General features: G+C 61.9%; 95 protein-coding genes and 1 pseudogene (1 of these 96 running past the window's edge). 50 read left to right on the forward strand and 46 right to left on the reverse strand.

Features of this window, described 5'->3' with window-relative positions; all coding sequences use genetic code 11:
• On the forward strand, positions 1–1,185 hold a 1,185-nt coding region (locus OES25_05800), incomplete at its 5' end, for a M13 family metallopeptidase (GenBank protein ID MDH3627154.1).
• Positions 1,186–1,226: 41 nt separating this feature from the next.
• Here OES25_05800 and OES25_05805 read toward each other — a convergent pair.
• On the reverse strand, positions 1,227–3,080 hold the full coding sequence (locus OES25_05805) for a CocE/NonD family hydrolase (protein MDH3627155.1): 1,854 nt from the start codon (positions 3,078–3,080) through the stop codon (positions 1,227–1,229).
• Between the two features lie 28 nt (positions 3,081–3,108).
• A complete protein-coding gene (locus OES25_05810) occupies positions 3,109–3,672 on the reverse strand; it encodes a hypothetical protein (protein MDH3627156.1) in 564 nt (187 codons plus the stop codon).
• Between the two features lie 118 nt (positions 3,673–3,790).
• On the opposite strand from OES25_05810, the gene OES25_05815 reads away from it, so the two are divergent.
• The 5 genes from OES25_05815 (at position 3,791) to OES25_05835 (ending at position 11,415) form a co-directional block, all read left to right on the forward strand.
• Positions 3,791–5,773 (forward strand): trypsin-like peptidase domain-containing protein, encoded by a 1,983-nt coding sequence (locus OES25_05815; GenBank protein ID MDH3627157.1) that lies wholly within the window; start codon positions 3,791–3,793, stop codon positions 5,771–5,773.
• Positions 5,774–5,864: 91 nt separating this feature from the next.
• Complete coding sequence (locus OES25_05820) at positions 5,865–8,678, forward strand: prolyl oligopeptidase family serine peptidase (protein ID MDH3627158.1); 2,814 nt, start codon at positions 5,865–5,867, stop codon at positions 8,676–8,678.
• A 3-nt stretch (positions 8,679–8,681) separates the two neighbouring features.
• Positions 8,682–9,281: a protein-S-isoprenylcysteine O-methyltransferase gene (locus tag OES25_05825; GenBank protein ID MDH3627159.1), complete on the forward strand. Its 600-nt coding sequence runs from the start codon at positions 8,682–8,684 to the stop codon at positions 9,279–9,281.
• An 8-nt stretch (positions 9,282–9,289) separates the two neighbouring features.
• Positions 9,290–9,589 carry a DUF4212 domain-containing protein gene (locus OES25_05830; GenBank protein MDH3627160.1) on the forward strand — a complete coding sequence of 100 codons (300 nt, stop codon included), beginning with the start codon at positions 9,290–9,292 and terminating at the stop codon, positions 9,587–9,589.
• Positions 9,586–11,415 carry a cation acetate symporter gene (locus OES25_05835; protein ID MDH3627161.1) on the forward strand — a complete coding sequence of 610 codons (1,830 nt, stop codon included), beginning with the start codon at positions 9,586–9,588 and terminating at the stop codon, positions 11,413–11,415. The genes OES25_05830 and OES25_05835 overlap by 4 nt, the downstream gene beginning before the upstream one ends.
• Here the strand turns inward: OES25_05835 and asnB are convergent.
• Entirely contained in the window at positions 11,409–13,073 is a 1,665-nt protein-coding gene (gene asnB / locus OES25_05840; GenBank protein ID MDH3627162.1) for an asparagine synthase B, read from the reverse strand. The two genes, OES25_05835 and asnB, sit on opposite strands and share 7 nt — an antisense overlap.
• 91 nt (positions 13,074–13,164) lie before the next feature.
• On the opposite strand from asnB, the gene OES25_05845 reads away from it, so the two are divergent.
• Together OES25_05845 and OES25_05850 are read left to right on the forward strand one after the other, a co-directional pair.
• A complete protein-coding gene (locus tag OES25_05845; GenBank protein MDH3627163.1) occupies positions 13,165–13,575 on the forward strand; it encodes a hypothetical protein in 411 nt (136 codons plus the stop codon).
• 7 nt (positions 13,576–13,582) lie between these two features.
• Positions 13,583–15,301 (forward strand): PQQ-like beta-propeller repeat protein, encoded by a 1,719-nt coding sequence (locus tag OES25_05850; protein ID MDH3627164.1) that lies wholly within the window; start codon positions 13,583–13,585, stop codon positions 15,299–15,301.
• On the opposite strand, the gene pseC is transcribed toward OES25_05850, so the two are convergent.
• Genes pseC through lhgO form a run of 3 tightly spaced genes read right to left on the reverse strand, consistent with a single transcriptional unit; the run spans position 15,262 to position 18,266 of the window.
• Positions 15,262–16,446 (reverse strand): UDP-4-amino-4,6-dideoxy-N-acetyl-beta-L-altrosamine transaminase, encoded by a 1,185-nt coding sequence (pseC, locus tag OES25_05855; protein MDH3627165.1) that lies wholly within the window; start codon positions 16,444–16,446, stop codon positions 15,262–15,264. The genes OES25_05850 and pseC overlap by 40 nt on opposite strands.
• A 1-nt stretch (position 16,447) precedes the next feature.
• The gene (gene rfbC / locus OES25_05860; protein MDH3627166.1) at positions 16,448–17,020 is read right to left on the reverse strand and encodes a dTDP-4-dehydrorhamnose 3,5-epimerase; all 573 of its coding nucleotides are present in this window, start codon (positions 17,018–17,020) and stop codon (positions 16,448–16,450) included.
• Positions 17,021–17,069: 49 nt separating this feature from the next.
• Positions 17,070–18,266 (reverse strand): L-2-hydroxyglutarate oxidase, encoded by a 1,197-nt coding sequence (lhgO, locus tag OES25_05865; GenBank protein MDH3627167.1) that lies wholly within the window; start codon positions 18,264–18,266, stop codon positions 17,070–17,072.
• A gap of 243 nt (positions 18,267–18,509) precedes the next feature.
• Between lhgO and OES25_05870 the strand changes: the two genes are divergently transcribed.
• The 3 genes from OES25_05870 to OES25_05880 are packed head-to-tail and all read left to right on the forward strand — an operon-like array spanning position 18,510 to position 23,194.
• Positions 18,510–20,564, forward strand: a complete 2,055-nt coding sequence (locus OES25_05870) for a serine protein kinase (GenBank protein ID MDH3627168.1) — start codon at positions 18,510–18,512, stop codon at positions 20,562–20,564.
• Between the two features lie 18 nt (positions 20,565–20,582).
• Positions 20,583–21,656 (forward strand): DUF444 family protein, encoded by a 1,074-nt coding sequence (locus OES25_05875; GenBank protein ID MDH3627169.1) that lies wholly within the window; start codon positions 20,583–20,585, stop codon positions 21,654–21,656.
• 14 nt (positions 21,657–21,670) lie between these two features.
• Positions 21,671–23,194: a SpoVR family protein gene (locus tag OES25_05880; GenBank protein MDH3627170.1), complete on the forward strand. Its 1,524-nt coding sequence runs from the start codon at positions 21,671–21,673 to the stop codon at positions 23,192–23,194.
• Here the strand turns inward: OES25_05880 and OES25_05885 are convergent.
• On the reverse strand, positions 23,191–23,835 hold the full coding sequence (locus tag OES25_05885; GenBank protein ID MDH3627171.1) for a hypothetical protein: 645 nt from the start codon (positions 23,833–23,835) through the stop codon (positions 23,191–23,193). The genes OES25_05880 and OES25_05885 overlap by 4 nt on opposite strands.
• A gap of 109 nt (positions 23,836–23,944) precedes the next feature.
• A complete protein-coding gene (locus tag OES25_05890) occupies positions 23,945–24,316 on the reverse strand; it encodes a hypothetical protein (protein MDH3627172.1) in 372 nt (123 codons plus the stop codon).
• Positions 24,317–24,507: 191 nt separating this feature from the next.
• On the opposite strand from OES25_05890, the gene OES25_05895 reads away from it, so the two are divergent.
• A complete protein-coding gene (locus OES25_05895; GenBank protein MDH3627173.1) occupies positions 24,508–25,764 on the forward strand; it encodes an ATP-binding protein in 1,257 nt (418 codons plus the stop codon).
• Positions 25,761–26,936 (forward strand): response regulator, encoded by a 1,176-nt coding sequence (locus OES25_05900; GenBank protein ID MDH3627174.1) that lies wholly within the window; start codon positions 25,761–25,763, stop codon positions 26,934–26,936. The genes OES25_05895 and OES25_05900 overlap by 4 nt, the downstream gene beginning before the upstream one ends.
• Here OES25_05900 and OES25_05905 read toward each other — a convergent pair.
• Positions 26,933–27,550 (reverse strand): response regulator, encoded by a 618-nt coding sequence (locus OES25_05905; protein ID MDH3627175.1) that lies wholly within the window; start codon positions 27,548–27,550, stop codon positions 26,933–26,935. The two genes, OES25_05900 and OES25_05905, sit on opposite strands and share 4 nt — an antisense overlap.
• 12 nt (positions 27,551–27,562) lie before the next feature.
• The gene (locus tag OES25_05910; protein ID MDH3627176.1) at positions 27,563–30,013 is read right to left on the reverse strand and encodes a response regulator; all 2,451 of its coding nucleotides are present in this window, start codon (positions 30,011–30,013) and stop codon (positions 27,563–27,565) included.
• A 255-nt stretch (positions 30,014–30,268) separates the two neighbouring features.
• Here OES25_05910 and OES25_05915 point away from each other — a divergent pair, with 255 nt between their 5' ends.
• Positions 30,269–31,180 carry a helix-turn-helix domain-containing protein gene (locus OES25_05915; protein ID MDH3627177.1) on the forward strand — a complete coding sequence of 304 codons (912 nt, stop codon included), beginning with the start codon at positions 30,269–30,271 and terminating at the stop codon, positions 31,178–31,180.
• A gap of 589 nt (positions 31,181–31,769) precedes the next feature.
• Here the strand turns inward: OES25_05915 and OES25_05920 are convergent.
• The gene (locus OES25_05920; GenBank protein ID MDH3627178.1) at positions 31,770–32,822 is read right to left on the reverse strand and encodes a thioredoxin domain-containing protein; all 1,053 of its coding nucleotides are present in this window, start codon (positions 32,820–32,822) and stop codon (positions 31,770–31,772) included.
• Between the two features lie 141 nt (positions 32,823–32,963).
• Here OES25_05920 and trmFO point away from each other — a divergent pair, with 141 nt between their 5' ends.
• The 5 genes from trmFO (at position 32,964) to OES25_05945 (ending at position 38,211) form a co-directional block, all read left to right on the forward strand.
• The gene (trmFO, locus tag OES25_05925; GenBank protein ID MDH3627179.1) at positions 32,964–34,277 is read left to right on the forward strand and encodes a methylenetetrahydrofolate--tRNA-(uracil(54)-C(5))-methyltransferase (FADH(2)-oxidizing) TrmFO; all 1,314 of its coding nucleotides are present in this window, start codon (positions 32,964–32,966) and stop codon (positions 34,275–34,277) included.
• Complete coding sequence (gene xerC, locus OES25_05930; GenBank protein ID MDH3627180.1) at positions 34,274–35,227, forward strand: tyrosine recombinase XerC; 954 nt, start codon at positions 34,274–34,276, stop codon at positions 35,225–35,227. Before trmFO ends, xerC begins: the two co-directional genes overlap by 4 nt.
• Before the next feature lie 11 nt (positions 35,228–35,238).
• Positions 35,239–36,045: an inositol monophosphatase gene (locus tag OES25_05935; GenBank protein ID MDH3627181.1), complete on the forward strand. Its 807-nt coding sequence runs from the start codon at positions 35,239–35,241 to the stop codon at positions 36,043–36,045.
• 121 nt (positions 36,046–36,166) lie between these two features.
• On the forward strand, positions 36,167–36,865 hold the full coding sequence (locus tag OES25_05940) for a pirin family protein (GenBank protein MDH3627182.1): 699 nt from the start codon (positions 36,167–36,169) through the stop codon (positions 36,863–36,865).
• Positions 36,862–38,211 (forward strand): MFS transporter, encoded by a 1,350-nt coding sequence (locus tag OES25_05945; protein ID MDH3627183.1) that lies wholly within the window; start codon positions 36,862–36,864, stop codon positions 38,209–38,211. Before OES25_05940 ends, OES25_05945 begins: the two co-directional genes overlap by 4 nt.
• Here OES25_05945 and OES25_05950 read toward each other — a convergent pair whose 3' ends face one another.
• The 3 genes from OES25_05950 to OES25_05960 all read right to left on the reverse strand — a co-directional run bounded on the left by OES25_05950 (position 38,212) and on the right by OES25_05960 (position 41,173).
• Entirely contained in the window at positions 38,212–39,060 is an 849-nt protein-coding gene (locus tag OES25_05950; protein ID MDH3627184.1) for a type II secretion system protein GspG, read from the reverse strand. It abuts the gene before it with no gap.
• Positions 39,061–39,147: 87 nt separating this feature from the next.
• Complete coding sequence (locus tag OES25_05955; GenBank protein MDH3627185.1) at positions 39,148–39,297, reverse strand: hypothetical protein; 150 nt, start codon at positions 39,295–39,297, stop codon at positions 39,148–39,150.
• A gap of 43 nt (positions 39,298–39,340) precedes the next feature.
• The gene (locus OES25_05960) at positions 39,341–41,173 is read right to left on the reverse strand and encodes a VWA domain-containing protein (GenBank protein MDH3627186.1); all 1,833 of its coding nucleotides are present in this window, start codon (positions 41,171–41,173) and stop codon (positions 39,341–39,343) included.
• Between the two features lie 108 nt (positions 41,174–41,281).
• Here OES25_05960 and OES25_05965 point away from each other — a divergent pair, with 108 nt between their 5' ends.
• From OES25_05965 to OES25_05985, 5 genes are read left to right on the forward strand one after another with little or no spacing between them, the layout of a single operon-like run.
• Positions 41,282–41,563 (forward strand): type II toxin-antitoxin system RelE/ParE family toxin, encoded by a 282-nt coding sequence (locus tag OES25_05965; protein ID MDH3627187.1) that lies wholly within the window; start codon positions 41,282–41,284, stop codon positions 41,561–41,563.
• Positions 41,564–41,567: 4 nt separating this feature from the next.
• Positions 41,568–41,834, forward strand: coding sequence for a helix-turn-helix domain-containing protein (locus OES25_05970; GenBank protein MDH3627188.1), 267 nt, complete (start codon positions 41,568–41,570; stop codon positions 41,832–41,834).
• Between the two features lie 17 nt (positions 41,835–41,851).
• A complete protein-coding gene (locus OES25_05975; GenBank protein MDH3627189.1) occupies positions 41,852–42,208 on the forward strand; it encodes a hypothetical protein in 357 nt (118 codons plus the stop codon).
• Positions 42,209–42,252: 44 nt separating this feature from the next.
• Positions 42,253–42,603, forward strand: a complete 351-nt coding sequence (locus OES25_05980; GenBank protein MDH3627190.1) for a helix-turn-helix domain-containing protein — start codon at positions 42,253–42,255, stop codon at positions 42,601–42,603.
• Entirely contained in the window at positions 42,575–43,048 is a 474-nt protein-coding gene (locus OES25_05985) for a hypothetical protein (GenBank protein MDH3627191.1), read from the forward strand. Before OES25_05980 ends, OES25_05985 begins: the two co-directional genes overlap by 29 nt.
• Here OES25_05985 and OES25_05990 read toward each other — a convergent pair.
• From OES25_05990 to rpmH, 23 genes and pseudogenes are all read right to left on the reverse strand, one after another.
• Complete coding sequence (locus OES25_05990; protein ID MDH3627192.1) at positions 43,045–43,395, reverse strand: RNA chaperone Hfq; 351 nt, start codon at positions 43,393–43,395, stop codon at positions 43,045–43,047. The genes OES25_05985 and OES25_05990 overlap by 4 nt on opposite strands.
• A 108-nt stretch (positions 43,396–43,503) precedes the next feature.
• Positions 43,504–44,526 carry a peptidyl-prolyl cis-trans isomerase gene (locus OES25_05995; protein ID MDH3627193.1) on the reverse strand — a complete coding sequence of 341 codons (1,023 nt, stop codon included), beginning with the start codon at positions 44,524–44,526 and terminating at the stop codon, positions 43,504–43,506.
• A gap of 46 nt (positions 44,527–44,572) precedes the next feature.
• Positions 44,573–45,460 carry a SurA N-terminal domain-containing protein gene (locus OES25_06000; GenBank protein ID MDH3627194.1) on the reverse strand — a complete coding sequence of 296 codons (888 nt, stop codon included), beginning with the start codon at positions 45,458–45,460 and terminating at the stop codon, positions 44,573–44,575.
• Positions 45,457–48,915 carry a transcription-repair coupling factor gene (gene mfd / locus OES25_06005; GenBank protein MDH3627195.1) on the reverse strand — a complete coding sequence of 1,153 codons (3,459 nt, stop codon included), beginning with the start codon at positions 48,913–48,915 and terminating at the stop codon, positions 45,457–45,459. Before mfd ends, OES25_06000 begins: the two co-directional genes overlap by 4 nt.
• Positions 48,912–49,400 carry a D-glycero-beta-D-manno-heptose 1-phosphate adenylyltransferase gene (gene rfaE2, locus OES25_06010; protein ID MDH3627196.1) on the reverse strand — a complete coding sequence of 163 codons (489 nt, stop codon included), beginning with the start codon at positions 49,398–49,400 and terminating at the stop codon, positions 48,912–48,914. Before rfaE2 ends, mfd begins: the two co-directional genes overlap by 4 nt.
• A 5-nt stretch (positions 49,401–49,405) precedes the next feature.
• Entirely contained in the window at positions 49,406–50,164 is a 759-nt protein-coding gene (locus OES25_06015; GenBank protein ID MDH3627197.1) for a glycosyltransferase family 2 protein, read from the reverse strand.
• A 9-nt stretch (positions 50,165–50,173) separates the two neighbouring features.
• Positions 50,174–51,319, reverse strand: a complete 1,146-nt coding sequence (locus tag OES25_06020) for a penicillin-binding protein activator (GenBank protein ID MDH3627198.1) — start codon at positions 51,317–51,319, stop codon at positions 50,174–50,176.
• A gap of 25 nt (positions 51,320–51,344) precedes the next feature.
• Complete coding sequence (locus tag OES25_06025) at positions 51,345–51,758, reverse strand: F0F1 ATP synthase subunit epsilon (GenBank protein MDH3627199.1); 414 nt, start codon at positions 51,756–51,758, stop codon at positions 51,345–51,347.
• A gap of 10 nt (positions 51,759–51,768) precedes the next feature.
• A complete protein-coding gene (atpD, locus tag OES25_06030) occupies positions 51,769–53,217 on the reverse strand; it encodes a F0F1 ATP synthase subunit beta (protein MDH3627200.1) in 1,449 nt (482 codons plus the stop codon).
• Positions 53,218–53,229: 12 nt separating this feature from the next.
• Positions 53,230–54,090: an ATP synthase F1 subunit gamma gene (gene atpG / locus OES25_06035; GenBank protein ID MDH3627201.1), complete on the reverse strand. Its 861-nt coding sequence runs from the start codon at positions 54,088–54,090 to the stop codon at positions 53,230–53,232.
• 18 nt (positions 54,091–54,108) lie between these two features.
• Complete coding sequence (gene atpA / locus OES25_06040; protein MDH3627202.1) at positions 54,109–55,671, reverse strand: F0F1 ATP synthase subunit alpha; 1,563 nt, start codon at positions 55,669–55,671, stop codon at positions 54,109–54,111.
• 2 nt (positions 55,672–55,673) lie between these two features.
• Positions 55,674–56,216, reverse strand: coding sequence for an ATP synthase F1 subunit delta (atpH, locus tag OES25_06045; protein MDH3627203.1), 543 nt, complete (start codon positions 56,214–56,216; stop codon positions 55,674–55,676).
• A 264-nt stretch (positions 56,217–56,480) separates the two neighbouring features.
• Positions 56,481–57,260: a ParB/RepB/Spo0J family partition protein gene (locus OES25_06050; protein ID MDH3627204.1), complete on the reverse strand. Its 780-nt coding sequence runs from the start codon at positions 57,258–57,260 to the stop codon at positions 56,481–56,483.
• Between the two features lie 109 nt (positions 57,261–57,369).
• Positions 57,370–58,116: pseudogene (locus tag OES25_06055) on the reverse strand (ParA family protein).
• Between the two features lie 238 nt (positions 58,117–58,354).
• On the reverse strand, positions 58,355–58,483 hold the full coding sequence (locus tag OES25_06060; protein MDH3627205.1) for a hypothetical protein: 129 nt from the start codon (positions 58,481–58,483) through the stop codon (positions 58,355–58,357).
• 41 nt (positions 58,484–58,524) lie between these two features.
• Entirely contained in the window at positions 58,525–59,199 is a 675-nt protein-coding gene (locus tag OES25_06065) for a class I SAM-dependent methyltransferase (GenBank protein ID MDH3627206.1), read from the reverse strand.
• On the reverse strand, positions 59,196–61,034 hold the full coding sequence (gene mnmG / locus OES25_06070) for a tRNA uridine-5-carboxymethylaminomethyl(34) synthesis enzyme MnmG (protein MDH3627207.1): 1,839 nt from the start codon (positions 61,032–61,034) through the stop codon (positions 59,196–59,198). Before mnmG ends, OES25_06065 begins: the two co-directional genes overlap by 4 nt.
• 18 nt (positions 61,035–61,052) lie before the next feature.
• The gene (mnmE, locus tag OES25_06075; GenBank protein ID MDH3627208.1) at positions 61,053–62,480 is read right to left on the reverse strand and encodes a tRNA uridine-5-carboxymethylaminomethyl(34) synthesis GTPase MnmE; all 1,428 of its coding nucleotides are present in this window, start codon (positions 62,478–62,480) and stop codon (positions 61,053–61,055) included.
• A gap of 13 nt (positions 62,481–62,493) precedes the next feature.
• Positions 62,494–63,489 (reverse strand): Jag N-terminal domain-containing protein, encoded by a 996-nt coding sequence (locus OES25_06080; protein ID MDH3627209.1) that lies wholly within the window; start codon positions 63,487–63,489, stop codon positions 62,494–62,496.
• A 4-nt stretch (positions 63,490–63,493) separates the two neighbouring features.
• Positions 63,494–65,209: a membrane protein insertase YidC gene (yidC, locus tag OES25_06085; GenBank protein ID MDH3627210.1), complete on the reverse strand. Its 1,716-nt coding sequence runs from the start codon at positions 65,207–65,209 to the stop codon at positions 63,494–63,496.
• Positions 65,210–65,233: 24 nt separating this feature from the next.
• The gene (gene yidD / locus OES25_06090; protein ID MDH3627211.1) at positions 65,234–65,470 is read right to left on the reverse strand and encodes a membrane protein insertion efficiency factor YidD; all 237 of its coding nucleotides are present in this window, start codon (positions 65,468–65,470) and stop codon (positions 65,234–65,236) included.
• Positions 65,467–65,853 (reverse strand): ribonuclease P protein component, encoded by a 387-nt coding sequence (gene rnpA, locus OES25_06095; protein MDH3627212.1) that lies wholly within the window; start codon positions 65,851–65,853, stop codon positions 65,467–65,469. Before rnpA ends, yidD begins: the two co-directional genes overlap by 4 nt.
• Positions 65,854–65,857: 4 nt before the next feature.
• Complete coding sequence (gene rpmH / locus OES25_06100) at positions 65,858–65,992, reverse strand: 50S ribosomal protein L34 (protein ID MDH3627213.1); 135 nt, start codon at positions 65,990–65,992, stop codon at positions 65,858–65,860.
• Between the two features lie 492 nt (positions 65,993–66,484).
• Between rpmH and dnaA the strand changes: the two genes are divergently transcribed.
• The 10 genes from dnaA (at position 66,485) to OES25_06150 (ending at position 80,513) form a co-directional block, all read left to right on the forward strand.
• Positions 66,485–67,828: a chromosomal replication initiator protein DnaA gene (dnaA, locus tag OES25_06105; protein MDH3627214.1), complete on the forward strand. Its 1,344-nt coding sequence runs from the start codon at positions 66,485–66,487 to the stop codon at positions 67,826–67,828.
• A 259-nt stretch (positions 67,829–68,087) separates the two neighbouring features.
• Positions 68,088–69,236: a DNA polymerase III subunit beta gene (gene dnaN / locus OES25_06110; protein MDH3627215.1), complete on the forward strand. Its 1,149-nt coding sequence runs from the start codon at positions 68,088–68,090 to the stop codon at positions 69,234–69,236.
• 21 nt (positions 69,237–69,257) lie between these two features.
• The gene (gene recF, locus OES25_06115) at positions 69,258–70,379 is read left to right on the forward strand and encodes a DNA replication and repair protein RecF (GenBank protein ID MDH3627216.1); all 1,122 of its coding nucleotides are present in this window, start codon (positions 69,258–69,260) and stop codon (positions 70,377–70,379) included.
• A 98-nt stretch (positions 70,380–70,477) separates the two neighbouring features.
• Positions 70,478–72,913 carry a DNA topoisomerase (ATP-hydrolyzing) subunit B gene (gene gyrB / locus OES25_06120; protein MDH3627217.1) on the forward strand — a complete coding sequence of 812 codons (2,436 nt, stop codon included), beginning with the start codon at positions 70,478–70,480 and terminating at the stop codon, positions 72,911–72,913.
• 27 nt (positions 72,914–72,940) lie between these two features.
• On the forward strand, positions 72,941–75,430 hold the full coding sequence (gene gyrA / locus OES25_06125) for a DNA gyrase subunit A (protein ID MDH3627218.1): 2,490 nt from the start codon (positions 72,941–72,943) through the stop codon (positions 75,428–75,430).
• Positions 75,427–76,983, forward strand: a complete 1,557-nt coding sequence (locus tag OES25_06130) for an acyl-CoA carboxylase subunit beta (protein ID MDH3627219.1) — start codon at positions 75,427–75,429, stop codon at positions 76,981–76,983. Before gyrA ends, OES25_06130 begins: the two co-directional genes overlap by 4 nt.
• 91 nt (positions 76,984–77,074) lie before the next feature.
• Entirely contained in the window at positions 77,075–78,628 is a 1,554-nt protein-coding gene (gene accC, locus OES25_06135; GenBank protein ID MDH3627220.1) for an acetyl-CoA carboxylase biotin carboxylase subunit, read from the forward strand.
• The gene (locus OES25_06140; GenBank protein MDH3627221.1) at positions 78,625–79,116 is read left to right on the forward strand and encodes an acetyl-CoA carboxylase biotin carboxyl carrier protein subunit; all 492 of its coding nucleotides are present in this window, start codon (positions 78,625–78,627) and stop codon (positions 79,114–79,116) included. Before accC ends, OES25_06140 begins: the two co-directional genes overlap by 4 nt.
• Before the next feature lie 17 nt (positions 79,117–79,133).
• Positions 79,134–79,874 (forward strand): class I SAM-dependent methyltransferase, encoded by a 741-nt coding sequence (locus tag OES25_06145; GenBank protein MDH3627222.1) that lies wholly within the window; start codon positions 79,134–79,136, stop codon positions 79,872–79,874.
• Between the two features lie 30 nt (positions 79,875–79,904).
• Positions 79,905–80,513 carry a uracil-DNA glycosylase family protein gene (locus OES25_06150; GenBank protein ID MDH3627223.1) on the forward strand — a complete coding sequence of 203 codons (609 nt, stop codon included), beginning with the start codon at positions 79,905–79,907 and terminating at the stop codon, positions 80,511–80,513.
• Here the strand turns inward: OES25_06150 and OES25_06155 are convergent.
• Positions 80,474–81,289 (reverse strand): sterol desaturase family protein, encoded by an 816-nt coding sequence (locus OES25_06155; GenBank protein ID MDH3627224.1) that lies wholly within the window; start codon positions 81,287–81,289, stop codon positions 80,474–80,476. The genes OES25_06150 and OES25_06155 overlap by 40 nt on opposite strands.
• A 166-nt stretch (positions 81,290–81,455) precedes the next feature.
• On the opposite strand from OES25_06155, the gene OES25_06160 reads away from it, so the two are divergent.
• Together OES25_06160 and OES25_06165 are read left to right on the forward strand one after the other, a co-directional pair.
• Complete coding sequence (locus tag OES25_06160; protein ID MDH3627225.1) at positions 81,456–83,498, forward strand: thrombospondin type 3 repeat-containing protein; 2,043 nt, start codon at positions 81,456–81,458, stop codon at positions 83,496–83,498.
• Positions 83,499–83,514: 16 nt separating this feature from the next.
• On the forward strand, positions 83,515–85,344 hold the full coding sequence (locus tag OES25_06165) for a hypothetical protein (protein MDH3627226.1): 1,830 nt from the start codon (positions 83,515–83,517) through the stop codon (positions 85,342–85,344).
• Here OES25_06165 and OES25_06170 read toward each other — a convergent pair whose 3' ends face one another.
• Positions 85,345–85,758, reverse strand: a complete 414-nt coding sequence (locus tag OES25_06170) for a hypothetical protein (GenBank protein MDH3627227.1) — start codon at positions 85,756–85,758, stop codon at positions 85,345–85,347.
• Positions 85,759–85,940: 182 nt separating this feature from the next.
• Here OES25_06170 and OES25_06175 point away from each other — a divergent pair, with 182 nt between their 5' ends.
• The 3 genes from OES25_06175 (at position 85,941) to OES25_06185 (ending at position 90,658) form a co-directional block, all read left to right on the forward strand.
• A complete protein-coding gene (locus tag OES25_06175; protein MDH3627228.1) occupies positions 85,941–86,708 on the forward strand; it encodes a hypothetical protein in 768 nt (255 codons plus the stop codon).
• Between the two features lie 78 nt (positions 86,709–86,786).
• Complete coding sequence (locus tag OES25_06180) at positions 86,787–87,569, forward strand: DNRLRE domain-containing protein (protein ID MDH3627229.1); 783 nt, start codon at positions 86,787–86,789, stop codon at positions 87,567–87,569.
• 29 nt (positions 87,570–87,598) lie between these two features.
• The gene (locus OES25_06185; protein ID MDH3627230.1) at positions 87,599–90,658 is read left to right on the forward strand and encodes a multicopper oxidase domain-containing protein; all 3,060 of its coding nucleotides are present in this window, start codon (positions 87,599–87,601) and stop codon (positions 90,656–90,658) included.
• Between the two features lie 126 nt (positions 90,659–90,784).
• Here the strand turns inward: OES25_06185 and OES25_06190 are convergent, their stop codons facing one another.
• Together OES25_06190 and OES25_06195 are read right to left on the reverse strand one after the other, a co-directional pair.
• Entirely contained in the window at positions 90,785–91,066 is a 282-nt protein-coding gene (locus tag OES25_06190; GenBank protein ID MDH3627231.1) for an HU family DNA-binding protein, read from the reverse strand.
• A gap of 90 nt (positions 91,067–91,156) precedes the next feature.
• Entirely contained in the window at positions 91,157–91,522 is a 366-nt protein-coding gene (locus OES25_06195) for a PilZ domain-containing protein (protein MDH3627232.1), read from the reverse strand.
• Between the two features lie 62 nt (positions 91,523–91,584).
• On the opposite strand from OES25_06195, the gene larB reads away from it, so the two are divergent.
• The 4 genes from larB to rpoD all read left to right on the forward strand — a co-directional run bounded on the left by larB (position 91,585) and on the right by rpoD (position 96,455).
• A complete protein-coding gene (gene larB / locus OES25_06200; GenBank protein ID MDH3627233.1) occupies positions 91,585–92,355 on the forward strand; it encodes a nickel pincer cofactor biosynthesis protein LarB in 771 nt (256 codons plus the stop codon).
• Between the two features lie 334 nt (positions 92,356–92,689).
• Positions 92,690–92,896: a 30S ribosomal protein S21 gene (gene rpsU, locus OES25_06205; GenBank protein ID MDH3627234.1), complete on the forward strand. Its 207-nt coding sequence runs from the start codon at positions 92,690–92,692 to the stop codon at positions 92,894–92,896.
• Between the two features lie 63 nt (positions 92,897–92,959).
• Complete coding sequence (gene dnaG / locus OES25_06210) at positions 92,960–94,738, forward strand: DNA primase (protein MDH3627235.1); 1,779 nt, start codon at positions 92,960–92,962, stop codon at positions 94,736–94,738.
• Positions 94,739–94,742: 4 nt separating this feature from the next.
• Entirely contained in the window at positions 94,743–96,455 is a 1,713-nt protein-coding gene (gene rpoD, locus OES25_06215; protein MDH3627236.1) for an RNA polymerase sigma factor RpoD, read from the forward strand.
• 50 nt (positions 96,456–96,505) lie between these two features.
• Here rpoD and OES25_06220 read toward each other — a convergent pair whose 3' ends face one another.
• Complete coding sequence (locus OES25_06220; GenBank protein ID MDH3627237.1) at positions 96,506–97,555, reverse strand: mechanosensitive ion channel family protein; 1,050 nt, start codon at positions 97,553–97,555, stop codon at positions 96,506–96,508.
• A gap of 115 nt (positions 97,556–97,670) precedes the next feature.
• Here OES25_06220 and OES25_06225 point away from each other — a divergent pair, with 115 nt between their 5' ends.
• Complete coding sequence (locus tag OES25_06225) at positions 97,671–98,639, forward strand: fatty acid desaturase (GenBank protein ID MDH3627238.1); 969 nt, start codon at positions 97,671–97,673, stop codon at positions 98,637–98,639.
• A 2-nt stretch (positions 98,640–98,641) separates the two neighbouring features.
• Here the strand turns inward: OES25_06225 and fetB are convergent, their stop codons facing one another.
• Together fetB and OES25_06235 are read right to left on the reverse strand one after the other, a co-directional pair.
• Positions 98,642–99,439, reverse strand: a complete 798-nt coding sequence (gene fetB, locus OES25_06230) for an iron export ABC transporter permease subunit FetB (GenBank protein MDH3627239.1) — start codon at positions 99,437–99,439, stop codon at positions 98,642–98,644.
• On the reverse strand, positions 99,436–100,071 hold the full coding sequence (locus tag OES25_06235) for an ATP-binding cassette domain-containing protein (protein ID MDH3627240.1): 636 nt from the start codon (positions 100,069–100,071) through the stop codon (positions 99,436–99,438). Before OES25_06235 ends, fetB begins: the two co-directional genes overlap by 4 nt.
• A 115-nt stretch (positions 100,072–100,186) precedes the next feature.
• Between OES25_06235 and OES25_06240 the strand changes: the two genes are divergently transcribed.
• Positions 100,187–101,236, forward strand: coding sequence for a hypothetical protein (locus tag OES25_06240; protein ID MDH3627241.1), 1,050 nt, complete (start codon positions 100,187–100,189; stop codon positions 101,234–101,236).
• Here the strand turns inward: OES25_06240 and OES25_06245 are convergent, their stop codons facing one another.
• Entirely contained in the window at positions 101,237–102,871 is a 1,635-nt protein-coding gene (locus OES25_06245; protein MDH3627242.1) for a mucoidy inhibitor MuiA family protein, read from the reverse strand. It lies immediately after the preceding gene.
• 351 nt (positions 102,872–103,222) lie between these two features.
• Between OES25_06245 and OES25_06250 the strand changes: the two genes are divergently transcribed.
• The 5 genes from OES25_06250 (at position 103,223) to OES25_06270 (ending at position 115,014) form a co-directional block, all read left to right on the forward strand.
• A complete protein-coding gene (locus tag OES25_06250) occupies positions 103,223–106,906 on the forward strand; it encodes a hypothetical protein (protein MDH3627243.1) in 3,684 nt (1,227 codons plus the stop codon).
• A gap of 384 nt (positions 106,907–107,290) precedes the next feature.
• A complete protein-coding gene (locus tag OES25_06255) occupies positions 107,291–107,734 on the forward strand; it encodes a hypothetical protein (GenBank protein ID MDH3627244.1) in 444 nt (147 codons plus the stop codon).
• 131 nt (positions 107,735–107,865) lie between these two features.
• Positions 107,866–112,185 carry an immune inhibitor A gene (locus tag OES25_06260; protein ID MDH3627245.1) on the forward strand — a complete coding sequence of 1,440 codons (4,320 nt, stop codon included), beginning with the start codon at positions 107,866–107,868 and terminating at the stop codon, positions 112,183–112,185.
• Between the two features lie 145 nt (positions 112,186–112,330).
• The gene (locus OES25_06265) at positions 112,331–112,735 is read left to right on the forward strand and encodes a BlaI/MecI/CopY family transcriptional regulator (GenBank protein MDH3627246.1); all 405 of its coding nucleotides are present in this window, start codon (positions 112,331–112,333) and stop codon (positions 112,733–112,735) included.
• Positions 112,732–115,014 (forward strand): tetratricopeptide repeat protein, encoded by a 2,283-nt coding sequence (locus OES25_06270; protein MDH3627247.1) that lies wholly within the window; start codon positions 112,732–112,734, stop codon positions 115,012–115,014. The genes OES25_06265 and OES25_06270 overlap by 4 nt, the downstream gene beginning before the upstream one ends.
• 16 nt (positions 115,015–115,030) lie before the next feature.
• Here OES25_06270 and OES25_06275 read toward each other — a convergent pair whose 3' ends face one another.
• On the reverse strand, positions 115,031–115,343 hold the 3' portion of the coding sequence (locus OES25_06275; GenBank protein ID MDH3627248.1) for a DUF4870 domain-containing protein. Its footprint extends 38 nt past the window's final position; 313 of the gene's 351 nt are visible here — the last part of the coding sequence; its start codon lies beyond the right edge, outside the window; the stop codon is at positions 115,031–115,033.

The following is a 115,343-nucleotide window of genomic DNA, read 5'->3' on the forward strand; positions in this document are numbered from 1 at the left end:
GCGCATCCGAAGTTCTTCGCGGAGATGAACCTGGCGCTTGAGGACACCTCCCTCGACATCTGGAAATCGTATCTGCGTTGGAACGTGATCAACGCGACCTCGCCCTATCTGTCCAGCGAGTTCGCCGAGGCCGACTTCGACTTCTACAGCAAGACCCTCAGCGGGACCGAAGAGATGCGTCCTCGCTGGAAGCGGGTCATCGACCAGACCAGCGGTAGCCTTGGTGAGGCGTTGGGCGAGGTCTACGTCGAGCGTGCGTTCCCGCCGGAGACCAAGGCCCGTGCCGACGCGATGATCGAGAATCTCCGTGCGGCCGTTCACGGTCGCATCTCGAATCTCGACTGGATGGGTGAAGAGACGCGCGAGAGCGCTCTAGCAAAGCTTGAAGGCTTCAACACCAAGATCGGTTACCCCGATGAGTGGCGAGACTACTCGTCCCTCGAGATCGGCACCGAGAGCTATCTGGCCAACATCCGTGCCGCCAATGCCTTCGAGCAGCGACGACAGCTGAACAAGATCGGCCAGCCCATCGATCGCAACGAGTGGGGCATGGCCCCGCAGACGATCAACGCCTACTACAACCCCGTGATGAACGAGATCGTCTTCCCCGCCGCCATCATGCAGCCGCCGTTCTTCGACGGAACGATCGACGACGCGATCAACTACGGGGCGATGGGTGGTGTGATCGGTCACGAATTCATGCACGGCTTTGACGATCAGGGCAGCCGCTTCGACGTCAACGGCAACATGCAGAACTGGTGGAGCGACGACGACCGCACGCGTTTCGAGGAGCGCACGGCCAAGTTGGTCGAGCAGTACGACGGATTCGTGGCGGTGGACGATCTTCACGTCAACGGGCAGTTGACCCTTGGTGAGAACATCGGCGACCTGGCCGGAATCACGATGTCCTACTACGCACTGCAGAAGGCCCTCGAGACCGACAACCCCGGCGAGATCGATGGCTTCACGCCGGAGCAGCGCTTCTTCCTGTCGTGGGCGCGGGCCTGGCGACGTAACTATCGCGACGAGTCGATCAAGTTGCAGGTCAACAGCGATCCGCACTCGCCGTCGATGTTCCGTGCTAACGGTCCTCTGGCCAACATGCCGGAGTTTGCCGCGGCCTGGGGCTGCGAGCCCGGTGACCCGATGGTCCTCGGCGACGACATGCGAGCCGATATCTGGTAGATCGGATGGGGTCAGGTCAACCGGCCTGGCCCCACTTCGCGCTAGCGTCTGACCGGTAGCGTGATGGCCGAGGGATATTCGGCCGAATGATGAAGGGTGTTGTGAGCCTCGACACCCTCTTCCTCATCGACGTTGTTTCCGCCGGTGTTCAGATTCCGCATGTACTGCGGAAACTTGCTGGATGCCACTTCCACGCGGATGCGATGACCCTTCTTGAATTCGTAGCTGGTGGACATCGCCGTCGGTGTCAATAAATAAATCTGTCCCCTTTTCATCATCTCGGGGTTTTTGTAGCCGTTGCGGTAGCGAGTGCGGAGGATCGTGTCGTCGATGTTGTAGGCGGTTCCGTCGGGGTGGACGTCGACGAGTTTGACGGTGAAGTCGGTGTCCTTGACGTCGGACGAGACGAACAGCCTGGTGCGGACAAAGCCGGTGACATCCAGGGACTCGTCCAGAGGTGAGGATGTGTAGACCAGCACATCGGCACGGGCCTCGATGCCGCGCTGGTCAAAGCTGCCGCCATCCGAGGCCCCACCGTTACAACAGACCCCGCCACCGAGAGATGGGACGGGGTTCATCGGGTCGTAGGTGAAGCTGTCGGACTGAGCACCTGTCGCTTGCTCGGTCGATAACGCCCCGTCACCGAACAGACTGTTGGCCGCTCCGTCGCTTTCCAGGTAGAACGTTACGGGCTTCACATCTTTCGGTGGCCACTGTTCGGCCGCACTCCACTCGTTGCGACCCATCGTGTAGAACTGGACTCGCGGTGTTTCCTTGCCGAAGCCGTTCTTCTCGCCCTTCACGTAGTGATCGAGGAACGAGAACATCGTGTCGTAGTACGGAAACGTCGCGTCTCCGACGTTGAGTTCGCCGACGATCAGGTCCTCGTTTTCTGGGGTGCGATAGAACCCACAGTGAAGCGTCGGCGCGACGATCATGTACTGGCCGTCGCGAACGCTCTTGTCGTCGGCGTTCTTGCGAACATGGTTGAACAGCGCCAGGTTCGGTCCCTGACTGACGTCAAACCAGCTGTTGAACCAGAAAGCCGGGACTCCGAAACCCTCGTTGTCGTGGTACAGGCCGCCGTCGTACCAGCGAGGATCTTCCGGTTGACGGGTCAGGAGGTCGACAGCCGGACCGTCGTTGCCGCCCACACTCGAGAGCCACTCGGTCGCGGGAAGCGTCCGAAGCTGTTTCTTCCAATCGACCTCGGGCATCTTTGGGGCAAGGTCGTACATCTTCCGCAATCGTTGGAGTTGCGATTGGGTGAGATCGGCAGGGAACTGCGGCCGGATACCCTGCTGCACGTTGTAGAGCCAGACCATGAACAGCGTCTGATGGACGCCGCCCTTGTACCAGTTGCCCTGCTCGTGAAACTCGCCGACGCGTCCGATCCCGGCACCGGCGGCCATCGGGATCATCGCCGCATGGGCCGGATGATCCTGCGCCGCCAGCCCCATCTGCCATTCCGCGGAGGACGAGCAGCCCCATGTCGCAACCTTGCCGGTGGACCACTCCTGCTCGGCGAGCCAGGTCAACGTGTCGTACCCGTCCTGTCGCGGTCGGCCGAGGATTTCCCACTCACCTTCCGAGTAATAGCGACCCCGCTCGTTCTGTATGACAAGTGCGTAGCCGTGATCGATGGCCTGCAGGGCCCACTGTAACTGGGGCCCCTGGATCTTGTTGAAGTTGTAGGGCGTCTTCACCAGGAGGGCGGGAAACGGTCCTTCCCCCTTCGGAAGATAGACATCCGTCGCAAGCTCGACGCCATCCCGCATCGGGACCATGATCATCGTCTCGGCTTCGGTGATGCTCTTGAAGCGGGTCTCGTCGTCGTCCGCCGTGACTGAGCCAACCGCAGCCAGGAACAGGCACAGGATTGTGAGGACACGCATGTTCTCTCCCTTCATTTTCCGGGTCATTTTATGGTGGCCCCGCGTCGCTCCCGACGCCAACAAATAAATCTGTCCCCTTTTTTGTGACTAGCGGTTCGAAGGAGAGGTAGCGCATGCCGACGAAGGCCAACAGCTGGCTCACCGCCAACACGGCGAAGTTGATCCATGGATCCTCGAAACTCGAGTTGGGATAAAACCCGTCGCTCCTGAATTTCATGAACTCGATGGGGATCCAATGCAGCGAGATGACACTGGTCAAAACGATTCTTGTCCACGGAGAGACAAAGTCGATCCGTCGACTCTCATCGACCGCGGCGCCGGGAAGGGTCGACATCGCAGCCCGATTCAACAATCGGAATAGAAAGTAGAACCCTGCGGCGATCACCGGTGTCGAGACCACCTTGAACAGCCGAACACTCCACGGGACATCCGGTCGGTACGCGATTGCGGCGAGTGGCGAGTCCAGTAACCAAAGAGTGACGGCGCTGCCGCGGGAGTAGGAGAGCATGCGAATGACGCCGATCATGCACAAAAGTGCCGCAATCACGACGGAAAACAGTGCCGAGAGATTCAGTCGCCTCGATCCGACCATTTCGCAGGCTAGCACGACCCTGAGATTTTTTTACTCTGTGGCCGGGTCGGTCAGCGTATATTCGTCCGGTCGACATCAGAGGAGGTCGGCGCTTTTTTGAACAACAGAGGGGCAATCGATGAAAGACAGATTGAAACTGATTTGCGCTCTGGCGGTCATCCTGACGCTGGGAGTTGGAATCACCGCCGCGCAGACACCCATCGGCATCGCTCGCGCCGACGACATTCGTGCGATTCAGACGGTTCAGCTGGTCTCGGCGCCGGCTGTCGACCTGCAGGTCGTCACCGCCGAGGACATCGACCGCGATCTGGCAGGCCTGGCACCTCGTTATGCCATCGCCAACGCCGTTTCGATCACTCCGGAGCGTGACGGCATCTGGGAAGACCTGGGTGACGGCACCCTGATCTGGCGTGTTCGCGCGGGTGCTCCCGGTGCAATTTCGATCAATCTGGGCTTCGGTCAATACGTTATGACCCCCAACGGATCCCTTCGCATTTACTCCGTCGATGGGCAGCATGTCCGTCGGCCGTTCACCGCCGTGGACAATGCGCTTCACGGTGAGCTGTGGACCCCGCTCCTGATCACCGACGAAATCGTCGTCGAGGTCGTTCTGCCTGCGGAGGAACGTGACAATCTGCGTCTGGAGCTGACCTCCGTCAACGTCGGTTACCGGGAGTTTGGTTCGGACAATCGCTCCGGGTCCTGCAACGTCGATGTGATCTGCCCCGACGGCGACGGCTGGCGTGGCGAGATTCCGTCGGTCGCCGCGATCTCCACCGGCGGCAGCCTGTTCTGTAGCGGCTTCATGGTCAACAACACCGCCCAGGACACGACGCCGTACTTCATGACGGCCTATCACTGTGGCATCTCCGCCGGCAACGCCGCCTCTCTCGTCACCTACTGGAACTACGAGACAGACAGCTGTGGCGGTGCGCGGAATGGCTCACTCAATCAGTTCCAAACCGGTTCGTTCTTCCGTTCCCGTTGGAGCACGTCGGACTTTGCGCTCGTCGAGATGGACAGCGACCCCGATCCGGCCTGGGGCGTCACCTTCGCCGGTTGGAATCGATCCGGAGCCGAAGCCACCACGGCGGTGGCGATCCATCATCCGTCGGTCGACGAAAAGGCGATCAGCTTCGAGTTTGACGCAACGACGACGACGTCCTATCTGGGCACCTCCGTCCCTGGTAACGGGACGCATGTGAGGGTCGCCGACTGGGACACCGGCACCACCGAGGGTGGGTCTTCCGGTTCACCGCTGTTCAACCAGAATCATCAGGTGATCGGCCAGCTGCATGGCGGCTATGCGGCGTGTGGCAACAACTCGGCTGACTGGTACGGAAAGTTCTCCGTCTCATGGAATGGCGGTGGGACGTCCAGTACCCGACTGAGCACCTGGCTCGATCCGGGTAACACCGGTGCCAACTCGGTCAACACCCTGGTCGTCGGCGGTTGCTCCAACAACGGCGATTGTGACGACGGCGCTTTCTGCAACGGCGCCGAGACCTGCGGCGGCGGCGGCAGCTGCCAGCCCGGTAACGATCCCTGTCCCGGCCAGGCCTGCAACGAGAGCAACGACAGCTGCGAGCCACTCGTCTGCAACAACGACGGCACCTGCGATGCCGGCGAAGATTGCAACAACTGTGGCGACGACTGTATCTCCGGAACTGGAGTCAGCTGTGGCGACGGCGTCTGTGAGACGGCGGCCGGTGAAGACTGCTTCTCCTGCCCGAGCGACTGCAATGGCAAGACCAATGGCAATCCGAACAACCGGTATTGTTGTGGCAATGGCACTCCGTGCACCGACAGTCGATGTAGTAACAACGGAAACATCTGCACCACGTCCGGTGGTGGAATGTCCTACTGTTGTGGCGACATGGCCTGCCAGGGTGACGAGAACAACTCCAACTGTTCCATCGACTGTGGCCCCCCGCCGGTCTGCGGCGACAATGTCTGTGATGTCGGCGCCGGCGAAGACTGCGCCTCCTGCGCGGCGGACTGCTGTGGAAGCTGCGATCCGGTCGGAACGTCCTGCATCGACGACTCGGATTGCTGCTCCAACAAGTGCAAGGGGCCGTCCGGTGGCAAGACCTGCAAATAGTCTGGGTTAAGCCAAGCTAGGTTACGATAAAGACGGGGGAGGCCCAGCCTCCCCCGTTTTTCTTTGGGCAGACGACTACGAGGACCGCACCATGATCCGCATCTGGACCCACCTGATCGCCTCTCTTGTCCTTGCGTTGATCACGTTCTTCCTCGCTCACACCTCCGCGATGGCCGGAACGGAGCCCTTGACCTTCACGGAGCTGATGAAGTTCAAGAAGATCGAGGGAGCGACACTCTCCCGCGACGGATCCTGGGTCGCCTACACCCTCAAACCCGATCGCGGCGACGGCGAGGCCGTCGCTCGCAAGGTTGACGACGAGACCGAGCACCGCGTCGCCGGCTGCTCCGCGCCACAGCTATCGGGCGACGCGCGCTGGATGGCCTGCACGGTACTCCCCAGCCAGGAAGAACGAGACACGGCCGCCGGCAAGAAGAAGGATGACGACAAACCGCGGAACGGCATGGCCCTGGTTTCGTTGGCAGACGGCACCGAGACACACATCGACGAGGTCGAGTCCTTCGCCTTCAGCGACGACGGTCGATGGATCGCCTGGAAGCTCTACAAGAGCCGCGATGAGGAAGACGAAGAACAAGAAGAAGAAGAGACAGAGAAATCAGACGAAGAGAAGGAAGACGACGATCGCCCGGTGGGAACCGGTCTGCTGCTTCGCGATCTCTCCGGCGACGGGACAATCGAGATCCCGTTCGTCACCGCGTTCTCGTTCGACGAACCCTCCCGACATCTGGCCTACACGACGGCCACGCCGGACGGCAAGGAGAACGGGATCCATGTCCGCCAGCTGGGACTCGATGCCACGCCCCATCGCGCGATCCACACGGGTGACAACGTGCGAATCTCCCATCCGATCTGGGCGGAAGATTCAAGCCTGCTTGGTTTCCTGGCGGCGGTGGACGACGAGGATCACGAGCCGGGTCCTGCGGATCTCTGGGTCTGGGATGGGGACGAACCCCGGCGAAGGGCCGCAAGCGAAGATGCTCCGGACGGCTGGCGGATCCCCTCGACCAACAAGCTGACCTGGAGTCGCGACGGTGAACGGTTGTTCTTCGGCTATGGAACTCGTAAACCGGAAGAGTCTGAGGACGAGTCCGAAGAGGACGACGATCCCTACGACCCTTACGACAACGAAGCGCTACTGGAAAAACGCAAGGTCGACGTCTGGCACTGGGACGATCCGTACATCATCCCGAATCAGAAGAAGCGCTGGGACAAGGAAGAGAAGGATCGCGTCTACCTCGCGGTGCTCCATCGTGGGTCGGGCAAGGTCGTCCGTCTTGCGGATCCAGATCATCCCAACGTCACCCCGGCGAATAATCCGCGAGCGGTGATCGGCCGGTCGTCCCTTCCCTATCGGAAGGAGGTCACCTGGAGTGGGTCGTATCAGGATCTGTTTCACATCGACCTGAATACAGGCCGACAGCGTCCGGTCGCACAGCATCTCTCGGACGGCGCGGTTCGACTCTCCCCCACCGGTCGGTTCATCGTCTTCTGGAACAAAGATCATTGGCATCTCTACGACGCCGAGACCGGCAGCACCCGCAACCTGACCGAGTCGTTGCCGGTTCCGTTTGCCGACGAGGACGACGACTATCCGGCACCGGATCCCGGGTATGGCGTGGCCGACTGGATCGAGGGGGATCGGGGCGTTCTGATCTACGACAAGTTCGATATCTGGCGTTTCTCCGTAGACGGTGAGGCGCCGGTCAACCTGACCGGTGGTCAGGGACGCAAAGAGAATCGCCGATTCCGTGTCGTCGACCTGGATCCCAAATTGGATCATCTGACCGCCGATGAACCGCTGCTGCTTCTCTCGTACCATCACGGTCGAAAGAATTTCGGCTTCTATCGAACACGCTCCGATCGTGCGGCCCTCAAGCGCCTGGTCGAGGAGGATGCGAAGTTTCGTTTCATCGGCAAGGCGGAAGAGGCCGATCGGCTGCTGTACACCCGCGAGACCTACAACGACTTCCCCGATCTGCGTGTGGCGACCCGGGAACTGAAGAAGTCAAAACGACTCTCGACGGCCAACCCACAGGTCGATCGATTCGCCTGGGGTCAGGCCGAGCTGGTTGAATGGAACAGTGGCGATGGGATTCCGTTGCAGGGTGTGTTGATCAAGCCCGGCAACTACGACCCGAAGAGACGTTACCCCGTGCTGGTCTACTTCTATCGCTTCTTCTCCCAACGCCTGCATGAATTCAACGATCCCGTCATCAACCACCGACCCAGTTTCCCGCTCTACGCCAGTAACGGCTATGCCGTGTTCTTACCGGATGTGCGTTTCGAGATCGGTCGGCCCGGGCTGTCGGCGGTCAAGGCCGTGGTCCCCGGTGTGCAGAAGCTGGTGGAGATGGGTGTCGCCGATCCCGACGCCATCGGCCTTCACGGCCATTCATGGAGCGGCTACCAGGCGGCGTACATGATCACGCAGACCGACGCGTTCGCGGCCACGGTTGCCGGCGCCCCGGTCTCCAACATGACCAGTGCCTACAGCGGCATCCGACTGGGCTCCGGGTTGGCTCGCCAGTTTCAGTACGAGCAGTCTCAGAGTCGCATCGGTGGAAGCATGGATGCGGAACTCCCCAAGTACCTCGAGAATTCTCCGGTGTTCCATGTGCGTCACATCAAGACCCCGCTCTTGATCCAGTTCGGTGACGTGGACGAGGCGGTGCCGTGGCAACAGGGCATCGAACTCTACCTGGCGATGCGTCGCCTGGAGAAGAACGTGATCTTCCTGCAGTACCGGGACGAACCCCATCACCTGAAGAAGTATCCCAACAAACTGGATTACTCGATCAAGATGAAGGAGTTCTTCGATCATCACCTGAAGGGCCAAGCGGCACCGCCGTGGATGACCGAGGGTGTTCCGTACCAGGGTGAGTAGGTTGTGAACCTCGTCGATCAGCCGTGGAACATCGTTTTCCTGGTGGGCTTCTTTCTGTACATGGGAATCCGTTATGTCTACCAGAAGCGGACCAGCACCGAGGAGAAGGTCCACCGGCAAGTTGACGGCGCAGAGAAGACGATCCTGCCGTTCGTCCTGATCGGCGGCCTGTTGATTCCGTTCCTCTATCTGCTGACGCCGCTTCTCGACCGGGCGAACTATCGTCTGCCTGACTATCTGCCCTATGTCGGCAGCGTGGTCATGTTGATCGCGTTGTGGTTGTTTTGGCGTTCCCACGCGGATCTCGGTGCCAATTGGTCCATAAGTCTCGAGCTTCGGAAGGGGCATCGTCTTGTCGATCACGGTGTCTATCGTCGGGTCCGGCACCCGATGTACGCGGCTATCTGGCTCTGGAACATCGCCCAGGTGCTTCTGCTACAGAACTGGCTCGCCGGCTGGTCGGCATTGGTGTCGTTCGCCGTTCTCTACGCCGTTCGGACCCCGCGGGAAGAACAAATGATGTGCGAGGCGTTCGGTGACGAATACCGAACGTACATGAAACGGACGGGACGGTTGTTTCCAAGGTTGGGCTCTCGTCTATAATCGCCACGATGAGCGTTAACCCACGGATCACGGAAGCGACGCGACGCTACTGGCGTAAGAACGTTCGGGTGATCGTGGTCTGTCTCCTGGTCTGGGCATTCGCCGGTCTCGGCTGCGGCGTCCTGTTCGCCGATGCGCTCAACCAGTTTCAGCTGGGTGGTTTTCCGCTGGGGTTCTGGTTTGCCCAGCAGGGCAGCATCCTGGTCTTCGTCCTGCTGATCCTGGCCTACGGGTTGATCCTCAACCGACTGGACGCCGAGCATCACCGAGAGCTGGAGCAGATCCGTCGCGAGGGCGACGACGTATGACGATCAAGCTCTGGACCGCCGTGTTTGTCGGCGTCACGTTCGTCATCTATCTGTCGATCGCCTGGCTCTGTCGTGTGCGAGACACCAGCGGGTTCTACGTCGCCGGTCGTGGTGTACCGGCGATGGCCAACGGCATGGCCACCGCCGCGGACTGGATGAGTGCCGCCTCGTTCATCTCGATGGCCGGACTTATTTCGGCCATGGGGTATGCCGGCGGCATGTACCTGATGGGGTGGACCGGAGGCTACGTGCTTCTGGCGTTGTTGCTGGCGCCTTACCTGCGGAAGTTCGGTCACTTCACTGTTCCCGACTTCGTCGGCGATCGCTACGAGTCCAACCGTGCCCGCCGGATCGCGGTGGGCTGTGCGGTGTTCATCAGTTTCACCTACGTCGCGGGGCAGATGCGGGGCGTGGGGATCGTCTTCTCGCGATTCCTCGAGGTGGACATCACCGTCGGCGTGATCATCGGGATGGCGATCGTCTTCACGTATGCCACGCTCGGTGGGATGAAGGGCATCACCTGGACCCAGGTCGTGCAGTACTGGGTCTTGATCTCGGCCTTCCTGATTCCCGCCATCGCCATCAGCTTCAAGCTGACCGGCAACCCGATCCCGCAGATCGGCATGGGTAGCGGTCTGGTCGACGGCGGCATGCCGCTCCTGGCCAAGCTGGATCAACTGCATGCCGACCTGGGGTTTGCGAGCTACACCGCGGCCTTCGGTGGCGGATGGAACAAGCTCAACGTCTTTTGTGTCACCGCGGCGCTGATGGTCGGTACCGCCGGACTGCCGCATGTGATCGTGCGGTTCTACACGGTCAAGACGGTGAAGGCGGCACGTTGGAGCGCCTTCTGGGCGTTGCTGTTCATCGCGCTGCTCTATCTGACGGCACCGGCGACGGCGGCCTTCGCACGTTATTACATGATCCAGAGCCTGCATGGGACGACGACGGCCGAGCTCCCGCAGTGGTTCCACAGCTGGGAGCAGACCGGGTTGATCGTCTGGCTGGACGATGGCGATGGTCGCGTCGCCTACCTGGGTCCTGCGGCAGACGGCGCTCAGAACGAGGTCTTCCGCAGCGGCAAGATCGGCGCCGTCGAGTTGGCGGATATTCGCGTGGAACATCAGAAGTGGCTTTCGACGTCCGGAGTTCAGGGCAGCGACGGGCGACGGTTGCTGACAGAGCGGGGGCTATCCGGGCCCGACCGGGACATCATCGTGCTGGCGACGCCGGAGATGGCGGCCCTCGCGGATTGGATCATCGCGCTCGTCGCCGCCGGTGGACTGGCCGCCGCGTTGTCCACGGCAAGCGGGTTGTTGTTGGTGATCTCGTCCAGTGTCGCTCACGACCTGTACTTCCGTGTGATCAACCCGAAGGCCAGCGAGGAGAAACAGCTTCGCGTCGGTCGTGTGGTGATCGGCTTCGCCGTCGTGATCGCGGGGCTGCTGGGAATCTTTCCGCCGGGCTTCGTCAGCCAGGTCGTGGCGTTCGCCTTCGGCCTCGCCGCGTCCAGCTTCTTCCCCGCCATCGTGCTGGGCATCTTTTCCAGACGAGTCGGCACGATCCCCGCGATGGTCGGCATGGTCAGCGGCATCGTCTTCACCGCGTCCTACATCATCGGCAGTGTCTACCTCGGCATGCCAAACTGGTGCTTCGGCATCAGCCCGCAGGGAATCGGGATCGTCGGCATGCTGATCAACTTCGCGGTGACGCTGATCCTGACGCCGTTGACGGCTCCGCCGTCCGCAGAGGTACAGGCCATGATCGACCGGATCCACGAGCCCGAGGGGGCCGGGCCGGCCGTGGCCATCGACGCGGGTCAGTAGGCGTCTCGATGGACTCCCTTGACGGCTCGACCTGACGGGTCGGCGTGGTCGCGGAACATCCGATCCCAACGTACTGCGGTCGGAGTACTACACGCGATACTCATGCCAAAGGGCACCGTGGCCACCGCCTGGTCCCCGGGGAAGTGGGACTCGAAGATCGAACGATAGAAGTAGCCTTCCTTGGTCGCCGGGGTATGGGTCGGGAAACGATAGGCCGCGCGGGCGAACTGTTCGTCGCTGACCTGCTGTTCCGCCGTCTCGCGGAGCGAATCGATCCACGAGTACCCCACGCCGTCGGAGAACTGCTCCTTCTGTCGCCAGAGGATCTCGTCGGGTAGATAGCTCTTGAACGACTCGCGAAGGATCTGTTTCTCGATCTTCTCTTCGCCACACATCTTTGCCTGGGCATCGAACCCCATGGCGACGTCGAGGAACTCGCGGTCGAGGAATGGGACCCGACCCTCGATCCCCCAGGCGGCGAGAGTCTTGTTGGCGCGGAGACAGTCGAACAGGTGCAGTTGATCCAGCTTGCGGATCGTCTCCTCATGAAACTCCTCGGCGTCCGGTGCCTTGTGGAAATAGAGATAGCCGCCGAAGATCTCGTCGGATCCCTCCCCCGTCAGGACCATCTTGATCCCCATCGCCTTGATGCGACGCGCCAGCAGGTACATCGGTGTCGATGCCCGCACGGTGGTGATGTCGAAGGTCTCGATCTGGTGGATCACATCGGAGATGGCGTCCAGCCCCTCCTGCACCGTGTAGACGAACTCATGGTGAAGGGTCCCGATCGCGTTGGCTGCGGCCCGGGCCGCCGGTAGATCGGAAGAACCTTCCAGCCCGATGGCGAACGAATGCAGCTGGGGCCACCAGGCCTCGCTACGACCGTCGTTCTCGATTCGGGTCTTGTAGAACCTGTGGGCTATCGCCGACAGCAACGAGGAATCGAGGCCACCGGAGAGCAATACGCCGTAGGGGACATCGCACATCAACTGCCGTTCGACCGCCGCCGTCAGGGCTTCACGGATCTTCGCCGGTTCTGCGGCGACACCCCGCACCGCGTCGTAGTCCCGCCATGCCGGCTCGTAGTAGCGAGTCATCTGACCGGTGTCGCTGTCCAGGTAGTGCCCCGGCGGGAACTCGCTGACGGTCTTGCAGACGTCGAGGATCGCTTTCATCTCCGACGCCACGAAGAAGTTTCCGTCGGCATCGTGACCCATGTAGAGCGGCATTACGCCGATGGGGTCTCGGGCGATGAAATATCGCTGCGTCTTCCGGTCGTAAAGCGCGAACGCGAAGATCCCGTTCAGCCGGTTGAGAAACGCCGGTCCGTGCTCTTGCCAGAGGGCCAGGATCACCTCGCAGTCGGAACGGGTCTGAAACTCGTAGGGCTGGGCCAGGTCGGCCGTAAGTTGCCGGTGGTTATAGATCTCACCGTTGACCGCCAGGATGCACCGGCCATCGGGACTCTTGAGCGGTTGCGCCCCGTGCTCGACATCGACGATCGCCAGCCGCTCGTGGGCCAGGATCGCGTGGTCGTCGGCGTAGATCCCGCTCCAGTCGGGGCCCCGATGACGTTGTCTTTTCGAGAGTTTCAGCGCCAGGGTCCGTAGCTGTCGCGGATCCTTGTGGATTTCGAAGATGCCGAGGATGGAGCACATGCCGACAGTCTAGCCGGTTTGTGCCTCGCCCCGAAGCCGGAACAATGCCATCATGATTCGGGAAAACGCCCGAGGGGCCAGGAGAGTCAAGATGAAACAGCGCGTTCGAGTGTCGTGGATGATCGGTCTTATCCTTTTGTTGGCGGTCGGTTGCGTGGCCGCCGTCACCGAGACCAAGCCGGAAAACGATGAGATCACGCTCCAGGGTGAGTTCGTCTGGGGGCGTGGCGAGGCGCAGCCGATCAAGGCGGTCTTCTCGCCCACCGGTGAGGATGCCTACGACGTCAGTTTCTACTTCCAGTTTCGCGGTCGGGACCATGTCTACACCGGGACCGCCACGGGAGAGATGGGCACCGGCAAGATGTCCGGCAATGTCCTCAATGACAGCAAGGTGCGCACGTTCACCTTCGAAGGACAGTTCGATGACGGGCAGTTCATCGGAGAACATGCCGAGACCACGGCGGGCAATGAGAACGACACCGGCAGCATCTGGTTGAAGTAGGATCCGCATGAACGACTCCAAGTCTCGCCTCCGGGTCTGGCCCGCGATCGTTATCCTCGTGCTGATGTGGGGCGTCCTGTTGGGGCTACCTCGCCTGGCGCTTGAGACGATGTTGCATTTCCAGGGGGTGCCCCTGACGCTTTTGGGCGGTACGGTCCTGTTCGGCGTCTGGTGGGTCTTCCTCTCTCGTGCATCGCGACGCTCCCGTTGGGGTGGCGCCGGGTTGTTCGTCGCGGGACTGATCGCGCTCTTCGCGCTGTCCCATGAGTCGATGCAGGTCGCGATCGTTCTCTACATCCTCCCACGGATCCTGACGGCGTTGACGTTGCTGGCATTGCTGATGAATGCCGTACCGAAGCTGCGAACGGTCCGCGTGGGCGTCGTCGTGATGCTCGCGATCATGGCGCTGCCGCTGATGCTCCGCACCGCGCCGCTGGATGGCGACATGCAGCCGGATTTTTCGTTTCGATGGTCCTCGACTCCTGTCGTGGCGACGATCGACACGCCTACAACACCGACAGAGACGGAACCGCTCATCGCGAGCGACGGCGACTGGACGGAGTTCCGTGGACCGCAGCGGGACAGTCAGGTCCACCAGAGGATCGTCGGGACGAATTGGAACGATGACCCACCCGTCGAGTTGTGGCGGACGCCGGTCGGAGAGGCCTGGTCGTCGATGACGATCGTCGGAGACTTCCTCTTCACCCAGGAGCAGCGTGGGGATCGAGAGCTGGTGACCGCCTACCGTGCGGCGACGGGTGAGCCGCTCTGGGCAGACGGGATTCAGTCCCGCTTCTTTGACCCCATCTCCGGCGCCGGCCCACGGGGGACCCCGACCTTTGCCGATGGCCGTCTCTTCTCGATCACGGGTCGCGGCACGGTCCTGGCCCATGACGCCAGTCGCGGGACCTTGCTCTGGTCTCACGATCTGATGGCCGAATACGACACACCGCTACCGGACTGGGGCTTCTCCGGATCGCCGGAGATCTACAACGACACCGTCATTGTCTGCGTGGGCCATCCCGACGGCGTGGGACTGGCCGCCTATGACGCGGCCACCGGCGACGAGCGTTGGACGACCGAGCCGCTCACCGACAGTTACAGTGCACCCCATCTGGTCACGCTCCACGACACACCGCAGGTCATCATCCTGCACGGCGACGGCGTCAACAGTCACGATCCCGTCAATGGATCGCTTCTCTGGCGTCATGACTGGCCGGTCCCCGGCACACGAATCGTGCAACCGGCCCTGGTTCCGGGCAACCGACTGCTGATCGGGACCAGCTTTGGCGAGGGAACGCGACTCCTGCAGATCGATTATGACGGCACAAGCTGGAGCACTGACGAACTCTGGACCTCCCGCGGCATGAAGCCCTATTACAACGACTTCGCCGTCTACGACGGGCATCTCTACGGTTTCGACACCAAGATCCTCTCAAGCATCGATCTTGCCGACGGATCCAGGGACTGGAAGCGGGGCCGCTACGGTCACGGGCAGCTCCTGATGCTGGCCGATCAGGGCGTCATGTTGGTGCTGTCGGAGCAAGGCGATCTGGCGTTGGTCGAGGCCAACCCCGACGAGTTCATCGAGCTGGCCCGGGTCGAGGTGCTGAGCGGCAAGACGTGGAACCACCCGGCGATCGTCGGCGATGTGCTCTACGTGCGTAACGACCGCGAGATGGCAGCCTATAGGCTGCCCCGCAACGCCTCGACCACCCGCCCCTGATCGTCGTCGGTCATCGTCGGAAACAACGGTAGCGACAGGCAACGATCGTAGGTGGCCTCGGCGTGGGGGAAGTCGCCCCTTCGGGCACCCAACAACTCTCGGTAGTAGGGGTGCAGATGGACCGGCATGTAATGCACCTGGGTGTGAATCCCCTGCTCTTTCAGCCGTTTGTAGACATGCAGACGGGTGGCTGGGCCCTCGAACAGTGCGACAAACAGATGCCATGCCGGTTGCAGACCGATCTCTTCCTCGACAAACGATACGCCGGGCAGCTGGGCTAACGCCGCCCGGTAATTGGCGACCAGCTCGCCGCGACGAGCCAACCAGCCGTCGAGTTTCATGAGCTGCCGGATGCCCAGGGCGCACTGCAAATCGGAGATGCGGTAATTGAAACCCAGCTCGTGCATCTCGTGATGCCACGGGCCGTCGGGCTCTAGACGGAACCGGTCCGGGTTCTTCGTCACCCCGTGATTGCGGAGCGAGCGGAGCCGCTCGGCACGAGCCGAATCGTTGGTGAGAATGGCCCCGCCTTCACCGGTGGTCAGATGCTTGACCGGATGGAAGCTGCAGGTGGTCATGGTCGAGTGACCGCCGTCACCGATGACACCGTAGGAACCGTCACGAAGCCTGAATCGACCTCCGATGCCATGACTGGCATCGTCGATGAAGAACAACCCGTACCGATCGGCCAGCCTCGACAACGCGTTCATCGGTAACGGCATGCCGGCGAAGTGAACTGCCGTGATGCCCCGGACATCCTTGCGACGCCCGGCATCGGCCAGCAGATCTTCCACCTGCTGGAGGTCGATGTTCTGGGTCATCGGATCCACGTCGACGAACAGCGGTGTGGCCTGGCAGTAACGGAGACAGTTGACGCCGGCCAGGAACGTCAAAGGCGATGTGATCACCCGGTCACCGGGCTGCAGGTCACAGGTCAACGACGCCAGGTGAAGTGCCGCCGTCCCGCTGGAGACCACCACCGCGTTGGCCGCACCGAAGTGACCACAGAGGGCGCCCTCGAACTCGGCGATCTTCGGTCCCTGGCTGAGCCAGTCGCCCTGCAGGACCTGGTCGACCGCCGCACGATCGTCGGCGTCAATCGTCTGGCGACCGTAAGAGAGCGGTCGATCGTTGCTCTCGTCCACACTAACCCTCGAAACGGAAGTGATCGGCCTCCGGAGACGCGAGCCAATGTGCCAGGGTCGGCGCCGTCTGATCGCGGCTTGAGAGGTGGGGCGTTGCCACCGGCCACTGGACGCCGATTTGGGGATCGTTCCACGCGATGCCGCCCTCGCCACGATGGTTGTACATCCCGGTGCACTTGTACTGGATATCCGCGTAGTCGCTGAGGGCACAGAAGCCACGGGCAAAACCGGCCGGGGCGTAGAGCTGAAGACGGTTCTCTTCGGAACACTCCAGGCCAAACCATTCCCCCAGCGTCGGCGATCCCTTGCGGATATCGACGGCGACAAGCCATGCACGACCCTGGGTCACACGCATGATCTTGGACATCGGTGGATCGAACTGGAAGTGCAGGCCGCGGATCACGTCCTTTGCGGAACGGGAGTGGTTGTCCTGGACGAACTGTGTGGGGAGACCCAGCGCCTCGAACTGATCGGCTCGGAAGATTTCGACGAAGAACCCGCGATCGTCCTCGACGATCTCGGGCTCGATAACCATGACACCGTTCAGATGTCGGGAGTGGACCTTCAGTTGCATCGAGACCCTCGCTTCACGACCTCTAGTGTTGGCGACACGGCCGTTTCGGTCAAGAGTCCAGAGCCATTCTCGCGAGGGTCTGTCCGATGGACAGGCTCGCCGTCGCCCCCGGGGAAGGCGCGTTGAGGACGTGAAGCATGTGGGGGGCCGACTCGATGACGAAGTCATCGTGGAGCTTGCCGTCGGGACCGACCGCCTGGGCCCGGACCCCTGCGCCATGACGGGTCAGCTGATCCGGCCGCAACGCCGGCACAAGTCGCTGAAGCGCCCGGACGAACGCCGCCTTGGAGAGAGAGCGGTGGACCTCGCCCATGCCGGTTTGCCAGTATCGTCCCGCCATCCGCCAGAATCCGCTGTAACTCAGCGCATCGGCAGTATCCGCCAGGGAGAGATCGCGCCAGCGATAGCCCTCGCGCTTGAAGGCCAGGACCGCATTGGGCCCGGCCTCCACGCCCCCAAGGATCATCCTGGTGAAGTGGACACCCAGGAACGGAAACCGTGGATCCGGAACCGGATAGATCAGGTTCTTCACCAGATGCTCCGCCTCGGGCGTCAGCTTGTAGTATTCGCCACGGAACGGAATGATCCGCACGCTCGTGCTGGAGCCGCACATCCGTGCGATCCGATCACACTGCAGCCCTGCGCAGTTGATCAGTCGACGTGCGTGGACGCTCTCGCCGTTCTCGCTCTCGATGACGAACCCATCGTCTCGTCGGGCGACCCCCGTGACCCGGGCGCCGGTCCGTAACTCGCCGCCACGCTCCTGCATCGCGCGGGCCATCGCCTTCGCGGCAGCGATGTAATCGATGATGCCGGTGGTGGGGACCCACAGACCGTCAATGCCAGCGACGTTGGGCTCGTACTCCAGCAGTTGATCGCCGGTCACGCGTCGCAGACCCTCCAGCCCGTTGGCCTGCCCCCGTCGCTCCAACTCGTCCAACCGGGGCCGCTCTTCCTCCGAGAGGGCGACGACGAGTTTGCCGCAGCGCTCGTGAGGAATCTCGTGGATGTCACAGAAGCGATAGATCGCGTCGCGACCGCGCGTGCAGTTGCTCGCCTTCAACGAACCGGGTCGATAGTAGAGACCCGAGTGGATCACTCCGCTGTTGTTTCCCGTCTGGTGACGAGCGACCTCGGTCTCCGCCTCCAGCACCACAACTCGGCGGTTTCCATCGCGGGTCAGCGCATGGGCGGTGGCCAGGCCGACGATTCCGCCGCCGACGATGGCGATCTCATATGGCTTCATCTGTCCCCTTACGGTTACGACCCACAAGATAATGCGTCGAGGGACCGGGGCCCACCCTACGACGACGATCATCATTATTAATGGTTCCTATCGCCCTTTTCCTCCAACGGCCCGCGCTGCAACAGGACGGTTGCCGAAGAATCCCCCTTCGCGGTTTTGACGATCATGAATCGGGAACCTATGTTCCGCCTCGCAGACCCGGTTACGAATTTGAACACGCGGGGCAAACGAGGAGGCTTCAATATGGCCGTCGCCGAGAACATCATCGCCAGGGCGCGGGAAGCCCTCGACCTGGACAGCTATCGCGCGCAGAACTGGAGCGGCACGTTCAGCGACTACCTGGACATGGTCCGCGACGACCCTCGAATCGCACGTACGGCGTTCGAACGGATGTACGACATGATCCTCGCCGGCGGGACCCGCGAGTATGTCGACAACAAGAAGAAGATCACGCACTACAACTTCTTCGACGACGCGACCCAGGATGGCGGCGACGCGATCTACGGCCTCGACATCCCGTTGATGAAGTTGGTCAACATCTTCAAGTCCGCCGCCCAGCGTTACGGCACGGAGCGTCGGGTGATCCTGCTCCACGGGCCGGTGGGATCGTCGAAGAGCACGATCGCTCGCCTGCTGAAACGGGGACTCGAGCGCTACTCCAAGGGTCCGGACGGCGCGATGTACACCTTCGGCTGGATCCGTGACCTCGATAGTCCGGACGAGGTTCAGGCCTGCCCGATGCACGAGGAGCCGTTGCATCTGGTTCCCGAATCACTGCGAGAGATGATCGCCGGCGACCTCAATCAGGGGCGTGGCGACAACGACGAACTGGTCCGCATCGAGGGCGATCTCTGCCCCTTCTGTCGGCAGGAGTTCCGCGAGCTCTCCACACGCTACGCCGGCGACTGGTCTCGCGTGATCAAGCATGTCCAGGTGAAACGACTGTTGCTGTCTGCGCAGGATCGAGTCGGCATCGGCACGTTCCAGCCCAAGGACGAGAAGAACCAGGACAGCACCGAGTTGACGGGCGATATCAACTATCGGCTGATCGCCGAGTATGGCTCCGATTCCGACCCGCGGGCTTTCAACTTCGACGGCGAGTTCAACATCGCCAACCGCGGCATGATCGAGTTTATCGAGGTTCTGAAGTTGGACGTGGCGTTCCTCTACGAGCTTCTCGGCGCCAGCCAGGAACACCAGATCAAGCCTAAGAAGTTCCCGCAGACCTTCATCGACGAGGTGATCATCGGCCACACCAACGAGCCGGAGTACCGTCGACTGCAAAACAACGAATACATGGAAGCGCTCCGCGACCGAACCGTCAAGGTCGACATCCCGTACATCACGAAGCTCAACGAAGAGATCAAGATCTACCAGAAGGACTACAACACCGGTCGGATCCGTGGGAAACATATCGCGCCCCACACGATCGAGATGGCCGCGATGTGGGCCGTTCTGACGCGTCTCGAGGACCCGAAGAAGCACAACCTGACGTCGATGCAGAAGATGAAGCTGTACAACGGCAAGACCCTGGCCGGGTTTACCGAGGACAACGTCAAGGAGCTTCGCAAGGAGTCCCGCAGGGAGGGAATGGACGGCATCTCCCCGCGCTATATCCAGGACAAGATTTCCAACGCCCTTGTGACGGACGTCAGTATGCGTTGCGTCAATCCCTTCATCGTTCTGAACGAGCTGGAGTCCGGGCTACGACAACATACGTTGATCAGCAGCGAGGACCAGCGCACACGGTACCGTGAACTGCTGGACGACGTCCGTCGCGAGTACGAGGACATCGTCAAGAACGAAGTGCAGCGTGCCATCGCAGCCGACGAGGCGGCGATCTCGCGACTCTGCGGGAACTACGTCGACAACCTCAAGGCCTACACCCAGAAGGAGCGGGTGCGGAACCCGTACACCGGTCAGGACGAGGATCCGGACGAGCGTTTGATGCGTGCCATCGAGGAGAAGATCGATATCCCGGAGGCCCGCAAGGACGACTTCCGTCGGGAGGTCATGAACTACATCGGCGCGTTGTCCCTCGAGGGTAAGCGGTTTGACTATCGCACCAACGAGCGGCTGCACAAGGCACTCGAACTGAAACTGTTCGAGGATCAGAAGGACTCGATCAAGCTGACGAGTCTGGTCTCCAGTGTCGTCGATCAGGAGACGCAGGAGAAGATCGACATCGTCAAGGGGCGCCTGGTACGGGACTACGGCTACTGCGACTCGTGTGCCACCGATGTCCTGCACTTCGTCGCCAGCATCTTCGCCCGCGGAGATGTGAAAGAAACGGAATAGCCCGACAGGATCTGTTACATGTCAAGAATCCAGAGCGACGTCAACCGCTTCCGCAACATCGTCAAGGGGCGTGTGCGAGAAGAGTTGCGCAAGCATCTGGGTCAGCACGATCTCTACGGCAAGCAGGGAAAGCGCACGGTCGCGATCCCGATCCCCCATCTGGAGCTTCCACGCTTCGTCCACGATCCCGGCGGCAAGGGCGTCGGTCAGGGTGACGGCGACGGCGAGGGCGAGGGCAGCAAGGCCGGCAAGGATCCCGGACAGCACGTCCTCGAGGCTGAGTTCAGTGTCGAGGAGCTGGCGGAGATGCTGGGGGACGCGCTGGAGCTGCCCCGCATCGAACCCAAGGGACACGACGAGTTGGAGAGTGGGGGTGGGCAGTACACGGGTATCGCCAACGTGGGCCCCGAATCCCTTCGTCATTTCAAACGTTCGTACCGTCAGGCCATGCGTCGGATGATCTCCAACGGATCGTACGATCCGGTCCAACCGAAGATCGTCCTCGAGCGAGGCGATCGTCGCTATCGCTCGTGGAAACCGAAGAAGCAGCAGAGCGCCAACGCGGTCATCATGTACGTGATGGATGTGTCCGGTTCCATGGGAGCCGACCAGAAGGAACTGGTCCGCATCGAGAGTTTCTGGCTGGATGCGTGGATTCGCAAACACTACGACGGCGTCCACAACGTCTACATTGTTCACGATGCGGCGGCGAAGGAAGTCGATCGAGAGACGTTCTTCCGGATCCGCGAGTCCGGCGGCACGGTCATCTCCTCTGCCTACGAGTTGGCACGACGGATATTCGAGGAGCGATACCCGGTCGATGACTGGAATCTCTACCTGTTCCACTTCACCGACGGTGAGAACTACAGCCGGCAGGACACGGAGAAGTGCACGAAGATGCTGACAGAGACGATGTTGCCCAAGCTGAACCTCTTCGGCTACGGACAGGTTGAGAGTTACGGAACCAGCGGCGACTTCTACGACGCACTGAAGAAAGATCTCAAGGACGAAGAGAAGGTTGCGCTGTCACGGATTCCGGATCGCGACGCCATCGCCGGTTCGATCAAGACACTGCTTGGTAAGGGTCGCTAGACCGGGGGAAGACGATGAAGCTGATTCCACTGCCACTGGAACTGGCACGAGCCCAGGAGACGATCGAGGCGATCGCCCGGGACGAGTGTGGATTGGATTTTTATCGCACCGTCTTCGAGATGGTCGACTACGAGCAGATGAACGCACTGGCGGCGTACGGTGGTTTTCCGACCCGCTATCCCCACTATCGATTCGGCATGGAGTACCAGCAGCTCAGCAAGAGCTATGAGTACGGTCTGCACAAGATCTACGAGATGGTCATCAACAACGATCCGACCTACGCCTACCTTCTGGAAGGCAACATGATGTTGGATCAGAAGCTGGTGATGGCCCACGTCTACGGCCACGCGGATTTCTTCAAGACCAACATGTACTTCGGTCATACCAACCGTCGCATGATCGATGAGATGGCCAATCACGCCACACGGATACGACGCTATCAGGAGCGCTTCGGCGTCGGGCCGGTCGAGCGCTTCATCGACTCGTGTCTTGCCATCGAGGACCTGATCGATCCCAACGCGGTCTTCCGCGGTGCGGGCAATGGCGTCGAGTCGGTGATCGAGCGACCTCCGGTCAGCGAGAACGTGGGCAAGATGGAGGCGAAGCAATACATGGATCGCTACATCAACCCTCCCGAGTACCTCGAGGCGCAGCAGGCCAAGCTGGATCAGGCCGAGCAGTCTGCCCGGAAATTCCCGGCTCAGCCGGAACGGGACCTGATGGGTTTCCTGCTGAAACACGCGCCGCTGGACAACTGGGAAAGGGATGTCCTCGATTCGATCCGTGAGGAGGCCTACTACTTCCTCCCGCAACGTCAGACCAAGGTGATGAACGAGGGTTGGGCCTGCTACTGGCACAGCAAGATCATGACCGGCCGTGTCCTCACCGACGCCGAGGTGATCGACTACGCCGACCATCATTCGGGGACCGTGGCGACACAGCCCGGGCGACTGAACCCCTACAAGCTGGGGCTGGAGCTATTCCGCGACATCAAACGACGCTGGGATATGGGTCAGTTCGGTTCCGAGTGGGGAGACTGTCAGGACATGGCCGAGCGTCACGCCTGGGATCGGGAGACCGGTCTTGGACTCGAGAAGATCTTCGAGGTACGACGGGTTCATTGTGACGCGACGTTCCTGGACGCCTTTCTGACGCCGGAATTCTGCGCCGAGCAGAAGCTGTTCGTCAGCAAGGAGCAGGGCGCCCAACCGAAGACCCACATCTCGTCCCGGGAGTTCGCCGAGATCAAACAGATGATGCTGTTCCAGTTCACCAACGGTGGCCGACCGGTGATCGAGCTGGTCGATGCCAACTACGCTAATCGGGGCGAACTGCTCCTGACCCACGACCACGTCGGCATCGACCTGCGTTGGGACTGGGCCGCGGAAGTCCTGAGAGAAGTGGTGCAGTTGTGGCGAAGACCGGTCAACCTCGAAACCCTCCGCGAGGGTAAGGCCGTCCGTCTCCGCCACGACGGCGAGAACGCTTCTGAAGAGGACCTCGAGGCCATCACTCGAAGCGAGGCCAAGGCAAGTTAACGCTTTCGGTGTCCCTTGCCTCGGTGCGCGTGTTTCGGTTTCCCCTTTATCTTTCCGTGGGGATGTCGCGAGTGGTACTCGTGAGCCAACACGTGCCGTAGGTTGCCCCCCGCACGCTTTTCCATCGCGGCCTCGATCGACAGATCGTAGTAGTCGGAGATCATCCGCACCGCCACCAGATTGCGAGCGTCGGCGTCGCTCAGGGTGAAGGCCGCCCGACGATTCTGACGATGTTTCTTCCAGTACCCGTAGGCCTTGCCATAGGGCGGCCCCGGGGCCCGCTCGACCGGCACGAACCAGACGTCGTGATTCAGGCCCAGGTGGGCGGAGATCTGCCACCAGCTTCTGCCCTGCCGTCGGAGCTGCCAGATCTGGTCTGCGTTTTGACCGGAGTGGCGGGAGACGAACAAGGCCACCGCCAGATCGTCGGGGTTGTCGTATCGCACGGCTACCTGGCGAACGGTGTCATGGTCCCGGTCGAAATAACGGGACGAGATGGCGACGTACAGCTCGCCATCGTCGCCAACCGGGATGTTGGCGCCAAAGCTGATATCCACACCGGCAGCGGCCGGAGAGTAGCCGACCACAAGGACCACGGCCATGGCCATGACCCAACTGCCGACTCTTCGATTCCGATTCATGGGTGACTCCTTCTCGGATCTATCGGACTTCTGGAGTCGAATGTAGGCCGAGCCCATCCTGTGACAACCGCGTCGATGACGAAACCGTCATTCCGTGTCGCGAACCGAATCATCGAAATGGAGAGACCGTCTCCGCGGCGATGCGAACGACGCATAATTCAAGGTTTATCGCGTGACAGACGTTGCTAAAAACATCCGAACAATCGGGACGAAATCTGCAGCTCCCGGTGCCGGTTGTCTCGATGCGACAGCCACACGCCAGAGAGCCTTGGCGGACGCAACTGCAGAACTCCTCGATGGGAGACGGCCGATGCTTGTCGTCGTCCCCTGCCGGGCTGTGGAAGGACGGTGACGCCGGGTCTGCCCAGACCGCAAACAGCGCCTGGTAGTCCGGTTCGGATTGCGGCGTGGCTTCTGCCGCCGACGTCAACAGACCCAACGTGAGTGCCAGAGCAAGGGCCAGGGCTCGAGATGCTTTCATGGTGACTCCCCCTCGTGAGGCGATGCGGGACCGGTCCATGGAACATGAGTCGGAACGAGGCTTAATTCCCCCTGAAACGGGCCACCGCGGGTTCCGCATCGGAGACACCCCACCGCCTTGCCGATGGCCAAACGGGGCCCGATATTGCATAGAGCAGCAGAAGGGCGCCGCGTGACTAAAGGAGGGTTCCGATGACACCCAATCGACGGGTGCTCGTCGTTGAGGACGACCCCGGGCTCCGGGATTTCTACAGCGATGTGCTCGAGATCGGACCGGGAGACCGGGTGATCGACGACAAACTCGATGTCACGCTAGTGGAGAGCGGCGTCATGGCGGTCGCCAGTGTCGAGGACGCTATCCGCCGTGGCGAACCGTTCTGTGGTGGCTTCTTCGATCTCGTCCTACCAGGCGAGCTGGACGGCATCGAGACCATGCGTCGAATCCGAGAGCTGGACCCTCACCTGTTCTTCTGTGTCGTATCCGGCGCCGAGACATCGATCCTGGATACGATCGACCCGATCTTCGAGGGCAGCGCCCAGGACTGGGAGTTTCTGGCCAAGCCCGCCGGCGTTGAAGAGATCTACCGACGCGCGTTGGGGATGAGTGCTCGCTGGAATCATCGCCAGATTGTCGAGCAACAGGGCGAGCGTCACAACGTTCTGGCCGGCCTCGGTATGTTGGCCGCCGGATTGGCCCACGAGATCAACGGCCCGCTGGGGTTCGTTCACGACAATCTGACGACCCTCAAGCGTTACGGCGAACGGATCCGCGAGGCGATGGCGCTGTATGACCAGCTGGAGGAGGCACTGTCCGACGGCCGGCCGGTAACCGATCTCCTCACGCAGATCCACGGCTTCCGTCGTCAGAAGAAGATGGACTTCATTCTCGACGACCTGTCGGACGCCATCGAGCAGTCGATCGACGGCAGCAGCCTCGTACGAGATATCAGCAAGGCGATGAAGGCCCTCTCCCCCACTGACCGTGTGATGTCGGAGGCGGCGGACGTTGCCGATTGTTGTCGCCGGGCATTGCTGCTTGGGAGTCACGAGATCCGCAACGAGATCGACGTGGTGACCTCGATTCAAGAGCTGCCCCCGGTCCGTTGCAACGGCGCGGAGTTGACACAGATCCTCCTGAACCTGCTGGTCAACGCCGCCCATGCCATCGAGGGTCACGGCAAGATCCGGGTGCGCACCTATGGAATGAACGACCGCATCGTCATTGAAGTCGAGGACAACGGCTGCGGAATCTCTGCCGATCGCATCGAGCGGATCTTCGAACCGTTTTTCACCACCCGGGCGTCACGTGGCGGATCCGGCATGGGACTGATGTTGGTTCGCGACCTGGTGGAGAAGTATGACGGACAGGTAGAGGTTGAATCGACGGTCGGCGAGGGAACCCTGATGAGAGTTGAGCTGCCCACGGTAGCCGAGGAGGATCGCGGATGAACGGTAAGGTGCTATTCGTCGATGACGACTTAAACATCCGTCGCTCGATCGAACGGTTGTTCTTCGATGACGACGAGATCGAGGTGACGACCGCTTCCGGGGCGGCAGAGGCGTTGCGGATGCTAAAGCTGAGTCCCGCAGACGTGGTGGTCTCCGATCAGATGATGCCGGAGATGGACGGGATCAGACTGTTGAAGGAGATCCGACGCGACTTCCCGGGAACCCGCCTGATGATGCTGACCGGCTATGGCGAGGCGATGGCCGACGAGATCGAATCGGAGTTGGGCTCCGACATGCCGGTCTTCAGCAAGCCCTGGGATATCGAAGATCTGCGTAGCTCGATCCAGAAGCTGCTGGTCGATCAACAAGAGATCGTGGAGCCCCCGACGGAACCGCAACACAGTACCCAGGGCATGCTGGCCGCGGGCCTGGCCCACGAGATCTGTGGACCGCTGGCGTTCATTCGCTCGAACCTGGAAGTCTTGAATCGCTACGGAGACCGGGTCCGGGAGTTGATCGCCCTCTTCGAGCGGTTCGAGCGACAGGCCCAGCATGACCCGGAGTACGACGAGCTTCGAAAGGAACTAAATGCCGTTCGAGACGACGCCCACATCGACTTCATCCTCAAGGACCAACGGGCACTGATCGAACAGTCTCTGGACGGCACGGCGCTCATCACCGACATCACCGCCGCTCTGGGTGCGCTGTCGCCCTCCGCCGAGCGTGGACACCGCTCCGACCCGGAGGCGTGTGTGGAGCGGGCGCTGCTGATCGCCCGTTACGAGGTCAAGGGGTCGGTCGAGGTCGTCCGCGAGATCGCGGCTGTCCCGGCGGTTCGCTGCAATGGGACGGAGCTGACGCAGATCCTGCTGAATCTGCTGATCAACGCCGCAGAGTCCATTCGAACGTCGGGACGGGTCACGGTCCGAGCCTTTACCCACGACCAGCAAGTGGTCATCGAGGTCGAAGACGACGGCTGTGGAATCTCCCCCGAGCATCGAGGCCGCATCTTCGATCCGTACTTCACGACGAAGAATTGCGTGACCGGTCTGGGGTTACCGCTGATCTCCGAGCTGGTGCGACGGAACCAGGGATTGATCGGTGTCCGTAGCGAGAGCGGTCGTGGCTCATGCTTCCGTATCGAACTTCCGATCGCCGACGACGAGGACTAGTCCTGGCCGATCGGCTCTTCTTGCTTCTGACCCGGATAGTGTTCCGTCAGGCAGTCCTGACATAGCGAGTGAGTGAACATCGCGTCGGATCGCGTCTCGATGTAGCTCTCCAGTCGATGCCAGGTGTCTTTGTCGTCGCGGATTTTTTTGCAGTACATGCAGATCGGCAGAAGTCCCTGCAACGTCTTCACGTGGGCCAGAGCGCTCTCGAGCTCTTGAACCTTGTCTTCCAGGGCCGCCTCCAGATCCAGGATTCGTTTACCGACGGCCAGTCTTGATCGCAACTCGTGGGGATCGAACGGCTTGATCAGGTAATCGTCCGCGCCGGCTTCCAGCCCGGTGACGATATCTTTCTTCTGACCCTTGGCCGTCAGGAAGATGATGTAGATGTACTTGTCGAACTCCATCTCGCGGATGCGTCGACAGACATCGACGCCGTCCATCTCCGGCATCATCCAGTCGAGGATTGCCAACCGGGGTGCGTCGGGCTTGATCAGACCCTCGAGTGCCTGAACACCGTTTTCCGTGCTCTCGACCTCGTAGTCCATTCTCTCCAACGTCACTTCCAGGAGGCGTCGTGAGACCTGGTCGTCTTCTGCAATCAGGACCTTCATCGTCATTCCTTTCTAGACCGACTGAACGAAGCAGCGGGAACCCTGTTGGACCATGGTCCGGAGTTCTTGCTCCACAAGATCAATATGGTGTCTTAATTCGCTGAGGACACGTCGGGCGCCATCCTCCGGGTTTGTCCCCAGAATTTCCTCGAGTTCCACCGCAAGGGCCACCGCCGGGTGGGCCGCCAGAGTCGACAGCGTGCTCTGGAGTCGCTGCGCCTCGCGGGCCGCATCTTCCGCTCGGCCCGCGTCGAGGGCCGTGTCGATGGCCTGCAGCATTTGCGGTCCATCCTCGAAGAACATGTCCGCGACTTCCCTCAACAAGTCGGTGTCCTGCGCCACCTGGGTCCCCAGCTCTTCTCGATCGATACAGCGGCCCGGGGTGGGTCGTGCGGGTGTCCCGATAGTCTCGGTGTCCTCATCCACCAGATTCCGAATCGTCGCTTCCAACTCGCTGGCGGTAAACGGTTTCGAGACGTACGCGTTCATCCCCGCCTCGAGGAACTCCTCGCGATCGCCCTTCATCGCGTGGGCCGTCACCGCAATGATCGGAAGAGGCCCGTGCACGCCATGCTCCCGTTCGCGATCACGAATGGCGCGAGTGGCCTCGATGCCATCCATCCCCGGCATCTGGATATCCATCAAGACGGCGTCAAAGGCGTGAGCAACCACGGCCTCGACGGCCTCACGACCGTCTTCCACCAACGTCACCTCGTGACCGAGGTTTTCGAGAACTTTGCGGATCACCATGCGATTCACGGGGTTGTCTTCGGCGACGAGGATATCGAGACTCTCGCTGGACTCTCGAAGGTCGTGCCGGGTGATCATCCTTACTACCTTCTTCGGATCCCGGACGAGGACCCGACGAACCGTCTCGACCAACTCGTCAGGTTGGATCGGCTGGGTCAGGTAACCGGCCACGCCGATCTCGCGACAGCGCGCTCCGTCGCCACGTTGCCCGGGTATGGAGAGCAGGATGACTCGTGCCCGCCGAAGCTGCTGATTGCGATCGATCGCCTCGGCCAACTCGTGGCCACAGCCGTCGAGAGATGCGTCTAGAACGACGCCGTCAAACGGCCGCTTCTTGATTTCTGCTTCAAGCATCCGTTCCCAGATGTCTGCGCTGACTCTTGCTCGTTCGACCCGATGGCCGGCCCGTAGCAACGCTTCGACCAGGGTCTGACGTCGCTTCGAACCGTCGTCGGCCACCAACAATCGCGCCGAGGGTACCTGATGTTTCTCGAACGTGGACTCACTGGCCTCTGCAGGGCGGAAGTGAACGGTGAACGAGAAGGTGCTGCCGTGGCCCGGCTCACTCTCGACCCAGATCGATCCACCCATCAGTTTGACGAGCTGCGACGAGATCGCCAGACCCAGGCCGGTACCGCCATGACGTCGTGTGGCCGATCCATCTCCCTGGGCAAACGATTCGAAGATCCTACGCTGGGTGGCCTGCGGGATGCCGATGCCGGTGTCGCGGACCGAGAACTGAAGCGTGCTGCCCCGTTCGTCTTTGGATTTGATCACAGCGTCGATTACAATCTCGCCACTGTCGGTGAACTTCGCAGCATTCCCGACCAGGTTGATCAGAATCTGGCGTAACCGACTGGGATCTCCGTTGACCGTTCTCGGGATCCCCGACTCGACGTTGATCTTGAATCCGAGTCCCCGTTTCTCCGCCGCGATGCGACTGGGTTTCAGGGCATCATCCACGCAATCGCGAAGACTGAACGTGATGTCTTCCAGCTGCAGTTTGCCCGCTTCGATCTTGGAGAAGTCGAGGATGTCGTTGACCAGCGTGAGGAGCGCATTGGCCGACGACATGATCGTCTGCAGGTATTCGTTGAGCGGCTCCTCGACGTTGCACTCCAGTGCCAGGTCGGCCATGCCCAGGATGCCGTTCATCGGCGTTCGGATCTCGTGAGAGACGTTGGCGACGAACTGAGACTTTAATCTGGCCGCATCGAGTGCTTCGTTTCTTGCGCGGGTCAGTTGGTTGGCCTGAGCTGCAAGCTGCTCGGCGTGGTTCTCGGCCCGGGACTTGGCTCTTTGTAATTCGTCGTAGGACGCTTCCAGTTCCAGTTCCATCTGTCGACGTTGCGAACAATCGATGACCATCCCGCGAAAGCCGATGACCGTTTCGTTTTCGTCGCGTATCAGCGAGATCGACCCCTCGGCGAAGGCCGAGTTGTCGTTGTCCTTCACGACCTCCCAGACGAACTTGCCGGATGTCGCCCGCTCGTCGTAGATCTTCTGGAAGTAGCCCTGGATGTAGGCCAAGTTGGACGGCGTCGTGAACGACTTGAACGACGCCCCGATCACCTCGTCTTCGGTTCGGTCGAGGAGCTTGCAGAACGCCGGATTGACGAAGCTAAAGCACCCTTCCAGATCGCACTCGTAGTAGCCGTCCGGTAGCGTCCGAAGAACGTCCTTGTAGTCGAGTTTTCTGCGCGATCGACCCACGATGACCCCCGTAGCGGGATGTGAAGCCCGCTGGGGATAATCTGTGTCTCCGAGGCCCCCAATGCAATGAATCGGGACTTTCGGCGTGAACCAGCCACCCATAACGAATTTTCGTTGATTTATGGGTGTTTATTGACCCTGCTGAAATCCCGGGTCGCCCCCCATAGCTCTTGCGAGGGTGCAAACCGGGCCGGGCAGGGCTCTTGTCAGGGTGGCGGTCGCCCGGTAGATAATGGGCCCAGCGAAAGGACTCCCTTGGCCGAGAACTCGACCATCGCCTTCGGGCGCTACTTGAAGATGCTCCGCGGACGGCGAAAGCTCTCGCTCCAGGAAGTCGCCTCGCTGTCCGACAGCTTCCCCGACCCCATCAGCAAGGGCTACCTCTCCCGCTGCGAAAACGGCCACCAGAAAATCGCCCTCAACAAGGTCATCCCGCTGAGCCGCATCTACGAGGTCCCGTCGGACGTGATCGTGGAGCGGCTGGAACTGGACATGGAAGTCGATCGGTTGGGGGCGCCGGATACGGAGGGGCGGTCGTTTGAGTGGTTGAGGGATGAGGCGAAGAGGCATTTGGATGAAGGCCGAGGAATCACGTCGTACGCGTTGTTTCGCGACTCGTTGATGATCGCCCACTCATCCCCGGTGCTCGCGCCGTTTCATGATCCTGGCGAGCAGTTCATGGCGACGCTATTGAATTGTGCGTCCTGTGCGAAGACCTCTGGATGCCTTTCGTACGCGCAACATGAACTCTTATTCGCATTGAAGCATGGACAACTTGCCGAAAGTACGCACGCGCTTGTCTTGGATCGCCTCGGGCAGGTCTACCTATTGAAGAATGAAATTGACCTAGCGAGACGACACGTTGATGTCGCAATTGAGAAGGCGAGGTCTTTGGGCTCCTTTCCTCAACTGAGTTATCTCTATGGCTCCCGCACACTGATCGCAGAAGCCGAGTGTGATTGGGAGCTCTGCCTGCAATGCGCACAGAGCGGACACGATGCGGCGAAGCAACAGGGAAATCTTCCGGAAGAAGTTCGCCACATGAATGCGATCGGCTATTCCTATGCCAAGTTGAACGATGGCGCGCTGCTAAACGTATCTGCCTCGCCGCAGAGTCAATGGCCAAGAAACACGGGATCGTTCGCTCGGTCGGACACGCCCAACTAGTCCTCGGGTTGGTGGATATAGCCGAGGGTCGACCCACGGAAGCGCGGACTCGACTTCAAGCAGCGAGGGACGTCGGGAAACAGTTTGAGCACACGTCGCTGCGATTTGGCGCCGAATTGGCGCTACTAAAACTCGCCATTCAACTTGACGACAGCTCACACGTTCGAGCGATCGGAAGACGCATGGAGAAGTTGGTCGCTCGCGTCGACCCACACGCCGTCGAACTTCATGAGTTTCGGGAGCTCGCTGCGAACGTACTACCGAAATACATGTTGCAGTAGCACAACTCTTCGCTTAAACGTCGCGCAACACACTGCGCTCGCGGCGCTCTCGTTTGAGGCTCCTTCACCGTATTCTCCCGCTATTCAATTGGGAGGTGCGAATGTTCGAATTGTTACTTTTGATAGTCTTACTACTCTCTGACGGCACGACAAGCGGAACGCCGGCAGGATCGGATGCCGGTTCGGAATGGTTTGGGCCCGCGTGCGAGAACTTCGGACAATTTGAGAAGAGTGCGGATCCAGCCGACTCAGAATTCTGTTCGACAATCGAAAGTGCGGAACCGATTTTCTAGGAATCGTGCGGCAGGCTACCCGCGCTGCTTCGCAGCCAGGAACAACTCCTCGTCGAGGATCAGCTTCCACGCATCGAACTCCTTCACGCCCACAACCATGCGGCCGTTGACGAAGAAGGTGGGCGTGACTTTGACGCCCAGATCGGTGCCGTGTTGCTGGTTGCTGGCGATCAGGTCTTCGTAGCGCGAGCTACGGAAGCACTCGCCAAACACGTCGGTGTCGATGCTTAGTTGCTGGGCGCGGCCGAACAGGTCCTGGTCGCTAAGGTCGCCCTTCATCAGCATCAGGTGGTCGTAGTAGTCCCAGAACTTGCCCTGCTCTTCGGCGCAGTAAGCGGCCTTGGATGCGGGGATGGCGCGTTTGTGGTTCTCCAGCGGGTAGTCGCGGAAGATGAACTGCACCTGGTCGCCGTACTCGGCCATGACTCGGTCGACGACGACATGAGCGCGGCGGCAGTACGGACACTGGAAGTCGCCGTACTCGACGATGGTGATGGGGGCGCTGGCAGAACCGCGCAGGAGCTCGTTGTCGCTTCTGCCCACATCGATGCGGGGGATTGTCAGGGAGCGTTCGGAGGAGTACTTCGCATCCAGCGACGCGTAGAAGGCGGTTCGTAACGCCTGCTCTCGCTGATTGCGGAGCAGTTTAATGATGGAACTGCGAACGTCATCCAGCGTGTATTTCCCGGTCTGTTCGCGGTTTTCATCAAAGAAGGTCTGAACCTCGTCCTGGGTCGGGTTGAGGACATTGGCGTCGATCTCGGCGGCTTCCAACTCGCCGGCCGTCATCCCACGGCTCTCGCCTTCCTGACGAAGCATCGACTGGCGCATCATCTCGGTCAGTTTCGTGCTGAGCAGCTCGTAACGTTGTTGCTCGAGATTGCGAAGACCACCGCTGGCGGCGCTCTCAAGATCCGACTGGGTGATCGTCTCGGAACCGACGGTAGCGACCACTTTGTCCGGGGCCGTGGTATTCGTGTTGGCCTGAGTGTCAGCCGGCGAACAACCGCCCAGGACACAGAGACCGGCGACGAGGATCAACGCAGTAAGAAGACGAGTTGCGGACATGGATCTTGCTCTCCAGTTCAGAATCAGGATGAGTTTCGAATATACACAGGGGACCCCACCCTCGCCACGGATCGGACGGTCGGCTGCGCTATCATGCGTCGATGACGGCTCTTTCGCCGTTTTCCGGAGGTCTCGTTGGCGATTCGCAGCCCGGTCACCGTGGTTGGAGGCGGGCTCGCCGGTAGCGAGGCGGCGTGGCAGCTTGCCCGTCGTGGCGTGCCGGTCCGTCTTTTCGAGATGCGTCCGACGCGACCGACGGCGGTCCATCGCACCGGAAACCTGGCGGAGCTTGTCTGCTCCAACTCTCTCAAGTCTCTCGAGAAGGGAACGCCCCACGGTCTCTTAAAGGAAGAGATGCGTCGCATGGGCAGCCTGATCCTGGACTGCGCGACGCGGAATCGCGTGCCGGCCGGCGGAGCACTGGCGGTCGATCGAGACGGGTTCTCCGCGGATGTCACGTCGTCGATCGAGAACAACGACCTCATCGAGCTGGTGCGGGAAGAGGTTCCAAGTATCCCCGAGGAAGGCATCGTCATCCTCGCGGTGGGGCCGCTGGTCTCTGAGGACCTGGCCCAGTCCATCGCAACCTTCACCGGTCGTGACTATCTGTTCTTCTTCGATGCGATCGCACCGGTGATCCATGCCGAGTCGATCAACCGTGAGATTGTGTTCGCCGCCTCCCGCTACGGGAAGGGAGAGGGCGACGACTACCTGAACTGTCCCATGGGCGAGGAAGAGTACAAGGCGTTCATCGAGGCGTTGCTGGGTGCGGAGAAGGCACCGATGCATGAGGTCGATAACACGCCGTACTTCGAGGGCTGCCTGCCGATCGAGGAGATGGCGGCTCGCGGGATCGACACGCCACGCTTCGGACCGCTGAAGCCGGTGGGGATCACAGACCCCAGAACCGGCAGCCGAGCCTACGCCATCGTGCAGCTTAGACAGGACAACCTTGCGGCCGAGCATTTTTCGATGGTTGGCTTTCAGACCCAGATCCGTTGGCCGGGACAGAAGCGCGTCTTCCGGATGATTCCCGGTCTCGAGAAGGCGGAGTTCGTGCGGTTGGGGCAGGTACACAGAAACTGTTACATCCATGCTCCGTCGGTTCTGGATCCGGATCTGCAGGCTCGCAAGCGCGAGGGGTTGTTGTTTGCCGGACAGATCTCCGGCGTCGAAGGCTACACCGAGTCGGCGGCCACGGGACTGCTGGCGGGGATCAACGCGGCGCGGTTGGCGACGGGTGAGCCGACCTTGACCCTGCCGGTAGACACGATGCTGGGAGCGCTCTGTCATTACATTGCCAACGCCGATCCGGAGAACTACCAACCGACCAACGCGACGTTTGGGTTGTTGCCGCCGGCGCCGCCCGGCGCACGGAAGCGTCGCGATCGTCGTCTTGCCCGCTCCAACCGGGCCCTGGGGTCGATCGATCGGTTCGTCGCGGAGAGTCTGTGAGGCCGGGCGCCACTTACGAGAGCGCGCTGGCGGAATTCCTTCGTCATCTGGAAGATCAACGACGGGTCTCCCCCGAGACGTTGCGGGCCTATCGTCGTGACCTGTTGCAGTTCGCGGAGTTTCTTGGCGACGGAGAGATCAAGAAGGCCGACCCACCTCGACAGATCGATCAGATCGCGGTGCGGGGGTTCGTAGCGCGGATGTCGCGGTCGGGGCTTGGCAAGTCGAGCATCGCGCGGAAGCTGTCGGCGGTGAGGTCGTTCCTGAAGTACGCGGTTAGAGAGGGGGCGATCGACGCGTCTCCGGCCGAGTCGGTCCCGGCACCCAAGGCCCCTAAACCGCTCCCAAGAACGTTGACCGTCGACGAGACGTTTGCGCTCCTCGATGGCATCCAGACCGATGACCCGGGATCGCTGCGGGATCGGGCGATGTTGGAGCTGCTGTACGCCGCGGGGTTGCGGGTCAGCGAGCTGGTCTCCCGGGATCTCGGCGATATGGACCTGGGAGCCGGGATGATGCGTGTGTTGGGCAAGGGCAACAAGGAACGGATGGTGCCGTTCGGTTCCAAGGCGCAGAAGGCGATCCGTGCCTGGTTGAAGGCGTCGGCGCCGTTACGCGTAAAGGGTGGCGACGACGAGGCGTTGTTCCTGAACCTCCGTGGCCGACGGATCACCGATCGCAGCGTTCGCCGGATCCTCAACCAACGGCTGCAGGAGGCGGCGATCCATGCGCGGATCTCGCCTCACGATCTCCGTCATTCGTTTGCGACCCACATGCTGGGGAGTGGCGCGGATCTCCGCGCGATCCAGGAGTTGCTGGGTCATGCGTCGCTGTCTACCACCCAGCGATACACGCACGTCAGCACCGACGCGCTGATGCAGGTGTACGATAAGGCACACCCACGGGCGCGACGACCACGACAGGGTAAGACGCCGCGCCGAACCGAGTAGAGGAAGATCCCGTGTCTGCAGCAGATTTTGAATCCGTCGCCTGTGAGGCCAGTCACGCCGCCGGTCGCGTCCTTCGTCGTCGATTTCGTGAAACCGGACCTCTCAAGATCGAGTCCAAGGGGCTTCACGACTTCGTTACCGAGGTGGATCGAGAAGCGGAGGACGCCGTGCTGAGTTATATCCGCCAGCGTTACCCCGACCACGGCATCATGTCCGAGGAGGATTCGCCGGAAGTCGTCCATCACGGGATGCGTTGGGTGGTCGATCCTCTTGATGGAACCACCAACTTCATCCACGGCGTCTGTCCGTTCTCGGTCTCGGTCGCGTTAGAGGACGACGACGGCCTGGTGGCGGGCGTGATCCACGATCCGTTTCATGAAGAGACGTTCCATGCCCATCGTGGCGGCGGCGCGCGACTGAACGGGGAGCCGATCTCGTGCAGCCAGGAAGTGGACAACGACCAGGCGGTGGTGGCGACCGGCTTTCCGTTTCGTGAGCTGGAGCGGCTGCCGCAGTACATGAAATCGTTTGAGGCGGTGGTGCGATCGACGGCAGGGATCCGTCGGGCCGGTTCGGCGGCGATCGATCTGGCCTACACGGCGTGCGGTCGGTACGACGCGTTCTGGGAGGTCGGGCTGTCGCGTTGGGATATCGCGGCGGGGACGTTGCTTGTGCAGGAGGCCGGTGGGATTGTCACGGATATTGCCGGTGACAACCGGATGTTGGACAGCGGCGATATCGTTGCCGGCGGCAAGGCGCTGCACGGATTCATGTTGGGGGTGACGCGGGAGGCGTTTGGGGGTGCCCCACCCCGCTAGTCCGCAACTCGAAACTCGATCGACGATGGCTCCACATCCTCCGGCATCGACGGCACCGCACCCGGGAATAGACGATTGTTATCAGGGATGAACCCGGCATAATCGGGTTGGAGGCAGTCCCATGATGAAGATCCGCCGATCCGCAGAGCGCGGTCACGCCGACCACGGCTGGCTGAACGCGCGCCACAGCTTTTCCTTCGCCAACTATTACGACCCCGCTCACATGGGCTTCCGCACGCTGCGGGTGATCAACGAGGATCGCGTGGCAGCGGGGGCTGGATTTGGAACCCACGGTCACCAGGACATGGAGATCTTCACCTACATGCTGGACGGTCAGCTGGCCCACAAGGACAGCATGGGCAACGGCTCCGTGCTGGTGGCCGGGGACGTCCAGCGGATGACGGCCGGGACCGGGGTCCGGCACTCCGAGATGAATGGATCGCAGGAGGAACCTGCGCACCTCCTGCAGATCTGGATCGAGCCGGAGGCGGCGGGATTGACACCGAGTTACGAGGAGAAGCAGTTCTCAGATGCGGACAAGCGTGGTCGGCTTCGGCTGATTGCCGCGCAGAAACCACGCGACGGAGCGGTCAAGATCCATCAGGACGTCTCGATCTATGCGTCCGTGCTGGGCGCCGGCGACGAACTGAACCACAAGCTGGACCCGGGGCGTCATGGTTGGGTCCAGGTGATTCGTGGGCAGGTCTCCGCCAACGGTGAAACGCTGTCGGCCGGCGATGCGGCAGCGCTCAGTGACGAGCCCGCACTGCAACTGGTCGCCAACGAAGAGACGGAACTCCTGGTGTTCGATCTCACTTGAGTCGTGCTCGTACATCAATTCTGCCCGTCCTGCTGGTGAATTTCATCGGCACGATGGGCTTCAGCATCGTGTTGCCGTTCCTGGTCTATCTGGTGACACGCGTCGGCGGGAACGCGGTGATCTACGGGTTGATGGTCGCGACCTACCCCGCGTTCCAGTTAGTCGGTGCACCGTTACTGGGGCGCTGGTCCGATCGGATCGGTCGCAAGAAGACACTTCTGATCTCCCAGGCCGGTACGTTGTTGGCCTGGGGAATTTTCGCGCTCGCTCTGTCGTTGCCGGCGAGCCCGCTGCGGCAGTTTGACTCGTCCTGGCTTGGCGCGTTTACGGTCACTCTGCCGTTGCTGCTGATCTTCACCGCCCGGGCCCTCGATGGCCTCACCGGTGGCAACATCTCCGTCGCCAACGCGTACCTCGCCGACATCACCAGCGAGGAGGATCGCAGCAAGAACTTCGGTCGCATGGGGATGTCGTCCAGCCTCGGGTTCATCCTGGGACCGGCGCTGGCCAGCCTGCTGGCTGCGCTGGGAGACGGGGAGGCCTGGTCGATCTATGCAGCACTGGCGATCTCGCTGCTGGGGTTGCTGGCGATCATCTTCATGTTGACCGATAGCCGCCCTGAACGGCGCCCCGGACCCTCCCGCGCGGGATTGCGTCGCAGCAGCGGTCATGAGCCTATCGACTGTACGAAGGTTTCCGAATCTCAGCGGGTCGGGTTGGCGGCCGTCCTGCGACAGCCGGGTGTCGCACGTGTCCTGTGCCTGTACTTCTTGATCTTCCTGGGCTTCAGTCTGTTTTACGTGTCGTTTCCCGTGCGTGTCTCCCGCGATCTGGAATGGAGTGTCGGCAAGACGGGATTGTTCTTCACGTTCATGAGTGGACTGATGGTCCTGGTGCAGGGGCCGCTGCTGTCAAGACTTGCACGGCGAGTTTCCGAAACACGCTTGATCGTCCTCGGCAACCTGCTGTTGGCCGTCAGCTTCCTGATGCTCATGTCCGAAGACACGACGTTGGTTTTCGCGGCGGCGCTCTTTTTCGCACTGGGCAACGGGACGATGTGGCCAACGATCCAGGCGGTCCTGTCGAAGATGTCGCACGTCGAACTCCAGGGGGCGACCCAGGGGTTCGCAGGAGCCGCCGGCAGTCTGGCCAGCATTGTTGGCCTGTTCGGTGGAGGTCTCATCTACGAGCGTATCGGCGACCGCACGTTCGTGATCTCCTGTGTGTTGTTCATGGTGGTGGCGTTGCTGGCCGGACTGTGGTGTCGCGGCCCGAAAGATCCGTTACTTCCAAGCGTCTCCGGCGCCGGGCACCGTTCTGGAAAAATAAATCTGTCCCCTTTTTGACTACTGCTGCGCGCCTGCGGGCCACTGGGTGAACTGGCCGTTGGCGAAGATGATGTCCGCGTTGGGGTCGGTTGTCGCGCCGCCCCGTGCCTGGGCACCCGGAATGCCGCTGCGAGTGTGGGGGTCGAGGATCCCGTCGGCGCCCATCGAAAGGACGGTGTACTGACTGCCGTCGGACCAGAACAAGTAGGGCTGACCCCAGCCGTCGACCTGGGGTAGCGTTCGGATATAGGTCGGCTCTAGGTCTGCCTCGATCGTCGTCACAGGTGCCAGGCCCGAATCCTGGGTCGGGTAGACGTTCTCATCAATCGAGAAGGACTCGATCGCGGTACCAATTGATCGAAGATCGCTCATCGACCTCTTGATCCGGTCGAGATCGGTCATCGGCCCGTAGACAAGTTTGTCGTAAATCAAGACGACGTCGTCCTCGATGAACGACTTGAGGTCCCGCCGCGCCGAAAGATCTTTGCGTGACTCAGCTGCGATCTCGAATTTCTCGAGCGAACCGAGATACTGATCTTTGCCGCCGGATCCGATCCAGAAAGCAAGACGATCGGACGAACCGATCATGTATGCGTTGGCCCAGGGATCTCGCTCGATGATGTAATCCCGATACGGTTTGGGCATCGTACGGACGAACTCTTTAAGCGACATCGGCGATTCCGGCGCGTCGAGGCGATCGTCGCCCCGACTGGCGAACCAGGCCTCGAGAACAACCCGATTAATCAGCAGTTCCATCGCAGCAATTTGAATTTCCTTTGGTGTCTCGGGATCGATCACGGGTCCCGGAGCCGCGAGCACCCCGGATAGCGAGATGGACAGAGCAACAAACAAGATGAGACGACGCATGGGGCCTCCGATCTGATACCAGTTTACAGGCTCGTATCTTGTGGAGCATCTTGCGCGGAATTGACCTGCGAGTCGTAGACGTCACGCTTACCGATCCAGATCGACCGCCAACGTGAACGCTCGCGGATTGGTCTTGGAATCGGTGTAGGTACGCCCGCCGCCGATGTTCTTGCCGTCGGCGACGATGGGTGTGACGAGAAGCAGGCAGGCAAGGATCAAGAGGGTGACGCGCGACATGGGAGGAGTCCTCCTGCGGGCATTGTACCGTGACCCGGGCCCCCTACTCCGCCACCCGAAACTCAATCGTCGACGGCTCCGCATCCTCCACCATCAACGACTCCGGCGGTTCGAACCTCCACAGCCCCGCAGCGAGCTCCGCATCCACACGCCCCGCAAGCCAGCCACACGCTTCGCCCTCGATCGCTCCATCCAGCCAGTCGATGGAAATCGGCACCGACGCATCATCGGCAAGTGCCACCAACCGTCCGTCCTCGACTTCATCGTCACCAGGACACCCGAACCCGAGGATCAGCGCGCCGCCATCCTCGGGATTCAACACACCGTCCAGCGTGGGTAGCAGCGTCACGGTCTCCCCCAACCTGGCCAGCTTCTTGGAGAGAAACCAGCCACTGGCCTCGCCTAGCTCGGGTGGATCGGAAACGTCCAGCAACGCACGGACATTGGCCGACACGTGGGCACCCACACCGACCGCACGAAGCGCGACGGTGTTGTCCCCCGGCGGGATTTTTTCGAGCGGAAAGACCATCAACTTCTCTTCGCGGAAGCGCTTCAGCTCCGCGCCTTCGATGACTTTTGTGAAGCTGCCGTAGACGCTGGCGTGGGTGCTGGCGACGGCGGTGATCTCGATCCGTTCCAGACTGTCAGGCCAGGGGTCGGTCGGTCCCAACCGTGCCACCATCACGCCACTCCACTGTTTCCTCTTGCCCGACGGTCGTAACGGCCACAGACCCACGTCGGCGGTGAGGCCCCGACCGAAATGAGGAAGAAGGAACAACGCGTCCTGACGATCGCGTTCGTCGGGTTCTCGCTTGGGGCTTCCGAAGCTACGGGGATGGATCAGCTGGAACCCCTTACGCGTGGTGTGCACCGTCGCTCTGGGTGCTCGCCTGTCGTCGCTGCGACGCATGGGAAGCGAGACCAGGTAACGACAGCCACGCATGGAGCGGACACGCTTCACGGTCGAAGCGATGGTCGCGGTGGACGAGTCCGCCAGGATGCCACCGGTGCTGGCGGCCACGTAACCGAGGGCGATGGGTTTCCTGAAGTCCGTACAGCCCAACCCCCCGGCGAACGTGCAGCCGGGACCCGGCACCGTTCGGCAGCTGGCCAGTAGATCGACGGCATGCATCGAGACCTGATTCGCCTGGGCCCGGGTGGCCAGCTTGTTGACCTGCATCGCCACGTCGTCGAACCGGAAATCGTCGGCGAGGTAGATGACCTCCTTGCGACCGGGGTACTGACCGAGCGCCAACAGCAGACTCTTGATTCCGTCGATCCATACATGATGGTGCGAATGGCTGCGACGCGGGTTGAGCACGAACGGATCGACCTCCAGCCGATCGAGTGCGCGTAGGGCCTCTTCCGGATTGCGGATCCATCCCTCGTGGATCAACGGCCAGCCGGCGAAGGTGACTAGCAACAGACGGTCGCCCGGTCGAAACTCTTCTTTGATAAACGCCCGCGCCTGCTCGAATGCCAGCGGCTTTGTAATCGGGCAATCGAAGCTGCGATAGAAGATGTCCAGATGCCAGAGGTCGAACAACAGCACCATCGTCATCGGCGGGTTCTCTACATCCTTGACCGGCTGATCCTCCATGATGCTCATCGCCTCCGCTGATCCCAGCCAGTCAACTGCGATGATCTCTCGGTTCCTGCCGTTGACCGTGACGTAGAAATCGTCGGCGGTGAATCCGCGACAGGTCGTCGGGTCGTCATGTTTCTTGGGCCAGACGGTGACCTCCATCTGGGCCAGGCCGACGTGGACTTTTTCCTGTAAGTCGGTCTTGCTGGGTGTGTCCTGCGAGAACACGGGAGACGCGGCGACGGTAACAAACGCAAGAATCAGGAGAGTTCGGCGCGCCGATTGGGACAAGTTGGCTCCCGTTGGGAGGGTGAGGCGGATGGATCATACTCCAGCCAATCTGAAAGTCAGCACGGGCACGTCCTTGACATACTATATTCAGTATAGTATATTTATGTGATGTGGGAGGTCTACGAGCTTCGCAGAATCTCTCGGCGGCTGGATCGCCTCCCGGAAGAAGTACTCAGGCGATACGAGAAATGGAAGGACATTGTCAGAGTCTCAGGTCCAGTGGGGTTGCGTGCTATCAAGGGATTTCACGATGAGTCTCTTAGAGGTAAATGGAAGGGGCACCGCTCTTCTCGGCTTGGAATCCAGTATCGAGTGATCTACAAGGTTGAAGGGCAAGAGGTCGCGGTCTATGTCGTGGAACTCAATGCCCATGACTACCGCAGAAGGTGAAGGGATGAACAAGCGAGAGTTCAGAAAAGCGACTCAACGGATCGAGGTTTCTGTCGGGGAGTCCGTCCGGATTATTCGGGAGCTTCAGGAGTTGAGCCAGAACCAGTTGTCTGAGCTTACGGGAATCCCTCAATCGACGATCTCGGCAATCGAAAACAATCGTATCAATCTGGGCGTGGAGCGCGCGAAGGTGATCGCTAGCGCGTTGAAGTGTCACCCGGCAGTCTTGGTATTCCCCGGCTGGGATGTAAACGCCGAGCCCGCAGCTTAATCCCCACGGAGGTCCTCATGCGCTACGGAATCCTGATTGCCATCGTCCTGATCCTGCTCTCCCCTGGTCTGGCGGCAGACGAGCCGACGGCCGAAGAGAACCCCTGGGTGGGCAAGAGCCGCGCCGAGGTCGTGGAACTGCTGGGCGAGCCGCAGAGTGTCAAACGGGGTGGCGAGCGACTGACCTACAAGTTCGTCCGTGTTGACCCGCTCACCGCAGGACAGGTCGAGATGCCGCTGATTGCCGTCCCCGGCATCGGCATCGGGGCGCAACCGGACAGAAACGCATTAAGGTTCGGTTCCGTTACGCCGATACCCGACATGGCGTACGACAAGCATGGCTGGAGCCGTACCGACGGGTCCGGCAAGAAATAAGGGCATCGCTTGCGGTGTGTGCTATATTTTAGTACATTTTTGATATGAGACTGGCCACCGAGAGAATCCGCGAGCTTGCTCGCGACATGAACCTGACCCTCTCGGAGCTTCTCGAGAGAGCCGGCGTCAGCCGCACGGCGTATTACTCGTTGGCCCGCAAGAGTTCGGTCGTTCCCAGATCTATCGATGCGCTGGCTGCGGCACTCGACGAACCGGTCAGCGGGTTACTGGAAGAACTCCCCCCTCGTGTCGTAGCCGCCCAGAGGATCTGCGCTCAAGACCCCGACGCGTCGTTCGAGAATGTCTGGCACGTTCTTACCCTTCTCGAGATGAATCCGATCGAACGATTGAACCGGAGCCTGACCCGTGGCCGCACCACCACCGCTCACCGATAAAGAGCAGGCGTTCCTTCGCGCACTCGTCGAAGAGGACGTCCGCTTTCTGATCGTCGGCCTGGCCGCGGCGGCGTTGCAGGGTGCGCCTGCGGTAACCCAGGATGTGGATCTATGGATCGACTCCCTGTCATCCCCAAACTTTCGTCGTGCGCTCAAGAAACTCGGCATCGTCTATGTCGAACCAACCATGCAGAATCCGCCGCTGATGGTGGGTGAAGGCGCCGAACTGTTCGACCTGGTTGTCCACATGCACGGCCTGGAGTCGTTCGACCAGGAAGCGGTGCACGCCAAGAAGATCGCGATAGGCGATGTGGATGTCGACGTCCTACCGCTTGAACGGATCATCGCAAGCAAGCGGGCCACGAACCGACCCAAGGACCGGGCGATCCTTCCTGTCCTGGAAGATACGTTGCGGGTCTTGAGCAGACGCGGAACCGACGATTAGGCGGTCTCGTCTTCCGCCTTATACAGATAGCGGATACAGCGCTTGTACAGCAGCAGGTTAGGGCCGTCTTCCCGATGAACCTTGACGCAGTTCTGGTCGTACCACTCGATCCAACCGGTCAACCGCTCGCCGTCATCCAGGACAACCGTCATCGGCGTCTTGCCGTTCATCTGCTTCAGGTAATAGAACGCCTCGGCGTTGGTCTGATCCGGCGGCGCGGCACGACGACGGGGATGGACCGTGCCGTTGTCGCCTTGGTTCGTGTCCCGTGAGCCGCGGTCGCTCCGTGTGGTATAGCGCTCTTTGACTTCCTGCAGGTTCGGTCGCACCAACTTGCGGTTCATCATGGCGGATTCCTCAATGCGGCGGGTTACCAAGGCCTTATGAGAATGAAGCTACCACGCGCGAATGAGTAGCGGCAATACCGTTTGATACCTGCTGTCAGCTATCTGGCGCTACATCTCGGTGCAGATTTGAGGCTCGACGTTGTCGGGGAGTCGACCGATGTACTTGTTCTTCACACACCAGTCCGCCTGCCCGCGGACCTTCAACGTAAACGCCCGCACATCCTCGGCGTACTTGCGACTCTCGAGAAAACCGCGGAGGGGCTCTTTGACTTCGTCATACGGACGGGTTTGATCCGGAGTGATCGCATCGATCTTGATGATGTGGAGCCCGTAAGGTGTGTCAATCGGATCGGAAACATCATTTGCTTCCATCGCAAACGCCACTTCTTCTAATTGGTCCGACAGGTCCCCCCGTGCAACGGTACCCAGAAGTCCTTCCTGGTCCTGGGTTCCGGCCTCGGAGAGTTCCTTGGCCAGCGCCTCGAACGACTCGCCGTCGCGAACGCGCTGGACGATCGCCGTGGCCTCGGCCATCCGTTCCGATCGTTTCTGCTCGGTGTCCCCCAGGAGCACGATCTCGCGAACCGTCGCCTCCCCCGGGACCAGGAACTGTAGGGGGTTCTCCTGGTAGTAGGTCTCGATTTCGGGGTCGTCGATGGCGATCCGAGAGCCGACCTCGTACCGCAACACCTCCTCCGGGGCGAAGGTACGGAGTAAGCGGTCTTTCAGCTCATCGACGGTCATGTTGTCCCGTGCCAGCAGCTCGAGGAACGCCTCCTCGCTCTCGATGTTGTATTCCTGCATCTGCTGCTGGACAAACTGCTCGTAGAACGACTCCCGCAGCCGCTCCGTGTCGAACTGCCGCTTGGCATAATGGAACCGGATCTCGGCGTCGATCAGCTCCAGCAGCAGGGCGTTCTTGATGTCCGCAAGCCGCTTATCCAGTTCGGCGCCGGAATACTGACGGTAGATCTCGGCCACCATCAGCTGTTCCTGTTCGTCGAGGTCGGACCGGGTGATGATCTCGCCGTTGACGAGGGCCACGATCTCCTCGATCACCTCCCCGTAGGCCGCCGATAGGCTCAGGCCCACAAGAAGGATTGCCACGCCAACCTGTCGTAATCGAGTCACCGTCTATCCCTCCGCTGTCCGACCATGGTAGTCAATGGGAAGCGCTCTAGCCATTGTCCGCAGACGCCTCCCGATAGGGGAACGGCAGTCGACCGGGATAGCGCCGGTGGTCGATGGTCTGACGCAACTGCGCCATCATTTTTTGGCCACGGTCACGGAGACGGCGGGACTCCAACGTTTTTTCCGCCTGCTGTCGTTGCAGGACGCTGGCGTCATCTTGCTCCTCGACCCAGCCCAGGAACTGGAACAGATAGCGGTTGCCATGGAGATCCTGCGGCGGCGTGATCCGCCCCGGCTTCAAATCCTCCAGGGCCTCCCGCAGGATCGGATCGAGGGTATCCCAGGTGACCCGGAACGGGGTGTTGGGCATCGACGGATGCTGATGCAGGGCCACCGCCTCGTCGAAGGTCATCCGGCGCCGGTCGATCTGACGATGGAGACGGGCCGCCTCGTCAGCATCGGGCACCATCAAGGAGCGCAGCTCCACACGGCGGACGGTGGTGATGCCTTCCGCTTCCAGGTAGGCGTCGACGTCGGTCTGGGTGACGGGTGCGAGTTCCTCCGCCCATACCTCTTGCAATCGCAATTGGGCCAGACGGCCGTACGCACGACTGCGGTCCGCGTCGGTCGGCCCTTCCAGGTCGACGAGGTAGGCCTCGATATCCTCATCGGCGATCTCGATCCCCTTGCGACGGGCCTCCTCCAACATCAGTTGCTCTTCGACGAAGAGGTCGAACAGGCGACTCTTGACCTCGGGGTCGTCGGTAGCTTCGGCCAGCTGTCCACGGAGGAACCGCTGGAAGTCCAGGCCGCTACGCTCGATCTCGGCGACCCGTAGGACGACGGCGTCGGCGTCGGTCTTCCCGCCGCCACAGCCGGTCATCAGCAACAGGGCCGTGAGGAAGCCCAACGCCTGCAGGAATCGATGTTTCACGATGTGGCCTCGGTCTCCTCGATCCGGATCCCCTTGAGCAGTGCGGAGATGGATTGGATCCGGTCGGCACCGCGTGGCGGAGCCGGTATGCGCATCATGCCTGAAGGGGTCAGCGATCCACTACCACCGGTGACGAGTTCCAGCACCTGATCGGCGGAAACCGGTGCATCGCGACGGAATCGGATCTGCAGCTCGTCTCCGACAAGATCGATACTGCGAACGCCGGTCTGCTCCGCCAGAAGACGCAGTTGCCCCAGCTCGAAGAGCCGTCGTGCCGAATCCGGTAGATGGCCGTAACGGTCTTCGGTCTCTTCCTGAAGTCGATCCAGCCGATCGGAATCGGCCGCCTGGGCCAGCCGCTTGTACAACACCAGTCGGTCGTTGGCGTCGGCCAGGTAGCTCTCGGGAATCTTCACATCGATACCGAGGGCCAGGGTTGCCGGCTCGCGGACAGCCACCACTTCTCCCTGCTGCTCGTGGACGGCCCGCTCCAGCATCTGGCAGTAGAGATCGAAACCGAGTGCCGCGATATGGCCATGCTGTCGCGACCCCAGTAATTCGCCGGCACCGCGAATCTCGAGGTCGGCCGCGGCCAGGCGAAACCCTGCGCCCAGCTCGCTGAACTCCTGCAACGCGCGAAGTCGTTGACGCGCATCGGTGGGGAGATGTTGACGACTGGGTACGATGAAGTAGGCGTAGGCCGGTTTCTCGCTTCGACCGACACGTCCGCGTAGCTGGTAGAGCTGTGCAAGACCGAAGCGATCGGCGCGGTTGACGATGATGGTGTTGGCCCGCGGGATGTCCAGGCCGTTCTCGATGATCGTCGTGGTAACCAACACGTCGGCGTCGTAACGGACGAACCGTCGCATCACGTCTTCCAACTTCCGTTCGTTCATTTGCCCGTGACCGATGGCCAGTCGGGCCTCGGGAACCATCTCCTCGATGGCCCGGGCCAGAGCCGGCAACGTCTCGACACGGTTGTGGACGACGAACACCTGCCCGTCCCTACGGATCTCCTGTCGGATCGCCTGGGCGATGACGTTCTTGCGGAACGGGACGATGTAAGACTGGATCGACATCCTCCCCGGCGGCGGTGTCTCAATGATGGAGAGGTCGCGGACGCCGGCCAGCGACATCTGCAGCGTGCGCGGAATCGGTGTCGCGGTCATCGAGATCACATCGATGCCACGGGACAGCTGCTTCAGTCGCTCCTTGTGGGCGACACCGAATCGTTGCTCCTCGTCGACCACCAACAGACCCAACTTCTTGAACACCACATCCTTCGACAGCAGCCGATGGGTGCCGATCAGCACATCGACCTCACCGTCGGCGGTTCGTCGTAGTGTTTCGCGGATCTCCGCCGCGGAACGAAAACGGGAGACCAGATCGACCTTCGCCGGGAACGGGGCGAGGCGCTGGGAGAATGTCTGGAAATGTTGCTGGGCCAACACCGTCGTCGGTGCCAGCACCGCCACCTGGTAACCGTCCATCACGGCCTTGAACGCGGCACGCACCGCGACCTCGGTCTTGCCGAAACCGACATCCCCCACCAGGAGTCGATCCGCGACTCGCAGAGACTCCATATCTTTCTTGATGTCCTCGACGGCCCGTTGCTGATCGACGGTCAGTTCGTAGGGGAACGAGTCTTCCAGCTCCGACTGCCAGGGTGTGTCGGCAGAGAAGGCGATTCCGCGGGATGACTTCCGCTGGGCGTACAACTCCAGGAGATGGCCAGCCATCTCCTGGACCGACTTGCGAACCTTGGACTTAGCGCGCTCCCAACCGGGGCCCCCCAACCTATCGAGCTTGGGCTTCTTGCCACCGACACCGCTATACTTCTGTACCAGGTCGAGACGATCGACGGGGACGAACAGCCGGTCACCGCGCTCGAACTCCAGCAGCATGAAGTCGCGATTCAGAGAACCGCCCTTGGGTCGGCCCAGCCCCGCGTAACGGGCGATGCCGTGATCGGTGTGCACGACGAGACTGCCGGCCTTGAGGTCGCGAAAGTCCGAGAGGAAGGCCGCGCGGCTGGTCGGCTTCCGTTTGGCCGTCCGTCGCTTCTCGCCGAACAGATCCAGTTCGGTGACGACCTGAAGTTTCAGATCGGGCAGCTCGAAGCCACGACGCAATCGCCCGATGGCGATGGACAACGAACCGTTCTCGAGCGGCGATGGCGATGTCTCTTCGTTCAGGATCTCGACAAGACGATCGCGACTCCCGGCGGTGCGCATCACACACAGCGTCTGCACACCGTTGTCGCTGACGGGTGTCAGCGTCTCGATCCAGCCGGGAATCCGGCCGTCCCACTGAGAGCTGCGACGACAGGCGACGGAGAACACCGCTTCCGCCTCGCTGGGCTCCTCCCCCGCTAACTCCTGCAGCGCGACATCGTAGGCGCGGATCCCGTCTCGCACCGAAAGCGGATCGACGAACAATTTTTCCGGCGGTGGCAGCACTCGATTGTCGCTGCCCTCGTATTCACCGCGGAGATCGTGGACCGCCCGGGCGAGGGCGTCCTCGACCTGCTCCGGCTCGTCCACCGCCAGGATCATCTCGCCTGTGTGCTCGAACAGAGAGCCCGCACCTTCGATCGTCAGACTCGTCAGCGATTCGAAGGATGGAAGGTGGCCCTGGTTCTCCAGCTGATCGAGCTGCTCTCGGATCCGACGCAGCTGCGCTCGGTCGTCACCGACCTCTCTGAGACCGGCGTCGAGGAAACTGGCAAGACGACGGACGGCGCTATCGGCCGGTGGGTTCTCACTGGCAGGACCCGCACGGACCTCGTGAAGGGTTCCGGTCGAGCGTTGGTTGTCGGTGTCGAAGCCGCGGATCGACTCGACGTCGTCGCCGAACAATTCGATGCGGGTCGGTTCGCCGCGCTCCGGTGGATAGAGATCGACGATCCCGCCACGACGGGAGATCTCGCCGGGAGCGCTGACGATGTCGACCCGACGATAGCCCAGAGCCATGGCGTCCAGGACAAACCGATCGGGCGGCAACGTGTCGCCGACACGGATCGTCTGGATCCACTGCTTCCAGCAGGACGGCGGCGCGATCGGCTGGAGCAGACTCCGAACCGGTGTCAGCAGGACGTCCAGTTCCCGGCGGTGGAGCCGACCGAGTGCCAGCACCCGCTCGCGGACCACCTCGGGATGGGGTGGGATACCGTCGTAGGGGTCGGCGTCCAGTGCGGGGAGGGTCGCGATCCGTTGGGGTGGAAGATTCAACAGCTCCGCGAAGGTGGCGAGGTCGCCTTGATAACTCTCGAGGCTGGTGTCATCGGCCGTGACCAGTAACAAGGGGCGTCCCGACCGTCTTGCCAGGAGCAGCAGGAGCAGGGCGCGGGACGATTCGACCAGACCGCTGACGACCGCGTGCTTGTTCCTCGAATTCACACGACGTGCGAGCTCTTCGAAAAACGGCGCCTCGGCCAGTGGTTGCCAGAGGTTCATGGGTCGACGTTGCGGACTTGCCTCACGAGCGCGGTGGTCGATCGGCCGGCACGCAGCGGAACCTGAACCACGCGCCCGCCCCGCGCGCGAACCTGATCACGGCCGACGATGCGATCCAGGGGCCAGTCGTCGCCCTTCACCAGCACATCGGGCTGGACCGCCTCGATCAGTTCGAGAGGCGTCGATGTCCCGAATCCGACGACCCAGTCGACCACCGCCAGACCGGCCAGCAACTCGACTCGCTCCTCGAAGGGGGTCAGCGGACGACGGGCACCCTTCAGGCGACGAACCGACGGATCGTCGTTGACGGCGACGATCAATCGATCCCCCTGCCGGGCGGCGCCCTCCAGGAGGGTGAGATGACCGGCGTGGAGAAGATCGAAACAGCCGTTGGTAAAGACGATCGTCTGACCGGAAGACCGTGCCTGTTGCACCCGCCGGATCAGGGTCGCCGGATCGACGACTCCGCGGTCACTCGGCGCCACCCGCCTCATGACGGTTGCCGTTGGGGATGATAGGCGCCCCGGCGAAAACGCCAGCGGATACGCATCAGGTCGATCAACATCAGGATCGGGTCCCGCACGACGCCGACCCGTGACGAAGGGTCATTACGCCAGGTCACCCCGACCTCGCGGACCTGGAGCCCCAGACGCCGACTGACGAACAACAACTCCACGTCCCACGCAAACCCGTTGATCGCCAGCATGCGGAAGACCGGCAACAGACGATCGCGGTCGAACAGCTTGAACCCACACTGGGTGTCCCGATAGGGCAGGCCCATCGTCCCCCGGACGATGCCGTTGAAGGTCTTTCCCATCGCCTCCCGCGGCCAGGCCTGATGCTTCTGCACGTCCGAGCCTTCGATCGCCCGTGACCCTATGACCATGTCGACGTCGTAGTTCCGTGCCTCGGCGGCCAACGTCTCGTGCTCTTCGATGGGGGTGGACAGATCGGCGTCGCTGATCAGGACCCAGCGGCCGTTGGACTGGAGAACACCTTCGCGAACTGCACGACCCTTGCCGCGATTCTCGGGGAGCCGCAAGACACGTCCGTCGCCGTGGAGTTCGTTCCTTGCGATCTCCGCTGTGTCGTCCGTGGAGCCGTCGTCGACGACGACGATCTCCGCCGAGAGACGGCGCTGCTTCAGGTACTGTCGAATGGACCCGAGGGTCGGAGCGATCCGCGCGGCTTCGTTGTACGCGGGAATGACGACCGACAACTGGAGTCGTCCCGCCGGCCCGGGTGTCACCGTCAGCTCTTAACGATCGGCCAGGAGGGAGCCGCCGTCGTTCTTGAACTGATCGAAGGGAATCGGCTTGCCATCCTTGACAATCATGATGCTGGGGTAGCGCACCACGTCACCGCTGTTATCGAACGTGGTCATGCCGGCAGCGCCGCGATAATCCTGAATGGACCCCAGCCCTTCCTGAATCGACTTCGGATAGGTCGATTCGGCAATCTCGACCGCTCGGTGGATCAACTTGACGGCGTCGTAGCCGTGGGCGGCGTAGATATCCGGTTCGGTGTTGTAGGCGGCGCGATAGGCGCGGACAAACTCGGCGACCTCTCGCTCGTTGGATTCCGGGTCGAAACTGGGCTGCGGATAGACCAGGCGATCGGCGGCGGCACCGGCTCTTTGAAGGAGCTCCGGTGTCACCGAGCCGCTGGCGAGCACCACCGAATCGCAGCCCGCCTCGTCGAGAGCCGCCAACAACTGACTGGACTCTTCCAGATAGGAGACGATGTAGATGCCGTCGGGATCCAGTGCCTTGACCTGGGCGGCGATGTCGGCGAACGACGCTTCGTTGCCCTCGTTGTAGTCGAACTGCTCGACGACCGAGCGGAAGCTGTTCTCGAAGTTCTCGCGGAAGATCTTGACCAGACCCTGGCCGTAGGTGTCATCGACGACGAAGATCGCCACCGACTCTACGCCGTGATCCGAGGCGAACTTGGCCATCGCCGTTCCCTCGAGGATGTCCGATGGGAAGTTACGGAAGAAGTAGGGACTGGCACCGGTCAGACTGGCGGCCGACGCCGACGGCGAAAGCACGGGTACCTCAGCCTTGGTGGCCAGCGGAATGATCGCCTCGGTGACGCGGGACGAAAGCGCACCGACCAGGACGTTGACGCCCTGATCGAGGAGGTCCCGGGCCGCGGCCTTACCCTGGGCGGCGTCGGTCCCGTCGTCTATGTAGGTGATGGTGAAGGCTCCGCCCTCGAAACCGCCGGCGGCATTGACCTCTTCAAGGGCCAGGTCCATCCCATTACGGACCGACTCACCGTAGGAGGCGACGGCGCCAGTCTCGGAGACAACCGCGCCGATCTTGACTTCCTTGGAGCAGCCCAGGGCGAAGCACGTCAGCGTAACCAGCGTCAGAACGACCGCGCGTTGCATCCAGTTCATAACCGCCTCCCTGCTAATGAGGATATCAGCGACGGGCCCTGCCGCGAACCTGGATTCGGGATAGCGCTTTCCGAAGCTTGTGAGCGGCAACCCGGAACTCGGCGTCGGAAGACTGGGAGTCCAGCACCTCGGTGGCCTGGCTTCGGGCGCGTTCGGCCCGTTCCAGGTCGATTTCTTCCGCCAACTCCGAGGTCTCCGCCAGGATGCTGACCCGGTCGTCTGCAACCTCGAGGAAGCCTCCCGAGACGCTGAGAAAACACCGCGGCTGTCCTTCGACACCGTAGGAAATCTCGCCGACATCCAGTTGCACCAGCAGGGCCGCGTGACCGGGTCGGACACCGAGGTAGCCCGACACGCTGGGGGCGATGACGTCACCCACATCGATCTGCAACACCCGGCGCTCGGGTGTGACGATTTCAAGCTGGAGCGTCTCGGCCATCCATCGACTCCTAGGAGGCGGCGCTCTCGGCCTTCATCTTGTCGGCCTTCTCGAGAGCCTCGTCGATCTTGCCGACGTAGAGGAACGCCTGCTCCGGTATATCGTCGTGATCGCCGGCGGCGATCTCCTTGAAGCCCTGGATCGAATCGGCAACCGAGACGTAGCGTCCTTGCATGCCGGTGAACTGCTCGGCCACGTGGAACGGCTGCGAGAGGAAGCGCTCGAGCTTTCGGGCCCGGGTGACCGTCAGGCGATCTTCTTCCGAGAGCTCGTCCATACCCAGGATGGCGATGATGTCCTGAAGCTCCTTGTAACGCTGCAGAACCTGCTGGACGTTACGGGCGACGGCGTAGTGCTCTTCGCCGACATAGGCCGGATCGAGGATGCGAGAGGTGGATGCCAACGGATCGACCGCCGGGTAGATGCCGAGGTTGGCGATCTGTCGCGAGAGGTTGGTCGATGCGTCGAGATGGGCAAAGGTCGTGGCCGGTGCCGGATCGGTGTAGTCATCCGCCGGCACATAGATCGCCTGCACCGACGTGATCGAACCGTCGTTGGTCGAGGTGATGCGCTCTTGCAGCTCGCCCATCTCCGTCGCCAGGGTCGGCTGATAGCCCACCGCCGACGGCATACGGCCGAGAAGTGCGGACACCTCCGACCCCGCCTGGGTAAAGCGGAAGATGTTGTCGACAAACAGCAACACGTCCTGCTTCTTGACATCGCGGAAATACTCGGCGACGGTCAGGCCGGACAATGCAACTCGAAGACGGGCACCGGGAGGCTCGGTCATCTGACCGTAGATCAGAGCGGCCTTCGACTTGGAGAGATCCTCGTCGTTGATGACGCCGGTCTCCTTGAATTCGTTCAGGAGGTCGTTGCCTTCGCGGGTTCGTTCTCCGACGCCGGCGAAGACCGAGTAACCACCGTGCTTGAGGGCCACGTTGTTGATCAACTCCATGATCAACACCGTCTTGCCGACACCCGCACCGCCGAACAGTCCCGTCTTGCCACCCTTGAGGTAGGGCTCTAGCAGGTCGATGACCTTGATGCCGGTCTCGAACATCTCGACCGACGTGTTCTGCTGGTCGAAGGCCGGTGCCTCGCGGTGGATCGGCCAGAACTCCGTCGTGTCCACCGGGCCCCGCTTGTCCACCGGCTCGCCGATGACGTTGAGGACACGACCGAGGGTCCCCTCACCCACCGGGACCTTGATCGGGTCGCCGGTGTCTTCCGCCTTCATGCCGCGGACGAGACCGTCGGTGCTCTGCATGCTGACGCAACGCACACGATTCTCACCGAGGTGTTGCTCGACCTCGGCGGTCAGATCGATGGCGACGCCGGTGCCTGTGCCCGGGTCGGTGATCTTCACCGCGTTGTAGATGGAGGGCAGGTGATCCTCCTCGAATTCGACGTCCACCACCGGACCGATGACCTGTACCACCTTGCCAATCTTGCCCATCGCGAACTGCTCCTATCCCAACGCCGCTGCGCCGGATACCACTTCGATGATCTCTGTCGTAATCGAGGCCTGACGTGCGCGGTTCATCGTCAACGTGAGGGCCTCGATCAACTCGCCTGCGTTGGAAGTTGCCGAATCCATCGCGGTCATCCGAGCCGCGTGCTCCGCCGCCACCGATTCCAGCATCGCCTGATAGACGGCCTGCTGGACGTAGTGCGGCAACAGCGCATCAAACAAAACCTGAGCCGACGGCTCGTAGAGGTAATCCTCCGTGGAGTCGGCATCGTCAAAACTAGCTGGGAGGATCGGTAGCAGTTGCATCGCCACCGGGTCGGCCGCGATGGCCGACTTGAACGAGTTGTGGATCAGGTAGACCCGCGACGCATCGCCGCCGATATACCGCTCCATCGCCAGGTCGGCGATCTCTCGGGCGGTCGAGAATTCGACCTGACGGAAGATGTCAGCCCAATCGCGAACGATGTTGTAGTCCCGACGTCGGTAGTACTCGCGCGACTTCTTGCCGACGGTTGCGATGGTCAGTTCGGCGCCTGCCTCGTGTTCGGACAGGTGAGCCTCGGCGAGTCGGAACACCGAGGCGTTGAACGCACCACACAGTCCCCGATCGGAACTCATGATGACGGCGTCGACGCGGTCCCCTTCATTGGCCCGCAGAAGCGGGTTCAGTTCCGGGTTGGCCCGACGGGCCAGGGACTGCAGGACACTCAGGGTCCGCTGCGCGTAGGGTCGGGCGGCCAGCACCCGCTCCTGGGCACGACGCAGCTTGGCCGCGCTGACCATCTTCATGGCCCGGGTCAGCTGCTGCGTGTTCTTGATCGAGCGGATACGCCGCTTCAGATCTTGGGTCTTTGCCATCTTCTAAAAGCGCTTTCTTTACGATGCGGCCACGTGGGTCGCCTTGAACTGCGCGGTGAACTCTTCCATGGCCTGCTTGACGGCGGCCTTCAACTCATCGGTCATTCCGGCTTTCTCGCCGATCTTGGCCTGGGTCTCCTTGTGGGAGACATCGAAGAAACGATAAAGCTCGGTCTCGTAGGCGGCGGCATGCTTGGTGTCGATATCGTCGAGGAAGCCGTTGGCCACCGCGAAGATGATCAACACCTGCTTCTCTACCGCCTGCGGTGCGTACTGGGCCTGCTTGAGAATCTCGACCAGACGCCGGCCGCGGTTCAGCTGAGCCTGGGTCGCCGCATCCAGATCGGAGCCGAACTGCGAGAACGCTTCCAACTCTCGGAACTGGGCCAGCGACAGCCGTAGCGTTCCCGCCACCTGCTTCATCGCCTTGACCTGGGCGTTGCCTCCCACACGAGAGACCGAGAGACCGACGTTCATCGCCGGTCGGATACCGGCGTAGAACAGATCCGACTCGAGGAAGATCTGACCGTCGGTGATCGAGATGACGTTGGTCGGGATATAGGCCGAGATGTCACCGGCCTGGGTCTCGATGATCGGAAGCGCCGTCAACGAGCCTGCGCCCTCTTCATTACTGAGCTTGGACGAGCGCTCCAGCAGACGGGAGTGCAGGTAGAAGACGTCGCCGGGGTAGGCCTCGCGACCGGGAGGACGACGGAGCAACAACGAGATTTCGCGGTAGGCCGCGGCGTGCTTGGAGAGATCGTCGTAGACCACCAGCACGTGACGTCCGGGGTTGTCGGCGCCCGCCGGCTTTCCGTCGGCTCCGTTGAACTGGAAGAACTCGCCCATGGCGCAACCGGAATAGGGCGCCAGGTACTGGAGCGGCGCCGGCGTCGACGCGGCGGCGGCGACGATGATGGTGTACTCCATCGCACCGTGGTCTTCCAGGGTCTTCACGACCTGAGCAATGGTCGACTGCTTCTGACCCACGGCCACGTAGACGCAGATGACGCCGCTGCCCTTCTGATTGATGATGGTGTCCAGGGCGATGGCCGTCTTGCCGGTCTGACGGTCGCCGATGATCAGCTCACGCTGACCACGGCCAATCGGGGTCATGCTGTCGATGCACTTCAAGCCCGTCTGCATCGGCTCATGCACACCCTGTCGATCGATGACGCCCGGGGCGATCCGCTCGATGTTCATCGTGGCGCTGGCGGCGATGGCCCCCTTGCCATCGATCGGCTGACCAAGGGCATCGACGACGCGGCCGAGACAGTTCTCGCCGACACCGACCTGCATGATCCGTCCGGTGCGTCGGACCTGATCGCCTTCCTTGATCTTGACCGTCTCGCCCATCAACACGGCGCCGACGTTGTCCTCCTCGAGGTTGAGGGCCATGCCCATCACTCCGTGAGGCAACTCCAGCAGCTCGAGAGCCATACACTTCTCGAGGCCGTAGATACGGCAGATGCCATCTCCGACGGAGATGACCGTTCCGACCTCCGCGTAATCGGTGGTCTTCTGAAAACCCTCGATCTGCTGTCGGATGATCTTGCTAATCTCGTCGACCTTGATCTCCATGCCTACTCCTGGATCATCTGGTGACGCAACTGGTCCAGCTGCGTCCTGAGGCTGCCGTCATAGATCGTCGTTCCCACTCGCGTGATGGCCCCGCCGAGAAGGTCCGCGTCCACCTTGCATGTCAATCGAACCTGGTGACCGGTCGCCTGCTGGACCGATCGTTGGGCCTGTTGCCGCATGGACTCGTCCATCGGCGCTGCCGTGGTGATCTCGGCGGGGACGATACCCATCCGCGCCTCGAGCTCTTCGTGGTAGACCTGCGCAATGGACGAGATCGAACCGGCGCGGTTGTTCTCGATCAGGGTGCGAAGGAAGTTCTGGATCCGGTCCGACAGACCGGCGGCCTTGGCCATCCCCAGCAATGCGTCGCTTCGCTCTTGCTGGCTGTAAGCCGGATCCAACAGGATGGCTCGGAATGCGGGCGTGGTGTCCCACGCCTGCGACAGTCCCTGAAGGAACTGATCGGCAGACTGCGCCTCGGCCGGTTCCGTCAGGACGGACAGCAGTGCCCGAGCGTAGCGGACCGCTAATTTTCGGTCTTTCACCTGTGCCTCGGCCTAACGTCTGGGATCTGTCCCGAGGTGGGACGATTGGCTCCCCGAATGCGCCGCAAACGGACTGCGCGCTTCATTAGTATGGATCGCGGAAATTAGCACAGGATTTTGGGAGGTGTCAAGGCGACGGTGGCGACAGGTATGCCGACGGTATTGTCTGCCGCAGACGGTATTGTCTGCGGGCTGATCGCGCAGACACTATTGTCGCCCGCCGACAGTTATGTCTGCCGCCGACTTTTACGTCGGCGCGAAAAATCAGCCGCGACAGCCCCGCAATACCACTCCATAGACTCGCTGAAGCTCCTCTTCGCTAAACGCGTAGAGCTCGAGCCGCCCCCCCTTCTTACCGGTGACGATCTTCACCTTGGTGCCGAGGGCCGAGGCCAGTCGCTCCTCCGCGGCCACCAGGTTGGGGTCGGTGGCAGGCGCCGGACGCTTCTCTTTAGGAGCGGCCCGTAGCTGTTTCACTCGAGCCTCGACCTGTCGGACCGACAGCCCCTCCTTGGCCGCCTGGGTCGCGACCCGGATCTGAAGGTCCATGTCGGTGATGGAGACCAACGCCTTGGCGTGGCCGGCGGAGATCAATCCGTCCTGGATCTGCCGTTGGACCGTCGGGGCCAGGTTCAGGAGTCGAAGCGCGTTGGTGATGGTGACCCGCTGACGGCCCACCCGCTCGGCCACCGCCTGCTGGGTCAATCCGTGGTCGTCGATCAAGGTCTGGAAAGCCCGCGCCTCGTCGATGGGATCCAGCTGCTCACGCTGCAGGTTTTCGATGAGGGCCAGCTCCAGGAGCTTGGGGTCGTCGACCTCGCGAACCACGACGGGAATCTTCATCATCCCTGCAAGCTGGGCCGCCCGCCAGCGCCGCTCGCCGGCGACCAGCTCGTAGGCATCGGCCCCCCGTGGGCGCACGACCACCGGCTGGAGGAGTCCGTCTTGCTTCAGAGAATCGGCCAGCTCCTGCAGCTGCTCGGCGTCGAACCGTTTCCGTGGCTGGTCAGGATTGGGGAAGATCCGGTCCAGGTCCACTTCCATCAGGCCGTTCTGCGGCGGCTGAGGTTTCCTCGCCATGGCCGGCGGCGGTGTCTGAGGGATCAGACTTCGCAGTCCCTTGCCCAGTGCTTTTCGCTTCATGCTCCAGGAACTCCTTGGTCAGGCCGAAGTACGCTTCGGCGCCTTTGGAACGGATGTCATAGAGAAAGATCGGCTTGCCGTGGCTGGGAGCTTCCCCCAGCCGGATGTTGCGGGGGATCACCGTGGTGTAGACCCGGTCGCCGAAGACCGAGCGGACCTCCTCGACGACTTGCTTGGCCAGGTTGGTCCGGTCGTCATACATGGTCATGACAACGCCGCCAATCTCCAGGTCGGGATTCAACCCCTCACGGACCCGCTGAATCGTATCCATCAGCTGAGAGATCCCCTCCAGTGCCAGGTACTCGGTCTGGACGGGAATCAGGACCGCGTCGGCGGCGGTCAGGCCGTTGAGGGTCAGCAGACCCAACGAAGGAGGGCAGTCGATGAGAGTGAAGTCGTAGAGCTGACGAGTGGTCTCCAGCAACCCACGCAGGCGGAACTCCCGCCGGTCGACGTTGACCAGCTCGACCTCGGCCCCCACCAGGTTCCGATCCGAAGGGATGACCGATAGGTGGGGGAGGTCGGGTGCCGCAAGCTTCAGCTGATCCAGGTCGATCCCCTCGAGCAGGGCATCGTAGAGGCTGGCTCGCTGGGGGTCGTCATCGATCCCCACGGCACGTGTGGAGTTGGCCTGGGGATCGGCGTCGATCAGCAGCGTCGGGCGCTCGGCGATGGCCAGCGCTGCCGCCAGGTTGACGGTGGTGGTCGTCTTGCCGACACCCCCTTTTTGGTTGACGACTGCGATGACTCGTCCCACAAACACCTCGAATACGTCGAAATATGGACGTTTTTAGTGGGTTCGACGGGGCCCGCGGCACCGTCGTCGATGGCGCCAAGGGTAACATTCCCAGGGTTGGGTGGGTAGGGGGGGTGGGAATTCTGTGGGATGTTCCACGTGGAACATCGGCTGCAGACCACGACTTCCGGACAGACTGGCACCCTCGACTCCGTTAGAAGCCCAGCGTAATAATTATAGTACTTATAGAGGGCTAGGATCAGCTCTGAAGGGCGCCGCCGCTGGCACAGCTGTCGTCGGCCTTGCCACAGTTCACCGCGCGGGAGGTGAGGATCTCGGTGTGGATGACGGCCGGCTTCTCGTAGGATCGCTTCGGATTGTCTTGCATGATGCCCTCGTGCCCCTGGACGACTTCGTTCGAAGCGGATCCTAACACACCGACGGGGCAACTCGAAACAACCACAGCCACGACTGGTCCCGATCGGGAAGCGCAAACTTCCGGTCCAACGTGAATCGTTGCCAGACGCTGCGCTTGCGGACGGTCTCGACCTCTTCGCCGGCCCACAACAAAAGTTGTCCGTCGGCGTCCATCGCCGACGCGAGTCTCGGAACGATCCGCTCCCAACCGCCCATGGCCCGCGTCGTAAGGACGCGAATCTTTTCATCGAAACCGTGCGCGCGTAGATCGTCCAGTCGCTGGACCTGACGATCCACGATCTGTGTTCGCGGTAGTTCCAGACCGTCGACCATTCCCTGCAAGAACGTCGACTTTTTTTTTGATGCCTCGACCAGCCAGCTGTCGAGCTCGGGTCGCACGAGTTGCATGACCAGACCCGGGTAACCGTTCCCGGTTCCCATATCCAGATGGACGCCTGCGGTTCCGGGCTCGATGAATTGCGCACCGACGAGACTCTCACCGAGATGACGGCGCACGAAGAGGTCGGCGTCGGTAATCGATGTCAGATGGAGATGGTCGTCATCATGGACCGCCCGTGCGTGACGCACCAGTTGGCCCAGCGGTCGTTCACCCAACGGCAATGCCAGCTTTTCTGCCTGCGCAGCGATGGCGTCACGAAGCGGTCCGTCCTGGAATCCGTCGCTCATCCACCGTCGCCGGGGCGGTGGGTTCGTTCCAGATGAGCGGCAAGGAGCGAGAGGGCGGCAGGGGTCATCCCGTCGATGCGGGACGCACGACCGAGGGTCTCCGGTCGAACGTGGGCCAGCTTCTCGATCAACTCGTTGGAGAGACCGGACAGACCCGTGTAACGAAAGGTCTCCGGTATCGATCGTCGTCCGGCACGATGGAGTCGCTCGGCCTCCCGTTGTTGACGCTTCACGTATCCGGCATACCGAATCGACTCGGCAACCACCCGGCGGTCCCGGCGATCCAACGTCTGCAAACTCTCGGACAGCGTCGCCAACTGCGTGTCGTCGACCTGATGACGACGAAGATGATCCGCGGTGGACATCGATCGATCTTGCGTCCGCTCGGTCTCCAATGTCTCAATCGTAATGTCGATGGTCTGCCAACGACGCCGATTCTGTTGCTGTTGCTCGCCGCCCAACCAACCCAGTCGGTGACCCTGATCGGTCAGCCGTCGCGACACCGTGTCCACACCCAGCAACAGACGGTACTCGGCCCGCGAGGTAAACATCCGGTACGGCTCGCGGGTGCCACGGGTGACGAGGTCATCGACCAGCACGCCGATGTACGCCTCCTCACGACCCAGAATCAACGGGGCCTCCTGCTTGCACGCCAGGGCCGCGTTGGCGCCTGCGATCAGACCCAGCGCCGCCGCCTCTTCGTATCCGGTGGTCCCGTTGATCTGACCGGCGAGATAGAGGCCGGTCACCCGTCGGGTCTCCAGCGTCGGGCGAAGCTCGGTGGGATCGACATAGTCGTACTCGACGGCGTAGCCGGGGCGCACCATCTCGCACCCCTCCAACCCCTCGATGGCGTGGAGCATCTCCAGCTGAACCTCTGCCGGCAACGAGGTAGAGAAGCCGTTGATGTAGAGCAACTCCCCATCCAGGGTCTCGGGTTCGATAAACAGAAGGTGACGATCGCGATCGGCGAATCGCACAACCTTGTCCTCGAACGACGGGCAATAGCGGGGCCCCGTCGTGGTCATCCGTCCGCTGTAGATCGGCGATCGATCCAGGTTGGCGCGAACGACCTCGTGAACCGTCTCGTTGGTGTAGGCCATATGGCAGTGGATCTGCGGCAGGGCGGCCGCCACGGTCTGCTGGCTGAAGAAGGTCGGTCGCTCGTCTCCGGGTTGGGACTCGAATCGGCCCAGATCGACGCTGTCAGCGGCCAGCCGGGGAGGGGTGCCGGTCTTGAACCGGCCCATCCGGAAGCCCTGCCCTCGTAAGGTGTCCGACAATGCGTTGGCCGGTGCCTCGTCGACCCGACCGCCGGGAGTCTGCGTTAGTCCTAGATGGAGGAGTCCGCGAAGGAACGTGCCGGTGGTGAGGACGACCCGGCCCGCCGTGAGGGTTTGACCGTCCCCCAACCCCACGCCCTGGACCCGTCCCCCCTCAATGACCAGCCCCGTGGCCTCCCCCTCGATCAGGGACAGGCCCGGGGCCGCCTCGACCTCCGCCAGCATCGCCTGTCGGTACCGTTCCTTGTCCTGCTGGGCCCGGGGCCCACGAACCGCGGGACCCCGTGAGCGGTTAAGGAGACGGAACTGGATGCCGGTGGCGTCGGCCACCCGGCCCATGGCACCGCCCAGCGCATCGATCTCGCAGACCAGATGGCCCTTGGCCAGACCGCCGATGGCGGGATTGCAGGACATCCTGGCGACGGCCTCTCGCTTGAGGGTGACCATCGCGGTGCGGCAGCCGGTCCGGGCCGCGGCCAGCGCCGCCTCGCAGCCGGCATGGCCACCGCCGATGACCACCACGTCGAATGTCCTGCTGCGTTGATCTGCCATGCCGTCGTGCCTTGCGGGCTACTTACCGATACAGAAGGTCGAGAAGACCCGGTCGTAGAGATCTTCAACGTCCCACACGCCGGTCAACTCTGCCAGGGCTCCCATGACGGTTCTCAGATCCTCCAGCACCCACTCCTCGGTATGGCCGGCATCGAGGGAGGCGATCGCCGCCTCGAGCCCGGAGACGGCCCGCTCCAATCCGTCGGCGTGACGCCGGTGGGTGAGGAGGGGATCCCCCAGGGCGCTGGTCACGTCCTGGCCCTGACCACGGGTCAGCTGGAGGAACAGCCGGTCTCGTAGCGCTTCGATGCCGGCACCGGTTCGGGCCGAGACAAACAGCGTTGTGGAGAGGGGGTCCGTGGTCGCCGGAGGGGGTGGATCCAGCCGATCCGATTTGTTGAATACCGTGAGTTTTCTTGCCGACATTTCTGTCGGCGGCAATTGTGGTGCCGACAATTGTGTCGGCGAACTCTCAAAGTCCCCGTCTTTTGCCCTAGTCTCGTGGCCGGGGTCCGTGGCGTCCAGCACCTCCAGAACCCACTGAGAGGTTCGGGCGGCCTGGCGGGCCCGGCGAACGCCCTCGCCTTCAACCGGGTCGTCGGTCTCCCTCAGACCTGCGGTATCCACCAGACGGACAGGGATCCCGTTCAGGTCGACGGTCTCTTCCAGGAGGTCTCGCGTGGTTCCCGGCAGCTCGGTGACAATGGCCCGGTCGTCGGCCAGCAGCCGATTGAACAGGGACGACTTGCCGACGTTGGGGGCACCGACGATCGCCAGCTGCACCCCTTCGCGAACCACCTTGCCGCGCTGGAAGTCATCCAGCAGGCGGCGACACGTCTCGACCATCGTCTGGAGTCCCTGACGAAACGCGACGGGGTCCAGGTGGGTCTCTGACTCGTCGACGAACTCCACCGCCGCCTCGGAACGAGCGATCCACTCCTCGAGTTCGTCTCGCAGGGGAGAGAGCATGAGGGACAACGCCCCTTCGGCCTGAGCATGGGCCACCCGTGCCTGGTAGACGGTTCGCGCCTCGATCAGATCGTGGATCGCCTCGGCCCGAGGCAGATCGATCCTTCCGTTGCGCAACGCCCGGTAGGTGAACTCTCCGGGCCCCGCCGCCACGGCGCCGCAGGCGACCGCCCCACGGAGTAGCTCGTCCAGCACCACCGGGCTCCCGTGGGTCCAGAACTCGACGGTCGAGTCACCGCTGTAGGACTTGCCCTGTGCGAAGTGGACCGCGTAGCCATGGTCAATGGCGTCACCGGCCCTATCCAGGAACTGGCCCAACCGTGTCTTCCCGGCGACCCAGCCTCCCGAGGTGGAGGCCGATCGGAAGAGTTTCTCGGCGATCGAGAGGGCATCGGTGCCACCGATCCGTAGGCAGCCCAACCCACCGCGGCCCACCGGAGTGGCCACTGCGACCAGGGTCGTCGACAGATCGTGCATGACGATTCCGGGGTCAGTCCTCGGTGTAGACGAGGACTCGTTTCAGGTAGCCGTTGCCCTCGGAGCGAGAGCGAACTCCCCCCAGCTCACGGATCGTCAGATGGACCAGTCGGCGCTCGTAGGCGTTCATCGGTTTCAGTCGCTTCGACTGCCCCGACTCCGTGACCTCGTCCGCCGTCGTCTTGGCCAGGGCGATCAGCTCCTCGTCCCGCATCGATTCCTGCCCCTCGAGGCCCACACGGATGCGGCCGGACTCGGGCCAGCGTCGTCGCGCCATACGATTCAGCAAGAACTGGAATGCACCGACCAGTTCGCCGTTCTTGGTGCCGGCGATCCGTCGATCGTCGCCATCGAGGACCAGCTGGACCCCACCCTCCACCGAACGGGCCTCGGCCTGAAGCTGGAGGCCACAGAGCCCGAGCATCTCGCCCATGGTCTCCTGAATCGCCTCGGCGACTTCCGGGGCCGGTGTCGGACGGGGCTCACGATTCTCGTTGCCACCGGATCGCCCTTCACCCCGACGACCCTCGGAACGACGACGGCCACCCCGACGTCCGCGACGGCGCCGACTGCGACCGCGGCCGCTTTCGCCGTCACCCTCGCCTTCGCCACCTCGGGCTCGTTGTTCGCCTCCGCGGCGCTTGCTGCCGCCACTGCCGCCACCGGCGGCGCTTCCGGCTCCGGCGGCTCCGGCGGCTCCGGCACCACGGCCGCCGCTCTTGCGGCGTCGTGAACCTCGTCGGGCGCGGGCCTCGTCACGGGCGGGGTTCTGCAACTGGTCGTTCGGTCGGCCCAGATCGGCCGCACCGGAGATCAGTTCGTTGGAGATGGGCTTGAGCGGCGGCATCACACGGATGCGCACGTTCTTGGCACCGATCCCCAGCAGGCCCTGTCGACCCTGATCCAGGATCTCGTAATCCAGATCCGGCTCATCGATCCCCAGAGCGTTGGAAGCGGCCGCGAGGACCTCTTCCAGGTTCTTTCCCTCGAATGTTCTTTTGTCTGCCATTGTCCTAAGCCTTCTGCGCCGTGGCTTCGAGACCGACCGTCTTTTTATTGACGAGCCATTGCTGGCCGATCCCAAGGAGGTTGTTCATGAACCAGTACAGGACCATTCCGGCAGGCATCTGCATACAGATGTAGGTGAAGACAAAGGGCATCACCATCATGATCTTCTGCTGCTGCTGTTGCTGGGGGTCCTTGACCTTCGACATCGCCATCTTCTGCTGCACGAACATCGAGATGCCCATGAGAATCGGGATGATGTAGAAGGCATCCTTTTGGGAGAGGTCGCTGATCCACAACGCGAAATTGGCCCCCCGCAACTCGACGGCCACGGTGAGCATATTGTAGAAACCGATCAAGATCGGGAATTGGGCTAAGAGTGGGAGGCAGCCGGTGATGCCGCCCATGGGATTGACACCTTCGCGCTTGTAGAGCTCCATCTGCTCCTGTTGCATCTGCTGGCGCGATTGTGCGTCTTTCTTCTTCTTGAACTTGGCCTGGATCGCCTTCAGCTTCGGTTGGAGCCGTTGCATGTCGATCTGGGTCTTCTTCATCCGGACCATCGAGTACTGGTTCACCGGGAAGAGCAGGATTCTCAGGGTCAGGGTGGCCAATAAAATCGCCACGCCCCAGTTGATCACCCGCTCCTGGATCCAGACCAACCCGAAGAAGATGAACTTGGTGATGCCGTAAAGAAAACGATTGGATGAGAACCAGACCGCTGTCTCCAGTTCCGAACCCAGCGCCTGCAACCGGGCGAAGTGCTTGGGCCCGATGAACAGCTGGGCACCGTCGGCCGGAATCGTGACCGAGAGGATCGTCTGGGGCTCGGTCTCGTCATCCTTCTCGTCGTCCTCGCCGTCGAGGGCGACCGGTGTCCGTTCGAGGGCGCGCCACTGCGCCACCGCCGGCCACTCCCGCGGCAAGACCAGCGCGGCGAAGTACTGATCCTCCACGCCGGCCCAACGAATCTCGCCGCTCACCTGGGATGGATCCTTCCGAAGCTTGCGCTCCTTGCGGTGGGTGGTCCTTCCGTCCACACGCCAGATACCGCTGCCCTCGTAGTAGTAGGAGCCCCGTCGACGACCGGGGTCCTGTGCACCGAACCCGGGCCCGAGGGCCAGACGGCTGGCCTTCCGCCGACCCCGATCCACCACATCGATCTTCACATCGACCAGTTCGCGATCCTGATAGAAGACGAAGGCCTTGGTGACCTCTACCCCGCGGCCATCGGACCAACGGAAGACGACTCGTTCGCCGTTGCCGTCGGGACCGGTCCCGCGCTCGACGGTGAACAACGCCTCGTTGATCGCGTTCTGGAGCTCCAGGTCATCCAGCTCGATCTGCATCGGCAAGACATCGTCTTCCGCGAAGATAGGAAAGACCGGCAACGCCTCGTCACGCCAGCGGACTTTCCAGTTGCGGACCGCACCCCCACGATTGGTGAACTCGACCACGTGGTAGGCCGTCTCGATGACGATCGCCTGTTGGGTTGCGGCACGCACCGCCGGCAGCTCGGTGCCGGCTTCGTCGCCTTCCAACCCACTGTCGCCGTTCGCCATCGGGTCCAACTCGCGGCGATCCCTTTCGCGATCACCGCTCTCGGACTGCACGGCACCTGTCGGGTCGGGCGTAGGTGCCGGCTTCGGCGGGGGGAACAGGACGTTCCAGCCAAGCAGCAACCCGGCAGACAGGACCATGGCGAGAATAAGTCGTTTTTCCATGAAGGTGCTCGAGAGCTCCGTGGTTCAGTGAGAGCGGTGGAAACCCGGTGGGACCGGATCGAACCCGCCCTTGCTGAACGGCTGACACCGCGCGAGTCGCTTGAGCGTCAACAGGCTACCGCGGAGAACACCGTGTAGTTCGTACGCTTCCATGGCGTAGGCCGAACAACTGGGCTCGAAACGACAGACTGCAGGCAGGTACGGCGAGACGGCGCGCTTATAGAAACGAAGTAGAAACAAAATCGGTGTCGTCGGCTTCATCCGTTTACCGGACGAGGGGAGGCTGCGGGTTGGAAGTAGGGCTTCCGCAATCGACGCAACACATCGAGAAAATCTCGTTGGACCTCCTGAAAGGTCGACTCGAGGATTCGGGGATGCGCGTTGATGACCACGTCGGCGGAACCGAGACTCTGCTGGTGTTGACGAAAGAGTTCACGCAACCATCGCTTGGCGCGGTTGCGACGAACGGCACCACCGACTTTGCGAGTGGCCGTGACACCTAACCGTGCATGCCCCTGGTTGTTCGGCAGGGTGAACACCGTGAGAGTCGTCGATTTCACACGCCGCCCCTTGGCATAAAGATGCAGGAACTCTTGCCGGGAAGTCAGACGGCTGGCGCGGCGATAACACGCGCGCGGGATCACGGGATCAGGCCGCCAGACGCTTTCGTCCCTTGCGACGGCGACGCGCGATCACCTTCTTGCCCGCCTTGCTTTTCATGCGGGTCAGGAAACCGTGGGTCTTCGCCCGCTTCCGATTATTCGGCTGAAAGGTCCGTTTCATATTTCGATCCAGGAGTCTTGAAGTGGAAGCGGCTATGGTAGGGAAGGGTCTGGGGGCTGTCAAGATCGGCTTGTTTCTACTAATTTCTTAACAAACAAGAATAGTTAAAATTTTCCGCCGACGGCTTTTCCGATTGCCCCTTTTGTGAGCGCTGTGGTACGCTCCGCAGGCCCTTTGGCCGGGTTGGACTACGACCAGTTAACACCGAATCGCCGCGAGCTGTAATCGGGACACGTGCCTCTATACGCTCTATCATGTCGCCTGCAAGCCACTGAAAACACTGGACTTACTGAAGAGCTTAACGCAGGTTTACATAATGTAACGGCGTCTGCAGGCCCCCGGTCAGGCAACCCCCGCTCCTACCAACACTTAGCGCGTTCCAGGGTTTTCCACAGCTGTGGAAAACCTGTGCAGAACCGGCATCCACCCAGGGTCGTCGGCACCTATAAAATTCTAATACCTTAATTCTCTCGGGTCGGCGGAGGTTGGACGTTGCAGGGAGGCACCCAAAAGAACACGTGGGAATCGGTCCTCGGTCGGATCGAGTCCCAGGTCAGCACCCATTCATTCAAGACCTGGTTCAAACCCACGAAGTTCCACTCAGAGTCCGACGAGGGGCTGAAGGTCCAGGTACCCAACAGCTGGTTCGCCGAATGGCTGAAGACCAACTACGGGGGGTTGATCGAGGAAGCGCTACGCAAGGCCCAACGCCCGGGTCTCACGGTGGAGTTCGTTCCCGAGACGCTGACGGTGGCCGACACGGGCCGTTCCCGACCCGCTGACGGGCCGGACACACGTGCCGAGTCGCAGACGGTCGCCGGGACCAAACTCAACTCGCGTTATTCGTTCCAGTCGTTCGTCGTCTCGTCGTGTAACCAGTTTGCCCACGCCGCATCGGTGGCGGTGGCCGAGCAACCGGCGCGGGCCTACAACCCACTCTACATCTATGGGGGCGTCGGGCTCGGCAAGACCCACCTGATGCAGGCGATCGGAAACAACGTCCGGCTAAAACAACCCGGTGCCCGACTGCATTACATCTCCAGCGAGATCTTCATGAACGAGCTGATCAACGCGATCCGCTTCGAGAAGACCTTCGAGTTCAAGGAGCGGTATCGCAACGTCGATGTGCTGCTCATCGACGACATCCAGTTTCTAGCGGGTAAAGAGCGGACGCAGGAAGAGTTCTTCCACACCTTCAACGCTCTCTACGACTCTCAGAAGCAGATCGTCATCACCAGCGATGTCATGCCCCGCGAGATCCCGACCCTGGAAGAGCGGCTGCGCTCCCGCTTCGAGTGGGGCCTGATCGCCGACATCCAGCCGCCGGATCTAGAGACAAAGGTCGCCATCCTCAAGAAAAAAGCGGAAAAAGAGCAGACCGAGATTCCCGATGACGTCAACCTGTTCATCGCCGCCAACTGCCAGTCCAACATCCGCGAACTGGAAGGGGCGCTGAACAAGGTCGTCGCCTACGCGTCGATGTCCGGTCGCAACGTCACCCTGGACCTGGCCAAGGAGACGCTCCACGACATCCTCCCGGGCGAGTCTCCGGCGACGACCGTCGAAAGCATCATGAAGCAGGTCAGCCAGTACTACAACATGCCCGTCAGCCAGCTGAAGTCCAAGAACAACAGCCAGCAGGTCGCTTTCCCGCGCCAGGTCGCCATGTACCTCTGCAAACAGTTGACCAGTTGCTCGCTGCCGGAGATCGGTCGGCGATTCGGTGGCAAGCATCACTCGACGGTGATCCATGCCGTTCAGAAGATTAATCGGAAACGGAACGACGAGAAAGATTTCGACAGGCTTGTCGAGAACTTCGTCCAAACCCTCAACTAGTTGGAGACTTTTCCACAGCTATCCTCAGACAAGCCTGTGGGTCCGCTGTGGTTTGTTGTGGAAAAACGGGCCCCGAAAACCCCCGGCCATCGATCCACACTTTCTGAAGAGGCCGCGGCGAGATATCATCAGGGACGTCCACAGCTCAAACGATAGAGACGAAAGAGATTGGCGCTAATATCCGGTTATCCACACCACTAGAACTACTACTAGATTCTCTCTCATCTGGTTAGTGTTGTTCTAGTAGTCAGAGGCGGTCATGGAATTCGTAATCAAGAAAAGCGACCTCGTTCACGAGCTTCAAACAGTCACCGGTGTCGTCGAGAAGCGAGCGACGATACCGATCCTCGCGAACCTCCTACTCGAGACCCGAAATGACGGGCTCCAGGTAGGTGCCAGCGACATCGAAGTGACGATCCGTGGGATGGCGGATGCCAAGGTGGTCAAGGAAGGGAGTGTCACCCTACCGGCCGCCAAGCTCCACGAAATCGCCCGATCATTACCGGAAGCCGATGTAACTTTTAAGTTGCTGGACCGGCATCAGGTGGCGATCTCTTGTAACCGAACCAAGTATCGGATCTCCGGTCAGGCTCGTGACGAGTTCCCGCCCTTTCCCGAAGTCGACCTGGATCAATCCATCGCTTTACCGGCCGGGGATCTTCGTCAAATGATCGAGCGGGTGGCGTTCGCTATCACGACGGAGGATCCGCGTTATTCGCTGAACGGTGCCCTCGTGATCATCGAACAGGGAAAGATCACGTTGGTCGCTACCGACGGCCACCGACTCTCGTACATCTCCAAGCCTGTTGAGTTAGAGGTCAAGGACGGACCGATCAAGGTCATCGTGCCTAGAAAAGCTTTGAACGAAGTTGCCAAACTGACTGCCGAGTTGGACGACAGCGCCCAGGTGATGTTCGGGAAGAACGAGAATCAGGTCTTCTTCGCGGTAGGGCGTCACAAGCTGACGTCCAGTCTTCTGGAAGGCAACTTCCCGCGTTATGAAAATGTCATGCCGAAGAGTTGCGAGACCGAGATCGTTCTACCGGTTGACGACCTGTCCAAGGCCGTGCGCCGAGTCTCGCTGCTGGCAAGTGACCGCTATGGTCGGTCGGTCCGTCTCAGTCTCTCTTCCGGAAAGCTGGGACTCACCAGCACCACCGAGATGGGCGACGCCGAGGAGACGCTGGCGGTGGACTACGACGGACCCGATCTGACGGTGGGCTTCAACGCCCGCTACCTCATCGAGTATTTCGGAGCCGTGGGCTCGCCGTCGGTCATGCTGGGTCTCAACCCGGGTGCCAGCGGGGAAGATGGAAAAGCCGAGGCCGGCGATAAGCCTGGCCGATTCACCCCGGAGCCTGCCGGAGATGTCGATTACCGCTACATCGTGATGCCGATGCATCTGTAGCCCCGTCCGGGGAGTCCAGCCATGTGGTTGCGGCGCCTGGAGGCCGATCGTCTGCGGAATCTGCGGGCGGTAGACCTGGAACTATCGCCTGGTCTGACACTCCTGCAAGGCCGCAACGGCCAGGGAAAAACCAGCCTCCTGGAGGCGGTCTACCTGCTGGGAACCGCTCGGTCCTTCCGATCGCGTCGAATCGAAGAGCTCATCCCCTGGGATGGGGGGACTCTACGGGTCAAGGGGCAGTTGGATAGCATCCTGGGCGCCGCCGACCTGGGGTTCTGGATGGATGACAGCGGTCGACGGCTGGCGGTCAACGACGCCGACAAGGAATTCGACCAGTTCATCGGTCGCCTGGCCGTGGTCGATCTCTCGGGCGATCGGATCCGACTCCTGAGAGAAGGCCCCGAGGAGCGCCGCCGCTTCCTCGACCGCGGGGTGCTGGGAACCGATAACAGTTACCTCCATCGGCTCGGCGACTATCGCAAGATCCTTCTGCAGCGCAACGCCCTGCTTCGTGGACACGGACGATCGGGAGGGTCCGCGGGGCAGTTGGACGCGTGGGATCAACAGTTGGTGGAGGCCGGCGAAATCGTCCACGGTGCCCGACGGGCCTACGCCGGACGGTTAGCCACGGCCATCGGCGACGGCGGACGGATGCTGTTTCCCGACGGCCAGACCCTCAGACTCCGTTACCGCCCCTCGCCGGCTCTCCCCGACTCGGAAGAAAGCCCCAATTTTAAAGCTATTTTCACGGAGAAGCTGGAGCAGGCGAGAGCACGAGATTTCGAGGTCGGCCACACCAGTGTCGGACCTCATCGGGACGAGATGCGGATCCATCTCGATGAGATCGATCTGAGAAAGTTTGGTTCGGCCGGCCAATTACGGGCCTCGCTGATTGTATTGAAATTAGGTAAAATGGCGTTGCTTAAAAAGGATAGGGGAGAGGACCCCCTGTTCCTGATGGATGACTTTGATTCGGATATCGACGACGTCCGGGCCGCCGCCCTGGTGGAGTTCCTTCAGGGAAGCGGTTACCAGGCCCTTGTTGCCACTTCAAAGGAGGGGTTGGCAGGCAAGCTTGGTGAACGGGTCCGGGAGATCCAGCGGATTCGGATTGAGGATGGCCACGCGTCACCCTTGACCTGATCCACCCAATCGCCGCCAGCGGCCACTCACGGCGCCGGTCGGGACCGTGGTAGACCCGAAGGGGTCGCCGATGGTCCGGCAGGTGAAAAGAGAGCAAGATGGGCGACCAAGAACAGATTCTGAGCAACACCCCTCAAAAAGCCGCCGATTACGACGCCAGCAAGATCAAGGTGCTGGAAGGGCTGGAGGCTGTCCGCAAGCGTCCGGCCATGTATATCGGCTCGACCGGCGAGATGGGTCTCCATCACCTGGTCTACGAGGTGGTCGACAACTCCGTCGACGAGGCGCAGGCAGGCTACTGCGACGCCGTCGACGTGGTGATCCACATCGACAACTCGGTGACGGTGACCGACAACGGCCGCGGCATCCCGGTGGACGAACATCCGATCGAGAAGATCTCCGCCGCCGAGGTCGTGCTGACCAAACTCCACGCCGGCGGCAAGTTCGAAAACGACGCCTACAAGGTGTCCGGCGGACTCCACGGTGTCGGTATCTCCGTGGTCAACGCGCTCTCCGAAGAGCTGCGCCTGGAGATCTGGCGGGAGTCCAAGACCTACGAACAGGGGTTCAGTCGTGGCGAACCCACCAGCACATTCGATCAGACGGGAGTGACCCAACGCCGGGGCACCAAGATCACCTTCAAGCCCGACCCGCAGATCTTCGAAGAGTTGGCCTTCTCCTACGACACCCTGGCTCAGCGGCTGCGGGAGTTGGCGTTTCTGAACAAGGGGCTGAAGATCCAACTCAGCGACGAGCGCGGCGACAAGGCGCGGGAATCGACCTTCCATTACGAAGGCGGGATCGTTGAGTTCGTCCAGCACCTCAATCGGGCTCGTCATGCCCTTCACGATCCGCCGGTCCTCATCGAGGGCGATTCTGAGGGGATGGTGGCGGAGATCGCGTTGCAGTGGAACGACTCCTACAGCGAGCAGATCTACTCCTTCGCCAACTCGATTAACACCGTCGAAGGTGGAACCCACCTGGCCGGCTTCCGGGCCGCGCTGACGCGCACGATCAATAACTACCTGTCTCAGGCCAATCTGGGTAAAGACGCCAAGGACATCAGTCTCAGTGGCGAGGATTGCCGCGAGGGGATGACCGCCGTCGTCTCGATCAAGATCCCCAAGCCGCAGTTCGAGGGTCAAACCAAGACCAAGCTCGGCAACTCGGAGGTCAAGGGCGCCATTGAAGCGATCATCAATGACAAGCTGGGGTTGTTCTTCGAGCAGAACCCGGGTGTCGCCAAGAAGATCGTCCTCAAGGGTGTCGATGCGGCCCGTGCGCGGGAGGCCGCAAGGAAGGCCCGGGAGCTGACACGACGGAAGGGTGCGCTGGAGTCCGGCTCGCTACCGGGCAAGCTGGCGGACTGCCAGGAGCGGGACCCGGAGAAGAGCGAGTTGTACCTGGTCGAGGGTGACTCGGCGGGCGGCTCGGCCAAGCAGGGACGAGATCGAGCAACCCAGGCGATCCTCCCTCTTCGCGGAAAGATCATCAACGTCGAGAAGGCCCGCTTCGACAAGATGCTGGGTCACGAAGAAATTCGCACGATCATCGCAGCTCTGGGCACGGGGATCGGAGTCGAAGACTTCGATGTCAGCAAACTGCGCTACCACAAGATCTTCATCATGACCGACGCCGACGTGGACGGCGCCCATATCCGCACGCTGCTCCTGACCTTCTTCTATCGGCAGATGCGAGAGTTGATCGAGCGCGGTCATGTTTTCATCGCCCAGCCACCGCTTTACAAGGTCAGCAAAGGCAAGGAAGAGATCTACGTCGACAACGACAAGCAGCTCAGCGAGTGGATCATCCGCAAGGCCACCGACGAGAAGACCGTCCGGGTACCGGCCACCGGCGAGACGCTCCACGGCACCGAGTTAAGCCACATGCTTCATTCCCTGATCGACGCCCGCCAGTATCGAGTCGCCCTCGAGCGTACCGGCATTGACAGCGATGTGATCGCCGCCGTCACCGAGTCCGGGTTGGCGGACCGCGAGGACTTCGTAGATCGCGCACGCCTGGACGCACTGGCGGAGACAATCACGGCACTGGGGCACGAGGTCTTGTCCGTTGATCGCGACGAAGAGCATGGACTCCACGAGCTCGTGATCCGATCCGGCAGTGGCGGCAAGCGCGAGTATCGCATCAACCACGCGTTGGCTCAGACCGTCGAGTTCCGGCAGCTTCGGCGACAGCTGACGCAGACATCGCGATTGGCTCACCCCAGCTTGATCGTCGAAGATCCCAAGAAAGAAGACGCCGTGCTCGACTCCAAGGAGGCGCTGCTCGAGTACCTGATGGAGGCCGGCAAGAAGGGCGTCAACATCCAGCGCTACAAGGGTCTTGGTGAGATGAACCCGGAGCAGCTCTGGGAGACGACGATGGATCCCGCGGTCCGCCGCTACATGGAGGTCCGCGTCGAGGACGCCGCCGAGGCGGACATGTTGTTCTCCACACTGATGGGCGATGCGGTCGAGCCGCGTCGCGAGTTCATCGAAAAGAACGCACTCGAAGTACAAAACCTGGACATCTGATCCGGACGATCCTGAGGACAGCTGAAGATGGAAACCCGAGACAACCGTACGACGATCAATATCGAAGAGGAGATGCGTCGCTCGTATCTCGACTACGCGATGAGCGTGATCGTCGGACGCGCCCTTCCCGATGTACGTGATGGACTGAAACCGGTTCATCGTCGTGTGCTGTATGCGATGCACGAAACCGGCAACACCCATGACAAGCCGTACCGCAAGTCGGCCCGCACCGTCGGCACGGTGATCGGTCGCTTCCACCCCCACGGCGACTCGGCGGTTTACGACACGATCGTCCGTCTGGCGCAAGACTTTTCGATGCGTTGCCCGCTCGTCGATGGGCAGGGCAACTTCGGCTCGGTCGATGGCGATCGTCCGGCGGCCATGCGTTACACCGAGATCCGGCTGCAGAAGCTTGCCGCCGAGCTGTTGCGGGATATCGATAAAGAGACCGTCGAGTTTGTCGAGACCTACGACGGCTCCGAGACCGAACCGCTGGTCTTGCCGTCGGCGATCCCGAACCTGCTTGTCAACGGCTCGTCCGGCATCGCGGTCGGTATGGCGACCAACATCCCGCCCCACAACCTGGGCGAGGTGGTCGACGGCATCAAGGCCCTGATCGATAATCCTGAACTATCGCTGGCCGAGCTGATGGAGATCATCCCCGGCCCCGATTTCCCGACCGCCGGGCAGATCTACGGTACGCAGGGGATCCAACAGGCCTACACGACCGGACGGGGTCGTCTGCGAGTTCGTGGTCGCGCAGAGATCGTCCCGGACCCGCGTCGAAAAAACCGCGAGGTCATCCTGCTCCACGAGCTTCCCTACCAGGTGAACAAGGCGCAGCTGATCGAAGATATCGCCGGGCTCGTGCGGGACAAGCGGATCGAAGGGATCAGCGATATTCGCGACGAGTCCAACCGCGAGGGCATCCGTGTCGTCATCGAGTTGAAACGCGACACCGTCGCCATGGTGATGTTGAATCAGCTCTTCAAGTTCACGAAGCTAGAGACCACCTTCGGCGTGATCAACCTGGCCCTCGTCAACGGTCGCCCTCAGGTCCTCGATCTGAAAACGATGCTGCGGCACTTCATCGAGTTCCGACGAGAGACGATCGTTCGTCGCACCCAGTTCGAACTGAAGAAGGCCGAGGCCCGGGCCCACATCCTGGAAGGCCTCAAGATCGCCATCGACAACCTGGACGAGGTTGTCAGCCTGATCCGCAAGTCGAAGACCCCGCCGGAGGCCAAGGTGGCCTTGATGGAGCGCTTCGAATTCTCCACGATCCAGGCCCAGGCGATCCTCGACATGCGTTTGCAGCGTCTGACGGGCCTGGAACGTCAGAAGATCATCGACGAGTATGAAGCGGTCCTGAAGCTGATCGCGCGACTCCAGCAGATCCTCGCCAGCGGCACGCTGCAGTTCCAGATCGTCGTCGACGAGCTGGACAAGGTCCGGGAGCAGTTTGCCGACGAGCGTCGGACCGAGATTGTCCCCCGCGATGACGAGATCACCCTCGAGGATCTGATCGAGGAAGAGGACGTCGTGATCACGGTGACCCACAGCGGGTTCATCAAACGGACGGCGCTGACGACGTATCAGGCCCAGCGTCGTGGCGGCAAGGGTCGTATCGGCATGACGACCCGGGACGAGGATGCGGTTCGAGAACTCTTCGTCGCGTCGACCCACGACTTCATCCTGGCGTTCACCAGCTTCGGTCGGGTCCACTGGCTGAAGGTCCACGAGATCCCGCAGGTCCAGTCTGCCGGCAAGGGCAAGGCGGTCGTCAACCTGATTCAGCTACAGCCGGAGGAAAAGGTTGCGGCACTGCTCTCGACACGAGAGTTCGACGAGGATCGGTTCGTCGTGTTTGCGACCCGCAACGGTTACGTCAAGAAGACACCGCTGTCCGCATTCAGTCGTCGACGCGCGGCGGGGATCATCGCGCTGACCATCGAGGACGACGACGCCCTCTTCGCGGCCGACCTCTCGACGGGCGACCTGGAGATCTTCATGGCCACCGCCGGTGGCAAGTCGATTCGCTTTAAAGAGACCGACGTGCGACCGATGGGTCGCTCGGCCCGTGGCGTCATCGGGATTCGCCTGGCCAAAGGCGATCGGGTGGTGGCGGCAGAGGTTCTGTCGGGTCGGGCGGACATCCTCTCGGTCTCGGAGAACGGCTACGGCAAGCGCTCACCAGTCGAGGACTATCGACTCCAGAGCCGCGGGGGCTCCGGCATCATCAACATGCGGGCTTCCGATCGGAACGGGAAGATCGTGGCGGCGATGGCCGTATGCGATAGCGACGAGACGTTGGCCATCACGGCCCGCGGCAAGCTGATTCGGACCAGCGTCGACGGCATCAGTCGGATGGGACGCAACACCCAGGGTGTGCGTGTCGTCGCGACCAACGACGACGACAAGGTCGTCTCGGCCATTCGAACGGCCGAGTCCGACGCGGTCGCGGATCCCGATGCCGACACGGCCACTCAAGAACCCAACGAAGAGGGCGCGGAATGAGCGACGCCCCCAGTCGTCTGGACGTGATGCGTCAACGCTACGCCGAGGCGCGTCTGGGCGGTGGCGAAGAGCGGATCCAGAAGCAACACGACGCCGGAAAGTTAACCGCCCGCGAGCGGATCGACGTGCTGCTGGATCCCGGTTCGTTCCAGGAGTTCGATGCGTTGGTGGTTCACCGCAACAACGACTTCGGCATGGCCGACAAACGGATCCCCGGTGACGGGGTCGTCACGGGCCACGGTCGGGTCGATGGGCGACCTGTGTTTGTCTTCGCCCAGGACTTCACCGTTTTCGGGGGGTCCCTCTCCGAGACCTTTGCCGCGAAGATCTGCAAGATGATGGACATGGCGATGAAGGTCGGGGCGCCGGTGGTCGGTCTTAACGACTCCGGTGGAGCGCGTATCCAGGAGGGCGTTGTCTCGCTGGCGGGGTATGCCGACATCTTCCTGCGCAACACGCTGGCCTCGGGTGTGGTGCCGCAGATCTCCGCGATCCTGGGTCCCTGCGCCGGGGGTGCCGTCTACTCGCCGGCGATCACCGACTTCACCGTGATGGCCCGCGACACCTCGTACATGTTCATCACCGGCCCCGACGTGATCAAGGAAGTGACTCACGAAGAGGTCAGCAAGGAAGAGCTGGGCGGCGCCTCGACCCACAGCACCGTTTCCGGCGTGGCTCATTTTGCCGCCCAGGATGATCGAGATGCCATCGGGCTGATCCGCGATCTACTGAGCTATCTCCCCTCCAACAACATGGAAGATCCACCGATCAAACCGACGGAGGATCCCGACGACCGTGCCGAGGAATCCCTCAACAGCCTCATCCCCGAGAATCCCAATCAGCCGTACGACATCAAGAAGGTGATTCGTGCCGTCGTCGATGACGGCGAGTTCCTCGAGGTCCACGAGCACTACGCCGGGAACATCGTCGTCGGTCTCGCCCATCTGGGTGGACGATCGGTCGGGATCGTGGCCAACCAGCCGGCGGTGTTGGCAGGCGTTCTCGATATCAAGGCCTCGATCAAGGGTGCGCGCTTCGTCCGCTTCTGCGACTGCTTCAATATCCCGCTGGTGGTGTTCGAAGATGTCCCCGGGTTTCTCCCGGGAACCGCCCAGGAGTGGAATGGGATCATCCTCCACGGCGCGAAGCTTCTCTACGCGTTTGCCGAGGCGACCGTCCCCAAGATGACTGTCATCACCCGCAAGGCCTATGGCGGCGCCTACTGCGTCATGGCCTCCAAACATATCCGCACCGATCTCAATCTGGCGTGGCCCGGTGCCGAGATCGCGGTCATGGGCTCCGACGGTGCCGTCAACATCATCTATCGTCGCGATCTGAAGGCCGCCGGCGAGAAGGCCGCCGAGCTTCGCCAGGAGAAGGTCGACGAGTACCGCGAGAAGTTCGCCAACCCCTATGTCGCCGCCGAGCATGGCTACGTCGACGGCGTCCTCGAACCGGCGCAGACCCGACCCAAACTGATCACCGCCTTACGCCTGCTGAAGAACAAGCGCGACACCAACCCCACCAAGAAGCACGGCAACATTCCGCTCTAAAAGGGGACAGATTTATTTTTTGCTTTCCTTTCCTCGGGGCGAGCCGGAAGAGAAATTGAAAAATAGATCTGTCCCCATTACGTAGGACCCCATGAGCAAACGGAAAGCGAGACGCCCAGGAGCGGCAGCCGTCGGTGAGCCGCCCTTCAAGAAGGTATTGATCGCTAACCGCGGCGAGATCGCGGTGAGGATCATTCGCGGACTCCACGAGTTGGGAATCCGAAGTGTCGCGGTCTACTCCGAGGCCGACCGCACCGCCCTCCATGTCCGCTTCGCCCACGAGGCTTACCTACTGGGTCCCGCCGCACCGGCGGAGTCCTACCTCAACATCCGACGGATCATCGAAGTGGCGAAGGAAGCCGACGTCGATGCCATCCACCCGGGCTATGGATTTCTCTCGGAGAACGCCGATTTTGCGCGGGCCTGTCGTGACGCCGGGATCGTCTTCGTGGGTCCGCCTCCCGAAGCGATGGAAGCGTTGGGCGACAAGATTCGAGCTCGAGAGCTGATGACCGAAGCCGGCGTCCCGGTGGTCCCCGGTACGCCACCGCTCTCCGAAGACCTCGATGAAGTTCGCACGCTGGCCAACGAGATCGGCTACCCGATCCTGCTGAAGGCCGCCGCCGGCGGCGGTGGCAAGGGCATGCGTATCGTCAACAGCGAAGACGAGCTGCCGTCGTTGTTGGCCCAGGCCCGCGGCGAGGCCGGTTCGTCCTTCGGCAACGACACGGTGTTCATGGAGAAGTTCGTCGAGCGTCCACGCCATATCGAGTTCCAGATCCTGGCCGACACCCATGGCAACTTCATCCATCTCGGCGAGCGTGAGTGCTCGATCCAGCGCCGGCATCAAAAACTGATCGAGGAATCGCCGGCCATCGTGATGGACGAGGCCACCCGGAAAGAGGTGGGGGAGCTGGCCATCCGGGCCTGTCGTGCCGCCGGTTATCACAGCGCGGGTACCGTCGAGTTTCTCAGGGGCGAGGACGGCAGCTTCTACTTCATGGAAGTCAACGCGAGACTCCAGGTCGAGCACCCGGTGACCGAGATGGTGACCGGGCAGGATCTCGTCAAGCTGATGATCGCGGTGGCCGCCGGGGAGAAGCTCCCGTTGCAACAGGACGACATCCGGATGGCAGGTCATGCCATCGAGTGTCGGATCATCGCCGAGGATGCGCGCCGCAATTTCATCCCCTCACCCGGGACGATCAGGGGGCTTCGAGCGCCCGGCGGTCCGGGCGTCCGTTTCGACGACGGTACCTACGCGGGATACACGGTGCCCGTACACTACGACCCGATGATCGGGAAGTTGATCGTGTGGGGCCAGGATCGTACCGAGGCGATTTCACGCATGGTGCGAGCGCTGGATGAGCTGCGGATCGATGGCTTGACCACGTCCATCAGCTTTCACAAACAGGTGATGCAGGACGCGGCGTTCATCGACGGCGATCTTCACACCGGGTTCCTGGAACAGCATCCACACCTTCTGGAGTCTGCCGTCAATCCGTGGCTGGACGAGGTCGCTATCGTCGCGGCGGCGATCGTCCATCTGCGACAGGTGGAGTCGACATCGGCACAAGCCACCGCGGCCAACACCGATGGCGTCTCGGCGTGGCGCTGGCCCCAGGCGAAGGGATGGCGACGATGAAGATCAAGGCCCAGGTCGGCGACCATCTCCACGAGGTGGATATCGCCCGCGAGAACGGTAAGTATCGGGTTGACGTGGAAGGCACCGTCCTGCTTGTCGACGCGCAGCCACTGGAAGCGGACTTCTACACCATCGTCACCGAAGGTCGTTCGTACGAGGTCTCCGTCGAGGCCCGGGACGACGCCTACCTCGTGCGACACGGTGCCGACGAGAAGACCGTGCGTTTCGCCGATCCCTCTCGCGCCGGACGCGAGGCCAAGTTCGGCACTGACGGTCCGCAGAAGTTGCTCAGTCAGATGCCCGGCAAGGTCGTTCGGGTGCTCGTGGGCGTCGGTGACCAGGTCGAAGCCGAGCAGGGCATCCTCGTCATCGAGGCGATGAAAATGGAGAACGAGATCGTCGCCCCCAGGGCAGGCACGATCACCACCATCGATGTCGAACCGGGTCAGGCCGTCGAGACCGGCACCCTACTCGCGATCATCGAGTAGGACCGCCGGAGGACTCGATGGACAACAAACGACGATTCTATCCGGAAGTCAGGTTCGGCGGTTTCACCGACATCGACGGCACGGTGGCGTTCTACAACAGAATCCATGCGTTGCTGGACCCGGCGATGGTCGTCCTGGATGTCGGCTGTGGTCGGGGAGCCTTCGACGAGGACGACGTACCGCTTCGGCGAGATCTCAGGATCCTCAAGGGTAAGGTCTCCCGAGTGGTTGGGATTGATGTCGACCCGGACGCCAGCGACAACCCATTCCTGGACGACTTCCGTCTGATCGAGGGCGCGACCTGGCCGGTCGAAAGCGACTCCATCGATCTCATCGTCTGCGACTACGTTCTGGAGCACATCCCCGATCCGGGACAGCTGTTCGGAGAAGTCCGGCGAGTTCTGAAGGACGGCGGGTATCTGTGTATCCGAACGTCGAATCGCTGGAGCTATATCGCCATCGCGGCGCGACTGATCCCCAACCGTTACCACTCGAAGGTCACGTCCACCGTCCAGGAAGACCGGAAGGAAGAGGACGTATTCCCGACCGTCTACCGCTGCAACACCCGGGGAAAGCTACGCAAGCTGATGACGAGTGTCGGATTCGAGTGTGTCGTGTATGGCTACGAGTCCGAGCCGTCGTATCTGGCGTTCTCGACGATCGCTTACTTCTTCGGTGTCATCCACCAGCGACTGGCACCGGCGTTCATCCGACCGTCGCTGGTGGCATTCGGGAAGATCACGAAGTCCGCCGACTGATCGCCATCATCGAATAGAGGAGAAGCCAGGGTGACACGCCGTCGCGACCGCTTGCAGGACCTGCTGAAGGAAGTTCGTGCGTGTCGCATCTGCAAGGGTCTCCCGCTGGGTCCGCGACCGATCCTCGAAGCCGGAAAGACCGCCGGCGCCCTGATCATCGGTCAGGCCCCGGGCACCCGAGTCCACGAGACCGGCATCCCCTGGAACGATCCCAGCGGAGATCGACTGCGAGAGTGGCTGCAGATTGATCGCGAGGCGTTCTACGACCCGCGTCGCTACGCCATCGTCCCGATGGGGTTCTGTTACCCCGGCAAGGGAAAATCCGGTGACCTGCCTCCGCGGGAGGAGTGTGCCCCGCAGTGGCACGAGCGCATTCTGGCGGAGTTACCGCAGGTGGGCCTCAAGCTGCTGATCGGTCGCTACGCGCAGAGCTACTACCTTGCAGAGACGCAGAAGAAGACGTTGACCGAGACGGTTCGAAATTGGCGGGATCACCCGAAGGATGTTGTCGCGCTGCCCCACCCGAGTCCGCGGAACAACCTCTGGCTGCGACGAAACCCGTGGTTCGAAACGGAGGTGCTACCCCTTCTTCGAAGACGTCACAGGGCCTGTTTACGGAAGAGTCGCGAGACCGGATAGAACAGACGCCCCAGCAGACTCTCGGGATAACTCTCCTGCCCGGCAAAACCGAACTGCACCGGCCGCTCCTGATCGTCGGGCCAGTAGACGGTTCCGAAGAGCCAGTCCCAGACGCTGAGAACCTGGCCGAAGTTCTGGCCGCCCTTGCCGTGAAGTTCGACGTCGTGATGCCACACATGCATCTTCGGGGAGTTCAGCACGTAACGCAGTGGGCCCCACGAGATCGGTAAGTTGGCGTGATTGATATCCAACATCAGCGTCCACAACACACCGATCGCCAACATCACCCGCCAATCGACACCGAGCACCACCAGCGGAAGATAGGACAGGGTCTTGTAGACAATGATCTCGCCCCAATGAAAACGGAAGTTCCCGATCCAGTCCAGCTGCCGCAAGCTGTGATGAAGTTTGTGTAGTTCCCAGAGCCACGGCACGTTGTGCAGGAGCCGATGGATGTTCCACTCGACGAAGTCCTTGACCACCAGCAGCGTGATGAACTGGAGCCACAACGGCCACCCCGAGACGAGCTGTAGCGATTCCGGCAGGGGCCACCCGAGCGCCAGCAACGCGTCGTGCCAGGCCAGGAAGAGTCGCCCCGTGAAAATGGCGAAAATCATTCCCAGGTAGTGGCCGTTGAAGACCAGCCAGAACAGATCCTGAAACAGTCCCGGCCGTAGCAGCGTCTGCTCGCGCCGCCAGGGCACGATCCGTTCCAGCAGCAGACAGAACAGCGAGGTCCCGATGAGCCAGACGTAGTACTGCGCGTAGATCGGCATGGGTCAGGAGTATCCGAGATCCGCAGGATTGCTTCAAGTTCCCTCGATTTCCGGTTTTCCGCGCCCCCCACCCAGCAAATGCGGGTCGCCACACGGGAGAGTGTGTATATAGAAGGCCACGGGGGGGGACTCCCCAGATAGACAGTTCACGGGTCAGGAATTTGACTTGAGATGGAACCATATCCATGTCCGGGGGATCCTTGTCTGGATCGCCGTCAGTTTCCAGGCCGTGGTCTGCCTGGCCCAGGACGGGTCTACCCACGCGGTCGTCATCAGCTCCGGGGCCCAATCCGAGGCCTCGGCCGGCCAGTATCGCAGCGGGTCGCTGGTGATCGGCCAGACCACCATCGGCGAGAGTCAGGGTGGCCAGTTCGACACCGGCGCCGGTTTCGTGAATCTGCAGGTCTTCGACGGTAGCGCCCCGAACCTGCCGTCGGTGGCCGACGGAATCGGCGGAGACATCGACATCTCGTACGATCCCAGTCAACTCTGCTACGAGTGGGATGCCGTCGACCCCCAGTCGGCGGTCTACGGGGCTCAGCTCGATATCGGAACCACACCGGGCGGAACGGATGTCCTCGAGGCGATGGTCCTCGGCGAAGACTCCGTCTGCGTCGTCGGACCCTTCGCGGGATGCCAGACCTATTTCGGGACGATCCGCGCCCGAAACGGCGCCCGTCTTCTCAGTGCCGCGCTGACCACCGACGGCGTCTACCTGGACGATCTGGTTGACATCGACAATGACAATCTCGGCAACGCGTGTGACCCCGACGACGACAACGACGGAATCCTCGACGGTGTCGATGCCTGCCCGTGCGATCCGTTCAACGACGTGGACGGCGACGGGATCTGCGCCGACGACCCCCAGTGCGGTTTGCCGACGGACAACTGTCCGGTTGTTTCCAACCCGAGTCAGTACGATAGCGACATGGATGGTACCGGCGATGCGTGTCAGTCGTCGTGTTCGCTTCTGGTGACGCCCAACGGGCTCGGTGATTGCCCGACGATTCAGGCGTGCATCGATCAGGGCAAGACCTGCGACATCGTGCTGGCGGCCGGAGTCTACGACGAGCGGGTGCTCATCAACCGCGGCGTGACCCTTCGCCCGGCGGGTGCGCCCGGCTCGGCGACGCTCACGAACACATCGCCCGGCGCGACGTTGATCATCGATTCGGGCGACGCGACCCCCGTGGTCCTGAGAGACCTGGACGTGACCGGGAGTGACACGGCGATCCAATCGTTGACCTCGTGGATCGGGCGCGGCCTGCTGGTTCGCGACGTGGTCACCGGTCTGGGAATGAGCAACCCTGGCCTCGATCCGGTCCACGTAACGCTTGTCGAGTCGCAGATTCAGGACACCGGCACGGCAATCGTGAGCAGCAAAACGGATGTTGAGATCGATCGGAGTCAAATCCTCCGATCGTCGGTTCGCGGCCTGTCGTTTACCGACGGCGCGCTAACGGTGACGAGTTCATTGATCGACGAGGCGGCCACCGAGTGTTTCGATCTGAACGGCACCGTTAGTACGCTAGTGTCCGGGTCGACCGTCGTCGAATGTGGGATCGGGATCTTCGCGAATGGTACCGGTCGAACGACCGTCCAGAGTTCGATCCTCAACGGACACCTCCAGGACATCACGGGAGTGTCGTGTCTCAACGTCAGTGTCTCCGGTCTTCAGACCAGCTGTTGCCTCGGAAGCAATCTTTGTCTGGCCCCGCAGTTCGTCAATGCGACTCAGGGCGACTATCGACTGTCCCCGATGTCACCGCTGATTGAGGTGGGCATTCCCGCCAACGGTTACGGTGGCTCTCCGAAGTTCGATCTGCAAGGGTTTCCGCGATTGCTCGATAGTGATCACGACGGCTTCGCCATCGCGGAGATGGGTGCCTACGAGAGCTTCATCCCATCGCTCAATCGGCCAGGTCCGGTGTTCGGGGTGCAGTTCCAGTCGGCCACGCTGATGACATGGAGCCCCGAATTGCAGGCACAGACCTACCGTGTCTACGCGCGTAGCCTGACCGGCTTGACGTTCTTTACTGACCCGGCATGTCTGACGGAGGAACCACTGGCGTCCGTGGTCCTCGCCGACGTACCGTTGCCAGGAGAGGGTTTCTTCTTCCTGGTCTCTTCCGTAGACGCCTTGAACCAAGAAGGGACCGTGGGATTCGGGACCTTCGCCGAGCGGTCGGCGATTCAGAGCTGTCCGTAGTTTGGGAGTTCGAACGATGAAGCAAGCAATGATCTTGGCGGTCTGTCTTACCCTAGGCGGAATCGCTGCGCTCGCGGCGCCGCCGGAGTTGTTGTCGACGCAGGGCAAGCTGCTGGACAGTGGCGGGGTGCCGGTCGCAGACGGCAACTACGAGATGGCATTCCGGTTCTACGACGACTGCGTCGCCGGTCAGTTGCTGCTTGAGGATTACCATGCTGCGGTCTCCGTGGCCGACGGCATCTATAGCGTCCTTCTCGGTTCGGGAGTCATCACGCCGGGCGTCGAGGCCAATCTGACTTCGACGTTTGCCAATCGTGACACGGTCTGTCTCGGGCTGACCGTCAACACCGATAGCGAGATGACGCCGCGAACCCAACTTGTCAGCACCGGTTACGCGTTGCGGGCCGCCACGGCAGATTTCGGTCCCGGTGGCGGGACGCTTCTGGAAGCCAGTGGCGACATCGTCTGGACCGGCAGCCAGACCTTTGAGACCGGCATCACGATGGGCGAGCTTTCGGATCTGATCTGGCCTCACATCACCGGCACCGTTGTGCCGGATGCGCAGTTCCGCATCATCAAGTACGAGGGAGATCCCATCGGGCAGAATCTGCACCCCAACCAGGAGCTCGATGAGCAGTGGATGATCTGTTACAACTGCACGGACGAGGGTGTCTTCCAGCGAGACCCGACCCAACACGCCTGGAATCAGAAGATCGAGGCGACCTACTGGGACGGCGTTCGCGAGTCGCTGGAGTACAACTGGAACTACACCAACCCTTTCGGCAATCGTTGGCGTCCCTTCGCGTTCCAGTTGTTCATCGACGGGACCTGTTCCGACACGATGGCGACCTGTACCGACGACGCCGAGTGCAATCCCGGCGCGACGTGTGATGGATCCAATCGTGCATCGTTCATCTGGAACACCCGACCGGACAATGGCAAACCGGACGTCGAAATCCGTCACGGTTCCGGCAAACTGTTCTATCGGGTTGGCCTGATTGGCAACACAGTCTACGACGGCAGTAACCTGAATTCATTGGTCAACGAGGTAGAACACGACATCGAGTTGCTGCCGGGGACCACAGCGGGAACGGCCACCGGCCTCCAGGTGGCCAACGATCTGGACGGCACCGAGGCCAACGTTTCGCTCACGGATGTCTTCGCCAATCGCGCGCTGAATTATTTTATCGGCACGATCCCCGATCGCAGCGTGACGGGCAAGATGATCGCCTTCGATGCGCGCAACGAGATCTCGCAGACCGGAACCGGCAGCGCGGTCGGTGAGCTCTACGGATTTCGCTATAAACTGGTGCCCACCGGCCAGTTCACCTCCGTCGACGCTAGCGTCGGCGTTCTGATCGATAGCCCGACCGCGCTGGCGGGATCGTCACCGGTGACTTTCGACGGGCACGTGGGTCTGTTGATCGGCGATCAGCAGGGACTCGGGCAGAGCGACGGCGCGGCCCTTCGTATCGATGACCAGAACGACAATCCCTCACCGGATCGCGGCAACCTAGAACTGGCCGGTGGCAACTGGAACAACGGGCACCTGCTACTGGGCAACATGCACCTGTGGGCGGACTCTGCAGCGCAGCAGGTTCGAGTCAACGGGTCCTCGCCGACCTCGGCGGCCGACGGGCAACCGATCCACGCGCCCCGGGGCACCACCCCCAACTGGGGCGGTGTGTTCTGGTCCGATGGTACCGACTCCGCACTCAACACCGGAGATGAGGTCTGTGCAGCCGCTGGCATGACCTGCAAGGAGGTCTACACGATGGGAAGCGCGGTTTCCGACACGTGCTCCACGAACCAGAACAACACCGTCTTCATGGCCTTCTGCTACTGATCACGGGATTTCGGGCACGTCCGCTTCCGGGACGTCCCCTTCGGGATCGTCCTCATCGTCGTTGGGCGGAGACGTCTTCTTCGGTTTCGGAATGACCACGCAGAGGCCCCGGCCATCGGATCGCTCGCAGCCGTGCTCGCACGAGGCCTGCGCCAGATCTCTCGTCTCCGGATTCTCGCAAGTCGCTCCGTCCCCATCTCTCGAGACACAGCTTCCAAGGGCACCGTCGGTGACGAGGATCATCCGGTCTTCGCAGTTCAGCGTGACCATCCCGGCGGGGAGTACGACCCTCTCGGCGTGAACGCCCTCCTCCAACGCGAGTCCCAGCGACACGGGATCGAGCGTCTCCACCGCCGCGAGAGGTGACGCGATGAGAAGACAGATCGTGATCCAGATTCCTCTTGCTCGTAACATCGATCGCTCCTGACAACTGAAGGCGGGACGACTGGAGCATGACGGGTCGGCCCGCCGCCGTCGATAGCCGAAACCGGAAGTCGTCCCATGACCACAAGCGTCGTCGTGGAAGTATGGCAACCCGAACGGTTCGTTGACTACACTGGCCCGGTGGAAAGAGGATGGGCAAGATGAGGACACCGATGAACGACAAGACAGTCACTGCCACCGAACGTTGGTCCAGAGCGATGAATACCGTCGATCGCTGGACGCGTGAACGCACCGAGGCCATCGAGGCCCGACGGCTGGCCGAGTTGATCAAGGTCGACGGCGTCGCAGAGGTCCTCGCCGACTTCGAAAACCGACTGAGGAAGGCGCGTCGCAAATGGGATCGGGCCCGTGAAGACGCGACCCGCGGACGAGAAGATAAGATCGACGCCGCTCTGACTCGACGCGGCGAGGCGATTCGCAAGGCCGAGTCGCGGCGGATGGTCAAGGAAGATGCCGCGTATGCCAGTCGACTCGAGAAGGAGGAGCGTGCACGGGAGGTCCTGGATCGAGAGACCCAGAGCGCACGAGAGCTGGGAGTCAACAGCCGCGAGCAAAAAGCACGACGAGCCGCCGAGAAAACACATGACCGCTCGATCGCCAAGGCGCGGAAGCTCTTTGCGGCGGCCACGAAGAAGGCTCACCGCGAGTTTCAGCAGCAGTTGGCAACCGCCCAACGCGAGCAGTCGGCCAAGATCACGGACAGCTATCGCGTCGAAGAGAAGACCCTCGATGACGTCGACGAGACCTATCGGCGGGCCATCGAGGACGCCGAGAATCACAAAGAAGATCGGCTGCAGACCCTCGATGACACCGAGGCCATCCAGCAGGCCTTCGACGCCCGGCTGGAGGCCGTCGGCGAAGAGCGCCACCGTCGGCTGGAATCTGCCTACGGGGAGCTCCGTAAGACGATCCGGGGGTAGCCCGGACCGCGGTTGCGCCGTACCTTCCGGGTGGGTCGAAGTGCGACGAAACACGCTGTATACAAGAAGGAATTTACGATGAATGAACTAACTTCCACACACACACGAATGACCGTCCGGTGTCTCCTACTGGCGGCGGTCTTTCTGATGACAAGCGGCGTCGAGTTGCCCGCGCGGGACATGGCGACGGTCCCGGGTCGAACGATCACGGTTCGGATCCCCGTAGACGCCGACGCGACGCTGATCGAGACCACCGACGGACGATTGGCAAACGGTTCGGGCTCGTCGATCTTTGTCGGTAGAACGCAACAGCCGAGCGATTCTCGACGACGAAGCCTCCTGCGATTTGACGTCGCGTCTGAAATACCTCGTCGGGCCATCATCGAGGACGCCACCCTCATCCTTAATGTCCTCCCGGGAACCGCACCGGCGATCGACGTCCGGGTCTTCCGTGTCTTGCGACCCTGGACCGAAGGTCCGGCCATCAGCAGTGGAGGGAACGGCGCGCTCGCGATGCCCGGTGACGTGACGTGGATTCACCGAAGCTATGACATCGCCACCTGGCGACGCCCCGGTGGAGTGTTTGTCCGTCGCGCCAGCGCGGCGCAGACCATCGCAGGACCCGGTCTCTACGAGTGGAGAAAGACGGTCCGTCGCCCCCGAGCCGCGTCTCTGCAAGACGATGTTCAGTTCTGGCTTAGTGTGCCCGAACGGAACTTCGGCTGGATTCTCATCGGTGGTGAGGGTCAGCCACGCACGGCCAAGAAGATCACCAGTCGCGAGGGATCCGACGCGGATGCCCGCCCGATGCTGGAAATCCGGTATCGAATGCCGCTGCCTGGGTTGCAGCGGCCCCTGTAGGGCGGCATACATCTTCCGAGGGTCATTGCTTGAGAGTTCATCCAGCCTTCGCTCGTCGATTCTCGACCGCAGCATTGCTGGCGGCGGCGGCGATGTGGGTCTGGACACCTACCACCGCCCAGGTCACGACGTTCATCCCCGCCGACCGCGACAACTCCCTCTACGAGTTGGCGTCCGGTACGGCCAGCAACGCCCTCGGTGAGAACATCTATACCGGTCGCACCAACTCCGGTTTTCTCCGTCGCGGCGTGATCCGTTTCGACATCGGCGCTCAGGTCCCTGCCGGCGCCACCATCGAATACGTCTCGTTGACGATGAACGTCTCGAAGATCAGGCAAGCCGCCAGTGCCACGACCTCGCTTCATCGCGTCTTGATGGACTGGGGCGAGGGCACGTCGATGGCCGGCGAATTCGGCGGAACCGGTTCCGGAGCGACGCCCGGTGATGCCACCTGGGATCACACGTTCTACGACACCGACTTCTGGACCCTGGCGGGTGGCGACTACGTCTCGCTGGCGTCGGCGTCGATTCCGGTCGAATTGAACGGATCGTACACCTGGCCCACCCATATCAACCTGGTCCAGGATGTCCAGTTCTGGCTCGATACGCCGGCCAACAATTTCGGCTGGATCATCATCGGGAACGAAGCCTCGAACGGGACGTCCAAACGATTCGACAGCCGAGAGAATTTGAACGGCTCCAACCGTCCGCTCCTCGAGGTTCGCTACACGGTGTCGTCCAACATCGGCGCCTGCTGCGCCCCGGGCGGGTGCGTGGTGACCAGCGACACCAACTGTGCCTCCATGAGTGGCACGTACCAGGGGAACGGCACGACCTGCACACCGGACCCGTGCATTTCCTCCATGGGGGCTTGCTGTAATTCCGACGGCACCTGTGACGAGCGGACCGAGACCGACTGCACCAACGTGGGCGGGGTCTACCAGGGCGACTCGTCGACCTGTGCGCTGGCCGAGTGCCCCATCGAGCTGACCCCGTTCGTGGAGGCGTTGCCGATACCGGTCGTGGCGACGCCGACCTCCGGCTCGTCAGGTGGGATCGCGGCCTACGACATGAGCATGGTCGAGTTCCAGCATCAGTTCCATCCGTCGCTCCCGGCGACGACCGTCTGGGGCTGGAACGACGGAGTCAGCGGACCCTCGCTGCCCGGGCCCACGGTGGAGGGTGCCTCGGGCGACGCGATCACCGTGCGCTGGATCAATGATCTCCGAGAGATCAGCAACAATCTGCTGCGGACCGATCACTACCTGGCGGTGGATACCGATTGCATCCACGGTGCCGAGAACACGGCGAAGACGGTGGTGCATCTTCATGGGGCCCACACCGAGGCCGAGTTCGACGGTTACCCCGAAGATACGTTCACGCCGGGGAACTTCGACACCTACGTTTATGGCAACGATCAGCTGGCAGGAACCCTCTGGTACCACGACCACGCGCTAGGGATTACGCGTCTGAACGTCTACATGGGTCTTGTCGGTCTGTACATCTTGCGAGACCCCGTCGAGACGGCCCTCAACTTGCCCAACGGCGAGTACGAGATTCCGTTGGCGATCTTCGATCGCAAGTTCAACCCCGACGGAACCTACGACTATCCCGCCATGTGGATGGACCACGTCTTCGGCGACAAGTTGATCGTCAACGGCAAGGTCTCCCCATTCCTGAACGTCAAACAGGGCAAGTACCGATTCCGCATCCTCAACGGCGCGGGTTCACGCACCCTCTCGTTGTCCCTCAATCCACCGAGTGGATCTCTCGACTTCACGGTCATCGGGGTGGAGGGCGGTCTGCTCGAGGCACCGGTGCCCGGTGTGTCGTCGTTGACGCTGGGGCCCGCAGAGCGATCGGACCTGATCATCGACTTCGCGGGCTACAACGCAGGCGACGAGATCATCATGGCCAACGGTGCGCCGGCGCCATTTCCCAACGGAAGCCTCGACGGCGCAGTCGATGTCATGAAGTTTGTCGTGACAGCCGACGTGGGAGACACCGACGCGATCCCCACCACGCTACGCACGATGGAACGTTTGCAAGAGGGCGACGCGGTTCTCTCGCGTGACTTCCGTCTGGCACGTGGCGCCAACAATGCCTGTGGACGCTCGCCGTGGACCATCAACGATCTTGGCTGGGACGACATCACCGAGTATCCACAGTTGGGGTCGACGGAGATCTGGCGCTTCGTCAACGACTCGGGCATCTCGCATCCGATGCACATGCATCTCGTCAATTTCCAGATCCTCGACCGCGACACCTTCACGCTGGGAGTTGGAGACGAGGTGATTCCCGGTGGCAATCCTCAGCCACCGCTTCCGGAAGAAGACGGTTGGAAGGACACGGCGATGGTCGGCCCCGGCGAGATCCTTCGCGTGATCGCACGCTTTGAGGACTTCAAGGGCAAGTTTGCCTACCACTGTCACATCCTCGAACACGAAGATCACGACATGATGCGTCAGTTCGAGACGGTGCTCTGCGGCGATACCGAAATCGATACCAACGAGAGTTGCGATGACGGCGGCACCGTGGATTGGGACGGCTGCACGTCGGCCTGCGACACGGAGCAGTATCTGGCTCTCGATGGCACCACGTTGCTCGGCGGTCAGACGGTTTCCGTCGATGTCGACGGCGTCACCGTGTCGGTCACGACATCGTCCGGCCAATCCGCCGCACAGATCGTTGCGGGTCTGGCGGCGTCGATCAATAGCGATCCCACACTTCAACCCCTCGGGGTCACGGCATTCGTGATCGGCAACCAACTGCTGGTTAACGCCGAGTTGACCAACGTCGTCGTCGTCGTCGGGATCAGCGTCAGCCGCGAACTCCTCGTCTTCTCCAACGCACTCTGGTGGAGTTCAACGGGGGGTGTCGGTAGTGTCGATGTCGCGACGGGGGATCTGTCGTTACTGGATGGAGGCTACCCGGGTGCCAGTTGCCTCGGCAACAACCTGCCGGGCGATACACTCGCCGACGCGGCGGCACCGCCGGTGGGCAGCGGCTACTGGTATCTGGTTCGCGACCAACCGGGCGGTAGCTGGGGAAGCGCGGCGCGTGATGCGGACATCACGACCTGCCCCTAGTTAACGCCGGTATTCCTGCTCACAGAGTCCGACTCGCGTGTCGTGGGTCCGCCTGATCGAAGTCGCGACGAAAAAAGGCCCGGGATGCAGATCCCGGGCCTCTGATATTTTTTCGCTGAGGGGTGACTAGCGCTTACGGTTAAGCGAATCCTCAAGAGTCTTGCCCGCTTTGAAACGGACGGCCTTCTTGGCCTTGATCTGTATGGTCTCACCCGTCTGCGGGTTGCGACCGGTACGCGCCTTACGCTTGCTGACACCCCAGGTGCCGAAGCCTACCAGCGTGACGCGTTGATTTTTTTTCAGCGCCGACGTGATGCCGTCGAGCATGCTGTCCACGGCCGTTGCGGCAGCGGTCTTGGTGATCCCGGCATCAAGCGACATCTTCTCTATCAGCGTGGCCTTGTTCATCCAACTCACCTCCTTCCGATTACGAATTTAACTCATGAAAACACGAGCAATGCGATTACAACGCGCAGACCACAACGTGTCAAGCACCGATCAACTCAGGTAGCGCTGTAACTGCTCGCGTCCGGTGTCGCTGAGGTTGGTGAAGAACAGTCCAAGCTCGTAACGTGGCTCGCCGGATGTCGGCGAATCGGGCAGTGGTTCCGAGCGTACGACGACCGCGTCGACTTCCAGTGCCTCGGTCTCACCATTGCCGCTCTGCTTGACCGGCAACATGAGACGAATGGCCACCTGGGTCATCTCGGGGAAGTGGGCGGCGGATGTGCAAAAAAGACCGCCAAGAGAGAGATTTCGCGTCATCATGCGGGCGACGACCCCACCCGATTGGGGGGCACACTCGGCCACGATTTCTTTGGCGATTCGAGGATGGGCGCGGCGTTCTGCTGGATCTTCGGACATCATGTTGCCTCCGGTGGAACCCCATCGTAGGGTTGCTGCAGACAAACGGTCAAGAGGCGTTAATGGAACAAGAGACCACGCGATCGATCCTTGCGGCGCTGCGTCGTGGCGAACTCTCGATCGACGATGCCGAACAGCGACTGGCCGCACCGGCAACCCGCGATCTCGGGTTCGCCAACGTCGATCTCGATCGTGCCGCTCGGTGCGGTTTTCCGGAAGTCGTCTACGGCCCCGGCAAGACCATCGATCAGATCGTCGACATCGCCCAGGCATTGATCGACGCCGGGCAGCTGGCTCTGGTCACGCGTTTGACCGCAGAGCGTTATGAGCTGTTGCGGGATCGATTGCCCCGCGCTGTCTATCACGAGACCGCTCGCGCCCTGGTCGTGGGATCTCCGTCACAGGAGAAGACGACCGAGTCCACCGGAGGGGTCGTGGTGGTCTGTGCCGGAACGTCCGACCTTCCCGTCGCCGAGGAGGCCGCACTCACGGCAGAGCTATTCGGCTGTCTCGTTCAGCGGATCGCCGATGTCGGGGTCGCCGGCCTTCATCGACTGCTGGCCCACACCGCTCGACTAAGGTCGGCCACGGTCATCGTGGCGGTCGCCGGGATGGAAGGCGCGCTCCCGTCGGTGGTCGCCGGCATGACCGCGAACCCCGTCATCGCCGTGCCGACCAGTGTTGGCTATGGGACCGGTGCCGGGGGGCAGGTGGCCCTGATGGCGATGCTGAACTCCTGCGCCGCCGGTTTGACCGTGGTCAATATCGACAATGGATTTGGCGCCGGGTATGCCGCGGGAATGATCGATCGGTTGGCGCGGCAGGCCTCGTGATCACCGTTCACAGGCCAAAAAACACCAGTTAAGGAACGATTTGTTGCAACCGGGAGGGTGGGCAGCCGTATCAACGACCCATGGAAAGACCCGTATAACCGAAACGAACTGTAAATAATATAAAAATGTTGACGTTTTCTGGTTTTCGCTCCATATAACTGGCGGCCCAACACTGGGAGTGTCGGCTATGAATAGGGAACGATTTCGGCGTGACGCCGTGACCCCGGCGAATTTGACCGATCTGGTGGGTAAAGCTATGATTTGCGCTTTGCCAGACGGGTGTCACAGAAAGACACCACGACCAAATCCAACGAGAAAGTGGGGTGATGGGTCCATGCCGCTGATCAAGGTTCGCGAGGAAGAATCCCTCGAGAATGCCTTGAAGCGTTTCAAGCGGAAGTGCGAGAAATCCGGAATTCTGACGGAAATTAAAAAGCGTCAGCATTACGAGAAGCCTTCGGTCCGCAAGAAGCGAAAAGCGCTCGCCGCACGCAAGAAGCTTCTGAAGCGTCTCGCGCAAGAACGCAAAATGAACGGTTGACCGCACCCCGGTCGGTTCTCTTCATGAGAGCCGACCGGGACCTACTAGAGAAGGTATACGCCCTTGGGCGCCCCTCACTCGCAGGACTTCATCGAGGCGGTTCGGAACGCGGGTGACATCGTCACCGTGATTTCCGAATACGTTCCTCTGAAACAGGCCGGCGTTCGCCAGAAGGGCCTGTGTCCGTTCCACCAGGAGAAGACTCCTTCGTTCACGGTGGACGCCGACAACCAACTCTTCTACTGCTTCGGTTGTCAGACCGGCGGCGACGTCTTCAAATTCGTCCAACTCTACGAGAGCGTCGGTTTCGGCGAGGCGCTGGAACTGCTGGCCGACAAGTTCGGGGTGCCGGTCCCGACTCGGAACACCCGTGGCGACGACCCCTACGCCCGCATGCTGCTGCTCAACCGGGATGCCGCATCCTTTTATCAAGGTGCCCTGGCGTCCGAGGCCGGCGATGCATGCCGGGCCTACCTGACCTCCCGTGGACTTCGAGACGAGACGGCCAAACGTCTCGGCGTCGGCTACGCACCCGGTGGCTGGGAGACCTTGCTCAACCATCTGACAAGCAAGCGCTACTCCGCCAAGGAGATCGAGAAGGCGGGTCTCGCCGTCCCCCGCAAGAGTGGATCCGGCCAGTACGATCGCTTTCGCGACCGACTGATCTTCCCGATCCGTGACATTCAGGGTCGCTCCATCGCGTTCGGTGGACGAACCCTCGGTGATGACCAGCCCAAGTACATCAACTCCCCGGAGTCGCCGACCTACACCAAGGGCGAGCATCTCTACGGGATGGACATCGCCCGAGACAGCATCCGACGAGAGGGCTTCGCGCTGATCGTCGAGGGTTATCTCGATTTCGCCGCGTTGTACGAGGCGGGCTTCACCAACGTCGTCGCGTCTCTCGGCACGGCGTTTACGCCGGCCCAGGCGCGACTGCTGGCGCGCTATACCCAGCGTGTCACAGTCTCCTACGACGGCGACGCGGCAGGTGCCAAGGCGACCGCCCGGTCCCTGGATCTGCTGCTTGAAAAAGGTTTTGAGGTGCGGGTCGTGGATCTCTCCGATGGAGAGGACCCCGACGATTACATCCGCAAGCACGGGGCCGAGTCGTATGCGCGGCTAGTTAGAGAAGCGCCGGCGTACATCGAGTTCCTCGTTCGCAAGGAAGTCCGCGCCAGGGATCTGAATCGTATCGAGGAGAAGGTCGCTGCGATCCATGCGGTGTTGCCGCACGTGGCGAAGTTACAGAGTGCCATCGAACGAGCGGCCTGGGCCGATCGCATCGGTGACGCGCTACAGATCGAAGACGGCATGGTGATGCAGGAACTGCGGGACTCACTGAAGTCGGCGCAGACGACGATACGTCACAATCCCGGCCCCTCTCGACCTGTCCGCGAGACCGAGGTCATTCTGATACAACGACTCCTGGGTTCGGAGGGCGAACGCGCATTGTGCGAGGAACGATTGGATCACGAAGTGCTGCAACACCGCGGTGTCCGCGCGATCGTCGAAACGATCTTGAACCTCAACCGTGCCGGTCGATCCTGTGACTACCCGACCGTTCTCGAGACGCTCCCCGAGGAGGCCGATCGCGATCTACTGACAGAGATCGCGTTTCGTGAGCTTCCGGAGGATGGACCGGATGTCGAGGACTGTCTGTGGTCGTTCGAGCAAGAGCGCCTTCAGCGTCAGGGACGCGAGGCCGTCAGAGAAGTGAATCGTTTGCAGACGGATGGGGGTCGGGACGCCGAAGTATCGGACGTCGACCGGCAGTTGCGTGAACTTCAGCAGATCGCTCGAGAACGTGACGAGCTGTTACGGGCCGAGAGATCCGAGTAAAAAAATGAAAACCAAGAAACGCGAAGTCAAACTACGCGCACATCAGAGATTCGAAGAAGTCAGACAGTTGATCCTGCTGGGCAAGGATCGAGGTTTCCTCTCGGTGGAGGAGATCAACGAGATGCTCCCCGAAGAAGTGACGGCGTCCTCCGAAGAGCTCGAGGATGTTTTCAACACCCTTGAAACCCTCGGCATTCAGTTGATCGACGGGGACACGAAAGACAACCTCGCCCGCCCGCCCGATACCCAGCGGAAGGCCAAGGAAGAAGCGGGCATCACGGCCACCGATAGCCCGCTCGAAAAGACCAACGACCCGGTGCGGATGTATCTGCGTGAGATGGGGACCGTCCCCCTTCTGACGCGACAGGGTGAAGTGCTGATTGCACGCCGGATCGAGCGAGGCGAACGACGGGTTCGTAACGCTCTGGCCCGCAGCGGCTACGCCATCGAAGAGGTTCGCACCATCGGCGAGCTGATCCGCAAGTGTATGATCTCCGCCAATCGGTTTACCAATCCCGATGCCGGGAAGCCCGACGCGCCGGAGGAAAAGGATCCCTCCAAGCGTCTGGTGCATGCACGCCAGGTGATCAACAAGATCAGCCGCGAGAACGGCAAGATCGACGCGCAGGAGAAACGACTGCGACGATTGAAGGCAGGCGGGAAGGCCTTCCGCGCCGCCAACTGGCAGATCGCGCGACACCGGGTGGGAATTGCAAGTCAGTTCCATCGTCTGAACCTGGTGCCGGCGCAGATCGACGAGATCGCCTTCTCCATCGTCGATGCCGATCGCAAGATCAAGCGTCACGAACGGATGGGCCGCGATCTCACGGCGAAGATCAAGACCTACCGCGATCAGACCCTCAAGCGCGAAGTCCGACGCAAGGTTGACCATGCCCGGACCCACATCCGCCTTATCGAAGAGGACATGGGTGTCGATCGCAAGGAGCTGAGCGCCGTTTCGTTGTTGGTCCGTCGCGGTCTGCGCGAAGCCAAGGTCGCCAAGAGCGAACTGGTCGAGGCCAACCTTCGTCTCGTCGTTTCGATCGCCAAGAAGTACACCAACCGTGGGCTTCAGTTCCTGGATCTGATCCAGGAGGGCAACATCGGCCTGATGAAGGCCGTCGATAAGTTCGAGTACCGTCGCGGCTACAAGTTCTCGACCTATGCGACCTGGTGGATCCGACAGGCGATCACTCGCGCCATTGCCGACCAGGCTCGCACGATCCGTATTCCGGTCCACATGATCGAGACGATCAACAAGTTGGTCCGTACCCAGCGGAGCCTCGTGCAAGAACTCGGCCGTGAGCCGTTGCCCGACGAGATCGCAGAGAAGATGGCGATCCCCGTCGGCAAGGTGCGCAAGGTGTTGAAGATCGCCCAGGAGCCCATCTCCCTCGAGACGCCCATCGGCGAGGAAGAGGACAGCCACCTCAAGGACTTCATCGAAGACCGCGGGGCCGTCTCTCCTGTCGACTCGGTGATGAACAGCAATCTGCGCGAGCAGACCCAGACCGTCCTGAAGAGCCTGACTCCTAGAGAGGAGAAGGTCCTGAAGATGCGTTTTGGAGTCGGTGGTGGATCGGAACATACCCTGGAAGAGGTCGGGCAGTCCTTCACGGTTACCCGTGAGCGGATCCGTCAGATCGAATCGAAGGCGCTACGCAAGCTGCGGCATCCGTCGCGAAGCAAGGCGCTGCGGGTGTTCCAGTCGGAGTAAGAATCGAAACGCGGCCCTCTCGGATGTGCCGGGAGGGCTGCGTCTAGTCTTCAGTCCCCGTCGTCCGCTCGCGTCTCTCGATTGGCGATCATCTTGTCGAACCGTTCCATGCGGAGCTTCAGGATGGAGATCTCGCCCTCCAGCCGTTTCTTCTCGTCCGCGTCCGACTCCTTCATCGACTCATTGAGTTTCGCCAACTCCTTCTTGATTCCGGTTCGCGCGTTTCGCAGTTCTTCGATGGATTCGGCCTCGTCCGCCTTGTCGAAGACCACGGTCTCGGCGATCACCGCCTGCGTCTCGTCCGCCGAGGCGCGCGTCGGTCGCGGGATGAAGACCGCCTGATCGGCAAGCACCCGTTGATTCATGAAGTTGGGAGAGACGATCTCGACGCCGCCTTCGTGAAGATGATCGAGGACGGCACAACGAAGTTGCGACCGAACCGAGAGGACACGCTTCACCTCGGTCAGCAGCCCATGGATCCGGTAGACCACCGAGAAGTCGCCCAACTCCTTGATATGGACGAACGGTTCCTGCAGGTCAACGGACCGCGCGGCCTCCAACAACAGTTTCTCGACATGAACGCGGGAGACGTCGTAACCCAGCGACACCGTCGTCGAGACGATCGTTCCCGACGCCCGCACGGTGGTCACGGGATGGGTCACGAGGAACATATTGGGGACGGTGGTCAGGTCGCGATCGGCGGTCTGAATCTCGGTGTGAAACAGACCACGCTCCGAGACGCGACCGAAGTGTTCTCCGCTACTGATGAAGTCTCCCATCTTGAAGTTCTTCACCGAGCGCAACATCACACCGGCCATCGCGTTTCCAAGAAAGGTCGTCGAGGACAACGCGATCGCCGCACTGGAGACGATGCCGACTAGACCCAGCAGCTGGCCACGCATGGCGTCACCGATGGGGACGACCAGGACGATCAGCAACAGTCCGGCCGCCGTCAATCCCAGCAGGATCAGCTGGTTGCGAAACTGATGCCCCCGACGAGCCGCCGCCGGTCGATCCATGAATCGCTGGACCAGGAAGAGCGTCAGGACGACGGTCAAGATGGTGGCCGCCGATGGCAGCATTTTCTGGACGATTTCCACGTCTCACCCCGATGACTCGGACAGGATGCCTCATGGGAGGCCGATGTGGCCCAAGAGTACCAACATCTGCCCCCAGTAGGCAGCCACTGCCTCGATGTCGTAACGTATGGAGACCGTGAAGAACCGCCATTACTACAACCAGCACATCGGCGACCTGAAGCAACGGCTGAAGGACTCGCTGGACACGGACGCGCTGCGGGATCTGCATCAGGTTCGACCTTGGCGGCATTTCGCCACGGTCATCCGCTTGTTGGCGGTGGTCGGTCTCTGTGGCTGGGCGTTATGGCAGACCCGCTGGCCGGGTCTCTGGGTTCCCGCGGCGATCCTGCAGGGCTTCAACCTACTGGGCTTCATCATCCTGTTGCACGAGTGGGTGCACGATTCGATCTTTCGAACACGACGCCCGGGTCTACAACGGCTGCTCGGTCTGCTCTATGCGGCGCCGACCGCTATCAGCGCGACCCAGTTTCGTATCTGGCATCTGGATCATCACAACGAGCTGGGGTCCGAGGTGGACGACCCCAAGCGAGCCCACCTGTCGCCGAAGCGTAACGCTCGCTGGTTCAAGTTGCTCTACGCGACACCGGCGCTCTTCTTCATTTACGCCAAGGCTGCGGGCAGCGAGGTCAAGACCTACGACGCGGTCGATCGCAGGCGAATCAATCTCGAACGACTGGGCAACTTGCTGGTCCAACTCGGCATCGTCGCCGCCATCTCGATGACCGGCGGCGGCTGGGTGTTGATGCGGATCTGGTTCATCCCGTTGTTCTTCGTCTTTCCGCTGGCGTTCTCATTGAACCGGCTGGGTCAGCACTACAACATCGACCGTAACGATCCGGCCAAGTGGTCCTCTCGGGTGGACGGCAATCCGATCTGGCACTTCATCTTCCTGTGGTCCAACTTCCACATCGAGCATCACTACTACCCGAGAGTTCCGTTCTACAACCTTCGCAAACTCAACCGTGACCTGCGCCCGTTCTTCAGAAAGAACCGTGTCGAGAACCTGGGCTACGTCAAGATCGTCTGGGGTTGGATCGTGCGGAACCGCAAGCCGCATACGGACTGGAGCCGGGCGGAGAGCTAGGGTCAGACCTTTCGCCGAATCCGGTCGTGGCGCAGTCGCTGCCGATCGTCGAAGACCAGCCGCCGTGCCCAGAGCACGATGCTGAAGGTGCCGAGGGCCACACCGCCGGCGATCGAGAACATGATGAACATCTGGTAGCGGACCGCACTTCCCGGTGCCTGCCCGGCCAGGATCTGCCCGGTCATCATCCCGGGGATGCTGATCAGCCCCACGGCAGCCATCGAGTTCAGGATCGGAATCAGACCGGTGCGCACGGCGTCCTGGACGATCTCCTTCGACGCTTCCTTCGCTGTCGCTCCGTGGGCCAGCAACATCTCTACCTGTCGTCGTCGCTGTGCGAAACCGGCAAGCACCGTCTCCAGCCCGAGCGCGATGCCGTTCAGCGTGTTGCCGAGGATCATGCCGAGGATCGGGATGGCGTACTGCGGCGTGTACCAGGGATCGACGCGAATCACGACACGCAATCCATAGAACGCGATCAACATCGAGCTGATCATCATCACACCGATGCTGACCCGATAGAGACCGGGCACTCGATAGGTCGTTCGTCGGACCGCCTCGAAGCCGGCGATGAACGCCATCACCAACATCATCGACAAGACGGCCCACGGACCCTCGATGGAGAAGACCCATTTGAGGACCAGCCCGAGAAGACTTAGTTGCACCACCGTGCGCGCCGCCGCCACCAGCAGTCGCCCGTGCAACCCGACCCGCGCGTAGAGGCTGATGCCGGCGTTCAATACGATCAGCAGCGCACCGAGGGCCAGCTGCCAGACCTGTAGTTCCAGCGGCCCGCTCATGAAGCGACCGGTAGATCGATCACGCGATCGGCCACACGACCGGGGAGTGTGTCGTCGTGACTAACCCACAGCACGGCACCACCGTCGGCGGCAAAGCGCCTGACGGCATTCTCGGCCCGGGTCGCAAGCTCGGAGTCCAACGCCGATGTCGCTTCGTCGAGGAGTAAGACCGAGGGTCGCAATGTCAATGCTCGGTAGAGGGCCAGTCGTTGCATTTCACCACCGGAGAGATCCTCCGCCGGCGTGTCGGCGCTGACCTCAGCGGCAGAAAGAATCGAGGCGACGGGATCGTCGGCGCTCCAACGATCGCCGGCACGATCCAGCGCCGCCACGACGCTCACGTTCTCGTCGGCAGTCCCCGGAAACGGGACGGCCGCCTGGTGGAGGTAGAGCACGTCGATCCGCCAGGCCGACGGGTCGTGGTCGTCGATGGAACGGCCCTGGAGGGTCAGCTCGCCACCGTCCCGTGGGTCCAGATCGGCCAACGCCCGCAAGAGTAGGGTCTTGCCGCTGCCTGACGGCGCACGCAGGGCGACGATCTCCCCGCCCTGCAGCTCCAGATCGAAGCGGTCGATCCACGGACGTCGCGTCAGCCCGCGACAGACAAGTAACGGTTGGCCCGAATCCGCCATGTCCGCAGCATACCCCATGGCTCGAAGACGGAGGCGGGGCTGACATCGTCTGGAATTGCTCTAGAATACTGCCCGTCAGCGAGATCGAGACCCGGCATCCATAAGCGAGACACCGATGGACCCGATGAACTGGGACATGCCCGTTCCGACCCGTCGCGGGTTTCGTTTCCGTATGACCCGACGGATGATCCGGATGCGTCACTGGGTCTTCGGGCTGGACCGCTACCATCATGGATCGTCTTACTTCGAGCCGGAAGGCGTCGAGCACGCGCGGCAGGTCTGCGAAGACGCCAATCGCGATTTCTCGGCGTTCATCGCCCCGCCGGACGACGTTCCGCTTGAGAGCGTTCGCAAGGAGACCCAGCGAGTCCGACGGGACGGCGTGCAGGTCCAGCGCTGGAGCTTCGATTCTCCGCTCCCCAGCGGTGTCGCCAACAACGACCGCGTTCATCTGCAGCTCTTCACACCCCCCGGTGTCGCGGCCGACGAGCCGGTGCTGCTGTTCCATCATCCGGTCTACCAACGCCACTGGTCCCGCTGGGAGTGGTTCCTCAAGCCACTGATTCAGAAGATGCCCGTCGCCGTGCTTGCAGGCCCGTACCACTTCGAGCGCACACCGGACGGGCAGTTCCCCGGCGAGGGGGCGATGAACGCCAACCCGGCTCGGCTGTACCAGGCGATCCGTCAGTGGTGCTGGGATCATGAAGCCGCGGTGGAACTCCTGCGGACCCAGGTGGGGCGAGAGCTACGTGCCAACGTCGGATTCAGTCTCGGCGGTTTCCAACTGCTGGCGTTGGCCTCCACGGGACGGGTGAACGTGCCGATGGTGACCATCTCCGCCACCAATCGTTACGCCTGGGGCTTGACCCACGGGCTGATCGGTACCGGACTCAAACGATCGATCGATCAGGCGGGACTGGATGATCCGACTTTTCGCCGCTGGACGGCGGCGCTACAGATGGACCGGCACGTGGAGTCGCTCCGGAGCAAGCGATTGCTCTACATCTTCGGCAGTCTGGATCGTGTCGACCCACCGCCCAGTCTTGAGCGGTTGCGGGACGCGTTGCAGCCCGAGCGGGTCATTGAACTGCCCATGGGTCATGGGACGATCCTGTTCCAGCGTCGTCGGATCTCCCAGGAGATCGAGGCGTTTCTCGCCCTCTGATCACTCTAGGTCGGGAAGCACCATCTCCTTCGGGTACCGCACGGTGTACTGAAGGACGACCTCTGTGCCTTCTCTCGCCGGGACGTCGAGGGTCCAGAGCTTGATGCCAGGACGCTTGACGTCTTCCTTGGCACCGGGCGTCGTCTCGCTTCCTACCGTCACCTGAATCCGTTCGTCCTCGGCGATGGGAATCCGATCTTCCAGGATCAGCTTCAGCGATCGCGATGTATTGTTCTGGATCAGTGTTCGTTCGATCTTCTCGACCTGCTTGAACTTGCCGACAAAACCCCGACGCCCTTTCTGTTTCGGCATCGGCACGCGGGTGATCTCCACACGGTTGTCGACACCGAACGGAATCCGCAGCTCGCTGTCGGGGCCGGTCTCCTGCAAGGAGAAGCGACCTAGATAGGCCCCGCCGGTGAAGACGCGGACGGGTCCGGCAAGTAACGGGTAGTCGGCAGGGGAGGTGGCGTTGACCGAGAGGTAGGCTCGGGGATCGATACCGGGCAACGTTCGATGGATCAGGTCGCCGTCAAGCCCCTCCTGTTGCAGCACGAGGGTGTGAGGCTGACCGTCGGCGGCGACGGTGGAGCGACCGGTGACGGCGAACTGGACGTTGTAGGCCGACTTGACGATGGCGGCCTGGGCGTAACCACCGGCGACGTCCGATTCTTCCAACTCCATCGGCGCCGACATCATCGCATCGGCAGCCCCCTTGGCCATCCGGACGTTGCGTGCGACGGTCGGTCTCGAACTAAATTCACGTAACACCCACGGCGGCAACGTCGGCGGCGCCACCCCTTGCGTCGGCGAAGCCGTCGACAGCGTCAGTTTCACATCGCTCCAGTCCTCGCCGGTGTTCTGTCGGACAACACCCTCGTAGGTCCAGTCGACCACGCCAGATTCGGGATCGAGCGCAGCACGATAAGCGGGTGTCCACGACGCCCCCGGTGCCAGGTAGGCCAACGTCAACGTTAATCGACCGGCCTGTCTCGCATCGATCTGCACACGGGCGATCTTCGTTCGGATGCCGGCTCCCGGACGCAGCGTGTTCAGTTTGGCCTCCGCCACACGAAGTTCGTCTTGTAATTCTCGTCGCTGGTTCGTTCGTGCCAGTCGTCGCTTGCCGATCTCTTCCAACCGTCGGGCCATCAGGTTGTAGACCCCGTCGATGGCCGCGGGATCCAATCCGCCCTCGGTCAGGTTCTGGCTCTGCGATTCGGCACTGCTCTTGCCGACACTGGTGAGGAAGGTCTGTAGCTCTGCGTCAACCCGTTCGGCGGCGTCCACGGCAGCAATCGCATTACGCAGACGCAGCACCTCGGCCTCGGCGGCCTTCCAGGCGTCGCTCTCTGTGGGGTCGGCAGCAAAGTTTCGCAGCTCGACGGCTCCCAGCGTCACCGGAACCCCCTGACTGCGAACACGCAACGAATCGGCAGGGACCGACGGCGGTAGACCAACGAAGTCGATGCTGCTCTCACCGGCCGGCACGGTCACGCTCGCCTCGCGGACGACCTCCGCCCGATCCCGGTAGACCGTGACGGACGTGATCGTTGCGTCTTCGGCGACGATCTCCGCCAACGTCGGCAGGGCAAACAGGGCCAGGACCAGGCAACCGAAGATCGATTTCCACATAACGCACTCCTTCCACCTAGTCTACGCCCTTGCGACGACGGCCTGGCTGCTGATCGCGGTCGTCGCGATGTGTATCCGCTCCATCGTCCATGCCCAGAAACTGGTCTCCCAATTCCGGCAGACAGACCCCTAAAATGCCGGAAATCGTGCCTTTCCGTACCCTCTGACACAATTCTGCCGCCGCCCGCCTTGGTTCGACCGGCAGTCCCTGCACATGTGAGGTATAGAAGATACGACCCGGCGGTTTGAATCGGTTTCAGCCGCGGTGAATCCAAGCAGTGCGGTCGCGCGAAACCCCTACCAGCCGCCCGGTTGGGAGGCTTCACGCGATTCGCAAAAATGAGGGGCCTCATGTCGTTGTCGAGATCTGCCGTTAAGGCGACCGCTGTTTGCGCGTTGTTCCTGATTGCCACGCTCCCTTCCGGCCAACCCGTCATGGGGCAGGAAGCGGAGACGACCGACGAACAATCCCGAATCCTCTCCCGAGAACGTTTCGGCGAGGAGGAGCAGATCCGGCGTCGAGAGGAGTGGTTCTTCTCGTCCCGTCGGGCCGGAACCGACTCCGCCGCAGAGCGCGCAACGCTGCGTCTCGAGGCCGTCGAGGATGTCCGACAAAAACTGAACCAACAGCAGCGGCGTCGATCGGACGGTCGCGGGCCGGTCGAAAACTTCTGGATCGAGATGGGACCCTCGCCGTCCACCTTCGGCAGTTGGGCGTTCGGTACCGTGACCGGTCGCGTGACCGCCATCGCCAAGGACTGGACCAGCAACACCCACTACGTCGGCACGGCCGCGGGCGGACTGTGGAAGACCACCAACGACGGCGCCAGTTACACCCACATGTTCGACACGGTCGGTACGCTGACGGTGGGGGCGGTGGCGGTCGATGCCCTCGATCCCAACATCGTCTGGGTCGGCACCGGCGACTACAACGCCGGTTGCGAGAGTTACTTTGGCATCGGCATGCTCCGGAGCGACGACGGCGGTACAAGCTGGGACGTGCGCAATGGAAGCGGCAGCAACACCCTCGACGACATGGCGAATTTCTCCTCCATCAGCATCGATCCCGCGAACTCCCTGAACGTGATCGCCGGTGGCGATCGTCGTGGCTGCGCCGATGGCAGCAGTCAGGCCGGTGGCATCTACACCACCAGCGACGGCGGGCTGAACTGGGACCAACGGCTTTCCACATCGGTTCACGGCTTGCAGCGTGACGCAGGCAACTCCGATATCGTGTGGGCCGCCACCGACTCCGGCATCTACAAGTCCACCGACAACGGCCTCAACTGGAACCTACAGAGCGCCAACGGCCTGCCCACCAACCCGGGACGCTGTGAGGTGGCCGTGGCACCCAGCGACGGCAACGTGGTCTACGCCCAGTTCACCAGCTCGATCTGGAGAACAGCGGACGGCGGTGTCAGCTGGTCCCAGGTCTCCGCCGGCTCCAGCGCATGCGACGGTCAGTGCAGCTACAACATGACCATCGGAGTCGATCCCACCAACCCCGACATCGTCTATCGCGGCAACATCCGTCTCTTCAAGTCGACGAACGGAGGTCTCAACTGGAACGACCTGATCAACGGTTGGGGCGGCGCGCAGAAGGTGCATCAGGATGTGCACGAGCTGCTCGTCTCTCCCACCGACACCAACGTCTTCTATGTGGGTTCAGACGGCGGCCTGTGGAAGTCCACCAACGGCGGCACAAGCTTCTCCAACAAGAACGGCAACATCAATTCGACGCAGTTCTACGCGATCGATGTCGACGCTGCCAACCCGGGGAACATCTGCGGCGGTGCCCAGGACAACAGCTCGCTGGCTCGTTCCGGTAGCAACACCTGGAGTCGTCAGGCCGTGACCGGTGACGGCTTTGTCTGTCAGTACAACTCGGTGCAGACCAACTACCACTACATCACCTCCTACCCGTCCGGTGGTTTTCCCAGTGTGTGGCGCTCGACCAGCGGCCCATTCGGTGGGTTCGGAAGTGTGACGGGTCCCGCCAACGGCATCATCAGCGGTGACCGAAGCAACTGGGTCACGCCCTACATGCTGGACCCCGTGACCCCCAACGTCATGTGGCTCGGAACCCATCGCGCCTATCGATCGATCAACAACGGCAGCAACTGGACGCAGCTGGGACCGGATCTGACCGGCAACTCCGGCAGCCTCAAGGTCGTCGAGATCAATCGGAACTACCCCGATCACGTCTACACCGGCAGTGCAAGCGGTCGGATCTGGCGTACGCCTGACGACGGCAACAGTTGGGAGAACATCACCTCCGGGCTTCCCAGCCGAGCGATCAACGACATTGCCACTGATCCCGCAAACCCCGATCGAGTGTTTGCCACCGTCGGTGGATTCAATACCGCCCACCTGTGGGAGTGGAACGCCGGCAGCGGCTGGGTCGCCCGCGACAACGGTCTGCCCAACGTGCCCGCCAACACCGTGGTCATGCTCTCGAGCATCGACATCCTGGTAGGCAACGACGTCGGTGTCTATCGCAGTGTCGACAGCGGACTGACCTTCGAGCCCTACATGGCCGGCCTGCCGCTGGGTATGGTGGTCTCCGATCTCAAGTTCAACGCGGATCAAAACGTCATCACGGCCGGCACGTACGCCCGTGGCGCCTGGCAGGTCAGCGTCGGCGCCGTTGGACCGATCCTGATCTTCGACTCCGTCGAGCAACCGCTGACGGAGATCGACGGCGACGGCGACATGGCCGTCGAGCCCGGCGAGACCTGGGCCGCCCGGGTCAACCTGCGTAACGGCGGCGGCCAGGACGCCAACGACGCCGTGGCCAAACTGACAAGCATCCACCCCGGTGTCGATATCCTCAACGAAGGCACCCTGGAGTACCCATCGACGATCACAGGCGGCGAGGTCGTGACCTCCACCAACATGGCGCAGTTCGTCGTCAAGCAGGCGGCCGATTGCGAGTTGGAGTTGTCCTTCGATCTGACCGACATCACGACCAGCAACGCGCCCTTGTTCCATCCCGGAAGGACATCGATCCTGGCCCTGGAGCTTGGCGACGGCTACGAGCCGCCGGCCGAGGTCAACTTGCTCGACGAGAACTTCGACAGCGACCCGCCGGAGTGGACTCACGACGATGTTCTGGCCGGTGTCTCGCCGTGTGCCGGAATCCCCAACCTGGATCAGTGGGGTACGGTGCAGAAAGAGGCACCGCGGGGACTCAGCTATCACAGCGGTAGCGGCCCCGGTACCGTCCACGGGAAGCGGGTCTTCGGTTGGCTCTACCACAACGGTACGGACTCGACCGGCGGCCCGGGTATCGTCATCCCGGCGGACGTGGTCGGCGCCACACTGAACGTCACCCACTGGTACGACACGAAGGTGGGCCAGGACGGCGGCCAGGTAGTGATCGATGGGTCGGTGAACGGTCAAGATACCTACACGACGCTGGTGCCGACCGGTGGCTACCCCACGGGCACCCTCGGCCCCAACAACTGCAACGGACTGCAGGGCCAGGCGTCCTTCCACGGGGATTCCGCTGGATGGGTCACCAGCCAGTTCGATCTCCTGCCCTACAGCGGCACCACGGTCCATCTGGCCTTCGTCTTCGCCTCCGGCGTGGCCGCGACGGACGGTGAGGGTTGGTATATCGATGGCGTCGAGCTCGACGTGCTGGAGCAGGGCGATCGAATCTGTGAGATCCAGGAGTGGCCCGGCAGCATCCCCGATTCGTTGATCCTCGAGCGGCAGGGCAACGGGACGATGATGGCGACCTGGGATGACGCGTGTAATCTCGCGATCCTCCCGTTCCAGGACTACTCGGTGCAGGTCGGTGACCTGGATCAGCTTCGGTCCACCGGTGTCTACAACCACGCCCCGTACAACGGGCAGTGCGACCTGGCGTCGCCGTCGATCCTCACAGAGGACAGCGGCAATCTCTACTACCTGGCCATCTCCAACGAATCCAGCCGAGACGGCAGCAGCGGGAAGGACTCGACCGGGGCCCTACGCCCGGCAGGCGGCGGCGGCTGCGGCATCCAGCGGGACGGGAGCTGCTCGCCCTAGGTCACGGGACGATGGTCGTGGGGGTAATAACGACATCTCGTTGCTGCTCTCCACGAACTATCGTGGGGATGGCCGGGTCCGGCGCCAGGGGGGTGACGAACAGGGATCCCACCAGAACGACGATGGCCACGCAGATCCGTCCCGACCGGGGGGCCTCCCGCGCCAACAGTTGCCGATCCACTCGCATGGGGATCCCTGGGTTTCCGTCTCGCCCGTGCCATGGGCAAATCGGCGCCAGATTAGCCGGAGCCGTATCGCGGGTCAAGCCGGAGGATCGGGGCCGGCGCGGTTCGGACCCCGCAGGGCGTTGGAATCGTCTCACGATCACCTTGAAAAAATCGGAACTTTGCGGCATGTTCTCTTGACCAACCTGAGGCCCCTTCCATGTCACCCCACCGCAGCACCGTTATCGCCCGATCTCTCCGTGTGGGCGTCTGTCTGCTTCTGCTCTCGGTGACCCCGTCGATGAGCCTCGACCTGGCCGATACCCTCTCCATCGATCGCTGCAAGACCCGGATCGGGCTGGCGCGAGTGGTGTTGGAGGTGACCGGCGTGAAGGTGCTGGCCGACCGGATCGAGGCGGACTACCGGATCAAGATCCCTCTGCTGCCGCTCCTGAATGACCGCGGCAGCCTGCGGATCGATCTGCCGGGACCTCTCGACGAGGTGATCCGGGACCAGGTACCCCTGGTCGGTCTCGGCAACAGCGTGGAAGACGGTCGGCAGCATCGGATCAACGCCGCACTCCGTCCCGGCGGTCAGCTGGAGATTCAGGTGGACACCGGCGATCGGGTCCTGGACTTCCGCACCGGCTACCGTCTCCGCTAGTTTTCCCCTGATTTATTGCTTTTTTAAGCGCAAACGCCGATTTGATCCGTTGGCGTCCCCCCTGTTTCGCCGTACTTTTCCCGCGGCACCCTCGTGGCCGGACCCGCGAGGTGTGTTCTCCAGGAGAGGCTATGTCGCGATCGAGAAACAGCCACACGACCCCCTTTATCTTGCTCGGCCTCGTGGTCGCTCTGGGAGTCCCGGCCGCATCGTTGGCTGCCGACGTGGAGAAGCCGGCCGACACCCGCCTCGAGATCGGAGCGCCGGTCACCCCCTTCATCTTCGACGGAGACCTGCGGGATCTTCCACGGTTGCTGAGCTGGCGCCCCGGCGACGCGGTAAAAGAGATCCCGCGCCGCAGTTACCCCGGACCCGACTGGGTGCAGCCGCCGCGCTACAAAACCGGTCCCGACCCGCTTCTCGCACTGCAGCAAGAAGCCGCGGGCTTCGTCAGCCGAGCGTTTACCGCGCCCAGCCGGAACTTCGCGGGCCAGGGGTATAGCGGCGTCAATCCTCCTGACACCGTCGGGGATGTCGGGCCGAATCACTACATCCAGATGATCAATACCGGCGACGGTGCCGACGTCGCGATCTGGGACAAGGCCGATCCGACCCCGGCCCTCATCACAACGATTACGCTGGACTCGCTGGGCTCTGGTGTCTGCGACGACGGCTTCGGCGATCCGATCGTTCTTTACGACCGACTGACGGACCGCTGGATGCTCAGCGAGTTCTCTCGCTCCGGTAACAACCTCTGCGTCTACGTTTCCCAGACCGCCGATCCGGTCAGCGGCGGTTGGTTCGCCTACGGTTTCACTGCGCCGTCCTTCCCCGACTATCCCAAGTACGGCGTCTGGCCCACCGACGCCAACGGGGGCGACGGCTCCTACATCGTGACGGCCAACGACGGCAGCCAGGGCGTCTACGCGTTGGATCGTGGCGCCATGCTGCTGGGCAACCCCGCGACCTTCCAGCGGGTAACGCTACCGGCGCTCTCCGGTTTCAGCTTCCAGACCGCGACACCGGCGGACCTCGATGGTCCGAACCCGCCGCCGAGCGGCGCGCCGGCCGTCATCATGCGTCAACGCGACACCGAGAATCACGGGGGTCCCGCGGCACCCGGAGACCTGCTGGAGATGTGGGGCTTCGACGTCGACTGGATCAATACCGCCAATACGGTCTTATCGACCGACCCAAGCATCGACGTCGCCGAGTTCGATTCCGCGCTCTGTGGTCTGACCGCCTTCGCCTGCTTCCCGATGCCCGGCTCCGGGACGACCCTGGATCCCCTTCGCGAAGTGATCATGAATCGTCTGCAGTACATCAACCATGGCGACCGTCAGACGCTGGTCGGCAACTTCGTCACCGATGTCAACGGCGCTGACCACGGCGGTATTCGATGGTTCGAGCTGCAGGGTGGCAACGACGCCTGGGCCCTCGAGCAAGAGGGCACCTTCGCCCCCGATGCCGAGCATCGTTTCATGGCGGGTAGCTCCATGGATCAGTCGGGCAATATCGCGATCGCGTACAACGTGACGTCGTCGACGGTCTTCCCGAGTCTTCGTTATACAGGACGTCTGTTCAGCGACGCGCCGGGAACCATGACCCAACCCGAGGCCGTCATTCACGACGGCACCGCCGCCAACTCCAGCAATCGTTATGGTGATTACTCGTCGATGAACCTCGACCCGTCAGACGACTGCACCTTCTGGTTTACCGGTATGGACAACACCTCCGGCAACTGGCGGACGCAAGTGGCATCCTTCGGCTTCGACGCGTGTGGTTGCGACCTCGAGCCCAGCGCGCTGGTGGCGTCGTCGATGGTGGTCGGTGACAACGAGATCGAAATCTCGTGGAACGACGCCGATCTCGCCACGGTGGTCTCTTACAGCGTCGGTCGTTCGACCACGCCGGGCGGGCCGTACACCCAGATCACCAGTGTTCCGGACAGCAGCCCCGCTGTGGCCAGCGACCCCACCGGTTATAGCTTCGTCGATACCGATGTCAGCGGCGGAACCACTTACTACTACATTGTCCGCGCCACCGATGGCGAGGCCTGCACCTCCGACGACTCCAACGAGACCGACACGGTGGGCACCGGTCTGTGCACCCTGACGCCGACGTTCGCCGGCGTGGTCAGCGCGACGACGCCGTTCTCGGCGCTCTGCACGATCAATGTGGCGTGGGACGCCGCCGTCGCCAACTGCGGCGGTCCGCTCGAGTACGACATCTATCGTTCGCAAGATCCGATGTTCGACCCCGATCTGATCGCGCCGATCGATACGGGCATCCCGACCACGAGCTATGCCGACCTCAACACCCTGACGAGTGGCGACAAGTACTACTACGCGGTCCGCGCCCGGGACCTGGGGAACGGCACTGTCGATAGCAACGCCGTTCGTGTGGAGGCGATCCCCGAGGGACCGCTGGCCAACGGCAACTGGCTCGACGACGCCGGAGACACGGGCACCGCGAAGTTCGTGCTGGACTCCCAGTGGGAGATCGAGGGTAGCGAGGGCAACCTGGGCCCCAACGTCTACCGCACCGGGCTCTATACCGACAACGTCTGCGAGGCGATCACGACACCGCCGCTTTTGCTTGGCGTCGGCAGCCAGCTGGCCTTCAGCTCGCAGTACGACATCGAGGACAGCTACGACAAGGGCGAGGTGCAGATCTCGACCGATGGTGGCGCCAACTGGACCCGCGTCGAGGTCGGTTACCCCGGCGAGTCCACCAACACCTCCGACAACTGTGGTCTCGGCACGGGAATGTTCTTTACCGATCGCGACCAGCTTGGCTATGTGCAGTACAACGCCGACCTGTCCGCGTATGGCAGTCAGCAGGTTCAGCTGCGCTTCCTGATCTCGTCCGACGGTTCCGTCACCGAGTCCGGATGGTGGGTCGACGACGTGTCGATCTCCCAGGTGGATGTGCCGGGTGTCTGCACGACGGGTAGCGCTTGCGACGACAACCCCTTCGTGGACGTGACGCCCGACACCGGTAGCGCCGTCTGTCTCGGCGACCAGCAGAATCTCAGCGCCAACCTGACCGGCGGCGTGGGCCCGTTCGAATATCAGTGGACCCGCGACGGCTTGGATGTGGTCGGAGCGAACGGTCCCAATCTGGCCGTGAACGATCTCGGTAGTCACGCCTACAACGTGCGTGTCCGCGCGCTGTCCTGCCCCGACGCCGTCTTCGACGGATCGCCGACGACGTTGGAGTGGATCGCCGAACCGAGCTTCGCCGGAATCGAGAGCGCCGGCAACGGTGAGCTCGCAACCTGCACCATCGACCTGGATTGGTCTGCGGCCGGCACCGTCTGCCCGGGACCGATTCGATATACGGTCTACCGATCGGAGACGTCACCGGTGGCTCCCGTGATCGGAAACCAGGTGGCGGGCAATCTCAGCAGCCTGAGCTTCGCCGACACGGTGAGCATGCAGTCGTCGACGACCTACCACTACCTGGTCAAGGCGACGGATCTGTCCAACGGGTACAGCGACACCAACGCCGTCGAGCTCAGCCAGTCGGCCACCGGCCCCGGTTCGGGTCCTCAGCAGATCTACCAGGAGACCTTCGAAGATGCGCTGACGTTCCCGAACTGGACCGTGACCACCGGACCGGGTCCCCACGATTGCGGACCGTTCGATCGATCCAACTCGACATCCCAGCTTCCGGGCGACGGCTCCGGGTTCTTCGCGTTGAGTGACTCCGACGCGTGTGGAAGCGGCAGCCTGACCTCGACGACGCTGGACTCTCCCGTCATCGATGCCGATATCGCCAGCGCAAGTTCGATGACACTGGACTTCGCCCTGTTCTACAACCACTTCAACGGCGACGACGCCACCACCGAGGTGTGGGACGGCGCGAACTGGGTCACCGTCTGGAGTGACACCGACGTCGACCTGAACGCCGCGCAATCGATCGATGTCTCGGCCCAGGCGCTGGGCAACAGCGACTTCCAGGTTCGCTTCAATTACCAGAACGCATCCTGGGACTACTGGTATTCGGTGGACGACGTGACGCTGACGGCCTTCGTCGATGTCGCGTGTACACCGGCATCCTCCGGCAGTGCTCCGGCTCCTGCACCGGACGGAAGTCTCGGAACCCAGCCGCTCCGCGGGTCACGGCAGACGGTCACCGGCGACATGATCGATGTCAGCTGGGATACCGCAAGCTGCACGGCCAACAACTACAACCTGATCTATGGAAATCTCTCGACGGTGAGTAGCTATGCCCTCACCGGATCGGTCTGTGGCGTCGGAACCAGTGGCACCACGCTCTGGTCCGGGGTTCCGGCCGGTAACCTCTTCTTCCTGGTCGTCGGCGACAACGGCAGCGGCAGCGAGTCCAGTTGGGGCAGCGACTCCGGCGGCGGCGAGCGCAATGGCCTGGCCGCGTCGGGCGAGTGTGCGGTCGGCCTGAAGGAGACGACGGCGACCTGTCCGTAGGGCCGGTTTTCAGCGGTTTGACGAGGGGCGGTGGCTTAGGCGACCGCCCCTTTTTCTTGGCTCAGGCCCCGCCGATGCAACGAATTCCGCGCTCGTGCGTATTCCCTGTTGACACGGGAGTCGACTAATGCTAAAAAATTAGCATATGGCAAAAAAACACCCATCCGACCGACCCGAATCTCCCCTGAGCCGTCGCGAGCGAGAGATGATGGATATCCTCTTTCGTCTCGGAGACGGCACCGTCGCCGACGTCCTGGGCCAGATGGCCGACCCGCCCAGCTACTCGGCGGTCCGTAGCACCCTGCGCATCCTCGAGGGCAAGGGACATCTGACCCACCGTCACGACGGCAACCGCTACGTCTACCTGCCGACCACCGACCTGGGTGCCGCACGGGAGAGCGCCATGGGGCATCTCCTCGAGACGTTCTTCCAGAACTCCACCGCTGACGCGGTCACCGCGCTCCTGGAAGAGCACGGGAAAGGGCTGAGCCCGGAAGAGCTGGACCGGATCTCGGCCATGCTTCGTCAGGCACGGAAGGAGGGGCGATGACCCTGGAGTTGATCGTTCGAGTCTCGCTGCTTCTGGCCACGGCCATCGGCAGTCTCTACCTGTTGCGGAACGCGTCGGCGGCGATGCGGCATCTTGTCGGGACGCTGGCTCTGGTGGCGGCCATCGTGCTGCCACTGGCCGCGACCACGCTGCCACGATGGGACCTGCCCCTTCTGGACCCGTCGGACGAGCCGGTCATCACTCAACCGGCCGATGTGTCAACGGACGCCGCGTTGATGGCCAACAATAAACGGAGAGAGAAGAAGGCCGGGGACTTACGGGCGACCAACGATCATCCGAAGTCCGTCGAGAAGGCCGCCAACATCGTCGGTGTGGAAGAGGGACAACGGACGGCGTCGCCGCTGATCACGCCCGCGCGTTTCCTCGTCGGTCTGTCCGCTCTGTGGATCCTCGGCTTTCTCGCGGTGATCTCGCGCCTGGGATTGGGTTGGTACCGCATGAATCAACTCGCCGTGGACGCCGTTCCCGTCATCGCCGACGACCCAGTGTTCGAGCTCCTTCAAGACTGCTGCGATCGGATGCAGATCCGGAGCGCGCCTCGGTTGATGTTCAGCGACGCGCTCCAGGTCCCGGTGCTATGGGGACTGTGGTCGCCGCTTCTGATTCTGCCCCGCGTGGCGCGGCAGTGGTCCGTCGATCGTCAGCGCGTTGTCCTGTTGCACGAATTGGCGCACATGCGCCGACGGGATGGGCTCTACCTGTTGCTCGGCCGGGTGAGTGCGGCGCTGTGGTGGTTCCAACCTGCCGTCTGGTGGGTCGAGACCAGAGCCCGCCAGGATTGCGAGAAGGCCTGTGACGATCTGGTGGTTCGCAGTGGCGAGCGACCCTCCGAATACGCACGACACCTGATGGAAATCGCCAGAGAACTACCGACGGCTCGGTCCGTCCCTGCGGAGGCACTATCGATGATGGGAAGCGGAAACTTCGAACGACGTTTGACCTCGATCCTGACACGCGACACGCGACGGGGTATTCGCCCGGCGATGCTGCTGGCCACGTTTGCGCTCTTCGCGGTTGCCATCACGACCCTGGCCGTCGCCAATCCGGTGCCAAGAGATTCGAAGGGCACCCAGGCCGACTACATGCTTGCCCATGATCGGCACGATCATGACGACGATCACGATCGCGAGGATCGCAAGGGTGAGCGTCTGTTCGACCAAGCGTCCGATCGTCACAACGACGAGGAGTGGAGTCAGGCTGCAGACCTGTTCGATCAGGCCGCCGCGGCCGGGTATCGCCCCGGGACCTCGCTCTACAACGCCGCCTGCGGCCACGCGCGCATGGGAGACGCTGCCGCCTCCATCGATCGGATCGAGCGAGCGATGGAGAACGGTTTCGACGGTTATAAGTACCTGTTTGAGGACTCCGATCTCGATCCGATCCGCAGCGACGGTCAATTCCAGTCGCTTCTTGGCCGGGTCAAGGAAGACAACCGCAACGATCGCTACACGGATGCGCGGGAGGCCTACGAAGATCTCACGAAAGAGAACTCCGATGAGGCCGACGCGTGGTACGACGTCGGCTCGAACCTACTCAGCATGCGTGAGTACGAAACGGCCGTCGATGCACTGGAGCGAGCCAACCGTCTCGAGGGCGGCAGCTCCAACGCCCTCTACAACCTTGCGTGCGCCTACTCGTTACAGAACAACACCCGCTCGGCGCTGGACACGCTGGAGCAGGCCGTGTTGCAAGGGTTCGATAGCGAAGAACGATTCGCCAACGACTCCGACCTGGACAACATCCGTGACGCCGCCGGCTTCGTGGAGGTCAAGGAACTTCACGACACCCTCAGCCTGAATAAGTACCGCGAGGGGTCGTGGGGTGGCTCGGAGTACTCGACCCGCCGCTGGGAACCGGCGATCGCGGATATGCAGGAGATGATCAAGTTGCGACCGGACGCCGGCCGCGCATGGAGCAACCTGGGCTGGGCCCTCCATCACTCCAGTCGTCACGCCGAGGCCCGCGACGCGTTCATGAAGCAGCTGGATCTCGGCTTCAACCCGTCGCTCGCCACCTACAACGTGGCCTGTACCTATGCGATGGAAGGAAACAACGATTCAGCCATCGAGTGGCTTCAGAAGAGCATCGACGACGACGGGGTCTCGGTCCATCAGATGATTCAGGACGAAGACCTGGAAGGTCTTCACGACGATGACCGTTGGGAAGGCCTACTGGAAGAGGCTGCCGACGGTCAGCCATACGAGGTTCATCGCGGGGTCTTACAGAAGATCAAGCACGCGATTCATGACGCGATCTGAATAACGGTGCAGCGGGCTAGACCCAACTCCCGATCAGAGGATACTCGTAGAGCGTCCCGTCGCCGGCCTTGACCGCACCGATAATCGGCAAGATCACAGCCACGAGTCCCGCAGCGAACCAGAGCAGGAAGCTCAGCGGAATCAAGATGACGGTGAGCAGCAACAGGAACCCGAGGATACCGATCAGGAAGACGGCGATGTTCAGGAACAACGCCTGCTTCGCGATCTTCGAGATTGCCGGGGAGTCCTTCTTCAGGACCCAGATGATAATCGGAGCGATGACGCCCAGACCCGGAACGAGATAGCCCGCCAGTCCGGAGAGATGGGTC

This window comes from Acidobacteriota bacterium (genome assembly GCA_029861955.1).
Taxonomy (GTDB): Bacteria; Acidobacteriota; Polarisedimenticolia; order Polarisedimenticolales; family Polarisedimenticolaceae; genus JAOTYK01.

Bases quoted from the DNA above. Each gene is read 5' to 3' on its own strand.
- OES25_05805 (MDH3627155.1), bottom strand. From the start codon at position 3,080: ATGCGTGTCCTCACAATCCTGTGCCTGTTCCTGGCTGCGGTTGGCTCA.
- OES25_05810 (MDH3627156.1), bottom strand. From the start codon at position 3,672: ATGGTCGGATCGAGGCGACTGAATCTCTCGGCACTGTTTTCCGTCGTG.
- OES25_05815 (MDH3627157.1), top strand. From the start codon at position 3,791: ATGAAAGACAGATTGAAACTGATTTGCGCTCTGGCGGTCATCCTGACG.
- OES25_05820 (MDH3627158.1), top strand. From the start codon at position 5,865: ATGATCCGCATCTGGACCCACCTGATCGCCTCTCTTGTCCTTGCGTTG.
- OES25_05830 (MDH3627160.1), top strand. From the start codon at position 9,290: ATGAGCGTTAACCCACGGATCACGGAAGCGACGCGACGCTACTGGCGT.
- OES25_05835 (MDH3627161.1), top strand. From the start codon at position 9,586: ATGACGATCAAGCTCTGGACCGCCGTGTTTGTCGGCGTCACGTTCGTC.
- asnB (MDH3627162.1), bottom strand. From the start codon at position 13,073: ATGTGCTCCATCCTCGGCATCTTCGAAATCCACAAGGATCCGCGACAG.
- OES25_05845 (MDH3627163.1), top strand. From the start codon at position 13,165: ATGAAACAGCGCGTTCGAGTGTCGTGGATGATCGGTCTTATCCTTTTG.
- OES25_05850 (MDH3627164.1), top strand. From the start codon at position 13,583: ATGAACGACTCCAAGTCTCGCCTCCGGGTCTGGCCCGCGATCGTTATC.
- rfbC (MDH3627166.1), bottom strand. From the start codon at position 17,020: ATGCAACTGAAGGTCCACTCCCGACATCTGAACGGTGTCATGGTTATC.
- lhgO (MDH3627167.1), bottom strand. From the start codon at position 18,266: ATGAAGCCATATGAGATCGCCATCGTCGGCGGCGGAATCGTCGGCCTG.
- OES25_05870 (MDH3627168.1), top strand. From the start codon at position 18,510: ATGGCCGTCGCCGAGAACATCATCGCCAGGGCGCGGGAAGCCCTCGAC.
- OES25_05875 (MDH3627169.1), top strand. From the start codon at position 20,583: ATGTCAAGAATCCAGAGCGACGTCAACCGCTTCCGCAACATCGTCAAG.
- OES25_05880 (MDH3627170.1), top strand. From the start codon at position 21,671: ATGAAGCTGATTCCACTGCCACTGGAACTGGCACGAGCCCAGGAGACG.
- OES25_05885 (MDH3627171.1), bottom strand. From the start codon at position 23,835: ATGAATCGGAATCGAAGAGTCGGCAGTTGGGTCATGGCCATGGCCGTG.
- OES25_05890 (MDH3627172.1), bottom strand. From the start codon at position 24,316: ATGAAAGCATCTCGAGCCCTGGCCCTTGCTCTGGCACTCACGTTGGGT.
- OES25_05895 (MDH3627173.1), top strand. From the start codon at position 24,508: ATGACACCCAATCGACGGGTGCTCGTCGTTGAGGACGACCCCGGGCTC.
- OES25_05900 (MDH3627174.1), top strand. From the start codon at position 25,761: ATGAACGGTAAGGTGCTATTCGTCGATGACGACTTAAACATCCGTCGC.
- OES25_05905 (MDH3627175.1), bottom strand. From the start codon at position 27,550: ATGAAGGTCCTGATTGCAGAAGACGACCAGGTCTCACGACGCCTCCTG.
- OES25_05920 (MDH3627178.1), bottom strand. From the start codon at position 32,822: ATGTCCGCAACTCGTCTTCTTACTGCGTTGATCCTCGTCGCCGGTCTC.
- OES25_05940 (MDH3627182.1), top strand. From the start codon at position 36,167: ATGATGAAGATCCGCCGATCCGCAGAGCGCGGTCACGCCGACCACGGC.
- OES25_05950 (MDH3627184.1), bottom strand. From the start codon at position 39,060: ATGCGTCGTCTCATCTTGTTTGTTGCTCTGTCCATCTCGCTATCCGGG.
- OES25_05955 (MDH3627185.1), bottom strand. From the start codon at position 39,297: ATGTCGCGCGTCACCCTCTTGATCCTTGCCTGCCTGCTTCTCGTCACA.
- OES25_05965 (MDH3627187.1), top strand. From the start codon at position 41,282: ATGTGGGAGGTCTACGAGCTTCGCAGAATCTCTCGGCGGCTGGATCGC.
- OES25_05970 (MDH3627188.1), top strand. From the start codon at position 41,568: ATGAACAAGCGAGAGTTCAGAAAAGCGACTCAACGGATCGAGGTTTCT.
- OES25_05975 (MDH3627189.1), top strand. From the start codon at position 41,852: ATGCGCTACGGAATCCTGATTGCCATCGTCCTGATCCTGCTCTCCCCT.
- OES25_05980 (MDH3627190.1), top strand. From the start codon at position 42,253: ATGAGACTGGCCACCGAGAGAATCCGCGAGCTTGCTCGCGACATGAAC.
- OES25_05990 (MDH3627192.1), bottom strand. From the start codon at position 43,395: ATGATGAACCGCAAGTTGGTGCGACCGAACCTGCAGGAAGTCAAAGAG.
- mfd (MDH3627195.1), bottom strand. From the start codon at position 48,915: ATGAACCTCTGGCAACCACTGGCCGAGGCGCCGTTTTTCGAAGAGCTC.
- OES25_06020 (MDH3627198.1), bottom strand. From the start codon at position 51,319: ATGAACTGGATGCAACGCGCGGTCGTTCTGACGCTGGTTACGCTGACG.
- OES25_06025 (MDH3627199.1), bottom strand. From the start codon at position 51,758: ATGGCCGAGACGCTCCAGCTTGAAATCGTCACACCCGAGCGCCGGGTG.
- atpD (MDH3627200.1), bottom strand. From the start codon at position 53,217: ATGGGCAAGATTGGCAAGGTGGTACAGGTCATCGGTCCGGTGGTGGAC.
- atpG (MDH3627201.1), bottom strand. From the start codon at position 54,090: ATGGCAAAGACCCAAGATCTGAAGCGGCGTATCCGCTCGATCAAGAAC.
- atpA (MDH3627202.1), bottom strand. From the start codon at position 55,671: ATGGAGATCAAGGTCGACGAGATTAGCAAGATCATCCGACAGCAGATC.
- OES25_06050 (MDH3627204.1), bottom strand. From the start codon at position 57,260: ATGGAAGTGGACCTGGACCGGATCTTCCCCAATCCTGACCAGCCACGG.
- OES25_06060 (MDH3627205.1), bottom strand. From the start codon at position 58,483: ATGCAAGACAATCCGAAGCGATCCTACGAGAAGCCGGCCGTCATCCAC.
- OES25_06065 (MDH3627206.1), bottom strand. From the start codon at position 59,199: ATGAGCGACGGATTCCAGGACGGACCGCTTCGTGACGCCATCGCTGCG.
- mnmG (MDH3627207.1), bottom strand. From the start codon at position 61,034: ATGGCAGATCAACGCAGCAGGACATTCGACGTGGTGGTCATCGGCGGT.
- mnmE (MDH3627208.1), bottom strand. From the start codon at position 62,480: ATGCACGATCTGTCGACGACCCTGGTCGCAGTGGCCACTCCGGTGGGC.
- OES25_06080 (MDH3627209.1), bottom strand. From the start codon at position 63,489: ATGGCAGACAAAAGAACATTCGAGGGAAAGAACCTGGAAGAGGTCCTC.
- yidC (MDH3627210.1), bottom strand. From the start codon at position 65,209: ATGGAAAAACGACTTATTCTCGCCATGGTCCTGTCTGCCGGGTTGCTG.
- yidD (MDH3627211.1), bottom strand. From the start codon at position 65,470: ATGAAGCCGACGACACCGATTTTGTTTCTACTTCGTTTCTATAAGCGC.
- rpmH (MDH3627213.1), bottom strand. From the start codon at position 65,992: ATGAAACGGACCTTTCAGCCGAATAATCGGAAGCGGGCGAAGACCCAC.
- dnaN (MDH3627215.1), top strand. From the start codon at position 68,088: ATGGAATTCGTAATCAAGAAAAGCGACCTCGTTCACGAGCTTCAAACA.
- recF (MDH3627216.1), top strand. From the start codon at position 69,258: ATGTGGTTGCGGCGCCTGGAGGCCGATCGTCTGCGGAATCTGCGGGCG.
- gyrB (MDH3627217.1), top strand. From the start codon at position 70,478: ATGGGCGACCAAGAACAGATTCTGAGCAACACCCCTCAAAAAGCCGCC.
- gyrA (MDH3627218.1), top strand. From the start codon at position 72,941: ATGGAAACCCGAGACAACCGTACGACGATCAATATCGAAGAGGAGATG.
- OES25_06130 (MDH3627219.1), top strand. From the start codon at position 75,427: ATGAGCGACGCCCCCAGTCGTCTGGACGTGATGCGTCAACGCTACGCC.
- accC (MDH3627220.1), top strand. From the start codon at position 77,075: ATGAGCAAACGGAAAGCGAGACGCCCAGGAGCGGCAGCCGTCGGTGAG.
- OES25_06140 (MDH3627221.1), top strand. From the start codon at position 78,625: ATGAAGATCAAGGCCCAGGTCGGCGACCATCTCCACGAGGTGGATATC.
- OES25_06145 (MDH3627222.1), top strand. From the start codon at position 79,134: ATGGACAACAAACGACGATTCTATCCGGAAGTCAGGTTCGGCGGTTTC.
- OES25_06155 (MDH3627224.1), bottom strand. From the start codon at position 81,289: ATGCCGATCTACGCGCAGTACTACGTCTGGCTCATCGGGACCTCGCTG.
- OES25_06165 (MDH3627226.1), top strand. From the start codon at position 83,515: ATGAAGCAAGCAATGATCTTGGCGGTCTGTCTTACCCTAGGCGGAATC.
- OES25_06170 (MDH3627227.1), bottom strand. From the start codon at position 85,758: ATGTTACGAGCAAGAGGAATCTGGATCACGATCTGTCTTCTCATCGCG.
- OES25_06175 (MDH3627228.1), top strand. From the start codon at position 85,941: ATGAACGACAAGACAGTCACTGCCACCGAACGTTGGTCCAGAGCGATG.
- OES25_06180 (MDH3627229.1), top strand. From the start codon at position 86,787: ATGAATGAACTAACTTCCACACACACACGAATGACCGTCCGGTGTCTC.
- OES25_06190 (MDH3627231.1), bottom strand. From the start codon at position 91,066: ATGAACAAGGCCACGCTGATAGAGAAGATGTCGCTTGATGCCGGGATC.
- OES25_06195 (MDH3627232.1), bottom strand. From the start codon at position 91,522: ATGTCCGAAGATCCAGCAGAACGCCGCGCCCATCCTCGAATCGCCAAA.
- larB (MDH3627233.1), top strand. From the start codon at position 91,585: ATGGAACAAGAGACCACGCGATCGATCCTTGCGGCGCTGCGTCGTGGC.
- rpsU (MDH3627234.1), top strand. From the start codon at position 92,690: ATGCCGCTGATCAAGGTTCGCGAGGAAGAATCCCTCGAGAATGCCTTG.
- rpoD (MDH3627236.1), top strand. From the start codon at position 94,743: ATGAAAACCAAGAAACGCGAAGTCAAACTACGCGCACATCAGAGATTC.
- fetB (MDH3627239.1), bottom strand. From the start codon at position 99,439: ATGAGCGGGCCGCTGGAACTACAGGTCTGGCAGCTGGCCCTCGGTGCG.
- OES25_06235 (MDH3627240.1), bottom strand. From the start codon at position 100,071: ATGGCGGATTCGGGCCAACCGTTACTTGTCTGTCGCGGGCTGACGCGA.
- OES25_06240 (MDH3627241.1), top strand. From the start codon at position 100,187: ATGGACCCGATGAACTGGGACATGCCCGTTCCGACCCGTCGCGGGTTT.
- OES25_06245 (MDH3627242.1), bottom strand. From the start codon at position 102,871: ATGTGGAAATCGATCTTCGGTTGCCTGGTCCTGGCCCTGTTTGCCCTG.
- OES25_06250 (MDH3627243.1), top strand. From the start codon at position 103,223: ATGTCGTTGTCGAGATCTGCCGTTAAGGCGACCGCTGTTTGCGCGTTG.
- OES25_06255 (MDH3627244.1), top strand. From the start codon at position 107,291: ATGTCACCCCACCGCAGCACCGTTATCGCCCGATCTCTCCGTGTGGGC.
- OES25_06260 (MDH3627245.1), top strand. From the start codon at position 107,866: ATGTCGCGATCGAGAAACAGCCACACGACCCCCTTTATCTTGCTCGGC.
- OES25_06265 (MDH3627246.1), top strand. From the start codon at position 112,331: ATGGCAAAAAAACACCCATCCGACCGACCCGAATCTCCCCTGAGCCGT.
- OES25_06270 (MDH3627247.1), top strand. From the start codon at position 112,732: ATGACCCTGGAGTTGATCGTTCGAGTCTCGCTGCTTCTGGCCACGGCC.